The organism is Plantactinospora sp. WMMB782 (assembly GCF_049179135.1).
Classification (GTDB): Bacteria; Actinomycetota; Actinomycetes; order Mycobacteriales; family Micromonosporaceae; genus Plantactinospora.
This window is the reverse complement of sequence record NZ_JBMHMC010000007.1, coordinates 7897820-8013162: the sequence shown is the minus strand read 5'-3', so window position 1 is coordinate 8013162 and position 115343 is coordinate 7897820. Positions and strand designations below refer to the sequence as shown.

The 115343-nt window shown below is 72.9% G+C and carries 100 protein-coding genes and 5 pseudogenes (2 of these 105 running past the window's edge); 61 read left to right on the top strand and 44 right to left on the bottom strand.

What is annotated here, in order from left to right; genetic code table 11:
* Both ACN28A_RS37720 and ACN28A_RS37715 read left to right on the top strand, forming a co-directional pair.
* A protein-coding gene (locus ACN28A_RS37720; RefSeq protein WP_421403753.1) for a protein-L-isoaspartate O-methyltransferase family protein crosses the window boundary here: on the top strand, positions 1–510 show its 3' portion. It extends 612 nt beyond the left edge of the window; 510 of the gene's 1122 nt are visible here — the last part of the coding sequence; its start codon lies off the left edge, out of view; the stop codon is at positions 508–510.
* A gap of 382 nt (positions 511–892) precedes the next feature.
* Positions 893–1027 (top strand): hypothetical protein, encoded by a 135-nt coding sequence (locus ACN28A_RS37715; protein WP_421404895.1) that lies wholly within the window; start codon positions 893–895, stop codon positions 1025–1027.
* Between the two features lie 107 nt (positions 1028–1134).
* Here ACN28A_RS37715 and ACN28A_RS37710 read toward each other — a convergent pair whose 3' ends face one another.
* The 4 genes from ACN28A_RS37710 to ACN28A_RS37695 form a co-directional block, all read right to left on the bottom strand.
* Positions 1135–2628, bottom strand: coding sequence for an MFS transporter (locus ACN28A_RS37710; protein ID WP_421403751.1), 1494 nt, complete (start codon positions 2626–2628; stop codon positions 1135–1137).
* Between the two features lie 89 nt (positions 2629–2717).
* On the bottom strand, positions 2718–3449 hold the full coding sequence (locus ACN28A_RS37705) for a hypothetical protein (RefSeq protein ID WP_421403749.1): 732 nt from the start codon (positions 3447–3449) through the stop codon (positions 2718–2720).
* Between the two features lie 224 nt (positions 3450–3673).
* Entirely contained in the window at positions 3674–4663 is a 990-nt protein-coding gene (locus ACN28A_RS37700) for a pirin family protein (protein ID WP_421403747.1), read from the bottom strand.
* Between the two features lie 2 nt (positions 4664–4665).
* Positions 4666–5169: a MarR family winged helix-turn-helix transcriptional regulator gene (locus ACN28A_RS37695; protein ID WP_421403745.1), complete on the bottom strand. Its 504-nt coding sequence runs from the start codon at positions 5167–5169 to the stop codon at positions 4666–4668.
* A gap of 159 nt (positions 5170–5328) precedes the next feature.
* Between ACN28A_RS37695 and ACN28A_RS37690 the strand changes: the two genes are divergently transcribed.
* On the top strand, positions 5329–5913 hold the full coding sequence (locus tag ACN28A_RS37690; RefSeq protein ID WP_421403743.1) for a DUF1684 domain-containing protein: 585 nt from the start codon (positions 5329–5331) through the stop codon (positions 5911–5913).
* Between the two features lie 25 nt (positions 5914–5938).
* Here the strand turns inward: ACN28A_RS37690 and ACN28A_RS37685 are convergent, their stop codons facing one another.
* From ACN28A_RS37685 to ACN28A_RS37675, 3 genes are all read right to left on the bottom strand, one after another.
* Positions 5939–6496 carry a general stress protein gene (locus ACN28A_RS37685; RefSeq protein ID WP_421403741.1) on the bottom strand — a complete coding sequence of 186 codons (558 nt, stop codon included), beginning with the start codon at positions 6494–6496 and terminating at the stop codon, positions 5939–5941.
* Positions 6497–6690: 194 nt separating this feature from the next.
* Positions 6691–7527 (bottom strand): helix-turn-helix domain-containing protein, encoded by an 837-nt coding sequence (locus ACN28A_RS37680; protein WP_421403739.1) that lies wholly within the window; start codon positions 7525–7527, stop codon positions 6691–6693.
* Positions 7528–7667: 140 nt separating this feature from the next.
* Positions 7668–9056 carry a glycoside hydrolase family 6 protein gene (locus ACN28A_RS37675; protein ID WP_421403737.1) on the bottom strand — a complete coding sequence of 463 codons (1389 nt, stop codon included), beginning with the start codon at positions 9054–9056 and terminating at the stop codon, positions 7668–7670.
* 300 nt (positions 9057–9356) lie between these two features.
* Here ACN28A_RS37675 and ACN28A_RS37670 point away from each other — a divergent pair, with 300 nt between their 5' ends.
* Positions 9357–10343, top strand: a complete 987-nt coding sequence (locus ACN28A_RS37670) for an anti-sigma factor RsbA family regulatory protein (RefSeq protein ID WP_421403735.1) — start codon at positions 9357–9359, stop codon at positions 10341–10343.
* 62 nt (positions 10344–10405) lie between these two features.
* Here ACN28A_RS37670 and ACN28A_RS37665 read toward each other — a convergent pair whose 3' ends face one another.
* The 3 genes from ACN28A_RS37665 to ACN28A_RS37655 form a co-directional block, all read right to left on the bottom strand.
* The gene (locus tag ACN28A_RS37665; RefSeq protein WP_421403733.1) at positions 10406–11872 is read right to left on the bottom strand and encodes a cation:proton antiporter; all 1467 of its coding nucleotides are present in this window, start codon (positions 11870–11872) and stop codon (positions 10406–10408) included.
* Positions 11873–11921: 49 nt separating this feature from the next.
* Positions 11922–14078, bottom strand: coding sequence for a SpoIIE family protein phosphatase (locus ACN28A_RS37660; RefSeq protein WP_421403731.1), 2157 nt, complete (start codon positions 14076–14078; stop codon positions 11922–11924).
* A 104-nt stretch (positions 14079–14182) separates the two neighbouring features.
* Entirely contained in the window at positions 14183–14395 is a 213-nt protein-coding gene (locus ACN28A_RS37655; protein WP_421403729.1) for a hypothetical protein, read from the bottom strand.
* A 221-nt stretch (positions 14396–14616) separates the two neighbouring features.
* Between ACN28A_RS37655 and ACN28A_RS37650 the strand changes: the two genes are divergently transcribed.
* Positions 14617–15831, top strand: coding sequence for an MFS transporter (locus ACN28A_RS37650; protein ID WP_421403727.1), 1215 nt, complete (start codon positions 14617–14619; stop codon positions 15829–15831).
* 110 nt (positions 15832–15941) lie between these two features.
* On the opposite strand, the gene ACN28A_RS37645 is transcribed toward ACN28A_RS37650, so the two are convergent.
* The 4 genes from ACN28A_RS37645 to ACN28A_RS37630 all read right to left on the bottom strand — a co-directional run bounded on the left by ACN28A_RS37645 (position 15942) and on the right by ACN28A_RS37630 (position 18378).
* The gene (locus ACN28A_RS37645; RefSeq protein WP_421403725.1) at positions 15942–16202 is read right to left on the bottom strand and encodes a hypothetical protein; all 261 of its coding nucleotides are present in this window, start codon (positions 16200–16202) and stop codon (positions 15942–15944) included.
* A gap of 111 nt (positions 16203–16313) precedes the next feature.
* A complete protein-coding gene (locus ACN28A_RS37640; RefSeq protein ID WP_421403723.1) occupies positions 16314–16775 on the bottom strand; it encodes an SRPBCC family protein in 462 nt (153 codons plus the stop codon).
* A 149-nt stretch (positions 16776–16924) separates the two neighbouring features.
* Positions 16925–17335, bottom strand: coding sequence for a DUF2795 domain-containing protein (locus ACN28A_RS37635; protein WP_278062825.1), 411 nt, complete (start codon positions 17333–17335; stop codon positions 16925–16927).
* Positions 17336–17397: 62 nt separating this feature from the next.
* The gene (locus tag ACN28A_RS37630) at positions 17398–18378 is read right to left on the bottom strand and encodes a YihY/virulence factor BrkB family protein (RefSeq protein ID WP_421403721.1); all 981 of its coding nucleotides are present in this window, start codon (positions 18376–18378) and stop codon (positions 17398–17400) included.
* A 302-nt stretch (positions 18379–18680) separates the two neighbouring features.
* Between ACN28A_RS37630 and ACN28A_RS37625 the strand changes: the two genes are divergently transcribed.
* Complete coding sequence (locus tag ACN28A_RS37625) at positions 18681–19106, top strand: ChaB family protein (protein ID WP_421403719.1); 426 nt, start codon at positions 18681–18683, stop codon at positions 19104–19106.
* Positions 19107–19284: 178 nt separating this feature from the next.
* Here the strand turns inward: ACN28A_RS37625 and ACN28A_RS37620 are convergent, their stop codons facing one another.
* Positions 19285–20724, bottom strand: a complete 1440-nt coding sequence (locus ACN28A_RS37620; RefSeq protein ID WP_421403717.1) for an aldehyde dehydrogenase family protein — start codon at positions 20722–20724, stop codon at positions 19285–19287.
* 179 nt (positions 20725–20903) lie between these two features.
* Between ACN28A_RS37620 and ACN28A_RS37615 the strand changes: the two genes are divergently transcribed.
* Positions 20904–22496: a phytoene desaturase family protein gene (locus ACN28A_RS37615; protein WP_421404858.1), complete on the top strand. Its 1593-nt coding sequence runs from the start codon at positions 20904–20906 to the stop codon at positions 22494–22496.
* 635 nt (positions 22497–23131) lie between these two features.
* Here the strand turns inward: ACN28A_RS37615 and ACN28A_RS37610 are convergent.
* Positions 23132–23896 (bottom strand): annotated as a pseudogene (locus ACN28A_RS37610) (polyprenol monophosphomannose synthase); the annotation flags it as partial.
* Between the two features lie 315 nt (positions 23897–24211).
* Here ACN28A_RS37610 and ACN28A_RS37605 point away from each other — a divergent pair.
* The 12 genes and pseudogenes from ACN28A_RS37605 to ACN28A_RS37550 all read left to right on the top strand — a co-directional run.
* Positions 24212–25900: pseudogene (locus tag ACN28A_RS37605) on the top strand (HAD-IIIA family hydrolase); the annotation flags it as partial.
* Positions 25901–25995: 95 nt separating this feature from the next.
* The gene (locus tag ACN28A_RS37600) at positions 25996–26973 is read left to right on the top strand and encodes a glycosyltransferase (protein ID WP_421403715.1); all 978 of its coding nucleotides are present in this window, start codon (positions 25996–25998) and stop codon (positions 26971–26973) included.
* Entirely contained in the window at positions 26958–28178 is a 1221-nt protein-coding gene (locus ACN28A_RS37595; protein ID WP_421403713.1) for a glycosyltransferase, read from the top strand. Before ACN28A_RS37600 ends, ACN28A_RS37595 begins: the two co-directional genes overlap by 16 nt.
* Positions 28175–29020, top strand: coding sequence for a D-sedoheptulose-7-phosphate isomerase (locus tag ACN28A_RS37590; protein ID WP_421403711.1), 846 nt, complete (start codon positions 28175–28177; stop codon positions 29018–29020). The genes ACN28A_RS37595 and ACN28A_RS37590 overlap by 4 nt, the downstream gene beginning before the upstream one ends.
* Positions 29017–30693 carry a PfkB family carbohydrate kinase gene (locus tag ACN28A_RS37585; RefSeq protein WP_421403709.1) on the top strand — a complete coding sequence of 559 codons (1677 nt, stop codon included), beginning with the start codon at positions 29017–29019 and terminating at the stop codon, positions 30691–30693. Before ACN28A_RS37590 ends, ACN28A_RS37585 begins: the two co-directional genes overlap by 4 nt.
* A gap of 239 nt (positions 30694–30932) precedes the next feature.
* Positions 30933–31601 (top strand): SDR family oxidoreductase, encoded by a 669-nt coding sequence (locus tag ACN28A_RS37580; RefSeq protein ID WP_421404856.1) that lies wholly within the window; start codon positions 30933–30935, stop codon positions 31599–31601.
* Positions 31598–32425 (top strand): annotated as a pseudogene (locus ACN28A_RS37575) (glycosyltransferase family 9 protein); the annotation flags it as partial. The gene ACN28A_RS37580 and the pseudogene ACN28A_RS37575, both read left to right, overlap by 4 nt.
* A 307-nt stretch (positions 32426–32732) precedes the next feature.
* Entirely contained in the window at positions 32733–33713 is a 981-nt protein-coding gene (locus ACN28A_RS37570) for a DNA topoisomerase IB (protein WP_421403707.1), read from the top strand.
* 241 nt (positions 33714–33954) lie between these two features.
* Positions 33955–34326 (top strand): adenosylmethionine decarboxylase, encoded by a 372-nt coding sequence (gene speD / locus ACN28A_RS37565; RefSeq protein WP_421403705.1) that lies wholly within the window; start codon positions 33955–33957, stop codon positions 34324–34326.
* Between the two features lie 185 nt (positions 34327–34511).
* Entirely contained in the window at positions 34512–35402 is an 891-nt protein-coding gene (locus tag ACN28A_RS37560) for a hypothetical protein (RefSeq protein ID WP_421403703.1), read from the top strand.
* Positions 35403–35416: 14 nt separating this feature from the next.
* Complete coding sequence (locus tag ACN28A_RS37555; protein ID WP_421403701.1) at positions 35417–36577, top strand: type III PLP-dependent enzyme; 1161 nt, start codon at positions 35417–35419, stop codon at positions 36575–36577.
* A complete protein-coding gene (locus ACN28A_RS37550) occupies positions 36577–37497 on the top strand; it encodes a spermidine synthase (protein WP_421403699.1) in 921 nt (306 codons plus the stop codon). Before ACN28A_RS37555 ends, ACN28A_RS37550 begins: the two co-directional genes overlap by 1 nt.
* Positions 37498–37655: 158 nt before the next feature.
* Here ACN28A_RS37550 and ACN28A_RS37545 read toward each other — a convergent pair whose 3' ends face one another.
* The 3 genes from ACN28A_RS37545 to ACN28A_RS37535 all read right to left on the bottom strand — a co-directional run bounded on the left by ACN28A_RS37545 (position 37656) and on the right by ACN28A_RS37535 (position 40353).
* Entirely contained in the window at positions 37656–38162 is a 507-nt protein-coding gene (locus tag ACN28A_RS37545; protein WP_421403697.1) for a hypothetical protein, read from the bottom strand.
* A gap of 134 nt (positions 38163–38296) precedes the next feature.
* The gene (locus ACN28A_RS37540; protein WP_421403695.1) at positions 38297–39997 is read right to left on the bottom strand and encodes a RecQ family ATP-dependent DNA helicase; all 1701 of its coding nucleotides are present in this window, start codon (positions 39995–39997) and stop codon (positions 38297–38299) included.
* 182 nt (positions 39998–40179) lie between these two features.
* Entirely contained in the window at positions 40180–40353 is a 174-nt protein-coding gene (locus tag ACN28A_RS37535; RefSeq protein WP_421403694.1) for a hypothetical protein, read from the bottom strand.
* Positions 40354–40514: 161 nt separating this feature from the next.
* Here ACN28A_RS37535 and ACN28A_RS37530 point away from each other — a divergent pair, with 161 nt between their 5' ends.
* Together ACN28A_RS37530 and ACN28A_RS37525 are read left to right on the top strand one after the other, a co-directional pair.
* The gene (locus ACN28A_RS37530) at positions 40515–42032 is read left to right on the top strand and encodes a glycoside hydrolase family 3 protein (protein ID WP_421403692.1); all 1518 of its coding nucleotides are present in this window, start codon (positions 40515–40517) and stop codon (positions 42030–42032) included.
* A gap of 90 nt (positions 42033–42122) precedes the next feature.
* Positions 42123–42899, top strand: a complete 777-nt coding sequence (locus ACN28A_RS37525) for a DUF6042 family protein (RefSeq protein ID WP_421403690.1) — start codon at positions 42123–42125, stop codon at positions 42897–42899.
* 53 nt (positions 42900–42952) lie between these two features.
* On the opposite strand, the gene ACN28A_RS37520 is transcribed toward ACN28A_RS37525, so the two are convergent.
* The 3 genes from ACN28A_RS37520 to ACN28A_RS37510 form a co-directional block, all read right to left on the bottom strand.
* Positions 42953–43993, bottom strand: coding sequence for a PQQ-dependent sugar dehydrogenase (locus ACN28A_RS37520; RefSeq protein WP_421404854.1), 1041 nt, complete (start codon positions 43991–43993; stop codon positions 42953–42955).
* 111 nt (positions 43994–44104) lie between these two features.
* Positions 44105–44383 carry a GNAT family N-acetyltransferase gene (locus tag ACN28A_RS37515; protein WP_421404853.1) on the bottom strand — a complete coding sequence of 93 codons (279 nt, stop codon included), beginning with the start codon at positions 44381–44383 and terminating at the stop codon, positions 44105–44107.
* 2 nt (positions 44384–44385) lie between these two features.
* Positions 44386–45639: a cysteine desulfurase-like protein gene (locus tag ACN28A_RS37510; protein WP_421403688.1), complete on the bottom strand. Its 1254-nt coding sequence runs from the start codon at positions 45637–45639 to the stop codon at positions 44386–44388.
* Between the two features lie 100 nt (positions 45640–45739).
* Here ACN28A_RS37510 and ACN28A_RS37505 point away from each other — a divergent pair, with 100 nt between their 5' ends.
* The 7 genes from ACN28A_RS37505 to ACN28A_RS37475 all read left to right on the top strand — a co-directional run bounded on the left by ACN28A_RS37505 (position 45740) and on the right by ACN28A_RS37475 (position 50334).
* On the top strand, positions 45740–46075 hold the full coding sequence (locus tag ACN28A_RS37505) for a hypothetical protein (protein WP_278066237.1): 336 nt from the start codon (positions 45740–45742) through the stop codon (positions 46073–46075).
* A gap of 82 nt (positions 46076–46157) precedes the next feature.
* The gene (locus tag ACN28A_RS37500; RefSeq protein WP_421403686.1) at positions 46158–46985 is read left to right on the top strand and encodes a DUF1206 domain-containing protein; all 828 of its coding nucleotides are present in this window, start codon (positions 46158–46160) and stop codon (positions 46983–46985) included.
* A gap of 131 nt (positions 46986–47116) precedes the next feature.
* A complete protein-coding gene (locus tag ACN28A_RS37495; RefSeq protein ID WP_421403684.1) occupies positions 47117–48334 on the top strand; it encodes a mechanosensitive ion channel family protein in 1218 nt (405 codons plus the stop codon).
* Between the two features lie 405 nt (positions 48335–48739).
* Positions 48740–49171: a phage holin family protein gene (locus ACN28A_RS37490; RefSeq protein WP_421403682.1), complete on the top strand. Its 432-nt coding sequence runs from the start codon at positions 48740–48742 to the stop codon at positions 49169–49171.
* The gene (locus tag ACN28A_RS37485) at positions 49168–49479 is read left to right on the top strand and encodes a DUF3618 domain-containing protein (RefSeq protein ID WP_421403680.1); all 312 of its coding nucleotides are present in this window, start codon (positions 49168–49170) and stop codon (positions 49477–49479) included. Before ACN28A_RS37490 ends, ACN28A_RS37485 begins: the two co-directional genes overlap by 4 nt.
* Positions 49476–49748 (top strand): DUF4235 domain-containing protein, encoded by a 273-nt coding sequence (locus ACN28A_RS37480; RefSeq protein ID WP_421403678.1) that lies wholly within the window; start codon positions 49476–49478, stop codon positions 49746–49748. Before ACN28A_RS37485 ends, ACN28A_RS37480 begins: the two co-directional genes overlap by 4 nt.
* Positions 49749–50130: 382 nt before the next feature.
* Positions 50131–50334 (top strand): cold-shock protein, encoded by a 204-nt coding sequence (locus ACN28A_RS37475; protein ID WP_007075740.1) that lies wholly within the window; start codon positions 50131–50133, stop codon positions 50332–50334.
* Between the two features lie 123 nt (positions 50335–50457).
* Here ACN28A_RS37475 and ACN28A_RS37470 read toward each other — a convergent pair whose 3' ends face one another.
* Both ACN28A_RS37470 and ACN28A_RS37465 read right to left on the bottom strand, forming a co-directional pair.
* A complete protein-coding gene (locus tag ACN28A_RS37470; RefSeq protein ID WP_421403676.1) occupies positions 50458–50661 on the bottom strand; it encodes a hypothetical protein in 204 nt (67 codons plus the stop codon).
* 40 nt (positions 50662–50701) lie between these two features.
* Positions 50702–51685 (bottom strand): aldo/keto reductase, encoded by a 984-nt coding sequence (locus ACN28A_RS37465; RefSeq protein ID WP_421403674.1) that lies wholly within the window; start codon positions 51683–51685, stop codon positions 50702–50704.
* Between the two features lie 106 nt (positions 51686–51791).
* On the opposite strand from ACN28A_RS37465, the gene ACN28A_RS37460 reads away from it, so the two are divergent.
* Positions 51792–52634: a trans-aconitate 2-methyltransferase gene (locus ACN28A_RS37460; protein ID WP_421403672.1), complete on the top strand. Its 843-nt coding sequence runs from the start codon at positions 51792–51794 to the stop codon at positions 52632–52634.
* 9 nt (positions 52635–52643) lie between these two features.
* Entirely contained in the window at positions 52644–53669 is a 1026-nt protein-coding gene (locus ACN28A_RS37455; protein WP_421403670.1) for an adenosine deaminase, read from the top strand.
* A 419-nt stretch (positions 53670–54088) separates the two neighbouring features.
* Here the strand turns inward: ACN28A_RS37455 and ACN28A_RS37450 are convergent, their stop codons facing one another.
* The 3 genes from ACN28A_RS37450 to ACN28A_RS37440 all read right to left on the bottom strand — a co-directional run bounded on the left by ACN28A_RS37450 (position 54089) and on the right by ACN28A_RS37440 (position 57407).
* A complete protein-coding gene (locus ACN28A_RS37450) occupies positions 54089–55483 on the bottom strand; it encodes an ATP-binding protein (protein ID WP_421403668.1) in 1395 nt (464 codons plus the stop codon).
* A 29-nt stretch (positions 55484–55512) separates the two neighbouring features.
* The gene (locus ACN28A_RS37445) at positions 55513–56202 is read right to left on the bottom strand and encodes a response regulator transcription factor (RefSeq protein ID WP_101366818.1); all 690 of its coding nucleotides are present in this window, start codon (positions 56200–56202) and stop codon (positions 55513–55515) included.
* Between the two features lie 71 nt (positions 56203–56273).
* Entirely contained in the window at positions 56274–57407 is a 1134-nt protein-coding gene (locus ACN28A_RS37440; RefSeq protein ID WP_421403666.1) for a class I SAM-dependent methyltransferase, read from the bottom strand.
* 137 nt (positions 57408–57544) lie between these two features.
* Between ACN28A_RS37440 and thrS the strand changes: the two genes are divergently transcribed.
* Together thrS and ACN28A_RS37430 are read left to right on the top strand one after the other, a co-directional pair.
* Positions 57545–59593 carry a threonine--tRNA ligase gene (gene thrS, locus ACN28A_RS37435; protein WP_421403664.1) on the top strand — a complete coding sequence of 683 codons (2049 nt, stop codon included), beginning with the start codon at positions 57545–57547 and terminating at the stop codon, positions 59591–59593.
* 43 nt (positions 59594–59636) lie between these two features.
* Positions 59637–60176 (top strand): HIT family protein, encoded by a 540-nt coding sequence (locus ACN28A_RS37430; protein ID WP_421403662.1) that lies wholly within the window; start codon positions 59637–59639, stop codon positions 60174–60176.
* 8 nt (positions 60177–60184) lie between these two features.
* Here ACN28A_RS37430 and ACN28A_RS37425 read toward each other — a convergent pair whose 3' ends face one another.
* Together ACN28A_RS37425 and ACN28A_RS37420 are read right to left on the bottom strand one after the other, a co-directional pair.
* Positions 60185–62191: a hypothetical protein gene (locus ACN28A_RS37425; protein ID WP_421403660.1), complete on the bottom strand. Its 2007-nt coding sequence runs from the start codon at positions 62189–62191 to the stop codon at positions 60185–60187.
* An 80-nt stretch (positions 62192–62271) separates the two neighbouring features.
* Positions 62272–63150 (bottom strand): bifunctional DNA primase/polymerase, encoded by an 879-nt coding sequence (locus tag ACN28A_RS37420; protein ID WP_421403659.1) that lies wholly within the window; start codon positions 63148–63150, stop codon positions 62272–62274.
* A gap of 124 nt (positions 63151–63274) precedes the next feature.
* On the opposite strand from ACN28A_RS37420, the gene ACN28A_RS37415 reads away from it, so the two are divergent.
* On the top strand, positions 63275–64264 hold the full coding sequence (locus tag ACN28A_RS37415) for an aldo/keto reductase (RefSeq protein WP_421403657.1): 990 nt from the start codon (positions 63275–63277) through the stop codon (positions 64262–64264).
* A gap of 68 nt (positions 64265–64332) precedes the next feature.
* Here ACN28A_RS37415 and ACN28A_RS37410 read toward each other — a convergent pair whose 3' ends face one another.
* Positions 64333–66492: an elongation factor G-like protein EF-G2 gene (locus tag ACN28A_RS37410; protein WP_421403655.1), complete on the bottom strand. Its 2160-nt coding sequence runs from the start codon at positions 66490–66492 to the stop codon at positions 64333–64335.
* Between the two features lie 252 nt (positions 66493–66744).
* Between ACN28A_RS37410 and pgsA the strand changes: the two genes are divergently transcribed.
* The 8 genes from pgsA (at position 66745) to ACN28A_RS37370 (ending at position 73477) form a co-directional block, all read left to right on the top strand.
* On the top strand, positions 66745–67374 hold the full coding sequence (gene pgsA, locus ACN28A_RS37405; protein ID WP_421403653.1) for a phosphatidylinositol phosphate synthase: 630 nt from the start codon (positions 66745–66747) through the stop codon (positions 67372–67374).
* A 111-nt stretch (positions 67375–67485) separates the two neighbouring features.
* Positions 67486–68457 carry a phosphatidylinositol mannoside acyltransferase gene (locus tag ACN28A_RS37400; protein ID WP_421403651.1) on the top strand — a complete coding sequence of 324 codons (972 nt, stop codon included), beginning with the start codon at positions 67486–67488 and terminating at the stop codon, positions 68455–68457.
* Positions 68458–68470: 13 nt separating this feature from the next.
* Positions 68471–69631: a glycosyltransferase family 4 protein gene (locus ACN28A_RS37395; RefSeq protein WP_421403649.1), complete on the top strand. Its 1161-nt coding sequence runs from the start codon at positions 68471–68473 to the stop codon at positions 69629–69631.
* Between the two features lie 61 nt (positions 69632–69692).
* Entirely contained in the window at positions 69693–70196 is a 504-nt protein-coding gene (locus ACN28A_RS37390) for a hypothetical protein (RefSeq protein ID WP_421403647.1), read from the top strand.
* A gap of 293 nt (positions 70197–70489) precedes the next feature.
* Positions 70490–71368: a pyridoxal 5'-phosphate synthase lyase subunit PdxS gene (gene pdxS, locus ACN28A_RS37385; protein WP_421404851.1), complete on the top strand. Its 879-nt coding sequence runs from the start codon at positions 70490–70492 to the stop codon at positions 71366–71368.
* Positions 71369–71544: 176 nt separating this feature from the next.
* Entirely contained in the window at positions 71545–72174 is a 630-nt protein-coding gene (pdxT, locus tag ACN28A_RS37380; protein ID WP_421403645.1) for a pyridoxal 5'-phosphate synthase glutaminase subunit PdxT, read from the top strand.
* 198 nt (positions 72175–72372) lie between these two features.
* Entirely contained in the window at positions 72373–73122 is a 750-nt protein-coding gene (locus tag ACN28A_RS37375) for a YebC/PmpR family DNA-binding transcriptional regulator (RefSeq protein WP_278062786.1), read from the top strand.
* Between the two features lie 19 nt (positions 73123–73141).
* Entirely contained in the window at positions 73142–73477 is a 336-nt protein-coding gene (locus tag ACN28A_RS37370; RefSeq protein ID WP_421403643.1) for a cold-shock protein, read from the top strand.
* Positions 73478–73622: 145 nt separating this feature from the next.
* Here the strand turns inward: ACN28A_RS37370 and ACN28A_RS37365 are convergent, their stop codons facing one another.
* Complete coding sequence (locus ACN28A_RS37365) at positions 73623–74387, bottom strand: SDR family NAD(P)-dependent oxidoreductase (RefSeq protein WP_421403641.1); 765 nt, start codon at positions 74385–74387, stop codon at positions 73623–73625.
* Positions 74388–74591: 204 nt separating this feature from the next.
* Here ACN28A_RS37365 and ACN28A_RS37360 point away from each other — a divergent pair, with 204 nt between their 5' ends.
* On the top strand, positions 74592–76160 hold the full coding sequence (locus ACN28A_RS37360; protein ID WP_421403639.1) for an MFS transporter: 1569 nt from the start codon (positions 74592–74594) through the stop codon (positions 76158–76160).
* A 13-nt stretch (positions 76161–76173) separates the two neighbouring features.
* On the top strand, positions 76174–76782 hold the full coding sequence (locus ACN28A_RS37355) for a TetR/AcrR family transcriptional regulator (RefSeq protein WP_421403637.1): 609 nt from the start codon (positions 76174–76176) through the stop codon (positions 76780–76782).
* Between the two features lie 40 nt (positions 76783–76822).
* Here the strand turns inward: ACN28A_RS37355 and ACN28A_RS37350 are convergent, their stop codons facing one another.
* Positions 76823–78769, bottom strand: a complete 1947-nt coding sequence (locus tag ACN28A_RS37350) for a helix-turn-helix domain-containing protein (RefSeq protein ID WP_421403635.1) — start codon at positions 78767–78769, stop codon at positions 76823–76825.
* Between the two features lie 75 nt (positions 78770–78844).
* Entirely contained in the window at positions 78845–79726 is an 882-nt protein-coding gene (locus ACN28A_RS37345) for a 3-hydroxybutyrate dehydrogenase (protein ID WP_421403633.1), read from the bottom strand.
* A gap of 218 nt (positions 79727–79944) precedes the next feature.
* Here ACN28A_RS37345 and ruvC point away from each other — a divergent pair.
* The 8 genes and pseudogenes from ruvC to ACN28A_RS37305 form a co-directional block, all read left to right on the top strand.
* Positions 79945–80457, top strand: a pseudogene (gene ruvC, locus ACN28A_RS37340) (crossover junction endodeoxyribonuclease RuvC); the annotation flags it as partial.
* A gap of 185 nt (positions 80458–80642) precedes the next feature.
* Entirely contained in the window at positions 80643–81245 is a 603-nt protein-coding gene (gene ruvA, locus ACN28A_RS37335; RefSeq protein ID WP_278062781.1) for a Holliday junction branch migration protein RuvA, read from the top strand.
* Complete coding sequence (ruvB, locus tag ACN28A_RS37330) at positions 81242–82309, top strand: Holliday junction branch migration DNA helicase RuvB (RefSeq protein ID WP_421403631.1); 1068 nt, start codon at positions 81242–81244, stop codon at positions 82307–82309. The genes ruvA and ruvB overlap by 4 nt, the downstream gene beginning before the upstream one ends.
* 178 nt (positions 82310–82487) lie before the next feature.
* Positions 82488–82784, top strand: a complete 297-nt coding sequence (gene yajC / locus ACN28A_RS37325) for a preprotein translocase subunit YajC (protein WP_421404849.1) — start codon at positions 82488–82490, stop codon at positions 82782–82784.
* A gap of 252 nt (positions 82785–83036) precedes the next feature.
* The gene (gene secD / locus ACN28A_RS37320) at positions 83037–84947 is read left to right on the top strand and encodes a protein translocase subunit SecD (protein WP_421403629.1); all 1911 of its coding nucleotides are present in this window, start codon (positions 83037–83039) and stop codon (positions 84945–84947) included.
* A gap of 1 nt (position 84948) precedes the next feature.
* Complete coding sequence (gene secF / locus ACN28A_RS37315) at positions 84949–86172, top strand: protein translocase subunit SecF (protein ID WP_421403627.1); 1224 nt, start codon at positions 84949–84951, stop codon at positions 86170–86172.
* Positions 86173–86251: 79 nt separating this feature from the next.
* Positions 86252–86815 carry an adenine phosphoribosyltransferase gene (locus ACN28A_RS37310; RefSeq protein WP_421403625.1) on the top strand — a complete coding sequence of 188 codons (564 nt, stop codon included), beginning with the start codon at positions 86252–86254 and terminating at the stop codon, positions 86813–86815.
* A 579-nt stretch (positions 86816–87394) separates the two neighbouring features.
* Positions 87395–89665, top strand: a pseudogene (locus ACN28A_RS37305) (RelA/SpoT family protein); the annotation flags it as partial.
* Between the two features lie 175 nt (positions 89666–89840).
* Here the strand turns inward: ACN28A_RS37305 and ACN28A_RS37300 are convergent.
* The gene (locus tag ACN28A_RS37300; protein ID WP_421403623.1) at positions 89841–90668 is read right to left on the bottom strand and encodes a peptidylprolyl isomerase; all 828 of its coding nucleotides are present in this window, start codon (positions 90666–90668) and stop codon (positions 89841–89843) included.
* Between the two features lie 67 nt (positions 90669–90735).
* Positions 90736–91692 carry a peptidylprolyl isomerase gene (locus tag ACN28A_RS37295; protein ID WP_421403621.1) on the bottom strand — a complete coding sequence of 319 codons (957 nt, stop codon included), beginning with the start codon at positions 91690–91692 and terminating at the stop codon, positions 90736–90738.
* 351 nt (positions 91693–92043) lie between these two features.
* Here ACN28A_RS37295 and ACN28A_RS37290 point away from each other — a divergent pair, with 351 nt between their 5' ends.
* Complete coding sequence (locus ACN28A_RS37290; protein WP_421404847.1) at positions 92044–92796, top strand: MBL fold metallo-hydrolase; 753 nt, start codon at positions 92044–92046, stop codon at positions 92794–92796.
* A 39-nt stretch (positions 92797–92835) separates the two neighbouring features.
* Complete coding sequence (gene hisS, locus ACN28A_RS37285) at positions 92836–94182, top strand: histidine--tRNA ligase (protein WP_421403619.1); 1347 nt, start codon at positions 92836–92838, stop codon at positions 94180–94182.
* A gap of 93 nt (positions 94183–94275) precedes the next feature.
* Here hisS and ACN28A_RS37280 read toward each other — a convergent pair whose 3' ends face one another.
* From ACN28A_RS37280 to ACN28A_RS37260, 5 genes are all read right to left on the bottom strand, one after another.
* Positions 94276–95667, bottom strand: a complete 1392-nt coding sequence (locus tag ACN28A_RS37280; protein ID WP_421403617.1) for a D-glucuronyl C5-epimerase family protein — start codon at positions 95665–95667, stop codon at positions 94276–94278.
* Between the two features lie 138 nt (positions 95668–95805).
* Positions 95806–97494, bottom strand: a complete 1689-nt coding sequence (locus tag ACN28A_RS37275) for a D-glucuronyl C5-epimerase family protein (RefSeq protein ID WP_421403616.1) — start codon at positions 97492–97494, stop codon at positions 95806–95808.
* A 111-nt stretch (positions 97495–97605) separates the two neighbouring features.
* Complete coding sequence (locus ACN28A_RS37270; RefSeq protein WP_421403614.1) at positions 97606–99972, bottom strand: FtsX-like permease family protein; 2367 nt, start codon at positions 99970–99972, stop codon at positions 97606–97608.
* The gene (locus ACN28A_RS37265; protein WP_421403612.1) at positions 99969–100661 is read right to left on the bottom strand and encodes an ABC transporter ATP-binding protein; all 693 of its coding nucleotides are present in this window, start codon (positions 100659–100661) and stop codon (positions 99969–99971) included. The genes ACN28A_RS37270 and ACN28A_RS37265 overlap by 4 nt, the downstream gene beginning before the upstream one ends.
* Positions 100658–101251, bottom strand: a complete 594-nt coding sequence (locus tag ACN28A_RS37260; RefSeq protein ID WP_421403610.1) for a PadR family transcriptional regulator — start codon at positions 101249–101251, stop codon at positions 100658–100660. Before ACN28A_RS37260 ends, ACN28A_RS37265 begins: the two co-directional genes overlap by 4 nt.
* Before the next feature lie 196 nt (positions 101252–101447).
* On the opposite strand from ACN28A_RS37260, the gene urtA reads away from it, so the two are divergent.
* The 6 genes from urtA (at position 101448) to ACN28A_RS37230 (ending at position 108826) form a co-directional block, all read left to right on the top strand.
* Positions 101448–102671 carry an urea ABC transporter substrate-binding protein gene (gene urtA, locus ACN28A_RS37255; protein ID WP_421403608.1) on the top strand — a complete coding sequence of 408 codons (1224 nt, stop codon included), beginning with the start codon at positions 101448–101450 and terminating at the stop codon, positions 102669–102671.
* 54 nt (positions 102672–102725) lie between these two features.
* The gene (urtB, locus tag ACN28A_RS37250; protein WP_421403606.1) at positions 102726–103607 is read left to right on the top strand and encodes an urea ABC transporter permease subunit UrtB; all 882 of its coding nucleotides are present in this window, start codon (positions 102726–102728) and stop codon (positions 103605–103607) included.
* Positions 103604–104911 carry an urea ABC transporter permease subunit UrtC gene (gene urtC / locus ACN28A_RS37245; RefSeq protein ID WP_421403604.1) on the top strand — a complete coding sequence of 436 codons (1308 nt, stop codon included), beginning with the start codon at positions 103604–103606 and terminating at the stop codon, positions 104909–104911. Before urtB ends, urtC begins: the two co-directional genes overlap by 4 nt.
* A complete protein-coding gene (gene urtD, locus ACN28A_RS37240) occupies positions 104908–105675 on the top strand; it encodes an urea ABC transporter ATP-binding protein UrtD (protein ID WP_421403602.1) in 768 nt (255 codons plus the stop codon). The genes urtC and urtD overlap by 4 nt, the downstream gene beginning before the upstream one ends.
* Positions 105675–106370, top strand: a complete 696-nt coding sequence (urtE, locus tag ACN28A_RS37235) for an urea ABC transporter ATP-binding subunit UrtE (protein ID WP_421403600.1) — start codon at positions 105675–105677, stop codon at positions 106368–106370. Before urtD ends, urtE begins: the two co-directional genes overlap by 1 nt.
* A gap of 203 nt (positions 106371–106573) precedes the next feature.
* The gene (locus ACN28A_RS37230; protein WP_421403598.1) at positions 106574–108826 is read left to right on the top strand and encodes a hypothetical protein; all 2253 of its coding nucleotides are present in this window, start codon (positions 106574–106576) and stop codon (positions 108824–108826) included.
* Between the two features lie 98 nt (positions 108827–108924).
* Here ACN28A_RS37230 and ACN28A_RS37225 read toward each other — a convergent pair whose 3' ends face one another.
* A complete protein-coding gene (locus tag ACN28A_RS37225) occupies positions 108925–109773 on the bottom strand; it encodes a GDSL-type esterase/lipase family protein (protein WP_421403596.1) in 849 nt (282 codons plus the stop codon).
* A 232-nt stretch (positions 109774–110005) separates the two neighbouring features.
* Here ACN28A_RS37225 and ACN28A_RS37220 point away from each other — a divergent pair, with 232 nt between their 5' ends.
* Complete coding sequence (locus tag ACN28A_RS37220; RefSeq protein WP_421403595.1) at positions 110006–111049, top strand: S1 family peptidase; 1044 nt, start codon at positions 110006–110008, stop codon at positions 111047–111049.
* 112 nt (positions 111050–111161) lie between these two features.
* On the opposite strand, the gene ACN28A_RS37215 is transcribed toward ACN28A_RS37220, so the two are convergent.
* Complete coding sequence (locus ACN28A_RS37215) at positions 111162–111821, bottom strand: DUF998 domain-containing protein (protein WP_421403593.1); 660 nt, start codon at positions 111819–111821, stop codon at positions 111162–111164.
* 192 nt (positions 111822–112013) lie between these two features.
* Here ACN28A_RS37215 and ACN28A_RS37210 point away from each other — a divergent pair, with 192 nt between their 5' ends.
* On the top strand, positions 112014–113078 hold the full coding sequence (locus ACN28A_RS37210; RefSeq protein ID WP_421403591.1) for a DUF418 domain-containing protein: 1065 nt from the start codon (positions 112014–112016) through the stop codon (positions 113076–113078).
* A gap of 239 nt (positions 113079–113317) precedes the next feature.
* Here the strand turns inward: ACN28A_RS37210 and ACN28A_RS37205 are convergent, their stop codons facing one another.
* A complete protein-coding gene (locus ACN28A_RS37205) occupies positions 113318–114283 on the bottom strand; it encodes a twin-arginine translocation signal domain-containing protein (RefSeq protein ID WP_421403589.1) in 966 nt (321 codons plus the stop codon).
* 222 nt (positions 114284–114505) lie between these two features.
* Positions 114506–115343, bottom strand: partial view of an urease accessory protein UreD gene (locus ACN28A_RS37200; protein WP_421403587.1) — the 3' portion only. Its footprint extends 47 nt past the window's final position; the window shows 838 of its 885 coding nt (coding positions 48–885); its start codon lies beyond the right edge, outside the window; its stop codon occupies positions 114506–114508.

Below are 115343 nucleotides of genomic sequence, written 5' to 3'. Positions count from 1 at the left end.
CTGCGCATCCGGCCGGGTGCCCGGGGGATGGCCGGGGCGCGTGGCGAGTTGCGGGCCGGGTTCATGTCCGCGGCCGGTCCACTGGCGGCCCGGTATCCGGGTGCGCACCCGCCGCCCCGGCGGGCTGCCGCGTTCCCGCCACCGACCGTGCGGCAGCCGGCCCGGTGGCGCCCGCCGTTGGACGTCTTCCGCTACCACGACCTGTGGTTCGCGGTCGGGGCCTGGGATCGGCGTACCACCTTCTCGGCCGGTCCGGCCGGCGGCTGGGGCGGTCCCGGCGGAGCCGTCCTGCTGGACGAGGTGCACGGCGGCGGGGCCGGACTGCTCGCCGACGGTTCGGTGCGGGCGGCCGGACCCTACGCCGCCCGGTACGCCGCCGACGCGATCGCCCTGCGGGACCGCTGGGTGGCCCGGGGCGAGCCGACCATCGCGGAGTGGACGTCCCGGCTGGTGCCGGCCGGTGACCCCGACCAACCGATCCTGGTGCCGACGAACTGGATCCAGCGCTGACAGATGCCGGTCTTCGGGCCTGAACGGCTCGACCGCGACGATCCGTGACAGAGACCGCCATCCGGGTACACCTCGCCGCTCCCGGTGGCGGCCCGGCCGGGCAGGCTACCTCGGAATCGGGTCGGGCTGCCGGGTTTCCGATCGCCCAGAGCGGCAACTCCGATGTCGGGTTGCCCCGGATCGCGCGCGACGGCAGGGGGCTGTGCTTCCGTACGGCCTCCGGGCAGCCCGGGTGCCCGGAGGGGCGCCGAGGCGAGGACGACCACCGGCGTACCAGCACCAGGGTGCCGGAAACCGGACAACCGGCGGCACAACGCCGGAGCCGGTACGGCGTTGGTCGTCCGGCCCGTCGGAGAGCAGGCGACGACCAGGGGAGGACAGCATGTCCAGTGAGATCATGGATGCCGACCGGGACCAACCAGACCGGGCGGCGGTGGAGAGCGAGCGCGGCGCCCTCGTCGCGGTGCTGGTGATGGTCGTGCTCGGGGTGGCCGGCATCTTCGCGGTCTCCACCTGAGAGGGCCGATCTTCCGTTCACCGGACCCGCCGGCCGATCCGGGCTGGCGGGTCCGACGCCGGTGGTCCGACGCCGGTGGTCCGACGCCGGTGGTCCGACGCCGATGGTCAGGAACGGACCGCCGGGTCCCCGTCCGGGAGAGCACCCGGCTGCCCGGGTCGGCCATCCCCACCGGCTGACGTTCCACCTCCACCGGCCAGCGTTTCACCTTCACCCGCAAGCGTTTTCCCTCCACCGGCCGGCGTTGCGGTCACTCGCACCCGGTCGGTCGCCGACGAGTCGACGTTCGGCGCGGCGTAGCCGGAGTGACCGGCGCGGCGGGCCGACCGCAGGGCGACCGGGCCGACTCCGAGGCAGAGCACGGCGGCGACCAGCAGTGGCAGGCGGTGGTCCGGCAGGACCAGGGCCGCACCCACCGGGGTGGCGATCGCGACCGGGGCGAAGAGCAGGGTGCTGGCACTGCCCGACACCCGGCCGAGCAGCGCTCCGGGCGTACGCGACTGCACCGCTGTCACGGCGGCGACCAGGGTCCACGGGAGGCCGATCCCGACCAGCACCGAACAGGCCACCGCCGCCGGGGTCCACGGAACGAGCCGGCCCAGCGTGCCGAGCGCGAAGAGCGCGGCGCCCAGCGCACCGACGGAGAGACTTCCCCGGGTACGCAGCAGCCGGGGGACGAGCAGCCCGCCGAGCAACGATCCGGCGCCCTGCCCCGAGGAGAGTACGCCGACGAAGGCGGCGGGCTGGTGCAGGTCGTCGGTGACGACGGCGTACACGGCGGCGGTGGTGAGTCCGGACATGCCGGTCGTGGTGGATCCGATCAGGACGCTCCCGCGCAGCTCGGCATGCCGCCACAGAAAGGCGGCACCGGCCAGCACCCCGCGGCGTCCGGTTCCACTCCGGTGCTCTCGGGTTCCGGGTCCGGTCGGGCTGTGTTTGCCGATAGCGGGTTCCGTGGGGCTGTGTCCCCGGGTTCCGGTTCCGGTGGGCCTGTGTCGCCGGCTTCGGGACCCGGTGGGGAAGTCGGGACGGATCCGGAGCAGCCGGTAGAGGCCGGCGGCCAGGACCAGCGCCACCGTGGTGAGCGCGACCACCGGATATCCGCCCTGCCAGGCGAAGAGTCCCGCGCCGGCCAGCGGGGCGACCAGCTTCATCCCCTCCTGGGCACTCGTCCGCATCCCGTTGACCCTGCCGAGTTCGTGCGGCGGCAGCGCGGCGGGCAGCAGGGCGTTCTCCGCGACGTCGACCAGGACGAGGCTGGTGCCGTAGCCGAGCATCACGACGTAGACGATCCAGACCTGGGCTTCGGTGCGGACCGCCAGCAGTGACAGCACGGCCGTGGCGGTGAGCAGGTGGGTCCAGACGAGGAGCCGCTGGCGGGGCAGCCGGTCGACGAGAGCGCCGAGGGCCGGGCCGAGCAGTGTCGGGGCGAAGAGGCATAGGCCGGTGAGTGCGGCCACGCTGCCCGAGCCGGAGAGGTCGAGTACCCACACTCCGGCGACCACGTTCAACGCGGTACCGCCGAAGCCGGAGACCATCGAGACGCCGACGAAGAGCAGGAGGTTGCGCCGTTCGGGGTCGAGCCGTCGTCCCGTACGCACGTTCGAGCCTCCGAAAAGTTGAGTCGCGGGGACTCACATCCTCGGTCGGCTGATCGGTGCCTGTCAACCACAACTTCAGTCTGGTCGGCTCAAGTCGGCGTTTGGCGGGACCTCCCAGCCGGCCGGCCCCGGCCTCCGGGCCGCTCGCCCTCCGGTGGCCCGCCCTCGGATGGCTCGACCTCCGGTGGCTCGGTTGCCGGGTTGCTCGGCGGTGGGGTGGCCCGGTGCAGGGCCCGGCGGAGCCGGTCGCGGGCGTCCGGCAGCACCCCGCCGGACTGCTCGGCCGGTACCTGGTCGAGGTCGTCCAGGGCCTGGGCGGCCAGCGCGTACAGCCCGCCGGGTGCGGCCGGGCCGGCCAGGCCGAGCGTGGTGCGAGCCAGCCGGATCCGGGCATGCCGGTCGTCCCGGCCCGGATCCGCGCCGAGTTGCCGGTGTACGGCGATCACCTCGGCCCGCAGCTCCACCACACCCGGCCCGAATCGACCGTCAACGGTCTGTTGACGTCGCCTGTCGGCCCGTACCCTGGACGGGTCCCGGGACGCGGCGCCGGAGAGGCGCACCCAGCGCTGCTCGGCGGCCTGCCGGCTGGCCAGGCCGAGTGCCGTGGCGATCTGGGCCCAGCTCGCCCGCCGTTGTCGGGCGGCCTCGATGAGCTGACGTTCCGCCTCGTCCAGCCCGGCCCGCAGGCCGGCGAGCAGTCGCATCGCGGCAAGTGGCTCGGGCTGGCCGGCACCGCCGCCGGAGGCGGCGGCCAGCACCGCGGAATGCGCGGCGACGACATCGGCAGGGATCCCGTCACCGGTCGGCTCGCCTGGTCGCATCCGGGCAGCATGTCGCGCCCGAGGGCGTATGTCAACAGTTCGTTGACACTCGCCCTCCGAAGTTCCCGACACGACCTCTCCCGGCGCCACCGTCCTCGATCCGGCCGGTGCCGCCCGGGCGGCCGCACCGGGGGACGGTCACGGGGACAGGGACGGGAGGCGGAGATGGGCGCGCCGGCAGGTTCATCCGCCGGAGCGGGACCTGCCGGCGTGCCGGAGTTGGCTCAGGAGGGCCGGGCCGCGCTGCCGTCGGTGTGCGGGGTACGCCGGGCCGGCACCACGCCGAGCCGCCCGGCCTGGTAGTCCTCGAAGGCCTGCACCAGCTCGGCCCGGGTGTTCATCACGAACGGGCCGTAGTGCGCCACCGGCTCGCGGATCGGCTCACCGCCCATCACGTACAGCTCCAGGGCCGGGGTGGCCGCCTGCTGCCGCTCGTCGGCGGCGAACCGCAGCGCGTCGCCGGGGCCGTGCACCGCGAGCTGGCCGGTGCGCACCGGCCGGCGTTCGGCGCCCACCGTGCCCCGGCCGGCCAGCACGTAGCCGAGCGCGTTGAAGTCGGGCCGCCAGGGCAGCTCGACCTCGGCACCCGGCTGCACCGTCACGTGCGTGATGGTGATCGGGGTGTGCGTGCTGCCCGGACCGGTGTGCCCGGCGACCTCTCCGGCGATGACCCGGAGCAGGGCACCACCGTCCGGGGTGGTCAGCAGGGCCGACTCCCGGCCCCGGATGTCCTGGTAGCGCGGCGGGTTCATCTTGGCCGCCCGGGGCAGGTTGACCCAGAGTTGCAGCCCGTGGAAGAGGCCGCCGCTGACCACCAGGTGCTCCGGCGGCGCCTCGATGTGCAGCAGGCCGCGTCCGGCGGTCATCCACTGGGTGTCGCCGTTGGTGATGGTGCCGCCACCGCCGTGCGAGTCCTGGTGGTCGAAGATCCCGTCGATGATGTAGGTGACGGTCTCGAAGCCCCGGTGTGGGTGCCAGGAGGTTCCCTTCGGCTCGCCGGGGGCGTAGTCGACCTCGCCCATCTGGTCGAGGTGGATGAACGGGTCCAGTTCGCTGAGCGGTACCCCGGCGAAGGCCCGGCGGACCGGGAAGCCCTCGCCCTCGTATCCGCTGGGCGCGGTGACCAGCCGGCGGACCGGCCGGTAGGCGGTGGTCGCGCCGAGCCGGGGCAGGCGGGGCAGGACCAGGACGTCGTCGACGGTGATCGCGGGCATGGCTAGTTCTCCTTGACGCTGACGCTGCCGGGGGTTCGGGCGGCCGGGGTGGCGCCGTCGGTCCTCAACCGCCCGGCCAGCCGGTCGAAGACCCGGGTGAGGCAGGCGACCTCGGCCTCGTCGAGGTCGTCCATCAGATAGCCGCGCACCGAGGCCGCGTGCTGCGGCGCGGCCTCGCGCAGGGTGAGCAGCCCGGCGGCGGTCAGCACCGCCTCGCTGCCCCGGCGGTCCTCCGGGCAGCTCTGCCGGGCGACCAGGCCGCGCCGCTCCATCGAGGAGATCTGGTATGTCAGTCGGCTCGGCGAGAAGACCAGTCGACCGGCCAGCTCGCCCATCCGGAGCCGTTGCCGGGGCGCCTCGGAGAGCAGGACCAGCACGTGGTAGTCGGCCAGGCTCAGCCCACTGGCGCCGCGCAGCTCGTCGTCGAGCCGGTTGAGCAGGAGCTGACTCGACTCGACATAGGCCCGCCAGCAGGCCAGCCGTCCGGCGTCCAGACCTTCCTCCATGCCCCGACTGTAGCACTATTTAAAATCTAAAACAGTCTTCCGTACGGGATCAAGCTCAGTCGCTCACCGGGCCTTCGGTCGGATCGTGCATCTTTGAAGTATCCGTCGACCGGGTGGTGCCGTCGTCGGCCGCCGACCGCCGAGGCTAAGCTCGGTCAGGTGGACGAACTGGAGCTGGCGGACTGGCGTGAGCAGGTGATCCGGCTCTACCTGTCAGATCTCGACCTGGCCGGCTTCCGGGCGGCCCGGGACGCCCTGTTCGCCGGGCACCCGCAGTCACCGGTCCCGCTGGCCGAGCGGCCCCGGTTCACCGGGCTGCGCTACTTCCCGGTCGACCCGTCGGTCGTGGTCGACGTGCCGATCCGGCCGGCCGCCGGCACGCTGAGCATCGACACCGGCGGGCCGGACGGCGTGGTGCGGTACCGCCGGTGTGGCATCGCGGAGACCCCGTGGGGCCCGCTGACGCTCTGGTGGATCGAGGCGTACGGCGGCGGGCTCTTCCTGCCGTTCCGGGACGGTACCGCCGGCCGGGAGACGTACGGCGGCGGGCGCTATCTCACCGACACGGTGAAGGGCACCTTCGGTCGGGGCCTGACGGTGCTGCCCGGCGGCCGGCTACGGCTCGACCTCAACTACGCCTACAACCCCTCCTGCGCCTACGACGACCGGTGGGCCTGTCCGCTGGCGCCCGAGGAGAACCGGATCTCGACGCCGATCCGGGCCGGTGAGCGCGTCTACCACTGACCGACCCGGTGCCCCTTTTCCGGCCCTACTGTCCGGTGGCGCCGGCCGGGCGCTGGGCCTGCCAGTTCATCCGGCCGATCAGCTGGCGCGCCTGGTCGGCGAAGGTCGCGTCGACGTTCACCGCGTACTGGTTGGCCCGCAGGCTGCTGGCCGAGGTGAAGTCGCGCCGGCCGCCGGTCATGGCGTGCGCGATGGCGCCGAAGATCGCACCCCAGACGGCACCGATGGCGAGTCCCACCAGGATGACCGCCCACCAGTTGCCGACGGTGAAGATGCCGAAGAGCAGGCCGATGAAGAGCCCGAACCAGGCACCGGTGGCGGCACCGGCCAACGCGGCCCGGCCGGTCGTCATCCGGCCCAGCACCGTTTCGACAAGGGTGAGGTCGGTGCCCACGATCGCGGCACGTTCGACCGGAAACCCGTTGTCGGAGAGGAAGTCCACCGCGTACTGCGCCGACTGGTACTCCTGGTACGCGGCGACGGTCACCGTGGCCTGCTGTCCGGGGGTCGTACCGTCCTCGCTGCCCGGCGCCCTGAACTGGTCACCGGAAGGGCCGGCTGGCAGGTTGTTTCCACCCGTCATACCAGGCATACCGGACTGCCAGGCCGCCGTCGGGTTCCTGGACATCATGAATCAGCCTCCTTCGTCACGGCTCGATTTCCCGGCTGTCCCTACCCGGTAACCCGTCCCGGCGGAGGTAAACGAAAGGGCGCGACGAACCCCGGTGTCCGGTTCCACCTCCTCCCGGCCCGGACCGTCCCGGCTGAGCGGGCGGCTCAGCGGGCGGAGGCGCTGCCGACCCGCCGCTCCTCCTCCTCGGCCGCCGAGCGCACCGCCGCCGCCGTCTGCTCGTCGAGCGGGAAGAACGACTCGACGGCGAGTTCCGCCACGGTGACGTCCAGCGGGGTGCCGAAGGTGCAGACGGTGCCGAAGAAGGCCAGTTCCAGGTCGCCGTGCCGGATCCGCAGCGGCACCACCACCTCGCCCGGCCCGGGGATCTCGACCTCGGGCTCCGGCTGGTCGCACGGGTACGCCCGCAGCTCGCCGTAGAGCTCCGCCAGCTCGGGGTCGCCGCTCTGCGCCACCTGCCGGCGCAGCCGCCCGAGCAGGTGTGCCCGCCACTCGCCGAGGTTGACGATCCGGGGTGCCAGGCCGGCCGGGTGCAGGGCCAACCGGAGCGCGTTGACCGGCGGGGTGAGCAGCGGCGCCGCCGCACCCGCGGTGAACAGCCCGATGCTGGCGTTCGCCTCGACCAGCTGCCAGTGCCGGTCCACGGCGATCGCCGGATAGGGCTGGTGGGCGGTGAGCACCTGGCGCACCGCCGCGCGCACGGCGGCCAGGGCCGGGGAGTCCAGCGACGTACGCGGATAGATCGGCGCGTACCCGGCGGCGAGCAGCAGGTGGTTGCGTTCCCGCAGCGGCACGTCCAACTGCTCGGCGAGCCGGAGCACCATGTCGCGGCTCGGCATCGCCCGGCCGGTCTCCACGAAACTGAGGTGTCGGGTGGAGATGTCCGCCTGGATGGCGAGTTCGAGCTGGCTGAGCCGCCGTCGTTCGCGCCACTCGCGCAGCAGTTGGCCGACCGGTCGCTGCCGCTGTCCGGCGACCGTCATCTCGTCATCACCATTCCGATCGTACGGCCGGAGGTTGGCGCGGCTGCGGCCCGCCGGCCGGGTCAGGGGCGGTCTGCCCGGGGGGTGCCAGGTCGCCGCCCGCGCGGAGCGGGCGGCGACCCGGCCGGAGGGGATGGGGATCAGCTCGTGCAGGCGTTGCCGTTCAGGGTGAAGCCGGTCGGCGTGCCCAGGGTCCCGCTGTAGGTGCCCTGGAAGCCGACGCTCGTGGTGCCGCCGCTCGGCAGCGACCCGTTCCAGGCCACGTTGCCGACACTGATCTGGTTGCCGGACTGGCTCCAGGTGCCGTTCCAGCCGTTGCTGTACCGGACGTTGGAGCCGACGGTGAAGCCCAGCGTCCAGCCGTTGATCGCCGGACCGTCGTTGGTGATCCGGATTTCGGCGGTGAACCCGCCGGTCCAGGAGTTGGCGGTCCAGGTGACCCGGCAACCGGCGCCGGCCGGTGGGGTGGTGGCCGGCGGGGTGGTGACCGGTGGGGTGGTGGTCGGTGGCAGCGTGGGCGGGCCGGTGGTGCTCGGCGGGGTGGTGGGCGGGTTGGGAGCGGCCATCGCCATGTCGTAGGCGCGTTGCGGGACGAACTGGCCGGCGGTGGCGATGCAGCCGTCCGCCTCGCCCGGCAGCTTGACCCAGAGGAACGCGTCGACCGCCGAGTCGCCGGTCTGGTTGGTGCTGGCGGTGCCGATCGCCCGACCCGCCGGGTCGCACCACTCGCTGCGCGGGTCCGGACCGTTGCCGTTCCGGCTGGTGTCCACCACGATCTTGAGGTTCGGTGCGCCGGTGGCCGCGACGACCGACTTGGCGTAGTTCACCGACTCGGCAGTGGTGCGGTAGTTGGAGACGTTCACCGAGATGCCGTCGGCGCTGTTGGCGATGTCCGCCCCCACCAGCCGGGCGGCCATCACCGGCGGGCTGAGCCAGGCCGAGTTCGCCGAGTCGTAGTAGACCCTGGCCTGACTCGAGGCGGCCTTGAACCGCTTCCCGGCGTATGCCATCGAGGCCTGGGTCTCGGCCTGCTGCGAGGAGTTCATGCAGTTCGACATCAGCGCGAGGACGTCGGGTTCGAGGATGATCGTGGCGGGCCGACCGTTCAGGCCGCCGGCCACCTGGTCGATCCACTGCCGGTAGGCGGTGTGGTTGGCCAGCCCGCCGCTGCTGGCGCCGCTACAGTCCCGGTTGGGGATGTTGTAGACGACCAGGATCGGAATCTTGCCGGCCGCCGCGGCGGCGCCGACGAAGGCGTCCACCTGGCCGCGTACCGTGCCGGGGTTGTTCTGGGTGAACCAGCGGCCCTGCGGGACGCTGGCGATGCGGTCCCGGATGACGGCGGCCCGGTAGTCGTTGGGGTTGGCGGCGACCCAGCGTGCGGCGCTGGTGTCCGGGTCGACGTAGAAGGCCGAGTCGGCGGCCTTCGCGGGGGTGGGGTTCAACAGGCCGACACCGACCGCTGTCGTCACGGCGAGTGCCGTGACGGCGACGGCACCGGCCGCGGCGAGCGCGGGTCTGAGGTGCATGCGGTACTCCCTTCGGGACGGTGGGAGATCGAGGAGCATCGCTGGAAGCGCTCCCATAGACATCGACCACGGTAGAGCCATGTTGCGTCCGTGTGAAGCCCCGGTTTCAGTACCTGGGCATAGGCACAGGTCAGCGGCGTGTCGACCGGGCCGTCCCGACGGCTCGCCCGACCGCCCGGCGGGCCGGCACGGCACTTCGGGCGACCCCTACGCTGACGCTGCGTGGCCAGTCGTTGCCGGCGCCGCGTACGCTGCTGGTCGGAGGTGGGGAGTGGACGCGTCGCGGACGGGTGGCGGGCGATGACATTCGAACCGGCCACGCGGCCCGGCACCGGCCCGCTGCGGCACGACGCTCTCTTCTACCGCACCGACGACGACTACGTCACCGGCGTCCGCTCGTTCGTGCGGGCCGGGCTCGCCGCCGGAGAGCCGGTGCTGATCGCCGTACCCGGACTCCGGCTCGACCTGCTACGCACGGCGCTCGGCGGCGGCACCGAGCTGCGTTTCGTCGACATGGCCCGGGAGGGTCGCAACCCGGGGTGGATCATCCCGGGTGTGCTGCACGCCTTCGTCGAGGAACACGCCCCGGCCCGGGTCCGCGTCGTCGGCGAGCCGGTCTGGCCCGGCCGGTCCGCGCAGGCGTACCCCCGGTGCGTACAGCACGAGGCCCTGATCAACATCGCCCTCGCCGGGCGGCCGGTCAGCCTGCTCTGCCCGTACGACGCGGTGCGGCTGGACGTGGAGGTGATCGCCGACGCGGCGAGTACCCACCCGTTCCTGATCCGCGACGGCGACCGGCAGCCCAGCGCCGGGTACGGCCACCCGGAGAACGTGGTCGACTCGTTCAACCTGCCGTTTCCGACCCCGCCGCCCTCGGCGTCCACGCTGTTCTTCGAGTCCTCCGGCCTGTCCGGGATGCGGGCCATGGTCGCCGCACTCGCCCACCAGGCCGGGCTCGACCGTGAGCAGGTCGACGACCTGCGGGTCGCGGCGAACGAGATCGCCACAAACGCGGTGGTGCACTCCGGCCGGCCGGCGGTGGCCCGGGTCTGGCTCGACGAGGACGGGCTGGTCTGCGAGATCACCGGCTCCAGCGTGCTCACCGACCGGCTCGCCGGCCGCCTCCCGCCGTCGCCGGTCAGCGACAGCGGGCGCGGCCTGTTGCTGGTCAACTACCTCTGCGACCTGGTCCAGGTACACACCGACAGCACCTCGACCACGGTCCGGCTGCACATGCACCGCCGAGCCGAGCCGGCGACCGGCACGGCACCGACCCTCGGCATCTGATCCCGGGCCGGTCGGTCCGGTTGTCCGGCCCGCGCTGGTGGTAGGGCCGGATCGAGGTGGGATCAGGTCCGGGCCGGACTGTCGGAGCCGGTGGTGGTCGGCGCGCCCTGCTCGCCGCCGGAACGTGGCCCGGGCAGCTCCGCCGGCCGGTTGGCCGAGCCACCGTCGCCGGAGCCACCGTCGCCGGAGCCACCGTCGCCGGAACCACCGTCGCCGGAGCCACCGTTGCCGGAACCACTGTCGTCCGAGGTGCTGTCGTCTGCGGTGCTGTCGTCCGAGGTGCTGTCCGCCGAGGTGCGGTCCAGGCGGCGGTCGAGCAGCTGCATCACCGGGGTGGCGGCCACCCCGTGCACCACCACCGAGACCAGCACCACCAGCCCGGCCGTCGCCCAGAGCAGGTCGGCGCCGGGGAAGTCCGCGTGCGTGGTGGCGTACCCCAGGTAGTAGAACGTGCCGACGCCACGGATGCCGAAGAGCGCGATCACCCAGTGCTCGGCGGGCCGCCCCGGCGCCCCGACCAGGGACAGCCGGCCGGTGAACGGGCGGATGACGAAGACCAGGGCCAGCGCCAGCAGCACCGCCGGCCAGGTCAGCGGGGCGAGCAGCCCGGTGACCACCGCACCGCCGAACAGCAGCAGCAACAGCACGGTGAGCAGCCGTTCCACCTGCTCGGCGAAGTTGTGCAGCACCTGGTGGTACTCGTGCGACCGCTCCGCCGCCCGGATCGCCCGGGCGGTGACGAAGACCGCCAGGAAGCCGTACCCGCCGACGAGTTCGACCAGGCCGTACGAGAGGAAGGTGGCGGCCAGCGCCAGGAACCCCTCCGAATGCCGGGCCAGCCGCAGCCGCGACGGCGCCCGGAAGAACAGCTTGCCGAGCAGCCATCCCACCAGCAGCCCGCCGGCCACCCCGAGCAGGATCCGATAGCCGACGTCCAGGGTCAGCCACTCCGCCAGCCAGCCGGCGGGAGCCAGCCCGACCGTGGCGATCGCGATCGCGGCGTAGACGAACGGGAAGGCGAGACCGTCGTTCAGCCCGGCCTCGGCGGTCAGTGCGAACCGCACCTCGTCCTCGTTGTCCTCGACGTCGGTCGGCTCGCCGACCTGCACGTCGGAGGCGAGCACCGGATCGGTCGGGGCCAGCGCGGCGGCCAGCAGCAGCGCGGCGGCCGGCGCCAGCCCCACCCACCACCAGCCGAGCACCGCCACCGCGCCGATGCAGAGCGGCATGGCGATCGCCAGCAGCCGCCAGGTCGACGACCAGCGGCGCTTGCCGAGCGGCCGGTCGATCTTCAACCCGGCGCCCATCAGCGCGACGATCACGCCGATCTCGGTGAGCTGGGTCGCGATCTTGTCGTGGATCAGCGGGTCCGGCTCGGGAAACCCGAACGGAAGCAGGAAGACCAGCATGCCGAGGCCGAGGAAGATGATCGGCATGGAGAGCGGTCGCCGCTCCAGCACCCGGGGCAGGATGCCGGCCAGCAGCGCGCCCAGCCCGATCAACGCGTACGAGGTCGCCGAGAGATCCACCCGGGCACCCTTTCCCCGCCGGGTGGCTCCGCACGCCTGGTGTGAGCGGTCAGTCGCCCGGAAACTCGTCGGTGCCGGTCGCCGCGGGGATCATCATCTCGAACCAGACCGTCGAGCCGCGTACCGTCGGGTCGGTCCCCCAGGCGTCGCTGAGCTGCTCGATCAGGCCCAGCCCCCGGCCCCGGCTGCTCAGTTTCTCGGTCCGGGCCCGGGTCACCGCGCCCCGGGTGCCGCTGTCGGCGACCGAGACCAGCAGCCGCTCCGGGCTCAGGTCGATCTCCACCCGGGCGGCGGTGCCGGCGTGCAGCAGCGCGTTCGTGGTCAGCTCGCTGGTGCAGAGCACCGCCGAACCGACCACCTGCTCCGGCACCCCCCAGAGGTTCAGCTGGGCGGTCATCCAGTGCCGTACCCGGCCCGGGGCGGTCGGCTCCGCCGGCACCTCCATGCTGGCCGACCGGCTGGGCGTACTGGCGTGCTCGACGGCGAGCACGGCGACGTCGTCCTCGGTACTGCCCGGCACCGCGCCGCTGGCCAGCGCGCAGAGCGTACGCGGGTCACCGGTCGCCGAGCCGGCAACCGTACCGGCCAGCACCTCGAAGCCGTCGCTCAGGCTCCGCTGCCGCCGCTCCACCACCCCGTCACTGAACAGCAGCAGCGTGTCACCGGGCGGGAACGGCACGGTGACCGCCGTCCGGTGCCCGTGCAGCCCGAGCGGCACCCCGGGCGGCACCTCGAGATACCAGGTGCTGCCGGGCTGACCGGGTGAGCCACGCCGGACCAGTGGCGGCGGATGGCCGGCACTCGCCACGGTCAACCGGGCGGTCTCCGGCTCGACCAGCCCGTAGACGACTGTCACGAAGAGTTCGTCGCGGTGCGCCTCCACACTCAGGCTGGACACCAGCCGGTCCAGCCCGGCGAGTACCGGGATCGGGTCGGGATCGCTCAGGGCCAGCGCGCGCAGCGCCGCGCGTACCTGCCCCATCAGCGCCGCGGCCTGCACGTCGTGCCCGGCCACGTCGCCGAGTACCACCGCCAGCCGGCCGTCCGGCAGCGCGAACGCGTCGTAGAAGTCGCCGCCGGCCGCGTTGCCGTCGACCCCGGCGTCGTAGCGGGCGGCGATCCGCAGCAGCGGCAGGTCGGGCAGGTGCTCCGGCAGCATGCTGCGCTGGAGCAGTTGCGCCGTGCCGTGCTGGGTCTCGAACCGGCGGGCCCGCTCGGCGGCCTGGGCCACCAGCTCCGCCGAGGCGGCCAGCAGGGCACGCTCGGCCGGCGGCCAGCGGTGCGGCTGCCGGTAGCCGACGGTCAACCCGCCGCGCAGCGTCGGCGTACGCAGCGGCAGCGCGGCCAGTGCCCGGATCTTCTCGTCGTGCCGGTCGACCGCGCTGCGCAGCAGCGGCTGGCCGTCGCCGGCGAAGCTCGGTGCGCCGCTGTCGGCGGTCAGCACCAGCGGGGCGGGAGAGTCCGCGCCGTGCCGGCGCCACAGCGGGGGGAGCCGCTCGTCGGCCTCGTCCAGCACCTCGCCCCGGATCCGCCGGACCAGCCGCCACCCGCTGCCGTCGTCCACCCCGAACTCGACCTGGTCGGCCCCGAAGGAGGCAAGCGCGCTGCGCAGCGTGACCCGGGCCACGTCGTCGAGGGTGAGCGTGCCGGCCAGCGCCGAGGCCAGCTCGCCGAGGCTCTGTAGCCGCTGGGTGACCTGGGTCGCCTCGGCGGCCACGGTCAGCACCCCGACGATCGCGCCGGTGGAGTCCCGGACCGGGGAGTAGCCGCGGGCGAAGAGGGACGGCTCCGGCTCGCCGGGCTCCTCCCGGAACAGCGGCAACGGGGCGTCCCGCTCCAGGAACGCCTCACCGGTCCGGTAGACCCGCTCGATCACGTCGCCGACCCCGGGCACCTGCCACACCTCGGCGAAGACCTCGGCCGCCGGCCGGCCGAACGCCTGCGGGTGCCTGCTCGGGATCAGCTCGGCGAAGCCGTCGTTGTAGACCAGCGCGAGCTGCGGGCCGTACGCCAGGGCCATCGGCACCGGGGCGGAGAGCACCAGGTCGACGATCGCCCGCAATGCCGGATCCCACCGACCGGGCGGACCCAGCGGGGTCTCCGGCCAGCCATGGTCGGCCGGCGGCCCGACGGTCGGATCCGGTGTCGGCGGCACACCGGCCACGGTGGAGGGGGGAGCGGGCACCCGCCCGACCGTGCCTGGCATGTCAGCAGCCTAACCGGAGCCGCCGAATCCGCTCGTCGGGCGCCGTCTGGTGCGCCCGTCGTGCTGGGGTCCGACCGCTTCGCCGGGCGGTCCGGGCAGGGCGACTACTCCAGCGAACCCGCGTCCACCGGACGCCGCCGCGCGGCGTCGTCGGCCAGGATCACGGTGGCGACCATCAGCGAGACGCAGAGGCTGAACAACCACGATCCGTCGTCGACCAGCCGGGCGGAGACCGGCGCCTGCACCGCGGTGAGCAGGAAGGCGAGCCACGCGATGCGACGCTGACGGACGGAAAGGAAACCAGGAGCCTGACGCATTCCGAAATTCTGCCCCGGCGAACGTCGCTCGCCGGTCGTCCGTTCGGACGAATTCGGGGTACGTGTCCGCTTGGTCCCGGCTCCGCCGGCCCGTTCGATCCGGCTCCGCCGGCCCGGTTGGCCCCGGCTCCGCCGGCCGTTTGGTCCCGGTTTCGCCGGTCCGATCCGGGTGAGCGTCCCGGCGTGGCCAACCTCCGGCCGGTCCGGCATAGTCGACGCTCGTGTCCACCGACTCCCGGCACCGGACGGGTCTCGCCGTGCTCGTCCTGGCCTATCTGGCCTTCGTCAGTCTCGGGCTCCCCGACGGCCTGCTCGGCGTCGGCTGGCCGTCCGTCAGCGTCGAGTTGCGGGTGCCGACCGAGGCGGTCGGACTGCTGCTCACCTCGGGTACGGTCGGCTACCTCGTCTCCAGCGTGGTGGCCGGGTTCAGCATCGCCCGGATCGGCGTCGGCTGGCTGCTGGCCGGCAGCACCGCCCTGGCCAGCCTGGCCCTCGCCGGCTACGCCACGGCACCGATCCTGCCGGTCATGGTGGGCTGCGCGCTGCTGCTCGGTCTCGGCTCGGGCGCCATCGACGCCGGGCTGAACGCGTACGCCGCCGGAACCTTCGGGCCACGCCAGATGAACTGGATGCACGCCTGCTTCGGCCTCGGCGTCGCCATCGGGCCGCTGGTGATGACCACGGTGCTCGGCGTCGGGCTGGGCTGGCGCTGGGGGTACGGCATCGTCGCCGCCGCCCAGGCCGGGCTGGCGCTGGCCTTCGTGCTGACCGTACGGACCTGGCGCCGCCCCGGCCCCGGTGCCGGCGAGTCGACGGGTGCGCCGGCGGTTCCGGCCGGGCCGGTCCGGATCGGTGCCACCCTGGCCCTGCCGGCGGTCTGGTTCGGCGCGCTCACCTTCGCGGTCTACGTGGCGATCGAGGTGGCCGCCGGCCTCTGGGCGTTCCTGCTGCTCACCGAGGACCGCGGGATCAGCCCCACCGTCGCCGGCCTCTGCGTCTCGCTCTACTGGGGCAGCCTCTTCGTCGGCCGGGTGGTGCAGGGGTTCGTCGCCGAGCGGCTCGGCAGCCGTACGGTCCTGCTCGGCAGCATGTACGCGATGGCGTTCGGCTCGGCGCTGGTGGCGGTACCCGGACCGGGCTGGCTGGCGGTCTCCGGGCTGGCCGTCGTGGGCTTCGGTGCGGCTGCGGTCTTCCCGCTGCTCACCCTCGGTACCGCCGAACGGGTGGGGCCGCAGCACGCGGACCGCACCATCGGGTTGCAGATCGGGGCGTCCGGGCTGGGTGGGGCGATCATCCCGGCCGCCATCGGGGTGCTGATCGGGCGTACCTCGGTCGCGGTGCTCGGCCCGGCGCTGCTGCTGCTCTCCCTCGCCATGATCGGGCTCTACTGGGCGTCGAGCCGCCGGGCCGGCCGCCCGCCCGCCCCGACCACCTGACCTTTTCCATAACGAGCGGGCACCGACCGCCACGAGCAGGCATGCCTCGACGAGCGGGCACCCGGCCCGAGCCGCCGCCTGCGCGGGGCGCCGCTTCCGGCACCCGGCGGTCAGTGCGGGCCGTTGCGCCCGGTCGTCGACGGTCGGTACCGGCGCTGGTCGTCGGTGCGCTGCGCCGCCTGGTCCTCGTCGTACGGTTTGTCGGGGTCGTCCGGCTCCGCGCCGTGCCCGAACGCCGACTCGGCGCCCGCGTCGTTGCCGGTGACGTCGTCGACCTGCCCGTCGGGCGTCGAGGCGCCCATCGCCTCCTCCAGGTCGCGCAGTGGCAACCGCTCCTCGTTCCGCCAGACGTGGCTGTCCCTGTCGGTCATGTCGGTTGCCCTACCCGGCCCGCCCGACGGACAAACGCCGACGGCGGCGGCCGCCGGACGGGGCGTACCCCTGCCGACGGCCACCGCCGTCCCGTGCTGTCCCGGATCGAGCTACGGCTGCGGCCGGGCGACCGAGCCGCGCCAGGCGCCGGTCTCGGCACCCCGGCGCTCGATGAACTCCTTGAACCGGTTCAGGTCGCCTGCCACCCGCCGGTCCACCATGCCGAGCTTGTCACCGGCCTTCTCGGCGACCCCCTGCGGCTCGAACTCCATCTGCGCGGTGACCCGGGTGTGGTTCTCGTCGATCCGGTGGAAGGTGACGACACCGGCCTGCCGGGTGCCGTCGGTCGAGGTCCAGGCCACCCGCTCGTCGGGCAACTGCTCGGTGATCCTGGCGTCGAACTCCCGGTTGACCCCGGCGATCTCGACCTTCCAGTGCGTCATCGTGTCGGAGATCTGCCTGACCTCCTCGACACCCTCCATGAACTGCGGAAAGTCCTCGAACTGGGTCCACTGGTCGTACGCGGTCCGGATCGGCACCGCCACGTCGACGGACTTGGTCACGCCACTCATCCGGCATCCTCCTTGTCGATCGGTCTACGCCTGTCCACTGTCTGTGCCTGTCCACTGTCTGTCCGGCCACCGCCGGTCCCAGCCACCGCGGGTCTCAGCCACCGCGCGTTCACCAGCACTGCGTCCCGTTCACCGGCGCCGTGTCCCGTTCACCAGCGCTGTGTCTCGTTCGCGTGCCCGAGCGCGGCCCACACCTCGGAGACGGTCTGGAACTGGGTACCCGGGGGAAGCCGGTCCAACTCGGCGAGAATGTCGTCCGGGGCCTCGTTCTCCTCGGCGCTGCGGCGCAGGCCGTCCCGGTCGCCCGGCAGGGCGGAGAGCGGGATGAACCGGCCCAGCCGGCTTCTCTGCTCGACCTCCTCCGAGGTCATGCCCTGTGGCGCGCCGGACCGGGTGTCGTTGCCGGGCGCCCTGGTCAGGCCGGGTTGGTCCTCGCCGGCCGGCTCGGGATCGCGCCACTCCTCGGCGCGGCCACCGACGGCGCCCTGCACGGCGCCCTGCACCTCCCGGTCCATCTGCTCGTCCAGCCGGGGACCGTGCTTGCTGTTCCCACGTTCCATGTCTATTGCGCTACCCGAGGGAAATCGTGCTAAACGGCGTCGTCGGGTTCGCCCCGAACGCGTCAGCTCGCCGGTGTCTTCGGCGGCAGCGCGGGCTGCACCGGCTCCTCGGCACCGCCCTGGCGGGCCCGGCCGCGCTGCACCTCGGCATTGATCTCCACACCGAGCATCACGGCGCAGTTGGAGAGATAGAGCCAGACCAGGAAGGCGATCACGGCGCCGAGGCTGCCGTACGTGGTGGCGTCGTAGGAGTTGAACCGGGAGACGTAGAAGCCGAAGCCGACCGAGACGACGGCCCAGGAAACCAGGGCGACCGCACCGCCGACGGTGAGCCAGCGGAACCGGGGCTGCCGCACGTTCGGGGCGATCCAGAACAGCAGCGAGAGCAGCAGCATCATGATGCCGACCAGGACCGGCCACTTGGCGACCGACCAGGCCGTCCGAGGCGCGTCGCCGAGCCCCAGCCGGTCGCCGACCGCGTCGGCGACCGGGCCGCTCACGATCAGTCCGGTGGCGACCACCGCGAGCAGCACCAGCGCGATCGCGGTCAGCCCGAGCTGCAACGGGCGGAGCAGGTAGAACGGCCGCCCTTCGGCAACTCCGTAGATGGCGTTGGAGGCCCGGGTGAACGCGCCGACATAGCCGGAGGCCGACCAGAGCGCCGCCAGTACCCCGAAGCCGAGCAGCACCTTCGCCGATCCCTGGTTGTCGACCACGTCCCGCAGTACGCCCACCAGGGCGTCGTTCGCCACCACCGAACCGGCGCCAGCCTCCCTGGCCAGGCCGGCGATGGTGTCGATGGTCTCCGCCCCGTTCGAGACCAGGCCGACCAGCGCGACGATCACGATCACGGACGGGAAGAGAGCCAGCACTCCGTAGTAGGTCAGCGCGGCGGCCCAGTCGGCGCAGTTGTCCGTCACGAAGTTGGTGACGCTCCGGACCAGTACGCCCCGCCAGGTCGACCAGCGCAACTGGCGCAGGCGCCCGGGAAGGCGGCGGTTCGGCTCATGTACCGCCGGGACCGGTTCGGTGGTCGACGCCATGCTCGTCCCCTTTCGGCGGGGCCAGCCGCGCCTGCTCCCCGTCTCCCGGCTCGGCGGGGCTGGGTGTTTCTCGGCTGGGCTGGGCTGCCCGGTACCCAGGGCCGGATCTGCACAAACGCCGGCACCGCGAGCCGGTCGGGTTTGCCGGCGGCGGCCCGGGAAACCGAACCCTGGACGGCCCGGGAATCCGCAGCCTGGTTGGCTCGGCCACACCGCAGCCGGGGTTGGCTCGGGGGAGCCGCAGCCGGATGGCTCGGGAATGGGCCGTGGGAAGAGCGCCAACGACGCGGAGGAGGAAGATCATGCCCGGACGCGAGGTTCTGCCCAGCACCCTGCGACGCTCGCCACAGAAGGCCCAGGACACCTGGGCGAAAACCCACGACTCGGCGGTCGAGACGTACGGCGAGGGGCAGCGGTCGCACCGGACCGCCTTCGCCGCCGTCAAGCACTCGTTCGAGAAGGTCGGCGACCACTGGGAGCCGAAGGGGCGCAAGGGCCCGAGCGACCGGCAGGCGGCCGGCGGTGGGCCCGCTCGGCGCGCACCGACCGCGGGTGGCGTCGACGCCAACGCCCCGAAGGAGCACCTGACGGAGGTGGCGAGGCGGCTCGACATCAAGGGGCGGTCCCGGATGACCAAGGCCGAACTGGTCGATGCGATCCAGAAGGCGAACGACCGGAAGACCACCGAGTCCCGGACCAAGGAGAAGGGCCGGAACCGTCGTCGCTGACCTGCCAGCTCCACCAGATCGGCACCGGTCGAGTCTGCGACCGTCGGGTTAGCGACCGTCGGGTCTGCGACCGTCGGGTCTGCGACCGTCGGCTCGCCGATCCGACGGCTCAGCGACCGTCCGCCAGCGACCGTCGGGTCGGCGACCGTCGGGCCGGGCGCGGGCGGGCGGCAGGGGTTCACCACCTGCCGCCCTCGCCGCCCGGCCCTTCGATGTGCACCATCTTTGTCGCGGAGAGTTCGTCAAGCAGCTCCGGGCCGTACCCGAAGCCCTGGCCGCTGCCGCCCCGGGGCTCGGCGGCGCCGCCCGGAGCCCCGCCGAAAACGGCATTGATCTTGACCGTCCCGACCGGCAGTTCCCGCCAGGCCCGCTGGGCGTGGTTCATCGACCCGGTGAGTACCGTCGCCGCCAGCCCGTACGGCGAGTGCGACGCCCTGGACAGCGCCTCGTCGAACGAGTCGACCACCATCACCGGCGCCACCGGGCCGAAGGTCTCCTCCCACATCACCGCCATCTCGTCGGTGCACTCGGCGAGCACCGTCGGCGGATAGAAGGAACCGGGCCCGTCGGGGACGCTGCCCCCGGTGAGCAGGCTCGCCCCGGCCGCGACCGCCGCGCCGACCTGCCCGTGCACGTGGTCGCGCTGCCGCCGGTCGACGAGCGGCCCGACCTCGCTGAGCGGGTCCCGCCCCGGCCCCAGGCGCAGCGCCTCGGCCCGCTCGACCAGACCGGCGAGGAACCTGGACGCCACCGGCCGGAGTACGTAGATCCGCTCCACCGAGACGCAGAGCTGGCCGGCGTTGGTGAAGGCACCGATGGCAGCCTGTTCGGCGGCCCAGCGCGGGTCCACGTCGGCGTCGACGATCAGGGGGTCGCTGCCGCCGTTCTCCAGCAGCGCCTTGGCGCCGGAGCGGGCGCAGGCGGCGGCGATCGACCGGCCGGTGGCGGTCGAGCCGACGTGCGCGACCACGTCGACCTCCTGCCCGGCCAGCGTCGCACCGACCGGCCCGTCACCGGTCAGCATCGACAACACCCCGGCCGGCAGGTGCTCGTCGAGCAGCCGGGCGAGCAGCCAGCCGCTCGCCGTACTCCGCTCGCTCGGCTTGTAGACGACGGTGTTCCCGGTGGCCAGGGCCGCGCCGAGCAGGCCGCAGGAGACCGAGACCGGGTCGTTCCACGGCGTGATGGCGGCGACGACGCCCCGCGGCTGCGGCACCATCAGGTCGATCGCGTCCGCGCCGCCGGCCAGGCTGCGCCCGCCCCGGACTGGAGCGAGTTCGGCGTACTGGCGCAGCGTCGAGACACCCGCCTGGATGCCACTGCGGGCGGCGGCCAGCGGCCGGCCCATCTCGGCGGTCTCCGCCTCGGCGAGCCGGTCGGCGTTCGCCTCGATCGTGTCGGCGGCCCGGCGCAGCGCCTCGGCCCGCTCGGCGGGTGCCGTCCGCGCCCAGCTCGGGGCCACCGCCCTGGCCGCCTTGACGGCCGACTCGACCTCGGCGTCGGTGGCCACCGGCACCCTGCTGACCGGGCTGCCGTCCGCCGGATCGACCACGGTCAGCCAGCCCGCGTCGCCGCTGCCGTCCCACACCCCGCCGATGAGTTGCTGCACCTGGTACATGGCGGGCAGTTTGCCCCGGTCCGAGCGGTCCAAACTATCCCGGTAAGACCGTCTGCAACCCTCGGTCCCAGCCCCCAGCACACCTGCAAGGAGGGACTCGCGCTTACGTTTCTGTTGTAGCGGGGCCCTTCCTTGCATCCGTTCTCGGCGGACCGGGATAGGGTGCTCGGGTGACGGCGCTGGGGGAGACCGCCGACGCGGTCGTCGTCGGGGCCGGGCACAACGGCCTGGTCGCGGCGAACCTGCTCGCGGACGCCGGCTGGGACGTGCTGGTGCTGGAGGCGACCGGTGCCCCGGGCGGGGCGGTCCGGTCGGCCGAGGTGACCGCCCCCGGCTACCTCAGCGACCTCTACAGCGCCTTCTACCCGCTCGGCTACGCCTCGCCGGTGCTGCGCCGGCTCCGGCTCGACCGCCACGGGCTGGCCTGGCGGCACGCGCCGGACGTGCTGGCGCACCTGTTCGCGGACGGCGACGCGGTGCTGCTCAACCGCGATCCCGAGGTCACCGCCGCCTCCGTGGCGCGGTTCGGGGCCGGGGACGGGCAGCGGTGGCTCGACGCGTACGCCCAGTGGCGGCAGATCTCGGCGCCGCTGCTCGACGCGCTCTTCAGCCCGTTCCCGCCGGTACGCGGCGGACTGGCGCTCGCCCGCCGGCTGCGTACCGCCGGGCTGCTGCGACTGGCCCGCCGGCTGGTGCTGCCCAGTTCCCGGCTCGGGGCGGAACTCTTCACCGGCTCGGGCGGCCCGGCCCTGCTGACCGGCTGTGCCCTGCACACCGACCTCGCTCCGGACGAGCCGGGTTCCGGCGTCTACGGCTGGCTGCTCGCCATGCTGGGCCAGCAGGTGGGCTGGCCGGTACCTGTCGGCGGGGCGCAGCGGATCACCGACGCGCTGCTAACCCGGCTGCGCGAGCGGGGCGGCCGGCTGCGCACCGGTACCCCTGTCGACCGGGTGTTGGTGGCCCGGAACCGGGCCGTGGGGGTGCGCTCGGCCGACGGCCTGCTGTGGCGGGCCCGTCGTGCGGTACTGGCCGACGTGCCGGCGCCCGCGCTCTTCCTCGACCTGGTCGGTGCCGAACGGCTGCCGCCCCGGCTGGTGGCGGACCTGGCGCACTTCCGCTGGGACGGTTCGACGGTCAAAGTGGACTGGGCGCTGGCCGGGCCGGTGCCCTGGCGGGATCCGGCGGTCGCCGGCGCCGGCACCGTGCACCTCGGCGGCGACCTCGCCGACCTGCGGCGGTACGCGGCCGAACTGCACCGGGGCGAGCTGCCGACCGACCCGTTCGTGCTGGCCGGACAGATGACGGTGGCGGACCCGGGCCGCTCACCGGCGGGCACCGAGTCGTTCTGGGCCTACACTCACCTGCCGTTCCGGCGGGACTGGCGGGCCGAGGAGGTCGCGGCGCACGTCGAGCGGGTCGAGGCGGTGCTGGAGCGGGCCGCCCCGGGCTTCGGCGCGCTGGTCCGGGCCCGGCACGTCGCCGGACCGGCCGAACTGGCGGCGGGGAACCCGAGCCTGGTCGGCGGCGCGGTGGGCGGCGGCACCTCCGCCGCGTACCAGCAGCTCTTCCTGCGCCCGGTGCCCGGCCTCGGTCGGGCGGACACCCCGGTCGACCGGCTGTTCCTGGCCGGCGCCTCCGCACATCCCGGCGCCGGGGTGCACGGCGGTCCCGGGGCGAACGCCGCACGGGCGGCGCTGGCCCGGGACCGCGCCCTGACCGGCCGGGCGTATGCCGCCCTGGTCGGCCGGGCACAGCGCGCCGTCTACGCCTGACCCTGGACAGGCCCGGCTCACGGCTGGCCGGACGCGGCAGCCGATGCGACTCCCGGCTGGCCGAGCACGCTGGCCGGCCCGGCTCGCGGCTGGCCGGATGCGGCTCGCGGCTGGCCGGACACGGTGGCGACGCCGCTCGCGGCTGGCCGGACGCGGCGGCCGCCCCGGTCCTACGCCTGCTCCGCGCCCTCGTGCTGGGCCCGCGTCGCCTGCGCCTGTCCCGCGCCGCTGGCAGTTGTCCCGCGCCGCTTGCGCTTGGCCGGTGTCGCCGCGCCGGACGCCTTTCCGGTGCGCCCGGCTCCGGTCGACCCGGCCCGCTCCGCGACCTTGACCGGCTCCGTCGACTCGGCCGGCTCCGCGACCTTGACCGGCTCGGTCAGCTCCGCCGTCGTCCCGGTCGACTCGGTCGTTCCGATCGTCCTGGCCGGCGCCGTCGGTTCCCGCAATTCCGTCGTCTCGGCGGGCTCGGTCGTCCCGATCGCCTTGGCCGGTCCCGCCGGTCCCGCCGGTCCCGCCGGTTCCGCCGGCTCGGCGGGCTCACCCGGCTCGGTGAGCTGCGGTGCGCGGGCGGGCTCCGGCGGCGCCGGCAACCCGGCGGCGGCCGGGGCCTCGTCCGGGGCGGGGATCTCGGTGAACCGGGCGATGTTGCGGTGCCGGCCGCGCAACTTGAACGGCATCAGCGCGCTTTCGATCTTGGTGGCGGTGGTCATCTTCGACTCGCCGTCCAGGCGCTCCTGGAACCGGATCGGCACCTCCAGGATGGTGTGGCCGAGCTTGGTGGCCAGATAGTGCATCTCGACCTGGAAGCTGTACCCGTTGGACTGCACCCGGTGCAGGCCGATGTCGCGCAGCGCGTCCGCCCGCCAGATCTTGAAACCGGCGGTGAGGTCCCGGATCCGCACCTGGAGCAGGGTGTGCACGTAGAAGTTGGCCCAGCCGCTGAGCGCCCGACGATAGAGCGGCCACGCCTCGTCGAGCTGCCCGCCAGGGACGTACCGGGAGCCGATCACCACACCGGCCTGGGTGGACAGCAGCGAACCGAGCATCCCGGGCAGTGCCTCCGGCGGGTGGGACAGGTCGGCGTCCATCTGCGCCACGTACTCCGCACCGGCCTCCAGCGCCCGGCTCATCCCGTCGACGTACGCCCGGCCGAGCCCCTCCTTGCCCGCCCGGTGCACGACCTGGATCCGCTCCGGATGCTCGATGGCGAGCTTGTCGGCCACCTCGCCGGTGCCGTCCGGAGAGTTGTCGTCGGCGACCAGGATCCGCAGCCCGGGCAGCGGCAGTGCGAGCAGCCGCTCGACCAGCGCCGGAAGGTTGCCCGCCTCGTTGTAGGTGGGCACGACGACGGTCAGGCGAACGTCCCGCCAGGGAGACGGCAGCTGTACGGGTTCGATCATCGGGGCATCCTCGGTTGGCCGACAGCGGTCAGGGGCAAAGCCTAACTTGACGCAGCGCGCGGGCCGCAACACGGGCCGGAAGGGGGTAAACCGGTCCCTACCTCGGCCGACGTCGTGTCGACGGCCGAAAAGCCGGCGTCGACGGCTGGGTAACGGTTCGGCGCTGGATAGCGGCGACCCGCCCGGGGTATGCGCGGTGGCGACGACGAACGCCAGCGGACCGCAGGTCGGACAGGGGACGCCGGAGGGATCCGCTGTGCCCGTCCGGCCGCCGGGGCCGAGGTTTACTCCTACTGCTCCCGGGAACCCGCCGCCGTGCGCAACGACCGGGTCGACCCGCATCAGTGCAGGTCAGGGGCACCGCACGGTGGCCCGACCGGGGCGTGGGCCAGGCCCGGGCTCTTCGACGCGGTGCTTCTCGACCGGGACGGCACGCTTGTGCACGACGTGCCGTACAACGGTGATCCGAGGCTGGTCCGGCCGATGCCGGGGGCCCGGGAGGCGCTCGACCGGCTCCGCGCGGCGGGGCTGCGGTTGGGGGTGGTGACGAACCAGTCCGGGGTGGCCCGCGGCCGGTTCAGTTCCGCCGATCTGGCCCGGGTGAACGCCCGGGTCGACGAGCTTCTGGGGCCGTTCGAGACCTGGCAGGTCTGCCCGCACGCCGAACCGACCCCCGGCGCGCCGGGCTGTCGCTGCCGCAAGCCCGCGCCAGGCATGGTCTGGGCGGCCGCCCGCGCACTCGGCACCGAGCCGACCCGCTGCGTACTCGTCGGCGACATCGGGGCGGACATGACCGCGGCCGGCGCGGCCGGAGCCGCCGCGATACTCGTGCCCACCCCGGCCACCCGGCCGGAGGAGGTGGCGGCCGCCCCGGCGGTCGCCGGTGACCTTGGCAGCGCGGTCGACCTGATCCTGCGCCGACACCGCGGCATCCTCGGCGGCCCGGCTCCGGACCAGCCGCGACGACGTCCCCGGTGCGTACTCGTGGCCCGCCCGGACTCGGCCGGCGACGTGCTGGTGACCGGCCCGGCGATCCGGGCGGTCGCGGCCGGCGCCGACCGGGTGGTGCTGCTCTGCGGGCCGCGTGGCCGGGCCGCCGCCGAACTGCTGCCCGGAGTGGACGAGCTGGTCGAGTGCCGGCTGCCCTGGATCGATCCGGAACCCGAGCCGGTCGACCGGGCCGCGATCGACCGGCTGACCGCCCTCCTCGCCGCCACCGGTGCCGAGGAGGCGGTGCTGTTCACCTCGTTCCACCAGTCCGCGCTGCCGCTCGCCCTGGTGCTCCGGATGGCCGGGGTGGGCCGGATCTCGGCGATCAGCCCGGACTACCCGGGCTCGCTGCTGGACGTGCGGCACCGGGTACCGGCGGGGATACCCGAGACGGAGCGGGCGCTGTCGCTGGCGGCGGCGGCCGGCTTCGTGCTGCCGCCGGAGGACGAGCCGGTGCTGCGGCTGCGCCCGGGGACGGGTACCGCGGCCGCCGGCGGCACCGTGCCCGATCCGGGGTACGTGGTGCTGCATCCCGGCTCCTCGGTGCCGGCCCGGGCCTGCCCACCCGAACTCTGTGCCGAGATCGTGGCGGCGCTCACCGGTGCCGGGCACCGGGTGGTGGTGACCGGCGGCGCCGGGGAGCGGACGCTCACCGCCCGGGTCGCCGGGCGTACCGGGATCGACCTCGGCGGGCAGACCTCGCTGACCCGGCTCGCCGCCATCATCGCCCGGGCGGACTGTCTGGTCGTCGGCAACACCGGCCCGGCACACCTGGCCGCCGCGCTCGGCGTACCGGTGGTGAGCCTCTTCGCCCCGACCGTCCCGTTCGGACAGTGGGGGCCCTACCGGGTGCCGGCGGTACGCCTCGGCGCCGCCGTCGCCGGCTGCCGGCACACCCGGGCCACCGCCTGTCCGGTACCCGGGCACCCGTGCCTGTCCGGCATCGACCCGCAGGAGGTGGTCGAGGCGGTCCGGCTGCTCGGCACCCGCACGGCGCCGCCGCCACCGGTCGCACCGACCCCGGAGCCGGCCCCGGAAACGACGGGACCGTGCTCCGGACCGGTGCGACCGGTGGCGGCGGCGCTGGCCGGTGCGGAGGAGGTGCGGCGGTGAACATCCTGCTCTGGCACGTGCACGGCTCCTGGACCACCGCCTTCGTGCACGGCAAGCACCGCTACCTGGTCCCGGTCACCCCGGACCGTGGCCCGTACGGGCTGGGCCGGGCCCGCACCTACCAGTGGCCGGACACGGTCGACGAGGTGACCCCGGAGGAGCTGGCCGGCGCCGACGTCGACCTGGTGATCCTGCAACGGCCGGAGGAGATCGACCTGGTCGCCGAGTGGACCGGTCGGCGGGTCGGCCGGGACCTGCCGGCGGTCTTCGTCGAGCACAACACCCCGAAGCAGGGGGACGTGCCGAACAGCCGGCACCCGCTGGCCGACCGGGACGACCTGCTGATCGCACACGTCACGCACTTCAACGCGCTCTACTGGGACACCGGGAGCACCCGGACCACCGTCGTCGAGCACGGCATCGTGGCACCGACCGCCGGCTACACCGGCGAACTCGACCGGCTGGCGGTGGTGGTCAACGAGCCGGTACGCCGCTGGCGGGTCACCGGCACCGACCTGCTGCCGTACTTCGCCGAGATCGCCCCGCTGGACGTCTTCGGTATGGGGGTGGCCGGGCTGCCGGACCGGCTCGGACTGCCCGCCGACCGGCTCGCCGTCTACGACGACCTGCCGCAGGGGCGGATGCAGGCCGAGATCGCCCGGCGGCGGGCGTACCTGCACCTGTGCCGGTGGACGTCGCTGGGGCTGAGCCTGGTCGAGGCGATGGCGATGGGCATGCCGGTGGTGGTGCTCGGTGCCACCGAGGCGGTCGAGGCGGTACCGCCGGACGCGGGTGTGCTCTCCACCCGGATCGACACCCTGCTGACGGCCACCCGGCAGCTGGTGGCGGAGCCCGACACCGCCCGCCGGCTCGGCGGGCGGGCCCGCGAGGTCGCGCAGGCCCGGTACGGCCTGGACCGGTTCCTGACCGACTGGGACCGGTTGCTGGAGGAGGAACTATGCGCGTCGCGATGATCTCCGAGCACGCCAGCCCGCTCGCGGTACTCGGCGGCGAGGACGCCGGTGGGCAGAACACGCACGTCGCCGAACTCTCCGCCGCGCTCGCCGAGGCCGGCCACGAGCTGCGGGTCTACACCCGGCGGGACAGCCCGGACGCGCCGGAGACCGTCCGGCTGCGCGCCGGGGTGGAGGTGATGCACGTACCGGCCGGGCCGGCGGAGCCGATCGCCAAGGACGAGCTGCTGCCGTACATGAAGGATTTCAGCCGGTGGCTGGTGGCGCGCTGGCGTGGCGACGAGTGGGTGCCGGACGTCGTGCACGCGCACTTCTGGATGAGCGGGCTGGCCGGGATCGCCGCCGGCCGGCAGTGCGGGATTCCGGTGGTGCAGACCTACCACGCGCTCGGCACGGTGAAACGGCGGCACCAGGGCGCCGCCGACACCAGCCCGGCCCGCCGGGTCGGCTACGAGCGGGCGCTGGGCCGGGCGGTCGACCGGGTGATCGCGCAGAGCCAGGACGAGGTCCGCGAGCTGGTCCGGATGGGGGTGCCGCAGGGCAGGATGACGGTGATCCCGTCCGGGGTCAACGACACGACCTTCTCGCCGGACGGGCCGGCGGTGCCCCGGGTGCCGGGCCGGCCCCGGATCCTCACCGTCGGCCGGCTGGTCGAACGGAAGGGCTACCAGGACCTGATCCGGGCGATGCCGACGATCCCGGACGCCGAGTGCGTGGTGGTCGGTGGTCCGCCGGCCGGCGAGGTCGACGACGATCCCCAGGTCCGCCGGCTGCGCGCGCTCGCCGACGAGGTCGGGGTCGCCGACCGGGTACGCCTGATCGGCGCGGTGCCCCGCGAGGAGATGCCCTACTGGTACCGGTCGGCGGACGTGCTTGTCGCCGCACCCTGGTACGAGCCGTTCGGGCTGACCCCGCTGGAGGCGATGGCCTGCGGGGTGCCGGTGGTCGGCACCGCCGTCGGCGGGCTCACCGACACGGTGGCGGACGGGCGCACCGGCGACCTGGTGCCGCCCCGGAACCCCGAGGCGCTCGGCACCGCCGTGCGGAACCTGCTCGCCGACCGGGTACGCCGGTACGGGTACGCCGCGGCCGCTCTGGACCGGGCCCGCCGCTGGTACTCCTGGACGCGTACCGCCGACCAGATCGCCGCCGTCTACACGGCGGTCAGCGAGGTGCGCCGGCCGAGCGGGGTGGTCGCCGGATGAGCGTGTCGATGGAGCTGCTGGACAGCCACCTGGCCGGGCTCGCCTCGGCGCTGCTGCCGTACCGGACCGCCGCCGCCCGGCTGGCCCGCTGGGGTGACGAACTGGCCCGGCTGCTCGCCGGTGGCGGCCGGATCCTGGTCGCCGGCAACGGTGGCAGTGCCGCCGAGGCGCAGCACCTCGCCGCCGAGCTGGTCGGCAAGCTGCGCGACGACCGGGCCCCGCTCTCGGCGATCGCGCTCTGCGCCGAGACCTCCTCGCTGACCGCGATCGGCAACGACTACGGCTTCGACGAGGTCTTCGCCCGGCAGGTACGCGCGCACGGCCGCCCCGACGACGTACTGCTGCTGCTCTCCACAAGCGGGCGCAGCGCCAACCTGGTCCGGGCCGCCCGCGCCGGTCGGGAGCTGGGGATGCGCTGCTGGGCGTTCACCGGCCCGACCCCGAACCCGCTCGCCGACGCCTGCACGGAGGTGCTCGCCGTACCCTGCCCGGACACCCAGGTGGTGCAGGAGCTGCACCTGGTCTCGGCACACGTGCTCTGCGGCTACGTCGACGCGTACCTGCCGGTGCCGTTCGGTCCGGCCGGTCACGCCGGCCCGGCCCCGGCGGTGGCCAGGGCGACGGCGTCGGCCGGTGCCGCACCGGCCCATCCGGTCGGCCCCGGGCTGGTCGGCCCCGGGCTGGTCGGCAGCGGCCAGGTCGGCAGCGGCCAGGTCGGCAGCGGTCAGGTCGGCGCCGGGCTGCCCGACTCCGGCCCGGTGCGTCCGTCCGGGGTGGAGGACGAGCTGGTGCTGCGGGTGCCGGGGACGCTCCGGCCGGGCGGACCCGAGGAGGTGCCGTGACCGGGACCATCGTCGTCGTCGGCGACACACTGCTCGACCGGGACGTGGAGGGTGTGGTGAACCGGCTCTGCCCGGACTCGCCGGTGCCGGTGCTTGACGAGAACAACTGTCTCGACCGGCCGGGCGGGGCGGGCCTGGCGGCCCTCTTCGCCGCCGGACGGGGGTACGACGTCGCCCTGGTCACCGCGCTCGCCGACGACGAGGGCGGCGCCCGGCTCAGCCACCTGCTCACCGCGGCCGGGGTGCAGGTCTACGGGCTGCCGCTGCCCGGGGCGACCCCGGAGAAGATCCGGCTGCGCACCCGGGGCCGGGTGCTGCTCCGGCACGACCGCGGTGGACCGGCCGGCTCACCCGGCGAGCCGAGCGACGCCGTGCTCGACCTGCTGGCCGGGGCGGCCGGGATCCTGGTCAGCGACTACGGCCGGGGGGTGGCCCGGCTGCCGGCGCTGCGGGCGGCACTGGCCGGCACCGCCGCCCCGATCGTCTGGGATCCGCACCCGCGCGGCCCGGCGGCGGTGCCCGGCGTCCGGCTGGCCACCCCGAACGAGGTGGAGGCCCGGGAACTCGCCGGGCTGGCGACCGGCGGCTCTCGGCTGGCCAGCGCGACCCGGTACGCCCAGGCACTGCGGCAGCGCTGGCGGGTCGGTGCGGTGGTGGTGACGATGGGCGGTGAGGGCGCGCTGCTCTGTCACGCCGGTTCGACGCCACTGGCGGTGCCGTCGCCGACCTGCGCCGACGGGGACACCTGCGGTGCCGGGGACCGGTTCGCCGCCACCGCCACGGTGGCGCTGGCCGACGGGGCACTGGTCTCCGAGGCGGTGCAGCACGCCGTCGTCGAGGCGTCGGAGTACGTGGCGGCCGGCGGGGTGGCCAGCGCCGTACCCGCGGCTCCGGCCCGGCGCACGTGGCCGACCGTCGATGCGCGGCCGACTGCCGATGCGCGGCCCTCTGTCGATGCGCGGCCGGTTGTCGGTGCGCGGCCGACTGTGGATGCGCGGCCCGCTGTGGATGCGCGGCCGGTTGTTGGTGCGCGGCCGGCTGTCGACGCGCAAACGGCCGCGGGGGTGCCCGGTCCGGCGGCGGAGCGGGCCGGGCGAGCCGGGCCGGTGCGCCGCCGCCCGGGAAACGCCCGGCACAGGGACACCGTGCCGATCACGGCGGTGGACTGGAGCGACCGGATCGGTCCCCGGGCCGCCGGTGAGGTGGTCGCCCGGGTCCGGGCGGCCGGCGGCACGGTGGTGGCCACCGGAGGCTGCTTCGACCTGCTGCACGCCGGGCACGTCGCCACCCTGGAGGCGGCCCGCCAGCTCGGTGACTGCCTGGTGGTCTGCGTCAACTCCGACGAGAGCGTGGCCGGGCTCAAGGGCCCGGACCGGCCACTGGTCCGGCACGCCGACCGGGCCCGGCTGCTGGCCGCGCTCGGCTGCGTGGACGCGGTGGTGGTCTTCGACGAGTCGACCCCGCACGCCGCACTCTGCTGGCTGCGGCCGGACATCTGGGTCAAGGGCGGCGACTACGGCACCGGTGCCGACGGGCCGGAACTGCCGGAGGCCGAGATCATGCACCGCTGGGGCGGACACACGGTGGTGGTGCCCTACCTCGACGGGCGCTCCACCACCGGAATGATCACTGCCGCCCGCAGCGGCCGCGGACCGGTGGGACGGACCCGGTGAGCGGCGGCCTGGACGGGGCCGGCGGCGCGCTGGCCCCCCGCCCCGCCGACGGCGCACCGGCCGGCGGCGCGGGTGCCGGCGGGTCCGGCGGAGCGGGTCCCGGACGTTTCGGCGGAGCGGGCCCCGGTGGATTCGGCGTCGCCGGTCCCGGCGAGCCCGGCGGCACGGGAGGCGGTGGGCCCGGCGGGGCGGGTTTCGGTGGGTCCGGCGGCACGGGTCCCGGTGGGTCCGGCGGGGCGGTGCTGGTGAGCGGCGGGTCCAGCGGGCTCGGCGCGGCGGTGGTCGCCGCGATCGGCAACTCCGGCGGTCGGCCGCTGGTGCTGGACCGGCAGCCGCCCGCCGACCCCGTACCGTGGCTGGCCTGCGACCTGTCCGACACCCGCGCCGCCGAGGCGGCCGTCCGGCAGCTCGCCGAGCAGGCCGGCGGACTCGCCGGGGTGGTCACCGCCGCCGGGATCGACGTGCCGGGGCGGCTGGCCGAGGTGCCGGCGGAGACCTGGGAACGGGTGGTCACCGTCGACCTGCTGGCCACCGCCGCGGTGATCCGGGCCGCGCTGCCCTACCTCGAACAGTCCGGCGGCACGGTGGTCACCGTCGCGTCGACCCTCGGGGTGAAGGCGGTCGGGGACGCCACCGCGTACTGCGCGGCCAAGTTCGGGGTGGTCGGCCTCACCCGGGCGCTCGCCGCCGAACTCGCCGGAACTGTCGGGGTGACCCTGCTGGTGCCGGGCGGGATGCGCACCGCCTTCTTCGACGAGCGCGAGCCGCAGTACCGGCCGGGCGTCGACGCCGTACTCAACGATCCGGCGCACGTCGCCGAGGCCGTACTCTTCGCGTTGCGCCAACCGCCCGGATGCGCGATCCGGGAGATGGTGGTCTGCGCCGACCGGGAGACGTCCTATCCGTGATCCTGGTACTGCGGGCACTCGGCGTGGGTGACCTGGCGACAGCGGTGCCGGCGTTGCGCGGGTTGCGCGCCGCGTTTCCGGAGCACACCCTGACGGTGGCCGCCCCGCAGTGGCTCGCCCCGCTGGTGGAGCTGGTCGGCGACGTCGACGACGTCCGGCCGACCGACGGGCTGGACCCGGTCGACTGGACCGGGCCGGCACCGTACTGGGCGGTCAACCTGCACGGCCGGGGACCGCGGTCGCACCGGCTGCTCGCCGCCGCGAGGCCGGAACGGCTCTGCGGCTACCGGTGCGCCGAGGCCGGCCACCTCGACGGCCCGTACTGGCGGGCCGAGGAACACGAGGTGCACCGCTGGTGCCGCCTGCTCGGCTGGTACGGCGTCGAGTGCGACCCGGACGACCTGGACCTGCGCCGCCCGGCGCCCCGGCAGGTGCCGGTCGGGGCGACGGTGCTGCACCCGGGCGGCAAGGGTACCGAGCGTCGCTGGTCGGCGGGGCGGTTCGCCGCGCTGGCCCGGGAACTGAGCCGGTCCGGGCACCGGGTGGTGGTGACCGGCTCACCGGCCGAGCGGGACCTGGTGCGGCGGGTGGTGACCGGGGCCGGACTGCCGGACACGGCGGTCCTGGCCGGCCGGCTCAGCCTGGTCGAGCTGGCCGCCGTCGTCGCACACGCCCGCCTGGTGCTGAGTACGGACACCGGGGTCGCGCACCTGGCCACCGCGTACCGGACGCCGTCGGTGGTGCTGTTCGGTCCGGTACCGCCACAGCTCTGGGGCCCGCCGCCGGACCGGCCCTGGCACCGGGTCCTGCACCGGGCCACGGACCCGCTGCCGACGTCCGCCGGGCGTCCCGGGTCGACGTCCGTCGGGAGTCCCGGGTCGACGTCCGTCGGGAGTCCCGGGTCGACGTCCGTCGGGAGTCCCGGGTCGACGTCCGTCGGGAGTCCCGGGTCGACGTCCGTCGGGAGTCCCGGGTCGACGTCCGTCGGGAGTCCCGGGTCGGTGCCGGCCGGGAGTCTCGGGTCGGAGGACGCCGTTCCGATCCATCCGGGGCTGGCCGCGATCGGGGTGGACGAGGTGCTGGCGGCGGCGGACGAGGTCGACCGGCTCGGGCGGGCGGGGCGGGAGCGCCGTGCGGTTGCGGCGTAGCGACCTGTCCGCGCCGGGCTACGGCCGGCGCCGGCACGGCCGGGGCGTGGTCTTCCTGGACACCCGGGGACAGCCGATCCGGGACCGGGACGAGCTGACCCGGCTCCGTGAACTGGTGATCCCGCCCGCCTGGAAGGACGTCTGGATCTGCCCACATCCGGCCGGGCACATCCAGGCGGTCGGCGTCGACGCGGCCGGCCGTCGGCAGTACCTCTACCACCCGACCTGGCGGCTCCGGCGGGACCAGGCGAAGTTCGACCACGTGCTGGAGGTCGCCGCCCGGCTGCCGGTGCTGCGGGAACGGGTCCGGGACGACCTGGCCGGGCGGGGACTGCGCCGTCCCCGGGTACTGGCGACCGTGGCCCGGCTGCTCGACATGGGCGCCTTCCGGATCGGCAGCGACCAGTACGCGGCCGGCGACGTCCCGACGTACGGGGTGGCCACGCTCCGGCCCGAGCACACCCGTACCCGGCAGGGGGCGGTGGTCTTCGAGTTTCCGGCCAAGGGCGGAATCGAGCAGGTGCTCCGGGTCGACGACGCCGAGGCGTGCCGGGTGTTGCGGGAACTGCGTCGGCGCCGGCGTGCCGCGCAGCGGCTGTTCGGTTACTGGGACGGCCGGAGCTGGCGGGACGTACGCAGCGACGAGGTGAACGACTACCTGCGGACAGCCAGCGGGGGTGAGATGACGGCGAAGGACTTCCGCACCTGGCACGCGACCCTGTGGGCGTGCCGGGCGCTCGCCGAGGCCGGGCCGCAGTCCTCGGTGACCGCCCGGCGCCGGGTGATCGCCGAGGCGATGCGCCGGGTCTCGGGGCGGCTCGGCAACACTCCGGCGGTGGCCCGTGCCTCCTACGTGGACCCGCGCCTGCTCGACCTCTACCAGAACGGCACGGTGGCCGAGCTGGCCCCGGACAGCACCGACGCCGAAGCCGAACCCGCCGTCCTTGCCCTGCTCGCCCGCTGACGAATCCGCCACCACCTCGCCCCTTGACACGTCGTGGTTCCGTAAACAAGCTTTCCATACGTCGGTCGACGTTCGGGACCAGCGCGTGCCGAACGTTCTCCAACAGGCCGCCGCCGGTCGGTGGAGATGCTCCTCGCGCGTGCGCGCATCTCTATCGGCGGACCCCTCACCCACCCGGAGGCCGCTTTTGCACGGTGCGCCCGAGACGCAACCCGGCGGCCTTGCGGCCGAAACGCCTCCGATGCACTTCAGCATGGAACGCGTCGGCAAACAGTTCAGCGTGGATGCGCGTGGCGCGGATCCGACCGCCCTGCGGAGTGTCGACGAGATGCGATCACTCACGCACGCGCTGGCCGAGGTCTGCCACGCCACCGTCCTCAACTTCTGTTCGCACGTATTCGAGCCGACCGGTGGGATCACGGCCCTGGCTATCCTCTCGAGTTCACACGTGGCGCTGCACACGTGGCCGGAACTGCAGTACCTCGCCGTCGACGTCTTCTGTTGCAGCAGCTCGGTCGACGAGGCCGATCTGGTCGAGGTGGTGAGTGGAGTCAGGGGCCGCCCGGCCACCGCGGCGATATCCACCGTCCGCCCTCTGCCCGCCCTCCGCTGAAAGACACGCGTTTCGTAGGGGAGATCGGCGTGTACGCCAATACGAACGGACGCCCGTCACCGCAGGTTGGTGGTGGTGGGGTGCCGAGCCCGGCGGCCCATCCCGAATTCCTGGCACTGGGCCTGGGCGCCACGAACATGATGGCACTTCTGTGGTCGGTAGCCATGGGCAGGCGATGCGTCGGGGTGGAGATGCGCGGAGCCCCGGCCATAGGGGTTCACTGGAACATCCGCGAAGACTTCTACCACCAGCTCGGGACCATCGACAGAATGATCGGCGACCGATACGGGGAGGAGCGGGTTCCCCGGCGTGCGGACGGCTCCCTGATCAAGCTCGCCGACTGCTTCTACAGCACCGACCGGTCCGCAGGGGACGTGCACGCCGAAGAGGTCATGTCCGGGTTCGACAGCGAACTCCACATCGCCGGCACAATCCAGCACGTCGAATTCATCGACGACCGGTGGCGCATTCGGCAGATCGAGCAAGCCACTCGCGCCGTCGGGCGCAGCAGGGCGACGCTCATCGACAGTGCGCGATGCACCCGACACTCACTCGAGCCCCTGGATCACTCCGACTGGCGGCGGCTCTTGCTGAGAAACGGCAGGGAGATTTCGGAGCCGCTCCCCCCGATCGCAACCACCCATCCCATGTTACGCCGGGACGTGGCCGCAGCCCCCGTCTCGGCATATCGCACGTCTGAGGTCCGCAACCCGTCGGCGTGTGCACCGCTGTCGGTCCGCCATGGGGTCGACTGCGTCGAACAAAACGGTTCGACGGCATTCAGGACGTCGGTACTGAGCTTCGCCGATCTCCTTGTTGACGCGCTTCCGGTCATGCCGGTCGCCGACGCTCAGGCTGCGCTCATCCGCAACATGGCGGACGAGATCAGAAGCAGCGTGTCGGCGGACGTCTTCTCGCCCCGCCGATTTGTCGAGCTGACGGATGTGCTGAGGATCATGATGGCAGCGGGCTGTGGCGGACCCGTCGGCGAGGGCATCGTCGCACACCTCACCGATACCTGTAGCCTCGGCCGGTCGGAAGGGATTCTGGACCCGGGGTCGAGAGGTTCCAATTGACTCCGTACCTTGTGATGGACACCGACCTGGTGGTCCAGCGGGCAGACCTGTTCAAGTCGCTGTTTCCGGCAACCGACATCCGATATGCGGTAAAGGCGAATCCGGCGCCGCCTGTCCTTCGCGCTCTCGTCTCGGCCGGTGTCGGCTTCGACGTGGCCAGTGTTGCGGAGCTCGAATTGTGCCTGTCCTGTGACGCCCAGCCGGCCGACATAGTCTTCAGTAACCCGATCAAGAAGGTTTCGGCCATCGCCGCCGCCCACAAGTTGGGCGTCACCCACTTCACCAGTGACTCGATCAGCGATGTTGAGAATCTCGCCCAGTTCGCTCCGCGTTCCGAGGTGTCGATCCGCATGGTCGCCTCCGGCTCCGGCGCCGTCGGACCGTTCGGGAACAAGTTCGGGTGCGGCCCGGCCGAAACCGTCGAGGCGGTCCTGCGCGCGGTCGAGGTCGGTCTGCGACCCGGCATCGCCTTCCACGTGGGATCGCAGCAGAACGATATCGATGCCTGGCGCGAATGCATCGTCGCGGCGGCAGAGGTGAGCCGTGCGGTGGAGTCCTCCGGGGTGACGATCGGTCGGTTGAACATCGGCGGTGGGTTCCCCGTCTCGTACGATCGGGCGTGTCTCGAACTCGTCGACATCGCGCGGCTCGTTCATACCCTGGTGGCCGACCTCTTCACCGTGAGGCCGCAGGTGATGGTCGAGCCGGGCCGCTATCTTGTGGCTCCGGCGGGAATCGTCGAAGCCGAGGTGGTGCTCGTCAGTCGGCGACCGGCCGGCACGGACCTTCGATGGGTTTTCCTCGATGTCGGTCGCTACAACGGGCTGCCGGAAGTCGAGAACGAGGCCATCAAATATCCGCTGTCGCTCGTTCGCGCGCACAGTGCTCCCACCGAGGAGGTCATCTTGTCCGGGCCGACCTGCGACGGCGACGACATCCTCTATCAAAATGCGCGCTACCGGTTGCCACTCGATCTCGGGCCGGGTGATCGGATCAGGATCCACAACACGGGGGCGTACACCGCAAGCTACTCCTCCGTGGGTTTCAACGGAATCCCGCCCCTTCAGGTCATCTGTGTCGGGACACATGGCGACGCCGGCAGACCTCTGATGACGACGACCGGCGGAGAACCGACTTCGGACCTGTTTCTTCCGGCGAACGGAGTGGAGCTCTGATGAGCGGCGGTTCACCCCTGCTGATGGCGGAGTCGTTGGGTGACGGTGTGTCCCGGGTGTGGCGCGTCGACGAGGTCCTCTGGTCCGGGTCCACCGCCTACCAGCAACTGTTGATCGGGCGGACGGTGCACGGCGTGACCCTGTTCGCAGAGGGTGATCGACAGAGTTCCGAGTCCACCCAGCGTACATATCATGAAGCTCTCATGGTTCCCGCGCTGACGCTGGCGGAATCAGTCGACTCCGTCCTCGTCGTCGGCTCGAGCGAGGGTGTGGCCGGTCAGATCGCCGTCGCGGCGGGGGCCACTCTCGTCGACCATGTGGACATCGACCCTGAGGCGGTGCGTCTCTGCGCGAGCCACCTGCCCTACGGCTACTCGAAAGAGCAGCTCGCCTCCGCCGAGGCGGGTGCCGGTGTGATCCGGCTGCACTACGCGGACGGCTGGGACTACGTGCATGCTGCGGTCGAACAAGGGCGCCGCTACGACGTGATAGTCCTGGACCTTCCCGACGAGAGGCTCGTGCCCGCCCCTCATGGTCGGATCTTCGGCGCCGACTTCCTTCGGACGTGCGGTGCGCTGCTCACGGCCGGCGGCGTCGTCGCCACCCAGGCCGGGTGTCCGACCGGTTGGCGCAACGAGTCTCTCAAGAAAGCGTGGATCCGTTTTCGGGAGACGTTCGGGACGGTCGTCTACTACGGCTCCGACGAGCATGAGTGGGCGTTCCTGTTCGGGCGTGCCGACCACGTGCCGGATCCCCGGTCGGCGATGACCCGCCGGCTGGACTCCCTGCCCTATCGTGCGTCGACGATCGACGGCGATGCGCTCAGCGGAAACTCGACCGCGCCCTTCAGCGTCAGACACCAGGCCCGGCGGACGGTTGATTCGGATACCTCGTCGGTTCGAGCCGGCGGCGGAGCATGAGCCATCCCGGAGTGCGTTCGACGCCGGCGTGCGGCCCGGCCGCCTGGCGCGGGTTCGTCCGCGACGTCCCCGATCGCTGACCGACCGGGCCCGGCCAGCGACGCGCCCCCGCACCGGCCCTGTGGCGGTACGGGGGCGTCGTCGGGTCCGTCCGCCCCTCAGTCGTTGAGTACGTGGGACAGTTCGTCGCGGAACCGGCGTTCCGACTCGGTCACCTCGTCGCCGCCGAGCCCGAGTACCCCGCCGGTCGAGGCGGCGGTCACCACGTGCTCGGCGATGGTGAGCAGCCAGTGCCGGTACGCACCGGCCTCGCCCTCGGAGACCCGGGCGGCGAGCAGCTTCGACGCCGCCCCGGCCCGTTGCAGCACGTCGGCGATGTACGCCTTCGGGTCGTCGGGTTCGATCGCCGGCAACTCCTCGCCGACCTCCGGGTCACCGATCCGGGTGACCAGTTCCCCGGCGACGGCGGCGACCAGCGGGCTGGCCATCTCCCGCCCGGCGGCGATGCTCTCCAGCCCGGCGGCGTTCTCCGACCGGGTCCGGCGGCTGCCGTCCGACTCGGCGGCACTGGCCGCGGTCAGCACCGACTGCGGCAGACCGACGAGCAGTCCCCACTCGTCGTCGGAGAATCCGAACTCGCTCGCGTACAGCGGTTGCTCGGTCACGGCAACCTCCCTCCACTGAGTACAATCCATCACATCCCACGGCACGGCGTGACCGAGGGCAAACCGAATCGCCGTACGGGCGTCGGCGAAGGTTCCGCCGGCCTGCACTGACCCGTACCCCGGGAGACCCTTGGTCAGTCCTCGACCGGCTCCAGCAGGCCCTGCTCGCGGACCACCGGCACCGACAGGGTCTTGTAGCCCACCTCGTCGAAGAGCACGGTCATCCGGTCGGCCTCGTAGTTGAGCACCATTCCGGAGCCCCACTCGGTGTGCCGGACCGCGCTGTGCACCGGGAACGGCTCCTCGGGCCCGGGTGCGGCACGACCGCCCCGGCGGCCGGTGGCGGCGCCCCGGTTCCCGCTGTTGCCCGGGGGAGTGCTCCCGGGCAGCCCGGCGTGGCAGTTGTCGCAGTGTCCGCACGGCTTCGGCAGCCGCTCGCCGAAGTACGCCAGCAGGAACTGTCCCCGGCAGCTCCGGGTCTCGGCGAACGCCCGCATCATGTCGGTACGCGACCGCTGCACCGTCTGCTGCCGTTCCGCCTCGGCCAGCGCGGCGCTGGCCGCGTCGACGGGCTTCGGGGCGTACCGGGGGCTGCCGAGGCGGTTGTCCGGTCGGGTGTCGGCGGCGCCGACCTGTTCCAGCAGGGCGAGGAGCTGGCCGAGCTTGCGGGCGCCGAGCCCGGTCCGTTCGCGCAGCGCCGTCCGGGTGGTCGGTCCGTCCCGGAGCAGCGCGGCGAGGTCGCGCAGCTCCTCGGTGTCCGGGGCGCCGCCGGTGAAGTACCGGCGCAGTCCGACGTCCTCGGCCCGCCAGAGCAGCAGCGCGCGGCCCGGCTCGCCGTCCCGGCCGGCCCGGCCGATCTCCTGGAGGTAGCTGTCCGGGGCGTCCGGCAGGGCCATGTGCACCACCCAGCGGATGTTCGGCTTGTCGATCCCCATCCCGAACGCCGAGGTCGCCACCATGATCGGTACCCGGTCGGCGAGGAAGTCCTCGTGCAGTTCCTCACGGGCGCCGGCCGGCATCCCGCCGTGGTAGTACTTCGCCGGGAAGTCGGCCGCGGTCAGCCGTTCGGCGAGTTCCTCGGCGGCCCGTCGGGTCGGCACGTAGACGATCCCGGGACGGGACTCGGCGCGGAGCAGGGCGGTCAGCCGCCGCCACCGGTAGTCCTCGGTGGCGCAGTTCGCGACCTCCAGGAACAGGTTGGCCCGGTCCAGCCCGGAGACCACCAGCTTGGGCTTGCGCAGGCCGAGCCGCTCGACGATGTCGTCCCGGACCGGGGGCGAGGCGGTGGCGGTCAGTGCCACCACCGGCGGGCGGCCCAGCTCGCGGATCAGGTGTCCGAGCGCCAGGTAGTCGGGGCGGAAGTCGTGTCCCCAGGCGGAGATGCAGTGCGCCTCGTCGACCGCGACCAGCGCCGGGCGCAGGGCGCGTACCTCGGCCAGCCGTTCCGGGTTGCTGAGCTGTTCCGGGGTGGTGAACAGGAACCGGGCCCGGCCGGACCGGACCTCGTCCAGTGCGGCGGCCTGCTGGCCGGCGCTCTCCGCCGAGCTGATCCGCACCGCGCGCAGCTCCGGCTGGCCACGGTCGTTGAGCGCGGCGATCTGGTCCTGCTGGAGGGCCAGCAGGGGTGAGATCACCACCGTCGGTCCGGTCGACAGTGTGGCCGGGACCTGGTAGACGGCCGATTTTCCGGCTCCGGTCGGCAGGATGACGAGGGCGTCCCGGCCGCGCATCACCGCTCGCATCGCGGTGAGCTGTTCGGGGCGCAGCGAGCGCCAGCCGAAGCGGTGCCTGGCGGCACGGCGGAGCCGGCTGGCGTGCAGGGGTGGCAGTTTCATCGGTCGCCGGAGGTACCCCGGCGGCACGGCCCCGAAACGGTCGACGCCGATCACCGGTACGCCGCGCAGATGGCCGGCAAGCAGGACAGCATAGGAAGCTGCCGATGTATCGGCGTAGCCGGGTAGCCGGATGAGTACCGCTCGTGGGCTCCGGCGGCGACCGACCCGGGCTTCGGCGACGACTAGCGTCGGCCGCCGAACATCGCGCGCAGCGCCGCGACCAGCAGCACGGTGCCGAGGATGGCGCCCACGATCTGCACGCCGGGGATGTCGAACCAGCTCGTCTCCTCGGCGGCGAGCAGGCGGTACGGCAGCTCGGTGAGCCGCGACCCGGCCGGCGGGATGCTGGACTGCATTCCAGCACTGTCGCACGGAACTACGGCGATCTCACACAGCGGCGCCGTTCCGGGTAATAGGAAGGTTTATTGACTATTTGCTGGACGGGTGTGACCATGGCAGCACCCGCCGCTGTCGCAGGTGGCGGCTGTCCACTGTAGATACGGGGGGAACCGGCCGGATGAGCGGAACGACGGACAACCTGGCCAGCCTGGCGGCGGCGGTGCTCCAGCCCGGCTTCGTCGGCACCACCCGGCCACCGGACTGGGTGCGCCGGTGGCTCGGCGAAGGGCTCGGCGGGGTGGTGCTGTTCGCCCGCAACGTGGTCGACGCCGAGCAGGTCACCGCGCTCACCGAGGCGATGCGGGCGGAACGGCCGGACGTGCTGGTGGCGATCGACGAGGAGGCCGGCGACGTCACCCGGCTGGAGTCCCGGCAGGGCAGCTCCCGCCCCGGCAACCTGGCCCTCGGCGCGGTCGACGACACCGGGCTGACCGAGGCGGTCGCCCGCGACCTCGGCGCCGAACTGGCCGCCGCAGGCGTCGCGCTGAACTACGCCCCGGACGCGGACGTGAACGCCAACCCCGACAACCCGGTGATCGGCGTACGGTCCTTCGGCGCCGACCCGGGGCTGGTCGCCCGGCACACCGCCGCCTGGGTACGCGGCCTCCAGTCGGCCGGGGTCGCCGCCTGCGCCAAGCACTTTCCCGGGCACGGGGACACAAGCGTCGACTCGCACCTCGACGTACCCCGGATCGCGGTCTCCCGGGCCCGCCTCGACGCCTGCGAGTTGCCGCCGTTCCGGGCCGCGATCGACGCCGGGGTGCAGGCGGTGATGACCGGGCACCTGCTGGTTCCGGCGATCGACGAGGAGTGGCCGGCGACGCTGAGCCGGCGGGTGCTTACCGACCTGCTCCGCGAGGAGCTGGGCTTCCAGGGTGTGGTGGTGACCGACGCCATCGAGATGCGCGCGGTCGCCGACCGGTACGGCTTCGCCGGGGCGACGGTCCGGGCGCTGGTCGCCGGGGCCGACGCGATCTGTGTCGGCGGCGAGCACGCCGACGAGGCGGACGCCCTGCGGCTGCGCGACGCGATCGTCGACGCGGTGCTCGCCGGGGTGCTTCCGGAGGAGCGGCTGGTCGAGGCGGCCAAGCGGGTCGGCCTGCTGGCCGCCTGGAGCACCGCCACCCGGGGCCAGGGCGCCGGGTGGACACCCGCCGGCCCGGACGGCTCCGCACTGGGGCTGGCGGCGGCGCGCCGGGCGGTCCGGCGCACCGACGGCGCCGGCCCGGCCGTGCTGCCGCTGACCGGCCCGGCCCACGTGCTGGAGTTCGAGCCGCCCCGCAACATCGCGATCGGCGCCGAGACGCCGTGGGGGGTGGGCGGTCCGCTGGCCGCCCTGCTGCCCGGCACCACGACCCTGCGACTCGCCCCCGCCGACCTGGCCGCCGACCATGCGCCGCCGGCCGGCGCACTGGCCGGGGCGGCCGGCCGGCCACTCGTGCTGGTGGTCCGTGACCTGCACCGACACGCCTGGATGGCGGCGGTGGTACGCCGGATCCTGGCCGACCGGCCGGATGCGGCGGTGGTGGAACTCGGCGTACCCGAGGTGGTCACCGGCCGGGTCCACCTGGCCACCTACGGCGCCACCCGGGCGGCCGGCCGGGCCGCCGCCGAGGTGCTGGCCGGTCGGTCCTGACCGGACTGTCGCCGGCTGCCGGCGATCAGTACCACGACTGTCACCAAGGGTGCCCCCACGTTCACGGCGAGTCGCGGTATCGTTCGTCCGGTGACCCCTCGCTGGCAGCGGGCCGCCCTCACCCCGTCCTGGATCCGGTGGCTACCCTGCGCCTTCGTCTACCTCACCGTCGTGCCCGGGAGTTCCCGGTTCCGTCGGTCGGCCTGGTCGACGACCGTCCCCTGGGACGGTTCGGCGTGGTGTGACCCCGGCAGCGTGGACGAGTGGGTGGACCGCGCCCGGCGGCGTCGGGCCGGCCGCGACGCCGAGGACGCCGAGCTGCACGCCCGGCAGCACTACGCCTGGATGGTCCGGGTCCGGGCCACCCGGATCGAGCTGTTCGCCGAGATGTGCCGGCGGCGCGAGGTGCCGGTTCCGCACACCGTCGGCGAGCTGCTGCTCTGCCTGGCGGCGTTCGGCCTCTTCGAGCTGACCGAGGCCGACGGCGGCGATCCCTGGGTGGTGCCCCGACTGGACCGCGACCCGCTGGAGGTGCTGCCGCTCTCCGCGGCCGAGCGGGACCTGGAGACCCGTGCCCAGCGGGACGACCAGGCCGTACTGGTGGCGATCGCGATCCGCCGGCTGGCCCAGCGGACCCGGCGGCGCTGGCGTCGTCGGGTGGTCAGCACCAGCCTGACCAGCCTGGCCGGTGCGGCCGGTGTCACCGAGGAGCAGGCCCGGCGCTCGCTCGCGGACCTCAACCAGATCGCCGAGCTGGGCATCGACGCGGGCCGGGCCGGCGACCGGCTACGGCTCAGCGTGCCCTGGCCCGACTTCCGGCTCCGCTTCCCGTTCACCGAACTACCCGCGCCGGAACACGCCGTCTGACTACCCGCGCCGGAGCACGCCGTCTGACCGCCCTCCGTCGAAGAGGGACGGGGCTACGGGGCGACCCGCAGGATGCGGTCGTCGTCGTCGGCCGGCGAGCCACGCCCGTCGCGGTTGGAGGTGAGCACCCAGAGCGACCCGTCCGGTGCCGCGGCGACGTGCCGGAGCCGGCCGTACTCGCGGGTCAGCAGCGCCTCGGCGCCCTGCCCGTCGGTGCCGATCCGGTAGAGCCGCCGGCCGCGCAGGCAGGCGAGCCAGATCCGGTCGCCGACCACCGCCAGCCCGCTCGGGGACGCCTCGTCGGTGCCCCAGGTGGCGACAGGTGCGACGAACCGGGAGTCGTCGGAGTCGCCCTCCACCTCCGGCCAGCCGTAGTTGCCGCCCGGCGTGATCCGGTTCAGCTCGTCGTAGTGGTTCTGGCCGAACTCGGCCGCGTACATCGTGCCGTCGGCGTGCCAGCCGAGACCCTGCACGTTGCGGTGCCCGTAGCTGTAGACCAGGGTGTCGCCGAACGGGTTGCCCGGGGCGGGCCGGCCGTCCGGGGTCATCCGCAGGATCTTGCCGGCCAGGCTGTTCCGGTCCTGTGCGGCGTCGCGGTCCCCGGCGTCCCCGGTGCCGACGTAGAGCATGCCGTCCGGGCCGAACGCGATCCGCCCGCCGTTGTGGGTGCGCGAGCCGCGCGGGATGCCGCTCAGCACGACCTCCCGGGCCGGCTCACCGAGGCGCAGCCGGGCGACCCGGTTGTCCTCGGCGGCGGTGTAGTAGACGTACACCCAGCGGTCGGTGGCGTAGTCGGGGGAGACGGCGAGGCCGAGCAGGCCGCCCTCGCCGGCCGGGGTCGCCTCCTCGATCCGGGCCACCTCCCGGGCCGTGCCGCCGGAGATCTGGAGGACCCGCCTGCTGTCCCGCTCGGTAACCAGCGCCGAACCGTCGGGCAGGAAGGCCAGCCCCCAGGGCGCCTCGAGGTCCGCCACCACCGTCCGCACCGTGCCGGCCCGGGCCCGGGGCGCGTCCGAGACCGACGGGTCGGCGAACCAGCCCCGCCACAGCCCGACCCCGACGACGGCGGCGGCCAGCACCACCACCACGGCCAGCACCGCGATCCACCGACCCGCCCGGCCCGTCGTGCGCACTTCCGGCTCCGCCACGGATACGACGGTAGCCCGCCACCGGAACCGGCCTCCGGTACCCCCGGCCGGGCGGGATCAGTCCTCGACGACCACCGAGGCGTACTCGGGGTGCCGGTCGAGGAAGGCGAGCAGGAACGGGCAGGTGACCCGGACCTGTTCGCCCCGGTCGCGGAGCTGGTCGAGGGTGCCCCGGGCCAGCGCGCTGCCGACCCCCTTGCCCTCGAACTGCTTGTCGACCTCGGTGTGTGCCAGCACCATGGTCCCGGAGACGACCTGGTAGCCGATGAAGCCGGCCAGGGCGTCGTCGACCAGGATCTCGAAGCGGCGACGGGCGGGGTTCTCTTCGACGATCATGCTCACCGGAGCAATTCTGCACCTACCGGCCCGGATCCGCCGGTGACCCCGCCCACCGCCAGCCGGTCGAGTTCGGCGAGCAGCCGGTCGACCTCCTCGGCCGTGTTGTAGTGGTAGACGCTGGCCCGGACCGCACCGCCCGTTTCCCGCAGGCCCAGTGCCGAGAAGTACTCGTACGCGTAGTAGTCGCCGGCCGAGACGCAGACCCGGTGTTCGCCGAGCGCGGCGGCGGTCCGCCCGGGGTGCTGGTTGGCGACCCGGAACGAGATGGTGGGGCAGCGGTGCCGGGGCGAGCCGTACACGGTCACCCCGGGCAGCTCGGCGAGCCCCCGGTGCAGCCGGGTGAAGAGCTGGTTCTCGTGCTCCAGTGCGGCGGCGAGACCGGCCCGCAGCCGGCTGCGGCGGTCGCCGGTGGCCGCCGGGTCCAGCCCGGCCAGATGGTCGACGGCGGCCCGGATCCCGGCCAGCAGCGGGAAGCTCGGGGTGCCGAGTTCGAACCGCTCCGGCGCCCGGTCGGGCGAGGGCAGCAGCTTGGCCGGGCGCAGTTCCGCCCAGCGCTCCGGGTCGGCGACGACGGCGGCGAGGTGCGGGCCGGACCACTTGTAGGCGCTTGTCACATAGAAGTCGGCGCCGAGCGCGGCGACGTCGGTCGGGCCGTGCGGGGTGGCGTGCACCCCGTCGACGTAGACCAGCGCACCGGCGGCGTGCGCGGTGGCGGCGATCGCGGCCACGTCCGGCACGGTGCCGACCGCGTTGCTGGCGGCGGTGAGCGCCACCACCCGGGTCCGCGGGCCGACCAGTTCGGCGTACTGATCGGTCGGCAGTTCGCCGGTCTCCGGGTCGAACCCGGCCCACCGGACGACCGCGCCGGTCGCCTCGGCGGCCTGCACCCAGGGCCGGACGTTCGCGTCGTGGTCGAGCCGGGAGAGCACCACCTCGTCCCCGGGTCGCCACCGCTGGGCCAGCGTCCGGGCGACGTGGTAGGTGAGCGCGGTCGCGCTCGGCCCGAAAACCACCCCGTCCGGGGCGCCGCCGACCAGGTCCGCGACCGCCTGGCGGGCCGCCGCCACCAGTTCACCGGAGCGCCGTCCGGGAAGGTGCGCGCTGCTCAGGTTGGCCACCGCGGTCCGCATGGTGCCGGCCACCGCGTCGGCGACCGGGGCGGCCACCTGGGTGCCGGCGGCCCCGTCGAAGTGCGCGAATCCCTCGGTGAGGGCGGGGTAGGCGGCCCGGACCCGGGCGATCTCGAACGGCATGGCAGGCACGATAACCGTCGTCGCCGCCGGCTCCGCCCGGGACGTTGCCTGGATCACGCCGGGTACCGTTGGCGGGGTGACGAATCCCCCGTACCGCCGAATGACCACCGTCCGTCGCGCCGCCGGCCTCGTCGCCGGCCTGGCCCTCGGTGTGGCCGTCCTGGCCGGCTGTTCCTCCGAGGGCGCCACCACCGACTGCGGGCTGGACGCCTGCACCGTGACCTTCGACCGGGGCGTCGACGCCCAGGCCAGCATCCTCGGGGTCGAGGCCAAGCTGGTCGGCGTCGACGGCGACCGGGTGACCCTCGAGGTCGCCGGCGAGCAGCTGTCGCTCACCGTCGGCCAGCAGGCCACCGAGGTCGGCGGCCTGTACGCGACCGTGCAGAGCGCCGACGCCGACCAGGTGGTGGTGCGGATCGGTCGCAACGCCGGCTGAGTGCGGCCGGGCCGGACGGCGGTCTCCCGGCAGGCCGCCGCCGGCCCCGGACGTTTGGAAATCTTCCCGTTCGGTGATTGACATGCCCATGTCAGCGACTTCTACCGCCGGAGCGAGCGCGACCCGCGCCGCCAACAGCAAGCCCCTGGAAATCCTCACCCGGGCCGGCTTCCTCGGCTACGGGCTCGTGCACCTGCTCTTCGCCTGGCTGGCACTGCAGATCGCCTTCGGCAAGCCGGCCGCCGACGGCGACCAGTCCGGTGCGCTGCGTACCCTGGCCGCCCAGCCGCTGGGCAAGTTCCTGGTCGGCGCGGTCGGGATCGGCCTGCTCGCGATGGCTATCTGGCAGGCGTTCGAGGCGGCCGTCGGCCACCAGGAGTACCGCGGCCGCGAACGGACCGTGGAACGGGTCACCTCGGTCGGCCGGACGCTGTTCTACCTCTACTTCGCCTGGACGTCCTACCAGGTGGTGCAGCAGGCGAGCGCGTCGAGCTCGGACAAGCAGCAGGCGATGACCGAGCAGCTGATGTCCTCGTCCGGCGGCCGGTTCCTGGTCGGGCTGATCGGGTTGGCCGTGGCGGCCCTCGGCGCCGGGCTGGTCTGGTACGGCGCGGTCAAGAAGTTCGAGCGGCACCTGAAGACCGGCCAGATGAGCCCGCAGACCCGCAAGCTGGCCCGCCGGCTCGGCGTCGCCGGCTACGTCGCCAAGGGCGTCGCGTACGGTATCGCCGGGCTGCTGGTGCTGACCGCCGCGATCAACTACGACCCGGAGCAGGCACGCGGCCTGGACGGCGCCCTGCACACCCTGCGGGAGCAGGCGTTCGGGTCGATCCTGCTCACTCTGGTGGCCCTGGGCATCGCCGCCTTCGCCCTGTACTGCGTGGTGCAGGCCAAGTACCGGAAGGTGTGATCCGACTGCCCCGACCGGAGTGATCCGACAGACGACAGTCATCCGACACACGACGTTTCGCAGCCCGCCGGGTGCGGCTCGGGAGTGATCCCGCAGCGGCACCCGGCTTCGGCGTGGAAGGAAGAGCATTGGTGGACAGCTATCTGTGGACGATCATCGTCACGGTGGGGGCGGCGGTCTTCGCGCTCGCCGTGGTGGAGGCGGTGCACCGGACCGTACGCCGACTCGGCCGACGGTCGGTGCTGCTCAGCGAACTGTCCGAACACTCGCACCGCCCGTTCCAGGTCGCCGCCACGGTGCTGGCGGTGCAGTTCGGCCTGCGGTTCAGCACCGGCTACGGCGTCGGTACGCCCTGGCGGCAGACCGTACTTCACCTGCTCGTGCTGGCGGTGATCGCCACCACCGCCTGGCTGATCGCCTCGCTGCTGCTGGTCAGCGAGGACACCGCGTTGGCCCGGTTCCGGACGGACGTGCCGGACAACCGGCAGGCCCGGCGGATCAAGACCCAGATCGTCATGCTGCGCCGGGTCACAATCGCGGTGATCGTGGTGCTGGCGGTCGGCGTGATGCTGATGACCTTTCCCAGCGTGCGCGGGGTCGGTGCCAGCGTGCTCGCCTCGGCCGGCGTGATCGGCGTGGTCGCCGCGCTGGCCGCGCAGAGCGTGCTCGGCAACGTATTCGCCGGGCTGCAACTGGCGTTCAGCGACGCGGTCCGGCTGGACGACGTGGTGGTGGTCGAGGGGGAGTGGGGTCGGATCGAGGAGTTGACCCTCAGCTACGTGGTGGTGCAGCTCTGGGACGAGCGGCGGCTGATCCTGCCGACGTCGTACTTCACCACCAAGCCGTTCCAGAACTGGACCCGTACCCAGGCCGCCGTGCTGGGCACCGCGGAGTTCGAGGTGGACTGGTCGGTGCCGGTCCAGGCGATGCGCGAGGAGTTGCGCCGGCTGGTGGAAGGTACCGAGCTGTGGGACGGACGGACCTGCGTACTCCAGGTCACCGACGCGGTCGGCGGGATGGTCCGGCTGCGCGCCCTGGTCAGCGCCGCCGACGCGCCGAGGCTCTGGGACCTGCGCTGCCTGGTCCGCGAGCACCTCGTCGGCTGGTTGCGGGAGCAGCGGCCGAGCGCGCTGCCCCGGCTGCGTGCAGAGGTCGGTGCCGCGGCCGGCCGGCTGCCCTGGCAGTGGATCGAGCCGCGCCGCCCGGCGCCCGGCGCCGCCGTCGAGCGTCGGCGGACCGACAAGGAGCCGCACGACGACGCCCGGCTCTTCGGCGGCACCGACGACGGTGACGCCCGCAGCAGTGCCTTCGTCGGCCCCGACGAGCCGGCCGAGGCGCCGCAGCGCTGACCGGCCGGCCCTGCCCGGTGCCGCGCCGACCGCCTCGGTGCCGCGCCGACTGCCCTGCCCGGTGCCGCGCCGACTGCCCTGCCCGGTGCCGCGCCGACTGCCCTGCCCTGCCCTGCCCGGTGCCGCGCCGACCGGCAGGTCCGGCGTTGCCCGCAGGGTGGTCGTCCTGCCGGATCGGCCGCCATCGGAGCGCCTGGTGGCGGACACTGACTCCAGCGGTACGCCGACGGGAAGTCCCGGCGCACCGGAACCGGCGGACCGGCCGCGCCGCCGCCGACCGTGCCGGGGCGGGAACGGCCCGGCCGGCGGACAGGGGCGACCGGACGGCCGGTGCGATCGCGGACACCAGGATTGAACCGCCGGTCACCGGGGCATACAGCCCGGGAACCGGGAAAGGAGGACGGCATGGCCGACGTCGTACGCGATCCCGCTCGACCGGTCGCGGAGCAGTCCACCGCGGAACTGGTGCAGCGCGCTGCCGAGCAGGTGTCGCGGCTGGTACGTGACGAGCTGGCGCTCGCCCGGATCGAGTTGGCGGAGAAGGGCCGGCACGCCGGGATCGGGGTGGGCCTCTTCGGCGGCGGCGGTGTGCTGGCGCTCTACGGGCTCGGCGTCCTGGTCGCCGCCGGCGTGCTGGCACTGGCCCTGGTGATCCCGGCCTGGGCGGCGGCGCTTGTGGTGGCCGTACTGCTCTTCGCCGTGGCCGGAATCCTCGCCCTGGTCGGCCGCCAGCGGGTACGCCGGGCGGCGCCGCCGATGCCGAAGGCGACCGCGGACAGCCTGCGCGCGGACGTGCGCACGGTGACCTCGGCGGTCCGGGACAGGGGACAGGGATGAGCCGCAGCAACGGTTCCGGTGACCCGGAGGTGCTCCGGGCGGAGATCCGGCAGACCCGGGCCGAGTTGGGTGCGACAGTGCAGGCGCTGGCCGCCAAGGCGGACGTCAAGGCCCGGTTAAAGGAATCGGCTGCGCAGACCCGGGATCGGGTGAAGCAGCGGGCCGGGCAGACCACCGCCACGGTCCGGTCCTCGGTGCACGACGCCGGTTCGGTGGCGTTGCGCCATCCGGTCTCCTGGGCGATGGTGGCCGCCGGAGCGTTGGCGCTGGCGGTCGTGGTGTTGGTGGCGCGAGGGAGGCGCGGGTGAGCGGGACAGTCAGCAAGGTGGCCTACCGGCCGGTGGGCATCCTGTTGGGTATGGCCGCCGGGATGGCTGCCGGTGCCGTCTTCCGGCAGGTCTGGAAGTTCACCGCCGGCGACGGCGAGGCGCCCGACCCGACCGACGAGGATCGCGGCTGGGGCGAGATCCTGGCCGCCGCCGCGTTGCAGGGGGCCATCTTCTCGGTCGTCCGCGCGGCCGTCGACCGGGGCGGCGCGGTCGGGGTACGCCGGTTCACGGGCCGCTGGCCCGACTGACGCCGGTCCCTTGGTGACCTGCTCGGCGTACGACCGTTCCGGTCGTCGTCCGGGTCCACGCCGATCGCGCGGTACTGCGGTCGGTCGCATCGACGAGGAAAGTTCCGGCTGATCCGTTTTGGTGTGGTTGGCCGGCCCTCGGAGCGCTCGTACCGTCGATGTCTCCGGCCGCCCGGTCGCGATCTCAGGTCACATGTCGGAGAATTTCGTCGGGTAGGCTATGCGAAGTTTTTGCGTACGTGGTTTGCTGTTCCACGCTGTTGAGAGACAGCGTGGTCGAGGGAAGTCCTCCTTCGTGGGGGCCGACTCAAGGCGCCGCTGCTCGAAAACGGCCAACCGGCCGCACGGCGTGCTCGGCCGCCAGTTTTAGAAGGAGATACACATGGCGCAGGGAACCGTGAAGTGGTTCAACGCAGACAAGGGCTTCGGCTTCATCACCGTCGACGGCGGGGGTGCTGACGTGTTCGTCCACTTCTCGGCCATCCAGACCAGCGGCTACCGCACGCTGGAGGAGAACCAGCGGGTGGAGTTCGAGATCGCTCAGGGCCAGAAGGGGCCGCAGGCGGAGCAGGTTCGCCCCATCTGATTCCGTGACGGCCGGCCCCGCCGGCCCGAGTTTCGACTGCTTTGGGATCCACGTCGAGCCCCGCGCCCTGCGGGGCTCGACGCGTTTCCGCTGCCCGTACCGCTGGCCCGGCCGTATCGCCGGTCAGGACGGGGTGTTCCGGTTGCGGGCCCGCAGACCCAGCACCACCAGCACCAGCCCGGCCACGACCACGAGCGGACCGATCACGGCCCAGAGCGGTTCGCCGCTCATCACACTGCCGCCCAACCGGCCCAGGCCCTGCAACGTCCACACGGCGCCGACCACCACGGCCAGCAGCCCGAGCGTGAGCGGGAGCCATCCCTTCACCTGGTCCACTGCTCCTTTCCGGAAGCCCTGTCCCGCGGGATCACCAGCGGTCGTGCACCTGCGGACGGACCAGTTCGGCGTAGACCTCGTCCACCGTGGCGTTCGCCCCGGCCGGCAGCGGTGCCAGCGCGGCGGCGGCGACGTTCGCGTGGGCCTGCTCGGCGTTGCGGGCGCCGGGGATGACGACCGTGACGCCGGGCCGGTCGAGGATCCAGCGGAGCGCGAACTGCGCCATCGTGGCACCCTCCGGCACCGCCGGACGCAGCCGCCGCACCGCCGCCAGCCCGGTCCGGTAGTCCACTCCGGAGAACGTCTCGCCGACGTCGAACGCCTCGCCGTGCCGGTTGTAGTTGCGGTGGTCGTCGTCGGCGAAGCTGGTGTGCTCGTCGTACCGGCCGGAGAGCAGGCCGCTGGCCAGCGGTACCCGCGCGATGATGCCGACCCCGGCGGCGAGCGCGGCGGGTAGTACCCGCTCGACCGGCTTGTGCCGCAGCGCGTTGAGGATGATCTGCACGCTAGCCACCCCGGGGCGGGCGATCGCGGCGAGCGCCTCGTCGCAGGTCTCCACACTCACCCCGTACGCCCGGACGCGTTCCTCGGCGACCAGGGTGTCCAGCGCGTCGTAGACGGCGTCGGTGGAGAAGACCGGGCTGGGCGGGCAATGCAACTGCACCAGGTCCAGTACGTCCACCCCGAGGTTGGCCCGGGACCGGTCGGTCCAGGCCCGGAAGTTCTCCAGCACGTACGCCTCGGGGGTCTGCGGCACCCGGCGGCCCATCTTGGTCGCGACGGTGAGCCCGGCGTCCGGCCGCTCCCGGAGGAACCGGCCGATCAGTTGCTCGCTGCGCCCGTCGCCGTAGACGTCGGCGGTGTCCAGGAAGGTGACGCCCCGTTCGACGGCGGCGGTCAACACCGCCATGGCCTCGGACTCGCTGACCTGGCCCCAGTCGGCGCCGAGCTGCCAGGCGCCGAGCCCGACCACGCCGACCTCGCGGTTCAACCGCGGGAATCTCCGCTTCTCCACGCCGGGGAGCCTATCCCGGGGCGGCTCCGGCCCTGCCGGGGACGGCACGCGGTCGGTGGATTGCCGGTATGGTGAACAAGACGTACGTACGGTTTGGAGGTGTGTCATGTGGGATCCGGCCAGCTATCTCCGGTACGGCGACGAGCGCTCCCGGCCCTTCGTCGACCTGCTCGCCCGGGTGGCCGCCGAGCGCCCCCGGACCGTCGTCGACCTGGGCTGCGGCCCCGGCCACCTGACCGCGACCCTGTCGACCCGCTGGCCGGCCGCCCGGGTCGTCGGACTCGACTCCTCGGCCGAGATGATCGCCGCCGCCACGTCCGGCGATCCGGCCGGCGGCGGTGTCGGGTGCGGCGGAACCGGGTGCGGCGGAGTCGAGTTCGCCCTGGCCGACGCCCGGGACTGGACGCCCGGCCCCGACGTCGACGTGCTGGTCTGCAACGCGGTGTTGCAGTGGGTGCCCGGGCATGACGAACTGCTGCTGCGCTGGGCCCGCGAGCTGCCCGCCGGTGCCTGGCTGGCGGTGCAGGTGCCGGGAAACTTCGACGCGCCCTCGCACCGCGCGCTGCGGGAGGTGGCCGAGCTTGCGCGCTGGCGGCACCTCGCCGACCTGCTCCGGGCCGAACCGGTCTCCGACGCCGCCGGCTACGCGGACCTGCTGACCGGTGCGGACTGCGCCGTCGACGCCTGGGAAACTACCTACGTGCACCTGCTTCCGGCCACCTCCGGCGGCACCGACCATCCGGTGCTGAGCTGGATGGCCGGGACGGCACTGCGCCCGTTCCGGGCCGCGCTCGGCGGTTCCGGACGGGACTGGGCCGACTTCCGGGCCGCGCTGGCCGAGCGGCTGGCGCGGGCGTACCCGGCCCGGCACGGGCTGGTGCAGTTCCCGTTCCGCCGCGTCTTCTTCGTCGCCCGCACCGGCACCCGCCGGTCGGGCGCAGCCCAGTAGGGAGTATTCGTGACCGACCTTACGGCCTTCATCGCCGGACTGCCCAAGGTGGAGCTGCACGTGCACCACGTCGGCTCCGCGCTGCCGCGCATCGTGGCGGAGCTGGCCGCCCGGCACGAGGGCCGGACCCGGGTGCCGGCCGACCCGGAGGCGCTCGCCGGCTACTTCGAGTTCCGCGACTTCGCCCACTTCGTCGAGATCTACCTCAGCGTGGTCGACCTGATCCGGGACCAGGCCGACGTCCGGCTGCTCACCTACGAGGTGGCCCGGGAACTCGCCCGCCAGCAGGTCCGGTACGCCGAGCTGACGGTGACGCCGTACTCGCACGTGCACCGGGGGATTCCGGCTCCGGCGTTCTGCGAGGCGATCGAGGACGCCCGGCGGGCCGCCGAGACCGAACTCGGCATCTCGCTGCGCTGGTGCTTCGACATCCCCGGCGAGGCGGGACTGCCGGCGGCCGAGCAGACCCTGCGGATCGCCCTCGACGAGCGGCCGGACGGGCTGGTCAGCTTCGGGCTCGGCGGTCCGGAGATGGGCGTGCCCCGGCCACAGTTCAAGCCGTACTTCGACCAGGCGCGGGCGGCCGGGCTGCATTCCGTGCCGCACGCCGGCGAGACCACCGGGCCGGGGACGATCTGGGACGCGCTGCACACCCTCGGCGCCGAGCGGATCGGGCACGGCATCTCGGCGGCCCAGGACCCGGCACTGTTGACGCATCTGGCGCAGCGGCAGATCCCGCTGGAGGTCTGCCCCACCTCCAACGTCCGGACCCGGGCGGTCGGTGCGATCGAGGAGCACCCGCTGCCCCGGCTGGTCGAGGCGGGTGTGCTGGTGACGGTGAACTCCGACGACCCGCCGATGTTCGGCACCACCCTGAACGACGAGTACGCGGTGGCCGCCCGGCTGCTCGACCTCGACGCCGCCGGGCTGACCGGGCTGGCCCGCAACGCGGTCACCGCCTCGTTCCTGTCGGCACCGGAACAGGACAAGCTGCTCGGCGAGCTGGACGCCTACCTGGCCGCGTACCGGCCCTGACCCGGCCGCCAGCCCTGGAAACACAGGCTGGCCCGGCGCGGGGTGCTGCGGGCGGCCGCGCCGGGCCAGCGATCATGGGGCGGGAGACCGGCCGGTACGCCTGACCCGACGTCCCCGCCGACCCCTGCCGGTTGATCGGCGCGCGACGGAAACCAGGTGTGGGGGACCGTGCTTCCGCCGCGCGCCAGGCTCCACGTGCCGGGTTTGGGGCAAACATCTGTGGGTGCTGGCCCGTGGAGTTCCGATGGGATCGGATTAGATGCTGCCATCGCGACGGGACGCTCGGCGGAGCGTTAATCCAGACCTAAGGAAGACTTGCACGGAACCAGAAACTCTCTGCCGGAGCGCGCGGTCCGGCCGGGAAACCGCATCCCGACCGACCCGCGCCCGGCCGTGACAGCCCCGCCCCGGACCCGGGGTCAGTCGCCGGTGGAGCGCTGCCGGGACCACCGGCGGCGGGTACCGGTCTCCTTCTCCCGGGCCAGCCGGCCGACCAGGCCGAACCGGCTCACCTGCCGGGGTGCCGCGTCCGGATCGGCCAGCAGCATGACCACGCTCGCGCCGCCGAGCCGGGCCCGGTCGATGCTCACCGAGCCGTTCGCCTGCTGGGCGACCCGGCGGGCGATGTCCAGGCCGAGCCCGGTGGAGCCCCGGTCGCTGGCACCCCGGCGCAGCGCCCGGTCCGGGTTGGCGATCCCCGGCCCGGCGTCGTCCACCCGGACCGCGATGTAGCCGTCCCGACGGGTGACCGCGACCTCGAAGGCGGTGCCCTGCGGGGTGTACCGGAAGACGTTGCCGAGCACCGCGTCCAGCGCCGCGGCCAGCTCGGCCCGGGGCACCGGCACCGGGATCCGGGTGTGCGCGCCGATCACCCGGTGCGACCGGTTCTGGTCGCCGGCCAGCGCGGACCAGAAGACCATCCGGTCCCGGACCACCTCGCTGACGTCGCAGCTGCCCGGCGCCGCCTCCTGGGCGACCGTCTTCCGGGTGGTGTTGATCAGTACGTCGATCTCGCCCTCCAGCGTCACGATCGCCTGCCGGATCCGCCGGATCGTGCGGCGCCGGTCCAGCTCCGCCGCGCTGAACGAGCCGACGCTCGTGTCGTCGGAGTCGAGCGCGTCGGCGTCCAGCCGCAGCACGGTCAGCGGGGTACGCAGCCGGTGTGACAGGTCGGCCACGAGTTCGCGTTCGTCGGTGCGGGAGGTGACCAGCCGGTCCGCCATCCGGTTGAAGGCGTACCCGGCCTCGGCCAGCTCCCGGGGGCCGCTCGGTTGGATGCGTACGTCCAGGTCGCCGTCGCCGACCGCGAGGGCCGCCTGCACCAGCCCCCGGGCCGAGGCGACCGCCCTGGCCGCCAGCCGGTCCACCACGATCACCGAGGCGACCACCAGCCCGATCGCCACCAGGATCAGCATCAGCCAGGTACCGCCGGCACCGGCGCTCAGTGCCGCCTCGGGGACGAAGACCTCGACCACCAGCACCCGGCCGGCGACCGGTACCGGTTCGAGCCGGACCACTCCGCCGGTCACCTCGGCGACGACCGGCTTGCCGGTCCGGATCGCCCGGTCGACGTCGCCGTCGGCGGCCCGGGGTGTGCCGCCGACCGCGAGGCCGTGCACCACCGGCGGGTTGCCGGTGTTGCCGGCGGTGGACTCGACGACCCGGCGGACCGCCGCGGCGTCGGCGCCGACCGCCAGCGCGCCGGTGACCACCGCGCCACGCCGGGCGGCGTCACCGAGCGCGTCCTCCCGGGCGTCGCGTTGCAGCGCGGTGCCGAGCGGGATCAGGAAGGCGAGCGCGACGATCGTGGTCATGCCGGCCCCGAGGTAGGCCAGCGCCAGCCTCAGTCCGGTACCACCAACCGGAACCCGACCCCCCGCACGGTGCGCAGGTAGCGCGGTTTCGCCGCGGACTCGCCCATTTTGCGGCGGAGCCAATACAGATGTACGTCGATTGTCTGATCCTCGCCGACCGATGGCTGCCGCCATACCTCCTCCAAGAGTTCCCGGCGGGACACTACCCGGCCGGGCCGTGCCGCGAGATAGGCCAGCAGGTCGAACTCCTTGCGGGTCAGCGCCAGGGGCACCCCGTCGAGGTGTGCGCTCCGTTCGCCGACGTCGATCCGCAGCCCGCCGACGGAGTGTACGGCCGGCTCGACGGTCCGGCTCGCCCGGCCGACCCGGCGGAGCACGGTGGTGATCCGGGCGTCCAGATGGGCGCCGGTGAACGGTTTGACCATGTAGTCGTCGGCGCCGGCCCGGAGCAGCCGGACGATCGCCTGCTCGTCGTCCCGGGCGGTGGCGATGATGATCGGGACGTCGGTGATGCCACGGAGCATCCGCAGCGCGTCCGCGCCGTCCAGATCGGGCAGCCCCAGGTCGAGTACGACCAGGTCGGGGGTTTCGGCGGCGACCCGGCGCAGCGCGTCGAGCGCCGTACCGACGGCGTGCACGGCGTGCCCGCGGTCGGCCAGGGAGCGCAGCATGGCGCCGCGTACGACATGGTCGTCTTCGACCAGGAGGACGGTGGCCACCTGATGACCGTACTGCCCGTGGCAAGTCGGGTGAATCGGCGGCCGAACGCCGGACCGGCCGGTCCGGGTGGCTACCGGGCCGGCGGCAGTTGCAGCACCCAGCGGTACGCCTGGACCATCCCGGTGTCGAAGCCGGCCGCCGAACCCCAGAGGAAGAGCCGGAACCGCCGGTACAGCGGCTCCCCCCAGCGCCGCACGATCTCGTCCCGGGCGTCGTCCAGCCGAAGCGCCCACTCCCGGCAGGTCAGGTAGTAGTTGTGCCGGTCGTCGACCAGGTTCAGCAGCTCGAACGGCGACTGCGCCACGTGCCGCAGGTACTGGTGCAGCAGCAGCGGGGCCGAACCGCCCGGATAGACGTACCGCTTCATGAAGGTGGAGACGATGTGCTTGCGGCGCATCGCCAGCGCGTCCAGGTAGACCCGGCCGCCGGGCCGGAGCAGCTCGGCGTACTTGCGCAGCGTGGTGCGGTAGTCGGGCAGGTGCTCGGTGACCCCCATGTTGACGATCGCGTCGTAGCGCTCGCCGGGGGAGTAGCCGAAGATGTGCTCCCGGACCACCCGTACCGGCAGCCGCTCGCGGTCGAACAGGTCGGTGAGGAAGCGCTCCGACTCCACCGACAGGGTCGTGGTGGTGACCCTGATCCCCTTGCGGGCGGCGTGCTCGCTGAAGGCGCCCCAGCCGCCGCCGACCTCCAACACGTGATCGCCCGGCCCGACCCCGATCGCCTCCAGCGCCAGGTCCATTTTGCGGGTCATCGCGTCTTCCAGCGGCTCGTCGTCGGAGGCGAAGACCCCCTCGGTGTAGCAGCGGTGCCGGTGGTCGAGGAAGGTCAGGAAGAAATCCGAGTCCTCGTCGTAGTGGTGCGAGATGGCCCGGCGGTCGTCCTCCCGCCGGCCGCGCAGCAGTGCCGGCAGGAACCTGCCGAGGAAGGCGATCGGATGCCGGTCGGTGAAGAACGACCGCATCCGCAGCGCCGCCGCCAGGTCGCCCTCCACGTCCAGCGACCCCTGTAGGTAGGCCACGGCGACGGCGAACTGGTCCAGCGCGGCCAGCGCCTTGGCGCCCCGCTCGTCCTTGACCACGATGGTGAACTGCGGCTCGCCGGTGCCGAAGGTCCGCACCGGGCCGCCGGCCGGCGCGACCGCGAAGGGTACGCCCGGCCCGGTGCCGAAGAAGGTCTGGTATCTACGCTGAAGCGCGCTCACGGCGTCCACGGGTGCCACGGCGTCAATCTAACGCCGAGGCAGCGGCGCCGGGAGGAGGAAAACGCAGGACCGATAGCATCTGGACGAGCCGATCCCGTCGGCGCTGTCCGATTCGTCCACGATCGTAAGGAGCCACCGTGTCCCAAGCCCGTACCCCCGTCGGTGTCGACCCCGTCGTCGTGCCGGCCGGGACGACGGCGGCCGAGGCGGTGGCCGCGGCGGGACTGCCGCACGCCGGCCCCGGGGCGATCGTGGTGGTCCGCGACCCGGCCGGGCAGCTCCGCGACCTGGACTGGGCGCCCGAGGTGGAGACCGTCGTCGAGCCGGTCCGGCTGGACTCGCCGGACGGGCTGAACGTGCTGCGGCACTCCACCGCGCACGTGCTGGCCCAGGCGGTCCAGGACATCTTCCCGGAGGCAAAGCTCGGCATCGGTCCGCCGATCGACAACGGCTTCTACTACGACTTCGACGTCGACCGCCCGTTCCAGCCGGAGGACCTCGACCGGCTGGAGAAGCGGATGCAGGAGATCGTCAAGTCCGGCCAGCGGTTCCGGCGGCGCCGCTTCGACAGCCTGGACGAGGCCCGGACCGAGCTGGCCGACGAGCCGTTCAAGCTTGAGTTGATCGAGGTCAAGGGCGCCGGGACCGAGGGCGGCGGGGCCGGCTTCGACGCGGGCGAGGTGATGGAGGTCGGTGCCGGCGAACTCACCATCTACGACAACCTGGACGCCGAGAGCGGCAAGCCCTGCTGGTCCGACCTGTGCCGGGGGCCGCACCTGCCCAGCACCCGGCTGATCGGCGCGTTCAAGCTGATGCGCTCGGCCGCCGCCTACTGGCGGGGCAACGAGCGCAACCCGCAGCTCCAGCGGGTGTACGGCACCGCCTGGCCGACCCGGGACGCGCTCAAGGCGTACCTGAAGGTGCTGGAGGAGGCGGCCCGGCGCGACCACCGCAAGCTCGGCGCCGAGCTGGACCTGTTCAGCTTCCCCGACGAGATCGGCTCCGGCCTGGCGGTCTTCCACCCCAGGGGCGGGATCATCCGGCGGGAGCTGGAGGACTACTCGCGGCGGCGGCACGAGGCGGCCGGCTACGAGTTCGTCAACTCGCCGCACATCACCAAGGCGCAGCTCTTCGAGACCTCCGGCCACCTGCCGTACTACGCCGACACCATGTTCCCGCCGATGAAACTCGAGGGCGCGGAATACTACCTCAAGGCGATGAACTGCCCGATGCACAACCTGATCTTCCGGGCGCGCGGGCGGTCGTACCGGGAACTGCCGCTGCGGCTCTTCGAGTTCGGCACCGTCTACCGGTACGAGAAGTCCGGTGTCGTGCACGGGCTGACCCGGGTACGCGGGCTCACCCAGGACGACTCGCACATCTACTGCACCCGGGAGCAGATGCCGGGCGAGCTGACCACGCTGCTCGCCTTCGTCCTCGACCTGCTCCGCGACTACGGGCTGGACGACTTCTACCTGGAGCTGTCGACCCGGGACGACTCGCCGAAGTTCATCGGCTCCGCCGAGGACTGGGCGGAGGCGACCGAGGCGCTGCGCACCGCCGCCGAGGCGTCCGGGCTCGACCTGGTGCCGGACCCGGGCGGCGCGGCCTTCTACGGGCCGAAGATCAGCGTGCAGGCCAAGGACGCGATCGGGCGTACCTGGCAGATGTCCACCATCCAGGTCGACTTCAACCAGCCCGAGCGGTTCGGCCTGGAATACCAGGCCGCCGACGGCACCCGGCAGCGCCCGGTGATGATCCATCGGGCGCTCTTCGGCTCGATCGAGCGCTTCTTCGGGGTACTGACCGAGCACTACGCCGGAGCCTTCCCGGCCTGGCTCGCCCCGGTGCAGGTGGTCGGCATCCCGATCCGCGAGGAGCACGCCAGCCACCTGCACGGGTTCGTCGCCGCGCTGCGCGCCGAGGGGATCCGGGCCGAGGTCGACACCTCGGACGACCGGATGCAGAAGAAGATCCGGACCGCCCAGCAGCAGAAGATCCCGTTCATGGCGATCGCCGGGGACGCCGACGTGGAGGCCGGAGCGGTCTCGTTCCGCTACCGGGACGGCTCGCAGCGCAACGGCGTACCGCTGCACGAGGCGGTGGCACACGTGGTCGAGGTGGTCCGGTCCCGGGTCAACGCCGGCCCGACCGCCGAACCGGCCGGTGGCGAGGCCGGGTCGTAGGATCGTCGGCGTGACAGGCGCGGCGCCCCACGCGGAAATCGGCATGCCCGACGGCCTCGACCGGCTCTGGACCCCGCACCGGATGACCTACATCTCCGGTCCGGACCGGCCGGGGGAGGGGCACGAGAAGCCGGCCGGCTGCCCGTTCTGCCTCGCCCCGGAGCGGGAGGGCGAGGAGAACCTGGTGGTGCACCGGGGCGAGCGGGTGTTCGTGGTGCTGAACCTCTATCCATACAACCCCGGGCACCTGCTGGTCTGCCCGTACCGGCACGTCGCCGACTACACCGAGCTGGACAGCGCGGAGACGGTGGAACTGGCCGGCTGCACCCAGACGGCGATGCGGGTGGTCCGGCGGGTCAGCAACGCGCACGGCTTCAACATCGGGATGAACCAGGGCGGCGTCGCCGGCGCCGGGATCGCCGCCCACCTGCACCAGCACGTGGTGCCGAGGTGGGGCGGGGACGCCAACTTCATGCCGGTGATCGCCCGGACCAAGGTACTGCCGCAGTTGCTGGCGGAGACCCGTACCCTGCTCGCCACAGCCTGGACGGCAGCGACGTCGTCAGCCGCGGACGGGCGGTAGCGACGTCGTCAGCCGCGGACGGGCGGCAGCTTCCATACCCGGACGGTCGCATCCGCCCCGGCGGTGGCCAGCCGGCCGCCGTCCGGGCTGAAGGCGACCGACAGCACCGCTCCCGAGTGGCCGACCAGGCGGTGGGTCGGCGATCCGGTCACCGGCTCGCGGAGATAGACCACCCCGTCGGAGCAGGCGGTGGCCAGCCGGCCGCCGTCCGGACTGAACGCCACCGCCCACAGCCGGCCGGGGTGCTCGGTCAATTCGGTGATCTCGCCACCGGTGGCGACGTCCCACAGCACCACCGACCGGTCGGCACCACCGCTGGCGAGCCGGGCACCGGACGGGTCGAAGGCGACCGCGGCGACGTGACCGGTGTGTCCGTGCACCTGCTGGAGGCTTCCGGTGTCGAGCTGCCACAGGTGCAGCGCGTTGGTGCCGTTGTCGGCACCCGTGGCCAGCAGGGTGCCCTCGGGGCTGAACGCCATCGTGGACGAGCCCGCGCTCGTCACCGACGGTGGGCCGGCGAGCCGCCGCAGCTCGCGGCCCGTCGACGGGTCCCAGAGGGCGATCGAGTGGTCGCCGAGCGAGCCGGCGAGCCGGCTGCCGTCCGGGCTGAACGCCAGACCCGACACGGCGAGGCCGAGGCAGGCCCGACTCCGGAGTTCGCGGCCGGTCGCCGGGTCCGCGAGCGCCACCGTGCTGATGTCCCGGACGTACGCGAGCAGGCTGCCGTCCGGGCTCCACCCGACGTGCGCGAGTACGTTTGCCGTGCCGACCGTGACCGGGACTGCGCCGCCGTCGAGCCGCCACACCCGTACGGTGCCGTCGTTGCTCACCAGCCGGCTTCCGTCCGGGGCGAACGCCACCGAGCGCACCGCACGCGGATGGGGCAGGATCCGTTCCTCGCCGGAGGCGATCACGAGCACGCGGTCCGGCTCGACAGCGACCTCCCGGGTCCGCCAGCGGGCGAACGTCCGGTCGAAGAATTTCGCCGGCGCCGGTGACGGCGCTGCCGGGGTTGATGACGGCGGTGGCGGCCGGCGGGCCGGATGGGCGAGGGTCAGCAGGTGCCCGCCGTCCGGGCTGAAGGCCACGGCGCAGACGAGGCTCATCCGGCGCCCGGTGAGTGCGCACAGCTCGGCTCCGGAGGCGGTGTCCCAGATCCGCAGGCTACGGCTCGGGCTGCCGAACGCCAGCAGTCGACCGTCCGGGCTGAACGCCACGGATGCCGGCGTGTCGCCCCGGCAGTCGAGCCCGGCCAGCTCCCGCCCGGTGTGGACGTGCCAGATCCGTACCGTCCGCGCGGTCGGGCCGGTCCCGGCCAACCGCTCTCCGGCCGGGTCGATCGCGACCGTCGTCAAGCTGCCCGGGTGGCCGTGGAACTGGCGGACGAGCCGTCCGTCGGTCGCGTCCCACAGCCGGATACCGTCCAGGCCGGCACTGACCAACCGGCTTCCCGTCAGGTTGAAGGTGACCTGCGTCACCTGGTCGGTGTGCCCGGTGAAGCTCCGCAGCAGCCGACCGGTCGTCGCGTCCCAGAGCAGCACCCGGTCGTCGGCTGCGGCGGCGAGCAGGCGGCGGTCGGGATGCAGGGCGATCGAGCGGACGTTCCGCTCGCCCGTGGTGATCGTGCCGAGCCGCCGGCCGTCGGTCGGGCTCCACACGAGCACCCGGCCGGCGTCGAGACTTGCCGCGAGCACGGGCGGCCGACCGCCACCGAAGCCGACCGCCAGCACCCGTGGGGCACCGTCACCGTCGATGTCGCTGCCGGGCCGTGCGTCGCTGCCGGGCCGTGCGTCGCTGCCGGGCCGTGCGTCGCTGTCGGGTCGGGTGTCGCTGTCGGGTCGGGTGTCGAGTACCCGGATCAGCCGGTCTCCGGCCGCGTCCCAGAGCCGGACCAGCCCGTCCTCGCCGCCAATCGCCAGCAGGCCACCGTGCGGGCTGTACGCCGCCGCCGACACCGCTGCCAGCCGGTCCACAGCAGACGGGGGCACCTGTTCCAGCGACAGTCGCACGGCCATCGGTACACGGTAGTGCGATCGGGCAACGCCGCCGGTGCCGCACCGAGGGCCCTCGCCTCGGCTGGCGGCGGTCGCCTCGGCTAGGCGGCCAGGCCGGGCCGGGGATGCCGCCGACCGGTACGCAGCCCGGAGCGGATCGTCCGGGCGGTCTCGTACCGGCCGAGTCCGCTGCGCCGGGCGGCGTCGGCAAGCACGGCGGTGATGTCGCGGTCGTCGAGCAGGTCCAGCGCGGCGAGCTGCCCGAGCTGGTACGCCGCCCGGTAGAGCGTGCTGTTGCGGGTGCCGACGGGCGCGACGGCGACGCTGCCTGCCTCGGCGGCGAGCGCGGCGCAGCCGTACCGGTCGGGGTGCCGGACCCGGTCGGCGGTGCCGGCCGTCGACCGGCGTGGTGCGGGCGGGAAGAGCAGCACGGTCAACTCCGGCGGGCAGTCGGCGAGCGGCACCGCCGGTGGGCGGATCCAGCGGTAGTCCCGGCCGCTGGCGTGCCTGGACGGTGGGGCGACGACATAGCCGCCGGCCCCGCGCCAGTCGACGCCGGGCAGCAGTCCGGTCCGGTTCCCGGCGCCGGTCGGGCGCAGGTAGAGGTGCCAGCCGCCGGAACCGGTCCGGACCACCGGCCCGGTGATCCGCCGGTCCCGTACCAGGGCGCGCAGCGCGGCGACCCCGCCGGGCGGGTCGACGTCGCACACGTCGAAGCGGTCGCCGGTACGCAGCGCCAGGTTGGCGTCCGGCCACCGGGTCCACCACCGCCGGATCAGCTCCGCACGGGTACTGGCGTCGTGCAGGCCCCGTCGGAGCAGGCTGCGGTGCCAGCGCGGATGCTTGCCGGGCCGATCGCAGTCGGGCCGCCCGCAACTGCAACCGGTCCCGGTCGGGGAGTGCAGCGGCAGCACGGGAATCCCGGCGGCGGCGTACTCCAGAGCGGCACGCAGCAGCGGTGACATCCCGAGCGGTCCCATCCCGACCTCCTCACCGGCCGGATACCCACTGCCAGGATATTCGAACACCTGTCCTATCGACAGTCGCGTCCGCGACCGCAATTCTCGATGGGGCGGGACCGTGCGATGTGGAACGCTTTCCGCCATGAATACGAACACGCGCGTGTTGGGCCGCAGCGGCATCGAGGTGAGCGCCCTCGGCCTCGGCTGCTGGGCCATCGGGGGCGTATGGCACCTGGGCGACCAGCCGCTCGGCTGGGGACAGGTGGACGACGACGAGTCGATCCGGGCGATCCGCCGCGGCCTCGACCTCGGCGTCACCTTCTTCGACACCGCCGACGTCTACGGCACCGGGCACAGCGAGCGGATCCTGGCCCGCGCCCTGGCCGGACACCGGGACGAGGTGGTGATCGCCACCAAGTGGGGGAACACCTACGACGAGCCGACCCGGCAGATGACCGGGACGGACGGGTCGCCGGACTACCTGCGCCGGGCGGTCACCGCCTCGCTGCGCCGGCTGGAGACCGACCGGATCGACCTCTACCAGCTACACCTCGGCGACCTTCCGCTCGACCAGGCCGCCGAACTGCTCGGCACCCTGGAGGAACTGGTGACCGAGGGCCGGATCCGGGCGTACGGCTGGAGCACCGACCTGCCCGACCGGGCCGCCGCCTGGGGTGCCGACGGTACGCACTGCGCCGCCGTGCAGCACTCCTTCTCGGTCTTGCAGGACTCGCCGGAGGTGCTCGCCGTCTGCGAGCGCCACGACCTGGCCAGCATCAACCGGGGGCCGCTGGCGATGGGGCTGCTCTCCGGCAAGTTCACCGAGTCGAGCAGGCTGGCCGCCGACGACGTACGCGGGCTCGCCCCCGCCTGGCTGGACTGGTTCCGGGACGGCCGGCCGGCGCCGGAGTTCCTGGCCCGGGTCGCCGCCGTCCGGGACGTGCTCACCTCGGACGGCCGCACCCTCGCCCAGGGCGCGCTCGGCTGGCTCTGGGCACGCAGTGACCGGACCGTGCCGATCCCCGGCTTCCGGACCGTCGCCCAGGTGGAGGAGAACGTCGGCGCGCTGGCCCACGGGCCGCTGCCGGCCGACCAACTCGCCGAGGTCCAACGCCTACTCGCCACCCCCTGAACGCCCCGGGTCCAAGGAAGGGTCCCCGCTTGTCGTTCTCTGTCGTAGCGGGGGCCCTTCCTCACACCTCAGCGGGTGCTGTGTTCCTTGCGGATCTGGTCGGCGAGGTGGCTCGGCATCGGCTCGTAGCGGGCGAAGGTGCGCCGGAAGGTGCCGCCGCCGGCGGTCATCGAGCGCAGTTCGACGGCGTACCGGAGCAGTTCGGTGGCCGGCACCTCGGCCCGGACCAGCGTGTGGTCGGTACCGCCCGGGTCGGGTTCGGTGCCGAGCACCCGGCCGCGCCGGCCGGACATGTCGCTCATCACCGCACCCACGTTGGCGTCCGGCACCCGGACCAGCACCTCGTCGACCGGCTCCAGGAGGGTCACCTGGCCCTTCTCCGCCGCGTCCCGCAGCGCCAGCGAGCCGGCGGTCTGGAAGGCGGCGTCGGAGGAGTCGACGCTGTGCGCCTTGCCGTCCACCAGGGTCACCCTCAGGTCCACCACCGGAGCGCCGGCGACGATGCCCCGGCCCATCTGGGTGCGTACCCCCTTCTCCACCGACGGGATGTAGTTGTGCGGCACCGCGCCGCCGACCACCCGGTCGGCGAACTCGAACCCCGCGCCCCGGGGCAGCGGCTCCACCTCGATGTCGCAGACCGCGTACTGGCCGTGCCCACCGGACTGCTTGACGTGCCGGCCGTGCCCCTTCGAGGCGACCGCGAAGGTCTCCCGCAGCGCGACCCGCACCGGCTCGGTCTCCAGGTCCACCCCGCCGCCACGGAGCCGGTCGAGCACCACCTCGGCGTGCGCCTCGCCCATGCACCAGAGCACCAGCTGGTGGGTTTCCGGGTTGCGTTCCAGCCGCATCGTCGGGTCACCGGCGACCAGCCGGGCCAGGTTCTTGGCCAGCGCGTCCTCGTCGGCCCGACTCTTCGCCACGATCGCCACCGGCAGCAGCGGCTCGGGCATCTCCCAGGGCGCGATCAGCAGCGGCTGTTCCTTGCCGGATAGGGTGTCGCCGGTCTCCGCCGTACCCGACTTGGTGATCGCGCAGATGTCGCCGGCCACGCAGTGCGGCACCTCGCGCAGCGCGGCGCCGAGCGGGGAGTAGACGTGCGCGATCCGCTCGTCGGCGTCGTGGTCCGGATGGCCGCGCTCGGCCATGCCGTGCCCGGAGACGTGCACCACCTGGTCCGGGCGGAGCGTGCCGGAGAAGACCCGGACCAGGGAGACCCGGCCGACGTGCCGGTCGATGGTGGTCTTGACCACCTCGGCCACCAGCGGGCCGTCGGGGTCGCAGCTCAGCGGCGGCTGCGCCGAACCGTCGACGCCGGTGACGGTCGGCAGGTCGTGCTCCAGCGGGGTCGGGAAGGCCGCGGTCAGCAGTTCCAGCAGGGCGTCGAGGCCGAGCCCGGTCTCCGCGCAGACCGGCACCACCGGATAGAAGTGCCCCCGGGCCACCGCCTTCTCCAGGTCGTCGATCAGGACCCGCGTCTCGATCTCCTCGCCGCCGAGGTAGCGGTCCAGCAGGGTCTCGTCCTCGCTCTCCGCGATGATCCCCTCGATCAGCTCGTTGCGGGCCTCGCCGATCGCCGGCAGGTGCTCGGGATCGGGGTCGCGGACCGCCGCCGGCAGCCCGGCCGAGTAGTCGAAGACCCGGCGGGTGATCAGGCCCATCAAACCGACCACCCGCACACCGTCGTCGTCCAGCATCGGCAGGTAGAGCGGGAGTACGTTGTCGCCGAAGACCCGCTGGCAGAGCGCCACCGTCTCGTCCAGGTCGGCCCGCTGGTGGTCCAGCCGGGTCACCGCGACGGCCCGGGGCATCCCGACGGCGGCACACTCCTGCCAGAGCGCGGCGGTCGCGCCGTCCATCCCGTCCACCGCCGAGACGACGAAGAGCGCGGCGTCGGCCGCCCGCAGTCCGGCCCGGAGTTCGCCGACGAAGTCCGCGTAACCCGGGGTGTCCAGCAGGTTGACCTTGACGTCGTCGTGCACCAGCGGCGCGCAGGCCAGGCTGATCGAGCGCTGCTGGCGTACCGCCGCCGGGTCGTGGTCGCAGACCGTGGTGCCGTCGACGACCGCACCGGGCCGCGAGATCGTGCCGGTCGCCGCGAGCAGGGCGTCGACCAGGGTCGTCTTCCCCGCCCCGGAGTGCCCGACGAGCACCACGTTGCGAACCCTGCCGGGCTCGTCCACCACCGGCGCCGGGCCGGTGACCCCTTTCTCCGAACTCTTCTGCGCCATCGGGGCGCACCTCCCTAAGCCGGTGGTTGGTGGCGACCGCCGCGTGCGACGGGGGAGCTGCCCTGGCGACTCCGCGGCGATATCCTCGGGTGGCCTGCCGTGCTGCCGGAGACGTGCCGGGTGACAGGTGAGCGACGTCACGTCCCCTGCTCAGATCTCACACCCGTACAAGTCGTGACACAAGCCTGCGGCGTGAACTAGGCGCCACCGGGCGTACCGTGGCCGTTCGCGGCCCGTTATGGTGGGACGGCCATGGCGAAGATCTTCCAGGTGTCGGCCCGGGCCGGCATGACCCGCGTCGTCGAACCGATCGCCCGGACCCTGCTGCGGGTCGGGGTGACGCCCAACGCCGTCACCGTTGCCGGGACGCTCGGGGTGGTGCTCGGATCGGTGCTGCTCGGCGCCCGCGGCCATCTGGTGGCCGGGGCGCTGGTGGTCACCTTCTTCGCCCTCACCGACCTGCTCGACGGCACGATGGCCCGGATGCGCGGCGGGTCGAGCCGGTTCGGCGCGTTCCTCGACTCGAGCATGGACCGGGTCTCCGACGGTGCCGTCTTCGGCGCCGTCGCCTACTGGTTGGCCACCCAGGACGACCGCGTCGGGGTCGCCGCCGCGCTGATCTGCCTGGTCGCCGGCGGTCTCGTCTCGTACGTGAAGGCCCGCGCCGAGGGGCTCGGGATGACCTGCAACGTCGGCATCGCCGAGCGGACCGAGCGGCTGCTGATCGTCGGCGTCGGCGGGCTGCTCACCGGCCTGGGACTGAGCTGGGCGCTGGTCACCGCGCTCTGGCTGCTCGCCGCCGTCTCGGTCTTCACCGTCGGGCAGCGGATGACGCACGTCTACCGGCAGGCCCAGCGCGCCGAGTTGGGCGTGGACGCGTGACCCGCCCCGGGCAGCCGGCCACAGCCCGCCCCGGGCAGCCGGCCACAGGCCGGCCGGCTCGGGTCCGCCCGGCCCGGCGGGCGGCGGCGTGAGAGTGCGCCGGGGCGGCCGGTGACTCCGGTCGAGTTCGCCTACCTGGCCGGCTGGCGGGCGGTACGCGCCCTGCCCCGGCCGGTCGCGGCCGCGCTGTTCCGGGCCGCCGCCGACCAGGCGTACCGGCGGCGTGGTCCGGGAAGTCGCCGGCTCGCCGCCAACCTGCGCCGGGTGGTCGGACCCGAGCTGCCGGAGGCCGCCCTGGAGGAGCTGGTCCGCCGGGGCCTGCGCTCGTACGCCCGCTACTGGCTGGACATGTTCCGGCTGCCGTCGCGCAGCCGGGCGCAGCTCCGCGAGGACTTCCGGCTCGACGGCGAGGAACTGCTCGCCGCCGAGATGGCGGCCGGCCGGGGCGTTGTGGTGGCGCTGCCGCACTCCGGCAACTGGGACGCCGCCGGTGCCTGGGTGGCCGCGAAAGGCTGGCCGGTCGCAACCGTGATGGAGCGGCTCAGGCCCGAGGGCGTCTACGAGCGGTTCCTCGACTTCAGGCGCCGGCTCGGCATGGAGATCCTGCCCACCCACGGCGGCCCCCGGACACCCTTCGAGGTACTCGCCGAGCGGGTCGCCGCCGGCTACCTGGTACCGCTGCTCGCCGACCGGGACCTGTCGGCGCGCGGGGTGCCGGTGCGGTTCTTCGGCGGCCAGGCCCGGATGCCGGCCGGCCCGGCCCTGCTGGCGATCCGGACCGGCGCACCGCTCTACGTGGCGGCCCTCTGGTACGACCCGGCGGGCCCCCGGGGCCGATTGATCGGGCCGCTGGAGGTGCCGGCGCAGCAGACCGGGCCGCTCGACCAGCGGGTCCGGGCGCTGACCCAGCGGATCGCCGACCACCTGGCCGAGGGCATCGCGGAGCGCCCGGAAGACTGGCACATGCTGCAACGGGTCTGGATCGACGAGCCGGCCAGGACCGCCGGGGTGGCCGGTCCGAGCGGGACGGCCGGGGCGGTGCCGGGAACAGCGGGTACGCCGTCGATCTCCGAACCGGCCTGAGGGGGGAGCCGCAGTGCGGATCGGCATCGTGTGTCCGTACTCCTTCGACGTCCCCGGCGGGGTGCAGAACCACGTGGTCGACCTCGCCGAGGCGCTGATCGGGCTCGGCCACGAGGTGAGCGTGCTGGCACCGGCGGACGAGGACTCGCCGCTGCCGCCGTACGTGGTGTCGGCCGGCCGGTCGGTGCCGTTGCCGTACAACGGGTCGGTCGCCCGGATCAGCTTCGGGCCGGTCTCCACCGCCCGGGTCCGGCGGTGGCTGTCCCGGGGCCGGTTCGACGTGCTGCACGTGCACGAGCCGTTCACGCTCAGCCTCTCGCTGCTCGCCGTCCTCTCCGCCCGGGGACCGGTGGTGGCGACCTTCCACACCGCGATGACCCGGTCCCGGGCGCTGGCCGCCGCGCAGGGGGTGTTGCAGTTCGCCGTCGAGCGGATCACCGCCCGGATCGCGGTGAGCGCGCTGGCCCGCAAGGTCCAGGTCGAGCACCTCGGCGGCGGGGCGGTGGAGATCCCCAACGGGGTGGCGGTGGCGAAGTTCGCCGACGCCGAGCCGCTGCCCGGCTGGCCGGGCCCGTGCGAGCCGGGCAGCGGCGGCACGCTCGGCTTCCTCGGCCGGTTCACCGAGCCGCGCAAGGGCTTCGGGGTACTCCGGGACGCGTTCGTGGGGCTCGCCGCGCAGCGCCCGGGGCTGCGCCTGCTGGTCGCCGGTCCGGGCGACGAGGCCGAACTGCACGAGGGCGTACCGGACGAGTTGCGGGACCGGATCACCTTCCTCGGCCAGGTCTCGGAACCGGACAAGGCGCGCATGCTGCGCAGCGTGCACCTCTATGTCGCACCGAACACCGGCGGGGAGTCCTTCGGGATGATCCTGACCGAGGCGATGGCCGCCGGGGCGGCGGTGGTGGCCAGCGACCTGGACGCCTTCCGTCGGGTGTTGGACGGGGGCCGGGCCGGGGAACTCTTCCGCACCGGGGACTCGGCGGCGCTGCGGGACACCCTCGGCAACCTGCTCGACGACCCGGTACGCCGTACCGAGCTGTCGGCCTGCGCCCGGGAGGTGGTCGCGGCCTTCGACTGGCCGACGGTCGCCCGCCGGGTGCTCGAGGTGTACGCCACGGCGATCGAGGCGACCGACGGCCGGGTGCTGGACGAGGAGTGGATCGAGCCGGTCTGACCGGATCGTCCCGGCCGGTGCCGGTGACGTGCCACGAGGACGGAAGTGGGGCCGCACTACGATGCCGGGCATGTGGTGGGTGGTGGGCGGTGCGGTGGCGCTCGTCCTGACAACGGCGTACCTGGTCTGGATCGCGGCCCGGGTCGACCGGATGCACCTGCGGGTACGTTCGGCGTCCCGTGCGCTCGACGCGCACCTGCTGCGCCGGGCGGCCGCCGCCGCGGTACTTGCCGAGGAGCGGTACGCGGTCGAGCTGTACGCGGCGGCCCGGATCGCCCTGGACGCCGAGGGGGACGAACGGGAGGCCGCCGAGAACGACCTGACCCGGCAGTTGCGGGCCGGCCCGCTGGAGCCGGAGGAGCCGGCCGCCACGGCGGTGATCGGGGCCAGCCGGCGGCTCGCGCTGGCCCGTCAGGTGCACACCGACCTGGTACGCGATGCGCTCTCGCTGCGCCGCCGCCCCGTCGTACGGCTGTTCCGGATGTCCCGCAAGCACGAGCTGCCGCGCTACTTCGACATCGACGACCCGACCCTGAGCAGCCGTCCGGAACTCTCGGTCGGCTGAGGTCAGCTGAGGTCGGCTGAGGTCGGCTGACGCGGCACCGGCGGTACCGGCTGGCCGTCCCGACGCGGCTCGGGCGGCCGCCCCGGTGCGGCCAGCAGGGTGAGCCCGGCCACACGGCAGGCCACCCGGGGTCTGATTGGCTGTCGGTCCGGCGTTGCACTCCGCGTAGCATCGAGCGCGAATCCACCCCCGAAGCACTGTCGAGGAGCGAGAACGCCGTGTCCGAATCCACCGCCCAGTCCGGTTCCGGCCAGCCGACCGCGGCTGGAGAGCAGACCGTCAGCGCCACCGGAGTGGTCGGCACCGCGCGGGTCAAGCGGGGTATGGCCGAGATGCTCAAGGGTGGCGTGATCATGGATGTGGTCACCGCCGAGCAGGCGAAGATCGCCGAGGATGCCGGTGCCGTCGCGGTGATGGCGCTGGAGCGGGTACCGGCCGACATCCGGGCCCAGGGCGGCGTCTCCCGGATGAGCGACCCGGACATGATCGACGGCATCATCAACGCCGTCTCCATCCCGGTGATGGCCAAGGCCCGGATCGGGCACTTCGTCGAGGCGCAGGTGCTCCAGGCGCTCGGCGTGGACTACGTCGACGAGTCCGAGGTGCTGACCCCGGCCGACTACGCCAACCACATCGACAAGTGGGCGTTCACCGTGCCGTTCGTCTGCGGTGCCACGAACCTGGGCGAGGCGCTGCGCCGGATCACCGAGGGCGCGGCCATGATCCGCTCCAAGGGTGAGGCGGGCACCGGCGACGTCTCCAACGCGACCACGCACATGCGGAAGATCCGCGACGAGATCCGCCGCCTCACCTCGCTGCCCACCGACGAGCTGTACGTCGCGGCCAAGGAGTTGCAGGCGCCGTACGAGCTGGTCCGGGAGGTGGCCGAGACCGGGAAGCTGCCGGTGGTGCTCTTCACCGCCGGTGGCATCGCCACTCCGGCCGACGCGGCGATGATGATGCAGCTCGGCGCGGAGGGGGTCTTCGTCGGCTCCGGGATCTTCAAGTCCGGCAACCCGGCCCAGCGGGCCGCCGCGATCGTCAAGGCGACCACCTTCTACGACGACCCGGACGTGCTGGCCAAGGTGTCGCGCGGGCTCGGCGAGGCGATGGTCGGGATCAACGTCGACGACATCCCGGTGCCGCACCGCCTCGCGGAGCGGGGTTGGTGAGCGCGAGGAGTGAGCCGGGTTTGCGAGCCCCGCAGTCGCGAGCGGATGGCGGGTTGGTGAGCGCGAGGAGTGAGCCGGGTTTGCGAGCCCCGCAGTCGCGAGCGGATGGCGGGTTGGTGAGCGCGAGGAGTGAGCCGGGTTTGCGAGCCCCGCAGTCGCGAGCGAAAAGCGGGTTGGTGAGCGCGAGGAGCGCGCCGGAGGTTACGGTCGGCGTTCTGGCGTTGCAGGGGGACGTCCGCGAGCATCTGGCCGCGCTGGCCGAGGCCGGCGCGGCCGCCCGGCCGGTCCGTCGGCCGGAGGAGCTGGAGCAGGTCGACGGCCTGGTGATCCCGGGCGGCGAGTCGACCACCATCAGCAAGCTGGCCGAGACGTTCGAGCTGCTGGACCCGGTCCGCAAGCGGGTCGGCGCCGGCATGCCGGTCTACGGCTCCTGCGCAGGCATGATCATGCTGGCGACCGAGGTGCTGGACGGCCGCCCCGACCAGCAGAGCTTCGGTGGCATCGAGATGACGGTGCGACGCAACGCGTTCGGTCGGCAGGTCGACTCCTTCGAGGCGCCGGTGGAGATCGCCGGTGTTCCGGGGCCGAGCTTCCACGCCGTCTTCATCCGGGCGCCCTGGGTCGAGCGGGTCGCCGACGGGGTGCAGGTGTTGGGGCGGGTGGGCGCCGGGCCGGCGGCCGGGCGGATCGTCGCGGTGCGGCAGGGCAACGCGGTGGCCACCGCCTTCCACCCCGAGTTGACCGGTGATCGCCGCCTGCACCGCTGGTTCGTCGACCTCGTCCGCACGGCCGCTGACGGCGGGTAGTCGCCGGGGGAGCCGGAGCGGGGCGATCGGGACGGGCGATCGGGACGGCCCGGCCGGGAAGGGTTGATCCGACCCGTGCCGGTCGTCAGCACGCCGCGACCGCGTCGGTAGGATTGTCGCGGAGTTCGGCGGTTCTTCGTGGAGAACATGACGCGCGGTGCAGTCGACACAGACGCCGGGTAGCGATGGAGGTCAGGTATGTCCGGCCACTCAAAGTGGGCGACGACGAAGCACAAGAAGGCGGTCATCGACGCCAAGCGCGGCAAGATGTTTGCCAAGCTCATCAAGAACGTCGAGGTCGCGGCGCGTACCGGCGGCGGCGACCCGGCCGGTAACCCGACCCTCTTCGACGCCATCCAGAAGGCGAAGAAGAACTCGGTGCCGAACGACAACATCGACCGCGCCGTCAAGCGCGGCTCCGGCCTGGAGGCCGGGGGCGCGAACTGGGAGACGGTGATGTACGAGGGGTACGGCCCCGGCGGCGTCGCGCTGCTGATCGAGTGCCTGACCGACAACCGCAATCGTGCCGCGACCGAGGTGCGCACCGCGCTGACCCGCAACGGCGGCTCACTGGCGGACGCCGGCTCGGTGTCGTACATGTTCTCCCGCAAGGGCGTGGTGATCGTGCCCAAGGCCGGGCTCTCCGAGGACGACGTGCTGCTCGCCGTACTCGACGCCGGGGCGGAGGAGGTGAACGACCTCGACGAGGCGTTCGAGGTGGTTTCCGAGCCGGGCGACCTGATCGCCGTGCGGACCGCCTTGCAGGACGCCGGTATCGACTACGAGTCGGCGGAGTCCTCGCTGGTGCCGAGCGTGACCGTGCCGCTGGACGCCGACGGCGCCCGCAAGGTCTTCAAGCTGATCGACGCGCTCGAGGACTCCGACGACGTGCAGAACGTCTACGGCAACTTCGACGTCTCCGACGAGGTCATGGCGGCGGTCGGCTGAGCGGCCGAGCAGGGCGACCGTGACTTTCGAGGACGTGGTGCGCCAGGGCGTGGTGCGCCGGTTCGACGCCGACCGGGGCTGGGGGGTGCTGGACGCCCCGGAGACCCCGGGCGGCTGTTGGGTGCACTTCTCCGCCCTCGTCGCCCCCGGTTACCGCAGCCTCTCGGCGGGCCAGCGGGTCTTCTTCCGGGCCGAGGCCGTCGGAGGGCCCGGACAGGACGGCTACCCGTACCGGGCGACGAAGGTCTGGACCGACGGTCCGGTCGAGCCGCCGGACCGGCAGCCGGATCAGGAGCCGTCGGGTGCCTACCGCAGCACCCTGACCATCCGGTACGACGACGATCCGGCCGGCTAGTCCGGTGCCGGGGACCAACGTCCTCGAAGCGGAATCGTCCGGCCGTTCCCGCCGCACCCGACCGGCTCGGCCGAGCCGTGTGATCACGTAGTGTCCGGCCTGCCGGAGCGAGCCGGACACTACGTGATCACGGCGGTGGGTCAGGTCAGATCGTGAAGCCGCCGTCGACGTTTATGGACGCACCGGTGACGTACCCGCTGTCGGGGGCGGCCAGCCAGGCGACCGCGGCGGCGATCTCGACCGGGGTGGCGTACCGGCCGACGGCGGTGTGACCACGGATCGTCTCCGCCATCGGGCTGTCCGCCGGGTTCAGTTCGGTGTCGGTCGGTCCCGGGTTCACCACGTTCACGGTGATGCCCCGGGGGCCGAGGTCCCGGCCGAGTCCCTTGGCCAGCCCGGTCATCGCGGTCTTGCTCATCGAGTAGAGCGCGAAGCCGGGGAACGGCGTCCGTTCGGCCACGTTGCTGCCGATCGTGATGATCCGTCCACCGTGGACCATGTGCCGGGCCGCCGCCTGGGCGGCGACGAACGGCGCCCGGACGTTCACCGCCACGGTCTGCTCGAACTCGGCGAGTCCCAGCTCCGCCACCGGCCCGAGGAGGAACGCTCCGGCGTTGTTGACGAGTATGTCGAGCCGGCCGAACTCGCCGGCCGTCCGGTCCACCGCCGCGACGACGGCGGCCGGGTCGGCGCTGTCCGCCTGGATCACCAGCCCGCGCCGGCCGATCGCCCTGATCCGGTCCTGCACCGCGTCGGCCGCCCCGGCGTCGCGCTGGTAGCTGAGCGCCACGTCGGCGCCCTCCTCGGCCAGCCGTACCGCCACCGCCGCGCCGATGCCCCGGCTGCCACCGGTGACGAACGCTACCTTTCCATCCAGAACACTGGTCTTTGCCGCAATGCCGTCACTCATGCCACCCATCGTGATCGCCTGCCGGGTCGGCGTCTGGCGGTGATCGGACGCCTCGTTCGGTCGGCCCGGTCCGGGGGTGAGGCGGCTCACAATACGATACGGAACGGTTCCGTTTCGGTTCTCTGTTCTCTAGTGTCGGAGCGGTCAGAAAACTTCCCCGCGGTCGGATTCCGGCGACGCGGGGTTTCGGGGGGACACAAAGGCATGGAGTTAACGGAAAACACCGGGCACCCGAGGCGCTGGGCGATTCTCGGCGTGCTCGTGGTCAGCCTGCTGGTGATCGTGCTGGACAACACGGTCCTGAACGTCGCACTGCGCACCCTGGCCGACCCGGTGCACGGGCTCGGCGCCAGCCAGGGCGAGCTGGAGTGGTCGATCAACTCGTACACCCTGGTCTTCGCCGGACTGCTCTTCACCTTCGGCGTGCTCGGGGACCGGTACGGGCGCAAGTGGTTCCTGCTGGTCGGCCTGGCGATGTTCGGGCTCGCCTCGCTGCTGTCGGCGTACGCGCAGAACCCGGGGCAACTGATCGGCGCCCGCGCCCTGATGGGCTTCGGTGCCGCCGCCGTGATGCCGGTGACGCTGTCGATCATCTCGAACGTCTTCGACCCCCGGGAACGCGGTCGCGCCATCGGGGTCTGGGCCGGCGCGATCGGCCTCGGCGTGGCGATCGGCCCGGTGCTGGGTGGGCTGCTGCTGGAGAACTACTGGTGGGGCTCGGTCTTCCTGATCAACGTACCGGTGGTGCTGATCGGGCTGGTCGCGGTCGCCCTGCTGGTGCCGGACTCGCGCGACCCGAAGCCCGGTCGGATCGACGTGGTGGGCGTACTGCTCTCGGTGATCGGTCTGGTGGCACTCTCGTACGGCATCATCGACGGCGGTGAGCACGGCTTCGGCCGGCCGCTGGTCTGGGCCTCGATCGTCGGCGGACTCGCCGTACTGGCCGGCTTCGTGGCCTGGGAGCGTCGGATCGAGTTCCCGTCGCTCGACGTGCGGCTGTTCCGGGTACCCCGGTTCGCCGCGCCCGTCGCGGTGATCGGCCTGGTCTTCTTCGCCGCCATGGGCGTGATGTTCTTCAGCGCCTTCTATCTCCAGCTCGTCCGTGGCTACAGCCCGCTGGAGACCGGCCTGCTGATGCTGCCCTTCGCCGCCGCCCAACTGGTCTTCGCCCCGCGCAGCGCCGCGATGGTCAAGCGGTACGGCGGTCGGGCCGTCGCGGTGACCGGGTTGGCCCTGACCTCGGCCGCGCTCGTGGCATTCGCCTTCGCCACCGCGAGCACGCCGATCTGGATCATCGGTCTGATCTTCTTCGTGCAGGGCGTCGGGATGGCCAACATCATGCCGCCGGCGACCGAGTCGATCATGTCGGCGCTGCCCCGGGAGAAGGCCGGGGTGGGCTCGGCGGTAAGCAACACCGTCCGCCAGGTGGCCGGCGCGCTCGGCGTAGCGGTGCTCGGCTCGGTGCTCTCCGGGGTCTACCGGGACCAGATCGAGCCGGCCGCCCGCACCCTGCCCGCACCCGTGCGGGACGCCGCCACCGAGTCGGTCTCCGGGGCGTACGCGGTCGCCGAGCGGCTCGGCCCGGCCGGCGCGGCGGTGACCGGCGCCGCCAACGACGCCTTCGTCGCGGCGATGCACTGGGCCGCCGGACTGTCGGCGGTGATCGCCGCCCTCGGCATCCTGGTGGTGTTGCGCTGGCTGCCCGGCCGCTCGGCCGAGGAGCAGGTGCTGCCGCCGGAGCCGGTGGGCGATCCCGAACTGGTCGCCGCCTGAGCGACCGGGGACAATGGCTGACGTGACCGAGACGATGGATGCTCCGCGGGCGCCGGGACGCCCGCGGAGCGTCCGCGCGGACGAGGCGATCCTGGAGGCCGCCCTCGACCTGCTGGCCGAGGGCAGCAGCATCGAGGCGCTGTCGATCGAGGCGATCGCGGCGCGGGCCGGCGTGGGCAAGGCGACCATCTACCGTCGCTGGTCAGGCAAGGAGGCGCTGCTCGAGGACGCGCTGCGCCGGCTGAAGCCGCCACCGCCGCCACCGCCCGGCCGGTCCGTGCGCGAGGACCTGGTCGCGCTGGTCGGCAACACCGGGCACAATCCGGACCCCCGGATGCGGCAGATCATGCCCTGCCTGATGCCGGCGATCAGCCGCAGCCCGGAGCAGTACCGGCTCTACCAGGAACTGGTCGAGCCGCGACGGCGGATGATCCGTGACGTACTGCGCCGCGGCATCGACCTCGGCGAGCTGCGGGCCGACCTCGACGTCGAGCTGACCCTCGCCATGCTGACCGCTCCGCTGCTGATCCAGCGCCTGCTCCGGGCCCAGCCCGACCTGGACGAGCGGGACCTGCCGGCCCGGGTCGTCGACGCGGTGATCACCGGCATCGCCGCCCGCTGAGCTGCCGAGCCGGGCCGTTCGGCTCGGTGGGTTCGGTCGGTCAGTGCGGTTCGGTGCGGCCGTCCGGTCCGGTGTCGCCGCCGGTCGAGGCGCGCAGCCGGTGCAGGCGCAGCGCGAGCTGCACCTCCAGGGCCCGCTCCGGCTTCTGCCACTGCGGGCCGAGCAGTTGGCCCACCCGGTCGAGCCGCTGGGTCACCGTGTTCACGTGCACGTGCAGCAGCTCCGCCGCCCGGGCCAGGCTGCCGCCCACCCCGAAGTACGCCTCCAGCGTCTTCACCAGCGCGGTGCCCCGCCGGGCGTCGTAGTCCAGTACCGGCCCGACGGTGTCGACCAGGAACCGGGTCACCTCCCGGTCGCCGCCGGACTCGACCGCGCCGAGCAGCAGCCCGACGAAACCGAGCTCGGCGCTGCTGGCGCCCTCGCCGGACCGGCCCAGCGCGCGCAGTGCGGTCAGGCAGCGCTCCGCCTCCCGGGCCGCACCGGCCAGCGACGCCGCCCCGGTCGCCGGCCCGCCCGCCCCGGCGGTGACCGTCCGGCCCAGCGCCCGGGACAGGTCCCGGACCACCGTCCGGGCCGCCGCGCCCGCGTCGCCGCCGGGCAGCATCAGCACCGCCCGGCCGTCCCGGGCCGCCGCCAGCCCGCCCTGGGTCGAGGCGTACGTGCTGGCCCACGAGGTGACCCGCTGCCGGACCGAGGTGCTGCCGGTCATCGCGTCGTCGCCCACCGCCACCAGGACGTGCGGGGCGTCCAGGTCCACCCCGAGCCGGCGGGCCCGGCTGCGCAGCCCGGCGACGTCACCGACCGGCCTGGCGATCAGGTCGTCGAGCAGTTCACCCCGAACCCGCCCCTCCGCCTCGGCGACGCTCTGCCGGAACAGCAGCAGCAGCGCGGTGACCAGCGCCGCCCGCTCCAGGATCCGCTGGTCGGCGTCGACAAGCTCGTCCTCCGGGCGGGAGACCAGGGCACCGAGGTTTTCGGTGCCGGCGACCACGGCGGCGTACCAGAGATCGCCCCGGCGCACGCTGCGCCCCTCGGTGCGCGACGCCACCACCGCCTCGGAAAGCGCGGTCCGGTCCGGCTCGCCGACCTCGCCGACCCGGGCCAGCGTGCGCCCCTCGGCGTCCAGCGCCAGCAGCGCCCCGCCGAGCACCTCGGTCACCGCCGCCGCCACGTCCTCCACCCCGCCGCCGCGCAGCACCAGCGAGGTCATCCGGTCGTGCGCGGCGGCGGCCCGTTCCACCGACGCGCTGTGCGCCTGGATCGTCGAGTTGGCCGCCGACAGCTCCGCCAGCGCGGCCCGGGTCTCGGCGAGCAGCCGGGCGGTGTCGATCGCCACCGCGGCGTGCGCGGCCAGCGAGAGCAGCAGCGACACCTCCTCCCGGGCGAACGGCCGGGCCGACCGGTTGGCGGCGTAGAGCACCCCGATCACCCGGGAGCCGAGCCGCAGCGGCACCCCGAGGATGGCGACCAGCCCCTCCTCGCCGACCCCGGCGTCGATCTCCCCGGTGTGGTGGAACCGGGCGTCCTGCGGATAGTTCGCGGTCGCGTACGGGCTGCCGGTCTGGGCCACCAGCCCGCCGAGTCCGGCGCCCATCGGCAGCCGGAGCGCCTGGAACCGGGCCGAGACCGAGCCGTCGGTGACCCGCATGTACGTGTCGCCCCGGTCGTCGTCGACAAGCGTCATGTACGCCACGTCGGTGCCGAGCAGGTGCCGGGCCCGGTGCACGATCGCCCGGAGTACGTCGTCGGAGTCGCGCAGCCCGGCCAGGTCGCTCGCGGTGTCGTACAGGCCGGAGAGTTCCGCCTCGCGGCGCCGCCGCCGTTCCAGCAGGGCGCGTACCCGCAGCGCCACCACCTTGGCCGCCTCCAGCTCGGCGAGCCGGTCGGCGGGCAGCCCGGCGGCCCGGGCGGCCACCAGGGGCCCCTCGAACTCGACCGGAGCGGCCTCCCGGGCCAGCAACTCCAGAAACTCGATCGGCGCGGACACGGGCTCAATCCTGCCCGAGGGACCCGGAACCCTTCCGTGGGAGTCGCCGTGATCCGCTCTGCCGGAGTTGGCCACTCAGTTCGCCGTCCAGCCCCCGTCGAGCGGGATGGCGGCGCCGGTGATGAAGGCGGCGGCCGGGGCGCAGAGGTAGGCGACGAGTTCGGCGACCTCCTCCGGCTCGATCAGCCGCTTGATCGCCGCCCGGGCCAGCATGATCCGCTCGATCACCTCGGTCTCGGCGATGCCGTGCGCGCTCGCCTGCGCGGCGATCTGTCCCTCGACCAGCGGGGTGCGCACGTACGCCGGGTTGACGCAGTTGGCCGTCACCCCGTGCGCCGCGCCCTCCAGGGCGACCACCTTGGAGAGTCCCTCCAGGGCGTGCTTGGCCGAGACGTACGCCGACTTGAACGCCGAGGCGCGCAGCCCGTGCACCGAGGAGATGTTGACGATCCGGCCCCAGCCGCGGGCGTACATGTGCGGCAGGGCGCGCCGGACGATCAGGAAGGGGGCCGTCACCATCACCCGGTGCAGGTGGTCGAAGCGTTCCGGCGGGAACTCGTCGACCGGCGCCACGTGTTGCAGCCCGGCGTTGTTGACCACGATGTCCAGCTCGGGCTCGATCCGGTCCACGGCGCCGGGATCGGCGAGGTCCAGCGCGAGGGCCCGGCCGCCGATCTCGGCGGCGACCTGCTCGGCCGCGTCGGCGTCCCGGTCCAGCACCGTCACCTTCGCCCCGGCCGCCGCCAACCGGGCCGCGCAGGCCCGCCCGATGCCGCTGCCGGCACCGGTGACCAGGGCATTCCGACCGGCCAGGTCGAGTTGGACGACCCGGGCGACGGTTCCGCCGGTCTGCGGTGCGGCGCCGGCCTGCGGTGCGCCGTCGGTGTCCGGGGACGTCCCGACCCGCTGCTGCGGCCGCCGCGCGGCCTGGTCGTCCCGACCGGGTTCTACCGTCATGGCCGAAAAGCTACGAGCCAACCGGGCGGGGGCACATGGGTGTCGGCCACATATCGCGGTACCGGCCTATGTGGCGCGCTCCGCCGCCGCCGGGGTGGGCACGCCGCCCGCCGGCCGGGCTCGATGATCGGGTACGGGCGTGTCGGCGTTTCCGGCTCCGGTCCAGGCCAGTAGGGTGTCGAACACACGTACGTGCTGCGGCGCGGGGAGGGGGCGGCGTGCGGGTGCTCGGCGTCGACCCGGGGCTGACCCGGTGCGGGGTCGGCGTGGTCGAGGGCGTCCCCGGCCGGCCCTGCACCCTGGTGGACTACCACGTCGTGCACACCGATCCCGGCGACGAGCTGCCGCTGCGCCTACTGCACCTGGACACCGAGCTGACCCGGCTGGTTGCCGAGTACCGGCCGGACGCCGTGGCGGTGGAACGGGTGTTCAGCCAGCACAACGTCCGGACGGTGATGGGGACCGCGCAGGCGAGTGCGGTGGCGGTGCTGGCCGGGGCCCGGGCCGGGCTGCCGGTGCAGACGTACACCCCGAGCGAGGTCAAGGCGGCGGTCACCGGTTCCGGCCAGGCGGACAAGGCGCAGATGATGGCGATGGTGACCCGGCTGCTGCGGCTGGCCGAGCCGCCCCGGCCGGCCGACGCCGCCGACGCGCTGGCGCTGGCGATCTGCCACGTCTGGCGCGGCGGCACCCGGGCCAGGCTGGCGGCGGCGGCCGGCGCGCTCCGGCAGCGTACGGCGACGTCGGCCGCGTCCCCGGACGGCACCCGGTCGGGTACCCCCCGCCGGGCGGCCCGGCCGGGTCCGACCAGGAGCGCCGGTCCGACGCGGGATGCGGTCCCGACGCGGGATGCGGGTCCGACGCGGGATGCCGGTCCGACGCCGGGTGCCGGACCGAGGCGACAGGGAGGAACGGGATGATCGCGAGTGTCCGGGGGGTGGTCGCCGGGCTGTCCCCGGACAGCGCGGTGATCGAGGTCGGCGGGGTGGGTCTGGCGGTGCACTGCGCGCCGGGCACCCTGGCCGAGCTGCGGGTCGGCGCGACCGCCCGGCTGGCCACCAGCCTGGTGGTCCGGGAGGACTCGCTCACCCTCTACGGCTTCGCCGACGACGACGCCAAGCAGCTCTTCGAGCTGTTGCAGACCGCCAGCGGGGTCGGCCCCCGGCTGGCCCAGGCGGTGCTCGCGGTGCACCCCCCGGACGTGGTGCGCAAGGCGATCGCGACCGGCGACACCGGCACCCTGACCCGGGTGCCCGGGATCGGCAAGAAGGGCGCCGAGCGGCTGGTGCTGGAACTGCGCGACCGGATCGGGCCGGTGCCGGTCGGCCCGGACGGTGCGGCCGGGGTCACCGCCGGTGCCTGGCCCGAGCAGGTACGCCAGGCACTTGTCGGCCTCGGCTGGACGGCGTCCCAGGCCGACCAGGCGGTGGCGGCCGTCGCCGAGACGGTCGAGGGTGCCCCGCCGCCGGTGCCGGTGCTGCTCAAGCAGGCGATCCGGTTGCTGGGTAGGACCAGGTGACCGACTCCGATCCGCTGGTCTCGGCGTACGCGAGCGACGCGGAGCTGGTCGCCGAGGTCACCGTGCGGCCCAGACGGCTCGCCGAGTTCATCGCCCAGCACCGGGTACGCGACCAGCTCGACCTGCTGCTGCGCGGCGCGATGGGCCGGGGCAGCCCGCCGGACCACATCCTGCTCTCCGGCCCGCCAGGCCTCGGGAAGACGACCCTGGCGAACATCGTCGCCGCCGAGCTGGGCACCGGGATCCGGGTGACGAGCGGCCCGGCGATCGAGCGCTCCGGCGACCTGGCCGCGATCCTGACCAGCCTGACCGAGGGCGACGTGCTCTTCATCGACGAGATCCACCGGATCGCCAGGCCGGCCGAGGAGCTGCTCTACAGCGCGATGGAGGACTTCCGGGTCGACGTGGTGGTGGGCAAGGGACCGGGGGCGACAGCGATCCCGCTGGACGTCGAGCCGTTCACCCTGGTCGGCGCGACCACCCGGTCGGGGCTGCTGACCGGCCCGATGCGGGACCGGTTCGGCTTCGTCGCGCACCTGGACTTCTACGCCCCGGACGAGCTGGACGTGCTGCTCCAGCGTTCGGCGAAGATCCTGGGGGTGCCGATCACCTCCGACGGTTCGGCGGAGATCGCCGGCCGGTCCCGGGGTACGCCCCGGATCGCCAACCGGCTGCTCCGGCGGGTGCGCGACTTCGCCGAGGTACGCGCCGACGGAACGGTGGACCGGGCGACCGCGCGGGCGGCGCTGCGGGTCTACGACGTCGACGAGCTGGGGCTGGACCGGCTGGACCGGGCGGTGCTGACGGCGCTCGTGGACTCGTTCCGGGGTGGTCCGGTCGGGCTCTCCACCCTGGCGGTGGCGGTGGGGGAGCAGCCGGACACCGTTGAGGAGGTCTGCGAGCCCTTCCTGGTCCGGGCCGGTCTGCTGGCCCGTACCCCCAGGGGGCGGGTGGCCACCGAGGCGGCTTGGCGACACTTGGGCCGTACTCCGCCAAATGGTACATTTGGTGCAGGTGGGCCGCCCGGGCCCGATCTCTTCTCGGCGGGATCCCAGGAGGTGTGATCCGTTCGTGATCTGTGCCGCATTCGGCGTTCTCAGGTGCACCGACTAGACTCGCCGCGGTTTGTACAGGACGTGAGTTCCTGCCTCCGCTCCGGCGCACCCGTGCTCGGACGAGGCCGATGGGAAGGTCGTAACCGTGCCTCTTTTGGCAGCACAGAGCGGCGGCGCCGGCAGTTTCATGCCGCTCCTGATGATTGTCCTGCTCTTCGTCGTCATGTACTTCATGATGATCCGGCCGCAGCAGAAGCGGCGCCGCGAGGCCGAGCAGATGCAGTCCTCGATCGGCCCCGGCGACGAGGTGGTCACGATCGGCGGCCTCTACGGCACCGTCACCAGCGTGGACGACGAGACCGTGATGCTCGAGGTGGCGCCCGGCGTGCAGACCCGGTATGCGCGGCCGGCGATCGCGCGGGTCGTCAACAAGGTCGAGCGGGTCGAGTCGGTCCCGGAAGAGGTCGTCGACGCGAAGGAATGAGCCGCTGTCGACCTCCGCTCGCCGTCGGTGCCGGCCGTGCGGGAGGTCGGAGCGCCCCGCACCCAGAGAAAGTCCGGGTCGCGGGAGGTGCGATGGCCGACCCGCCCGACGGGGCGGGTTCAGTATCGACAATAATAGATCGACGGGCCGGTGGGACCCCCACCGGTGCGGTACGCATGTCGCCGGGCTCCGCCGGCGCCCGATCCGCCGCCCACCACTAGCGGCCGAACCGCGCAGGGAGACACGAAAGCCGTGGCACCACCTCAGGGACAGATGCGACCCGGGCGGCAGCTGGCCGTACTCGGGTTGATCTTCACCGTCCTCTATCTCCTGGTGTTCTTCGCCGCCGGGGCCGAGGGCAGCTGGAAGGACCGGCTCGAGCCGAAGCTCGGCCTGGATCTCATCGGCGGCACCCGGATGACCCTGGAAGCGGCCACCGAGGCCGGCGAGGCGCCCCCCGCCGGCTCCCTGGAGGAGGCCCGGCAGATCATCCAGGCCCGGGTGGACGGCCGTGGCGTCGCCGAGGCCGAGGTGGTCACCGAGGGCAACCGGAACATCGTGATCTCGGTGCCGGGGCAGAACGCCGACCTCGACGATGTCGGCACCCCGGCCGAGCTGCGGTTCCGCAAGGTGCTCAAGACCGCCGACGGTGGCGGCCCGGTCAACGCAGCCCCGTCGCCCGGCGCGTCGGCCAGCCCGGCACCGTCCGGCAGCCCGGCGCCCTCCGGCGGCCCCAGCCCGTCCGGCAGCCCGGCCGCCGGGGTGACCTCGTCGCCGGGCGCCGGCGGTGGCCAGGGCGGCGGTGCCCCGGCCCCCACGCCCACCCCGAGCGGCAGCGCCTCGCCGGCGCCGAGCGCCTCGGCCAGCTCCGCCCCGGCGGCTCCGGTCGACCAGTCGCTCGCGCAGCAGCGCGCGGCCGTGGAGCAGAAGGTCGGCGCCGAGGCATGGGCCGCCGCCACCGCGCTCCAGGCGCCCGCGGACTACAACGCGGATCCGGCGCTCGCCGAGAAGCTCAAGCCGTTCGCCGAGCTGACTCCGCAGGAGATCCGGGTTCTGCCGGCCAACATCCAGTTCAACGTGCCGACAATCACCTGCGAGAAGCTCGACCAGCGGCCGCCGGGCTCGATCAAGGAGTCCGGCGAGCAGGTGGTCGCCTGTGAGGGTGGCCAGCAGAAGAACCTGCTGGACGTGGCCAAGGTGGAGGGGACCGACGTCGAGGACGCCGACGGGGTGCTCGACCAGACCACCAGCCAGTACGTGGTCAGCCTGGACTTCACCGGCGACGGCCAGAGCAAGTGGACCAACCTGACCCGCGAGGCCTACAACAACACCGACAGCCAGTGCGACCAGGCGGCCCTGGGCGACGAGGGCCGGTGCCGGGTCGCGGTGGTGCTCGACAACAAGATCATTTCGTCGCCGGAGATCCAGGGCGTGCTCACCGGTGACTCGCAGATCACCGGCAGCTTCACCAACGCCAGCGCCAACGAGCTGGCCAGCCAGCTCCGCTACGGCGCCCTGCCGCTGACCTTCCAGCCGCAGGAGGCGCAGAACATCACCGCCACGCTGGGCACCGAGCACCTGCGGGCCGGCCTGCTGGCCGCCGGCATCGGCATGCTCCTGGTGATCATCTACGCCTTCTTCTACTACCGGCTGCTCGGCTCGGTGATCTTCCTCAGCCTGGTCCTCAGCGCCATCCTGGTCTTCGGCGCACTGGTGGTGCTCGGCCGGCAGATCGGTTTCACCCTGACGCTGGCCGGAATCGCCGGCTTCATCGTCTCGCTGGGTGTCGCCGCCGACTCCTTCGTGATCTATTTCGAACGTCTGAAAGACGAGATCCGGGAGGGGCGCAGCCCGCGCAGCGCCGTACCCCGCGCCTGGGCCCGCGCCCGCCGCACGATCATCTCGGCGAACGCCATCTCGATCATGGCAGCGGTGGTGCTCTACCTCGTCTCGGTCGGCACGGTGCAGGGCTTCGCCTTCGCGCTGGGCCTGGCCACCGTCCTCGACCTGGTGGTCGTCTTCCTGTTCCGGCATCCGATCATGACGATGTTCGCCCGTACCCCGGCATTCCTGTCGCCGAAGGTCAGCGGGTTGGGTCGGGCGTTGCAGACCTCGGACGACGAGACGCCGTCGACCGGCAAGACCCGCGTGAAGGAGGCCTGAGATGAGCAGGAGTGGGCTCGCCAGCCGCTTGTACCGCGGTGAGGCCGGTCTCGAGATCGTCCCCCGCCGCAAGCTCTGGTTCGGCATCGCCGGTGGGCTGGTCCTGCTGACCGTGCTGAGCTTCGTGATCCAGGGCTTCCACCTGGGCATCGAGTTCCGGGGCGGAAACGAGTTCCAGGTGCCGACCTCGGTGGGCACCCTGGAGCGGGCCGAGAGCGCGTTGCAGGACGCCCTCGCCGACGAGTCGACGCCGGACGGGCCGGCCGAGGTGGTCTCCAGCCAGCAGGTCGGCGAGGCGACGTACCTGTTCCGGACCTCGCCGCTGGAGCAGCAGCAGGCGTCCGGCGTACGCACGGAGGTCGCCCAGGATCTGGGCCTCAACGCCGACGAGATCAGCGACAACCGGGTCAGCGCGGCCTGGGGCGCCCAGATCACCCAGCGGGCGCTGATCGGTCTGGTCATCTTCCTGGTGCTGGTCACCGGCTACCTGGTGCTGCGGTTCGAGCTGCGGATGGCGATCGCCGCCGTCTCCGGCCTCGTGCTCAACCTGCTGCTCACCGCCGGCATCTACTCGGCGGTCGGCTTCGAGGTGACCCCGTCGACGGTCGTCGGCTTCCTCACCATCCTCGGGTTCGCCCTCTACGACACCGTCGTGGTCTTCGACAAGATCCAGGAGAACACCCGGGGCATCACCGGCGGCAGCAGTCAGACCTACGCCGAGGCGGCCAACCTGGCCCTGAACCAGACGCTGATGCGGTCGATCAACACCTCGGTGGTCGCGCTGCTCCCGGTCGGCGGTCTGCTCTTCATCGGTGCCGGGCTGCTCGGCGCCGGCACGCTCAAGGACCTCGGCCTGGTGCTCTTCGTCGGTATGGGCGCCGCGTTCTTCTCGTCGATCTTCTTCTCGACGCCGGTGCTGGTGTCGCTGAAGGAGCGCGAGCCGCGGATCCGGCAGCACACCCAGCGGGTACTCGCCCGCCGGGCCGGCGGCCGGGACACCGCCCGTCGCCCGGCCCGGCAGCCCGGCCAGGCCCGCCCGGCCGCCGAGACGCCGGCCGGTTCCGACGAGCCGGCCGCGGCCGAGGAGGCCGCGGTACCGGCTGCCGGGACCGCACTCGCCGGGTCCGCGCCGAAGGTCGGCTCCCGACCGTCCGGCAAGCGGTCCGGCGGCGGTGCCCGGGGCGGTCGCGCCGGTGGCAACCGGCCCGGCGGCAAGCGCCGCTGAGCCGGACGGACGCATCCTCAGGCGCCCGACCCGCCGCCCAGGTGGTGGGTCGGGCGCTTTCGCCCGGAAAGGACGCAGTGTGACGGAGACCCCCACCGAGGTACGCGGCGACAGCGGTCCGGTCACCGCCCGGTTGGTGGCCAGTCGGGTGCTCGACGTGCCGGACTTCCCGAAGCCGGGCATCGTGTTCAAGGACCTGATGCCGCTCTTCGCCGACGGTGCCGCCTTCCGGGAGGTGATCGACGACATCGTCGAGCACCACGGCCGGGACTCCTTCGACGTGGTGGTCGGGATCGAGGCGCGCGGCTTCGTGGTCGCCGCCGCGATCGCGTACGCCACCGGGGTCGGGGTGGTGCCGGTACGCAAGGCCGGCAAGCTGCCCCGGGCCGCGTACGCCGCCTCGTACGCCCTGGAGTACGGCGAGGCGACCCTGGAGGTGCACCAGGACGCCTTCACGGCCGGACACCGGGTACTCGTGGTCGACGACGTACTCGCCACCGGCGGAACGGCGCAGGCGACGCTGGACCTGGTCGAGCGGGCCGGTGGCACGGTGGCCGGATTCAGCGTGCTGCTTGAACTGAGCTTCCTGAACGGGCGGGACCGGCTCGCGCCCCGGGGTGTTCATGCCCTGCTGACCGTCTAGCCCCCACGACTCCCACCCCGACCCCGCGGTTACGCCCGCCAAGGAGGGCCACCGGCCCCTCCGGCGGGTACGATTGCCCTTCGTGGCCGGCCCGGGTGACATGCCTGTGACTGGCGGAGGACCGGGTGCACCGGCTACGGTCGGGGCATTCCCGGCGAAGTGTTGAGGAGGCCGGTGTCTTCCGATGTCGCCCCTCCGGCGGAGGGCATGGTGCATCCCACCAACGAGGCTGATACTCCTGCCGACGTCCAGACCAGCGCCGCTGGCGCCTCATCCCCGGTCGACGGCCCCGCCCGTCCCGGCGGGCTCGCCGACGCCGGTGCGACGGCCGGTGCGGCCGACCCGGCCCCGGCCGGTCCGGCAGAGGACGGCGGGTCGTCCCGGCCGCTCGGCGGTCCGCCCCTCTCGGGCGACGGTGTCGGGGCTCCGCCCGTTTCTGGCGACGCTGTCGGGGTTCCGCCCGTTCCCGGGGGCGGTGTCGGGGTTCCGGCGGTGCCGGTGGGCATCGGCGCCTCGACGGGCTCCGGTTCGGCCGGCGAGTTCGTCGGCGCGGCGGCCGGGGCGGTCCAGCCACCCGCGACGAGCTTCGCCCTGGCCAACGCGCCCACCGGGCGCCGGGTCCGGGCCCGACTCGCCCGGTTCAACGCGCCCTGGCAGACCCCGCAGGTGAGCGAGGTGCTGGAACCGCTGATCGCGACCCACCGCGCGGCGCACCCCAAGGCGGACGCGCGGCTGCTGCAACGCGCCTTCGACATGGCCGCCCGCTGGCACTCCGGGCAGTACCGCAAGTCCGGCGACCCGTACATCACGCACCCGCTGGCGGTCGCCACCATCCTGGCCAACCTCGGGATGGACACCACCACCCTGGTCGCCGCGCTGCTGCACGACACCATCGAGGACACCGACTACGGGCTCGACCAGATGCGCGCCGACTTCGGCGCCGAGGTCGCGCTGCTCGTCGACGGCGTCACCAAGCTGGACAAGGTCAAGCTGGGCGACGCGGCCAAGGCGGAGACGATCCGCAAGATGGTCGTGGCGATGGCCAAGGACCCCCGGGTGCTGGTGATCAAGCTGGCCGACCGGCTGCACAACATGCGCACCCTGACCTTCCTGCCGCCGGCCAAGCGGGAGCAGAAGGCCAAGGAGACGCTGGAGATCCTGGCTCCGCTGGCGCACCGGCTCGGTATGAACACCATCAAGTGGGAGCTGGAGGACCTGGCCTTCGCCAACCTCTTCCCGAAGCGCTACGAGGAGATCAACCGGCTGATCGGGGAGCACCAGCCGCAGCGGGAGGCGCTGCTGCGGCAGGTGACCCAGAAGGTGCAGGTCGACCTGCGCTCCGCGAAGATCAAGGCGGAGACCACCGGCCGGCCGAAGCACCTCTACTCGATCTACCAGAAGATGATCGTCCGGGGTCGGGACTTCAACGACATCTACGACCTGGTCGGCGTACGCATCCTGGTCGACACGGTCCGGGACTGCTACGCGGCACTCGGTGTGATCCACGCGAACTGGCAGCCCGTGCCGGGCCGGTTCAAGGACTACATCGCGATGCCGAAGTTCAACATGTACCAGTCGTTGCACACCACGGTCATCGGGCCGAGCGGCAAACCGGTCGAGATGCAGATCCGTACCTACGCGATGCACCGGACGGCCGAGTTCGGCATCGCGGCGCACTGGAAGTACAAGGAGAAGAAGGGCGAGACGGTCGTCGGGCCGCCTGCGCACATCGACGAGATGACGTGGCTGCGGCAGTTGCTGGACTGGCAGCGCGAGGCGGCCGACCCGAGCGAGTTCCTCGACGCGCTCCGCTTCGACCTGTCCAGCCAGGAGGTCTACGTCTTCACCCCCAAGGGGGACGTGATCCCGCTGCCGACCGCCTCGACCCCGGTCGACTTCGCGTACGCGGTGCACACCGAGGTCGGGCACAAGTGCATCGGCGCCCGGGTGAACGGCAAGCTGGTGCCGCTGGAGTCGACGCTCTCCAACGGCGACGTGATCGAGATCTTCACCTCGAAGTCCGACACCGCCGGCCCGACGCAGGACTGGCTGGGCTTCGTCAAGAGCCCCAGGGCGCGGACGAAGATCCGGCAGTACTTCAACAAGGAGCGCCGCGAGGAGGCGATCGAGGCCGGCAAGGACGCGATCGTCAAGGCGATGCGCAAGCAGGGCATGCCGTTGCAGCGGATGCTGAGCACGGACAACCTGATGACCATCGCCCGGGACCTGCACCTGGCCGACGTCGCCTCGCTCTACGCCGCCGTCGGGGACAGCCAGGTCTCGGCGCAGTCGGTGGTGCAGAAGCTGATGGCCGGCTACGGCGGCGAGGAGGGTGCCGCCGAGGACCTCGCCGAGACCGCGGTCGCCACCCGCCCGCAGCGGCGGGGCAACAGCAACGATCCCGGTGTGGTGGTCCGAGGGGTCAGCGACGTCTGGATCAAGCTGGCCCGCTGCTGCACCCCGGTGCCGCCGGACACGGTCTTCGGATTCGTCACCCGCTCCGGCGGGGTGAGCGTGCACCGGGACGACTGCGCGAACGCCGAGGACCTCAAGGCGCAGACCGAGCGGGTCGTCGAGGTGAGCTGGCGGCTCACCTCGGCCTCGACCTTCCTGGTGGCGATCCAGGTGGAGGCGCTTGACCGGCACAAGCTGCTCGCGGACGTCACCCGGGTGCTCTCCGACGAGCGGGTCAACATCCTCTCCGCCACCGTCACCACCACCCGGGACCGGGTGGCGGTCAGCCGGTTCAGCTTCGAGATGGCCGACCCGAAGCACCTGGGGCACCTGCTCGCCGCGGTACGCAAGGTGGACGGCGTCTTCGACGCCTACCGGGTCACCTCCGGCGCCTGAGCCGGCCGCCGGCCCGACCTGGTCACCTGCCGAATCCTGGGCCGGCACGCCGGCCTACCGGGTCCCCGCCCGAGGTTCGGGCCGGGCACGCCGGGACACGGACGAAGAGAACGGCGCCGCGCCACCCCTGGACGGGTGGCGCGGCGCCGTTTCGTGGTCCGGGCGGATCCCGGTCTCAGCCGACCGGTGCGCTCATGGTCAGCGACTTGATCACGACCTGCTTCTTGGGGTGGCCACCGCCGGCCTGCTGTGCGAAGGCGCCGTCGTCACCCGCCGCGCCGACCTGGGCCACCAGGTCCAGGCCGCTGGTGACGGTGCCGAGCACGGTGTACGAGGCGGGCAGCTGCGAGTCGCCGTACACGATGAAGAACTGGCTGCCGGTGCTGCCCGGCTGCCCGGAGTTCGCCATCGCGATCACCCCGGCCGGGTACGGCGGCCGCTTGTCCGTCGGCAGGTTCTCCTCCGCGAACCGGTAGGTCGGACCGCCGGTGCCGTCGGTCTCCTTCCACTTGTCACCGGTGACGCTCGGGTCGCCGCACTGGAGCACCTGGAGGCCCTGGGTGACCAGCCGGTGGCACTTGGTGTTGTCGAAGAAATTCTTCTCGGCCAGGTGGGTGAAGCTGGCGGCGGTGCAGGGCACGTCGCCCAGGTTGAGCTTGGCGGTGATCTGGCCCAGGTTGGTGTCGATCGTCATCGTCTGGCTACCGGTGTTCTTGACCGAGGTCGGCGGCAGTCCGACGTCCTTGGTCGCCGCGTTGCGCTGCTCGGCCGGGATGTCGGTCCAGGCGCAGGTGGCCTGACCCGCCTCCGTCGAGCCGTCCTCGTCGTCACCGAGACTCATCACCAGCCACACCGTGCCGGCGACCACCAACAGCAGCGCCACACCCGCGCCGATGCTGGCCTGCACTTGCCGGCGCTTGCGGGCGGCGGCGGCGCGCTCGGCCATCTCCCGTTCCAGCTTGGCCCGCGCGGCGGCGCGCTGCCGCTCTCTGGTGGACGTCACGGTGGCTCCTCCTGGACTATGTGCAGCGCGGCCGGGTCTGGCGCGACTGGGCTGGTCTCTGCGGTTCTCAGGACTGTCCGGCGACCGTCGGGCTGGCCGACGGCGCGGTCGGCGTCGGGGTCGCCGCCGTCGGCACCGCCGTCGGGTCCGCCGACGCCGGTTCACCGACGGTCAGGCTCTGGATCACCACGTCGGTCTTCGGCTTGATTTTGACGCCGGAACCATTGTCCACGGTTTCCATGGCACCGATCTTCTTGACCACGTCGAGCCCGTTCGTCACCCGGCCGACGATCGGGTAGGTCGGCTGGGCCGGGCTGAAGTCCTTGAAGAAGATCAGGAACTGACTGCCGTTGGCGCCGGGCGGGTTGCCGATCATCGCGACGGTGCCGGCCGGGTAGAGCGGCGCGGCCGGCGTGCTGGCACTCGGGCTGGGTGCCGGGCTCGCCGGGGGGCTGGCGCTGGCCGACGGGTCGGCCGACGGGCTGGCCGCCGGGGCGTCCGGGGTGTTCTCGCTGAAGAACGTGTACGTCGGGCCGCCCTGACCGGTCCCGCTCGGGTCGCCGCAGCGCAGCGCCCCCTCGGTGGTCAGCTCGTGGCACCTGGTGTTGTCGAAGAACGACTTTCCGGCCAGGTGCGTGAAGCTGGCCGCCGCGCAGGGCGCGCTCGCCAGGTCCAGCTCGACGGTGACCGGGGCGCCCTGGTCGGTGGTGATCGTCATCGGTCGGGTGCCGGTGGTGGGCAGGTCCCGGGTGGGCGGCTTGCCGACATCCTTGAGGTTCGTGTTCGCCTGGGCGTCCTGGGTGGTCCAGGTGCACGTCTCGGGGGCGGCGCTGTCCTCGGCCGGGTCGCGGTCGAAGCCGCCGAGTGCCCAGAACGAGCCCAGCACGATCAACAGCAGCGCGACGGCGGAGCCGATGCCGGCCCGGATCTGCCGCCTGCGCCGGGCCGTGGCCGCCCGCCGAGCCATCTGCCGGTCGAGCTTGGCCCGCGCGAGTTTGCGCTGCCGGTCCCTGCTGGAAGCCACCCGAGCTCCCCTTTCCATCTGCCCCTGGTCGTCGTCTTGCCTCTGGTCCGCGTGCCGGCGGTTGTCCCGGGCGGCGGCACGATCCGCCGCGCCGGCGTCAAGTGCGCCACGCCACACGCCCGCCAGAGTGTACGGGTACCGACTGGGAAAGTGTTGTACGAGGTCACTTCGAAACCATCGGAGATTATCACTGTGTCTCCTGGTGGCTGCCGGGGCGGCCGGACACGGGCGGCCGGTCGCGCGGTGCGCCCGATATGGTGGGGTCGCACCGCCCCTGTGATCCGAGGTCATCCCGCTACCGGAGAGCCGAGGGTCAACAGCTACTGGAATCGTCGGATGGGAGGAGCGGACGTGCTCGTCGCCGGCTTTCCCGCGGATGCCTTCGGCACCAACTGCTACGTGCTGGCCACCGCGCCCGGGGAACAGTGTGTCGTGGTCGACCCCGGCATCGGGGTGCTGGACCAGCTCGACGACGTGCTGGCCGAGCACCGGCTGCGGCCGGCCGCCGTACTGCTGACGCACGGGCACCTCGACCACACCTTCTCGGTCGCGCCGGTCTGCGGCGCCCGGGGCATCCCGGCGTACGTGCACCCTGCCGACCGCGAGCTGCTCGCCGACCCGGCCAAGGGGCTATCGACGGAGCTGGCCCAGCTCTTCGGCGGCCGGTTGCCCTACACCGAGCCGGAGGACGTGGCCGAGCTGACCGACGGGGCGACCCTGGCACTGGCCGGGCTGGAGATCACGGTCGACCACGCGCCGGGCCATACCGGCGGGTCGGTGCTGTTCCGGCTGCCGGGCACGGGCCCGGCCGTCCGGTCCGGCCTGCCCCTTCCACCGGGTGTGGACTGGGCGGCGGAGCAGATCTGCCTGGCGGGCGACGTGCTGTTCGCCGGGTCGATCGGCCGCACCGACCTGCCGGGCGGCAACCCGTCGACGATGGTGCGCAGCCTGCGGGAGAAGATCCTCCCGCTGGCCGACGACACAGTCGTACTGCCCGGCCACGGCCCCGCGACCAGCATCGGCCGCGAGCGGGCGAGCAACCCCTACCTGATCGAGGCCGCCGGCCTCGACGGGCCGGCGGTCGCACCCTCCCGGGGCTGGTGATCCCGCTCGCGCACCGGCGCGAGACCCGACAGGAGCATGATGAGCAAGCCAACACCGATCTCCGGCTTTCCGGAGTGGGCGCCGCCGCAGCGGATGATCGAGCAGTACGTCCTCGACCGGATCCGGCGCACCTTCGAGCTGTACGGCTTCGCGCCGCTGGAGACCCGCGCCGTCGAGCCGCTGGAGCAGTTGCTGCGCAAGGGCGAGACCTCCAAGGAGGTCTACCTGGTCAGCCGTCTCCAGGAGGAGGGGCCGGCCGGCACCGGCGAGGGCGCCCTGGGGCTGCACTTCGACCTGACCGTGCCGTTCGCCAGGTACGTGCTGGAGAACGCCGGTCGGCTCCAGTTCCCGTTCCGGCGCTACCAGATCCAGAAGGTCTGGCGCGGGGAGCGCCCGCAGGAGGGGCGCTACCGCGAGTTCCTCCAGGCCGACATCGACATCGTGGACCGGGACACCCTGCCGCCGCACCACGAGGCCGAGATCCCGCTGGTGATCGGCGACGCGCTCGGCGGCCTGCCGATCGGCGGCACCGACGGCCGGCTGCCGATCACCATCCAGGTGAACAACCGCAAGATCCTGGAGGGCTTCTACCGGGGGGTCGGGCTGGCCGACCCGCTGGCCGCGCTGCGCGCGATGGACCGGCTGGACCGGCTCGGGCCCGACCGGGTGGCGGCACTGCTCGCCGAGACGGCCGGGGCGACCGAGGCGCAGGCCAAGGCGTGTCTGGCGCTGGCCGAGATCGCCACCCCGGACCCGTCCTTCGCCGACGCCGTACGGGCGCTCGGGGTTTCCGACCCGATGCTCGACGAGGGGCTGGCCGAGCTCGTCGCGGTGCTGGAGAACGCCGTGGCGCACGCCCCCGGGCTCTGCGTGGCCGACCTGCGGATCGCCCGCGGGCTGGACTACTACACCGGTACGGTCTACGAGACCCAGTTGCGCGGCTACGAGCGGTACGGCTCGGTCAGCTCCGGCGGCCGGTACGACAACCTGGCCAGCGACGCCAACGCCCGGTTCCCCGGGGTGGGTATCTCGATCGGGGTCACCCGGCTGCTCGGGCTGCTCTTCGGCGCGGAGGCGCTCACCATCTCCCGCAGCGTGCCGACCTGTGTTCTGGTGGCACTGGCGGCGGAGGATCGCCGGCCGGAGAGCAACCGGATCGCCGACGCGCTGCGCCGCCGGGGCATCCCGACCGAGGTGTCGCCGTCGGCGGCGAAGTTCGGCAAGCAGATCCGGTACGCCGAGCGGCGCGGCATCCCGTTCGTGTGGTTCCCCGGCACGGCGGGCGGCGCTGACGAGGTGAAGGACATCCGTTCCGGCGAGCAGGTGGGTGCGGCACCGGAGGTCTGGCAGCCACCGGCGGCGGACCTGTACCCGACGATCGGCTGAGTCTCGCGGCGACTGCCGGTCGGTGCAGCATTCTGCCCGACCCCACCGGCCCTGCGGACGGATGTCCGTCCCGGGTCGGTGGGGTCGGCCAGTTCAGAGCCGGTCGACCGCGGTGTACGGCAGCCACCTGCCGGCGTGCGGCCCGTCGGCGAGCCGGACGTGCGCGACCCCGTTGAGCACCGCCCGCCGGTCGAGGTTGACCGGATCGCCGGGCCGGTAGTCGGTACTCGTCGAGGTCATCTCCCCGGCCGGGGTCACGGTGCACGAGTTCACCGCCGCCTGGGCGACAGTGGCCGGCCGGGGTATCCGGTAGCCCATCGTGGCCGCCTCGCCGCGCTGGTACGAGTGCCGCTCGATCTCCTGGATGTGGTAGCCGGCAAGCGCACCCTCGGTGATCTCGTACCAGATTCCCTCCTGCCGCCGGATCTTCCGGCGGGCGCCGGACCGCGCGGTGCCCGGCTCGCGCAGGTCGAGCTTCCTGCGGTGGGTGATCTTTCCGGTGCCGTCGAACCGGTAGCCGGTGTGCCGGCCCGGCCGCAGCTCGACAGTGCCGGTGACGCCGTGCGGCGGAAAGTCGGTGTAGTAGAGCTCGGCGACCTTCGCGAAGATCGTGTCGCCGGTCATCGCGTAACACTGGATGTGCTGGGTGGTGTGGATGGTGTGGTAGGTGTTGGACTCCGAGCCGTGCCGCAGGCAGTACCGGCTGCGCCAGTGCCGCCGACGGATGTCGGCGTAGACGTCGCGCATCGTGGTCAACGCCCCCTGCAGCAGCACCTTCGTCCGCACGTCCCGAGTCAGTACCCAGTGGTCCCAGAGGCCGAAGAGCGCGAAGTTGTGGCCGTTGTAGGTGAGGTCGCCGGAGATCCGCTCCGGGCTGGCGTACTCCTCCAGCCAGAGGCGGCCGTCCACCACGTACACCCCCCACGGGTGACCGACGACCGGGGGGACCAGGTAGGAGGCGAAGGCCCGGTGCGCGGCGGCCAGCCAGTTGCCGGCTCCGGTGAGCCTGTGGAGCCGGCAGAACAGGCTGAGCGCCTGGCCCTGGGCCATCATCGAGTACCAGGGCGGGTCGTAGACTTCCTTGTCGCGGTGCAGGACGAACCGGAACGGGTACGGGAAGAACCAGCCGCCTTCGTGTTCCACCCGCTTGTCGACCAACCGCTGGGCCTGCTTCACGGCCCGTTCCAGGTATGCCGCGTTCCCGGTGATCCGGTGTGCCTCGATCAGGTTGAGCCCGTACTGCGCCTGGGCGACCGGGTGATCGTGCAACTCGCCGCCGCGCAGCGACATCCGTACGCCCGACTCGTCGTGCGGGCCGGTGTCCTCCAACGGGACCGCGAGCCGCAGGTGGTAGGGCCTGATCTCGTCGGGCAGGTCGCGGATCTCGAACGGGTGGTAACGGAAGTCGAACGGTATGCCGCGCACCGCGCTGGACGAGGACGTCACCCCGGCAGCCGGTGCACCGGCCGGACCCTGCTCTGCCAAGACCGCTTCTCCGCTCGTGCCAGCCCGGATCGGGACTACCTGTCTAGCACGCCGGAGTAGACGGCGGTGACCGACGTCGCGGTGCGGCCGGTCCGGCCGGGCCCGGCCATCCGGCTACGGCGGCTGCCGCGCGGCCGGTCACAGCCGGTTGACGGCGGTGTAACCGGCATACCAGCCGGCGTGGTCACCGTCGGCGAGGCGGACGTGCGCCACCCCGTTGAGCACGGACCGCCGGTCCAGGTTCACCGGATCGTTCAACTTGTAGTCGGTGACGACCGAGGTCGTGGAGTCGCCCGAGGTGATGGTGTACACGGTCAACGGCGCCTGTGCGACCGTCGCCGGCCGGAGGATCCGGTAACCCATCGGAGCGGCCTCGCCGGTCTGGTAGGAGTGTTGTCGGATCTCCGGTAGGTAGTAGCCGGCCAGCGAGCCTGCGGTGATCTCGTACCAGATCCCCTCCTGTCGGAGGATCTTGAGGCGGGCGGCGGAGGGCGCGTTGCTCCGCCGGGTCAGGCTGATCGTCCTGCTGCCGGTCACCGTGCCGGCGCTGTCGAACCGGTAGCCGGTGTGCTGACCCGGCTGGAACGTCACCGGGCCGGCGACGCCGTGCGGCGGGAAGTCGGTGTAGTAGAGCTCGGCGATCTGCGCGAAGATGGTGTCACCGGTGATCGCATAGCAGCAGATGTGCTGGGTCATGTGGATGGTGTGGTAGGTGAACGCGTCCGAGCCGTGCCGCAGGCAGTACTTGCTGCGCCAGTGCCGGTTGCGGATGTCGGCGTAGACGTCCCGCATGGTGGTCAGGGCGCCCTGCAGCAGCACCTTCGCCCGCTCGTCGCCGGTCGACACGAAGAAGTCCCAGAGGCCGAAGAGCGAGAAGTTGTGCCCGTTGTAGGTCAGGTCGCCGCTGATCCGGTGCGGGTTCGCGTACTCCTCCAGCCAGAGCCGGCCGTCCACCACGTACACCCCCCAGGGGCGGCCGGCGACCGGGGTGACCAGGTAGGAGCCGAAGGTGCCGTTCAGGGCCGCCAGCCAGATGCCGGCCCCGGTCAGCTTGTAGAGCCGGCAGAACAGACTGAGCGCCTGCCCCTGGGCCATCATCGAGTACCACGGCGGGTCGTAGACCTCCCCGCTGCCGTGCAGGACGAACTCGAACGGGTACGGGAAGAACCATCCGCCGCCGTGTTCGACCCGCCTGTCGACCAACCGCTGGGCCTGCTTCCTGGCCCGTTCGAGGTACTCGACGTTGCCGGTGATCCGGTGTGCCTCGATCAGCGCCAGCCCGTACTGGGCCTGGGCCACCGGGTGGTCGTACATCCGGCCGTCGCGGATCGACATCCGCACCCCGGTCGAGTCGTGCGGCTCCGTGTCCTCCAGCGGCACCGCCAGCCGCAGGTAGTAGGGCCGGATCTCGTCGGGCAGGTCGCGGATCTCGAACGGGTGGTACTGGAAGTCGAACGGCACCCCGGGCACGGAGCGGGACGAGGAGAGCGCCGCGACCCCCGGCGTCGACTCGGGACTCGGCGCCAGCCGCCGGGCCTGCGGGCCGGAGAGCGTCGGCACGTCCCAGAGGGCCTCGGGATTCAGTGGCGGCGAGATCTCGCGCGCCGGATCGATCACCGGACCGGGTGAGCCGAGGAAGGCCGCCTCCGGCCGCAGCCGTTCGTTGCCGGGCGCCGGCGGCCGCCCGCCCGGCACCCCGACCGGGCGGGCGAATGCCGGAGCGCTGAGGAGCCCGGAACCGCCGAGGGCCAGACCGGCGCCGAGAACGGCACGCCGGGGCCACCGGCCATGCCGGACACTGTCCGCCGCCGAACCGTGATCTCTCATTCCGCCTCCTCGATGCGTCGGGCAGACCACTGTCTAGCACAGGCGGGCAGGCGCGGACGGGCGTTCCGCTGGCGCATTTCCGACCCTCGTCGCCGGTGGCCGGGGCGGCACTCACTCCGTACGCAGTCCGGTGGGCCGGAGCAGTCGCCACAGCACCGGCAGGCTCGCCCCGGTCACCAGCAGGACCACGGCGGCGGCGATCCCGGACATGGTGCCGATGCTCGGCCAGTCGAGGCGTACGGTCTGGTTGACGATCCGCAGCAGGATGGCGCCGAGCGCGGTACCCAGCACGATCGCCAGGCCGAGCCCGAGCAGCACCGGTACGGCGGTCTGCCAGAGCACCGAGGCGCCGAGCGTGCCGCGCCGGGTGCCGAAGGCGACGAGTACGGCCAGGGTGCGGCGCCGTTCCCGCAACTGCTCCAGGATGCCGACCAGCAGGCTGGCGCCGAGCAGCAGCAGGGTGACCACCACCCCGAGGTAGAGCCCCCGGCGGATCTGGGCGAACCGGTTCGTCTCCTCGGTGGCCCGCAGCCGTTGGACCTGGGCCGTCGGCGCGATCCCGGCGGCCGCGTTGCGGACCAGTTCGATGGTGTCCGGGTTGCTCGGGTGCATGGTGAGATAGACCGTGCCGCGCAGCCCGCGCAGCCCACCCAGGGCGGCCGGGTCGAACGCGCCGGGGGTGGCGAACAGCCCGGCGTTCCGGCTGCCGGCCGGATCGCCGCGGCCGGGTACGCTACGCAGCCCGGCCGGTACGGTCCACCGGACGCTGGTCTCCGGGTCCCCGACACCGACCTCGATCTCCCGGCCGGGGCCCGGCAGCCCGGCTGCCGACTCCGGCGACCGCTCCTCGCCGGCGTCCTCGACGATTCGGAAGGCGTCCCCGTCCGCGCAGCGGTCCGGGGCGGCGATCTCACGCAGTGCGGCGCAGTCTCCGATCCGGAGCAGGATCGCGGGCCGCTCGCCTGACTCGTCGGGTTTCGCGCGGACCGGCGACACGGCGGTGTCGAGGATGGCGAAGGCCCCCTCGACCTCCGGTACCGTCCGGAACCGCTGTGCCAGTGTGCCGGCGTCGGCCCCGGCGAGGCCGTCGTTGACCGAGACGATCGTCTGGACCCGGCTGACGTCGTGGCCGGTGGCCCGGACGTAGTTGTGCTGGACCCCGGCGAAGAGCATCTGCAGGGCTATCCCACCGGCCACCGCGACCGCGACGCCGCTGACCATCCGGGCCGAGGACTCGGTGTCGAGTTGGAGGCGCCGGACGGCGAGCTGCCAGGCGACGCCGCCGCCGCGCAGCCGGCGGACCACCGACTCGACAAGCCAGGGCAGCAGCGCGGCGACCCCGACCAGCAGCAGCACCACCCCGGTGATCACCTGGGCCTGGTTGACCGGACCGCCGGTCCCGTCGATCCCGGCACGCAGCGGGGCGAGCAGGGCGGCACCGACGACCGGCAGGGCGAGCCGCCACCAGAGCCGGCGCCTGCGGTTGGCGGACCGGCGGACCACGCCGAGCGGCTCGATGACGATCCGGCGCAGCGTCAGCTCGGCGACCAGGACGGCGACGACCGGCACGGCCAGCACGATCAGGGCGGCGAGCAGCGGGCTGGGCCGGACGTCCTCGGCGAAGACGCTGATTCCCTCGAGCGTGACGAGTTCGACGAGTTGCCTGCCGAGCAGGAAGAGGACCGCACCGGCCAGCAGCCCGAACAGCGCCCCGACCAGCGCCTCGCCGGCCGCGATCCGCCGGGTGGTGACGGCGTCGGCCCCGACCAGCCGGAGCGCGGCGAGTCGCCGGTCCCGGGCCTCGCCACCGAACCGGACGGCGGCGCCGACGAAGACCGCGATCGGCAGCAGCAACACCACAAAGATGATCATGACCAGCAGCATCAGCACCGGGTCGAGCCCCTCCACCTCCGGCTCGGTGCCGAAGTGGTCGATCCGCACCGTGCTGCCGCCCGGCCGGAGCTGGTCGGTACCGAGGTAGTAGGCGTACTCGTTGGGGCCGGCCAGGCCCCGGTCGCCGATGGTGCCGACGACGGGATGGTCGAGCCGGGGCCGCAGCAGCGCACCGTCGGGCGAGTCGAGCAGCCGGGCCAGCGCGGGGGAGACCACCATCTCCCCGGGGCCGGGCACCCGGGTCAGCCCCGGTGGCACCGGCGGGTGCGCGCCGTCCGGCTGGAGCAGGCGGCCCCGGATCGAGTCGTCCCGGTAGCTGGTGTCGGCCATCGCGACGAGCAGCGTCCGGTCGCCCGGCGGCGGCTGGTCGACGCCGAAGAACTGGTCGTCGCGGGCGGTGGTCCGCTCCGACCGGTGCTCCAGCATGGTGGAGATGGAGGTACTGGCCAGCAGCAGGGCCACTCCGAGGCCGATCCCGAGGGCGGTCATCAGGGTCCGGAGCAGTCCGTTGCGGCCACCGGCGAAGACCAGCCGGGCGCCGAGGGCCAGGTCGGTCAGCCAGCCGGTGCCGCGGTGCCGGCTCACCGGTCCGCCAGCACGGTCTCGCGGGTACGCCCGTCGCGCACCACGATCTCCCGGTCGGCGTACGCGGCGACCCGTGGCTCGTGCGTGACGAGTACGACGGCCGCCCCGGCCTCCCGGGCGGCACCGGTGAGCAGTCGCATCACCTGCTCGCCGTTGAGCGAGTCCAGCGCGCCGGTGGGCTCGTCGGCGAAGACCACCCGGGGTGCGCTGACCAGGGCGCGGGCCACCGCTATCCGCTGCCCCTGCCCGCCGGAGACCTCGCCGGGGCGCTGCCCGGCCACGTCGGTGACCTCCAGCCGGTCCAGCCACTGGGCCGCCCGGCGCTCGGCCTCGCGCCGGCGTACCCCGGCGAGCCGCAGTGGCAGTGCCACGTTCTCCAGGCAGCTCAGTTCGGGCACCAGCTGGCCGAACTGGAACACGAAGCCGAACTCGCCGCGGCGCAGTGCGCTGCGCTCGGCGTCGGACATCGCGGGAAGTTCCCGGTCGCGGTAGCGGACCGTGCCGGCGTCCGGCGTCACGATGCCGGCCAGGCAGTGCAGCAGGGTGGATTTGCCGGAGCCGGAGGGGCCCATCACGGCCACCACCTCGCCGGCCCGGATCGCCAGGCTCGCCCCGTCCAGCGCCGGGGTCGACCCGTACGCCTTGTGCAGCGCGATCGCCGCGAGCAGCGGCTGTTCGTCGGTGCTCACGCCGGCACCTCGCTTCCGGTCGAGCCGGCCGGGCGCGTCCGGGCGCCGGGTCGGGCTGTCGGGGGTGGGGTGGCGAGGGTGGCGGCGAGCTGGTCGAGACGGGCGGCGGTCAGCTCCAGCCAGCGCAGGTCGGCCTCCAGGTGGAAGAGCGCGAAGTCGCAGACGAGCTGGTCGGCGAGGTCGCCGTCGAGCTTGCGGCGGGTGAGGGTACGCATCAGCCGCAGGTGTTCGGCGCGCTGCACGTCCAGGATGTCGGCGGCGTCCCGGCCGGTGAGCAGCCCGAGCACCACCTTGGCGTAGAGGGTGTTCTGCAGGTAGGCGTCGGGCTTCTCCGGCTGGGTCAGCCAGCGCTGCACGTCGGTGACCCCGGCCGTGGTGATCGCGTAGCGCTTGCGCTCCGGGCCGGCGCCCGGCTCCACCCCGTCGACCTCGACCAGGCCGCCCTTCAGCAGCCGGGCCAGCGTCGAGTAGACCTGGCCGTAGTGCAGCGGGCGGTCCTGGCCGAACCGTTCGTCATAGACCCGTTTCAGCTCGTAACCGTGCCGGGGCCCGGCTTCGAGGAGGCCCAGGAAAGTCTGTCCGATCGACATGCCGAGGACTCTACACCACGAGTATACACGCGTTGTATAGCCGGGGTGGATACCGCCTGGGTGACCGTGGTGATCGACTTGCGTTGTGAGGGTTCGTTAACACGGTGGACATCGATGCACTCAGATTCATGAAATCCGCCATTCCTACGGTTCGGGGCACCAGGCAGCGGTCCTGCGACGAAAAGGGGAGAGGCGGATGCCACGAGGCGTACGGGAACGGCTGGTCATGCTGGTCGCGGCGGCGATGTTGCTGGCCGCGGGCGGTTGTGCCGCAGATCCGACGACGGCGTCGGGTGCTGGCAGTGGAAGCACCATCAAGGTCGGCATCCTGCACTCGTTGAGCGGCACCATGGCGATCAGCGAGGTGACCGTACGGGATGCCGAGCTGCTCGCCATCGAGGAGATCAACGCGGCCGGCGGGGTACTCGGCAAGAAGCTCGAACCCGTCGTCGAGGACGGCGCCTCGGACTGGCCCACCTTCGCCGAGAAGGCCCAGAAGCTCATCTCCGCCGACAAGGTCGCCACGGTCTTCGGCGGCTGGACCTCGGCCAGCCGCAAGGCGATGCTGCCGGTCTTCGAGCGCAACAGGGCGCTGCTCTGGTATCCGGTGCAGTACGAGGGGCTGGAGAGCTCGCCGTACATCTTCTACACCGGGGCGACCACCAACCAGCAGATCGTGCCCGGCCTGGACTACCTGAAGGAGCAGGGCAAGAAGACCATCTTCCTGGTCGGCAGCGACTACGTCTTCCCGCGTACCGCTAACAAGATCATCAAGGCGTACGCGGCGGCGAACGGGATGACGGTGCTCGGCGAGGAGTACACCCCGCTCGGGCACACCGAGTACAGCACGGTGGTGAACAAGCTCCAGCAGGCCAAGCCGGACGCGGTCTTCAACACCCTGAACGGGGACAGCAACGTCGCCTTCTTCAAGCAGCTGCGCAGCAGCGGCATCACCGCCGAGACGATGCCGACCGTCTCGGTGAGCGTCGCCGAGGAGGAGGTGGTCGGGATCGGACCGGAGAACGTCGCCGGGCACCTGGTCGCCTGGAACTACTACCAGACCACCAGCGGGGCCCGGAACGAGAAGTTCGTGCAGGCGTTCAAGGGCAAGTACGGCACCACCAAGGTCACCTCCGACCCGATGGAGGCCGGCTACAACGCCGTCTACCTCTGGGCGGAGGCGGTCAAGAAGGCCGGCAGCGTCGACGTCGAGGCGGTGAAGAAGGCGTCCGCCGGCATCTCGCTGGAGACCCCGGAGGGGACCGTCACCATCGACGGCGAGAACCAGCACGTCTTCAAGACCGCCCGGATCGGGCTGGTCCAGCCGGACGGCCAGATCAAGGAGGTCTGGAACTCCGGCAAGCCGATCAAGCCCGACCCCTACCTGAAGGGCTACCCGTGGGCCGCCGGGCTCTCCTGAGCACCGCACAGATTCCCGACTGACGGCCGCGAACCGGGACGGAGGCGCCGGCACATGGCGACACTCAACCAACTGGTGATCGGGGCGAGCATCGGAGCGGTGCTGCTCCTGATCGCCCTCGGTCTGACCTTCACGTTCGGTCAGATGGGCGTGATCAACATGGCCCACGGCGAGTTCATCATGGCCGGCGCCTACACCGCGTACCTGCTGCAACCGCTTGTCGGCAGCCAGTCGGTGCTGGTCGCCCTTCCGGTGGCGTTCGCCGTCGCCGGGGTGCTGGGGCTGATCCTGGAACGGCTGGCGATCCGGCACTTCTACGGCCGGCCGCTGGACACCCTGCTGCTCACCTGGGGGATCAGCCTTCTCCTGCAACAGGTCGCCCGGGACATCTTCGGCGCGCCGAACGTGCAGGTACGCGCACCGGGCTGGCTCACCGGCGGGCTCGACCTCGGTGGCGTGCGGCTGCCGTACAACCGGGTCTTCATCATGCTGCTCGCGGCCGGCTGCGTGGTGGCGATCTGGCTCTACCTGACCCGGCTGCGGCACGGCCGGCGGATGCGGGCGGTGATGCAGAACCGGCAGCTCGCCGCGGTCAGCGGGGTGGCCACCGAACGGGTCGACCAGCTCACCTTCTTCATCGGATCCGGCCTGGCCGGGGTGGCCGGGGTGGCGCTCACCCTGATCGGCCCGGTCGGGCCCACCCTGGGCACCAACTACATCGTGGACGCGTTCCTGGTGGTCGTCGCCGGCGGCCTCGGGCAGCTCCGGGGCGCGGTCATCGCCGCCTTCGCCCTCGGCATCCTGAACAGCTTCGTCGAATTCTGGGTCGACAACGGGGCCAGCTTCGCCAAGGTGGTGGTGTTCGCCGTGATCATCGCATTCCTCCAGCTCCGCCCGCAGGGGATGTTCGTCGTGCGTACCCGGGCACTGTCGTGACCGCCGCGGTCACGGCCACGCCCGCCCGGTCGGCCGCTCCGGGCACGCCGCCGCCGCGGTCCCGGCGCCGGCTGGCCGGGCCGGCACTCTTCGTCGCGGTCGGCCTGCTGCTGGTACTCGTCGCCCCGGCGGTCCTCTCGCCGTTCCGGCTGGACCTGCTCGGCAAGTACCTCTGCTACGCCATCGTCGCGGTCGGGATCGGCCTGGCCTGGGGCCGGGGCGGCATGCTCACCCTCGGCCAGGGCGTCTTCTTCGGCCTCGGCGGCTACGCCATGGGCATGCACCTGAAGCTGCGCGAGGCCGGCCCCGGCGGGCTGCCGGACTTCATGGTCTGGAGCGGGGTGGAGAGCCTGCCCGCGCTCTGGCGGCCGTTCGCCAACCCGGTCTTCGCGCTGGCCATGGTGGTGGTGCTGCCGGTCACCGTCGCGGTCCTGCTCGGCCTGCTGGTCTTCCGGCAGCGGGTCCGGGGCGCCTACTTCGCGGTGCTCTCCCAGGCACTGGCCGCCGCGTTCGTGATCCTGCTGGTCGGCCAGCAGGGGCTGACCGGCGGCACGAACGGGCTCACCAACTTCCAGATGTTCTACGGGCTGGACCTCTACCAGCCCGGCGACAAGCGGATCCTCTACCTGGTCGTGGTCGGCGTGCTCGGGGCGATGTTCCTGCTCGCCTGGCAGCTCTCCCGCAGCCGGTTCGGGCAACTGCTGGTCGCGGTCCGGGACGGCGAGGACCGGGTGCGTTTCCTCGGCTACGAGCCGGCCGTGGTGAAGACGATCGCGTTCGCCGTCTCCGCCGGGATGGCCGGGATCGCCGGTGCGCTCTTCGTGCCGATGGTCGGCCTGCTCAGCCCGGCCAACCTGGGCATCGTCGCCTCGCTGGAGCTGCTCATCGGGGTGGCGGTCGGCGGCCGGTTCTCGCTGGCCGGCGCGGTCGGCGGCGCGTTGCTCGTCAACTACGCCAAGACCATCTTCAGTGAGCAGTCGGCGGACAACTGGGTCTATCTCCAGGGCGCGATGTTCGTGGTCGTGATGCTCTGGGCGCCGCGCGGCCTCGCCGGGCTCCTCGCCGACCTCCGGGCCGCCGTCCGGCACCGGCGCCTCCGCCGGACCGGGCCCGTTCCACCCCCGTCGGGTACGCCGGCAGCCGACGGGCCGGCCCCGACCACCCCGGTCGGCTCCGCCGCTGCTGTCGACCCCGCTCCCGCTGTCGACCCCGCTCCCGCTGTCGACCCCGCTCCTGCGGTCGGCCTTGCCCCGGCAGCCGGGGTGCCGGCCGGAGTCGCCAACCGGGGAGAGGAGTCGGCATGAACGAGCTGCTGCGGGTACGCGGGTTGAACGTGGTCTTCTCCGGCTTCCGGGCCGTGACGGACCTGGACTTCACCGTCCGCGCCGGCGAACTGCGCTTCCTGATCGGGCCGAACGGGGCCGGCAAGACCACCCTGATCGACGTGATCACCGGGCTGACCAGGCCCGCCTCCGGCTCTGTCCGCTTCGCCGACACGGAACTGCTGGGCCGGCGGGAGCACCAGATCGTCCGGCTCGGCATCGGCCGTACCTTCCAGACCTCGGTGGTCTTCGAGCAGCTGACCGTACTGGAGAACCTGGATCTGGCGGCGACGTTCCGGCGGCCACTGCGCACCCTGCTGGGCCGCCGGAGGGGAACGGCCGACCAGGTGGCGGAGGCGCTGGAGACCACCGGGCTGACCGAGTTGGCGGACCGGCCGGCGGGAGTGCTCTCGCACGGCCAACGCCAGTGGTTGGAGATCGGCATGCTGCTCGCCCAGCGGCCCAGCCTGCTGCTGCTGGACGAGCCGGTGGCCGGGATGAGCCGGGACGAGCGGGCCCGGACCGGCGAGCTGCTCCGCCAGGTGGCCAAGGAGCACACGGTGATCGTGGTGGAGCACGACATGGACTTCCTGCGCCGGTTCGCCAGTACCGTCACCGTGCTGCACGAGGGCCGGCTGCTCTGCGAGGGGACGGTAGCCGAGGTGCAGGCGAACCCCCGGGTGCAGGAGGTGTATCTCGGCCGGACCCGCAAGGAGAGCGCCGAGCTGGTCAGGGAGGCTTCGTGATGCTGACGGTGCAGGGCCTGGACGTGGCGTACGGGCGGGCGCAGGTGCTCTTCGGCGTGGACCTGGAAGCGCCGGCCGGCTCGCTGGTCTGCGTGATGGGGCGCAACGGTGTCGGCAAGACGACCCTGCTCAAGGCGATCATGGGCGTACTGCCGGTCCGGTCCGGGCGGGTCCACTTCGCCGGTGAGGACGTCACCGGGTTGAAGACCCACGAACGGGTACGCCGGGGACTCGGCTACGTGCCGCCCGGTCACGAGACCTTCCCGCAGCTCACCGTCGCGGAGAACCTCCAGGTGGCGGCGGAGGCGGCCGGCACGGTCAGCCGGGGTGCGGTGGACGAGGCCCTCGACCTCTTCCCGGCGCTGCCGGGGCTGCTGAAGCGGCGGGCCGGCTTCCTCTCCGGCGGGCAACAGCAGCAGCTCGCGATCGCCCGTGCGCTGGTCAGCCGGCCGAAGATGCTGCTGCTGGACGAGCCGACGGAGGGCATCCAGCCCTCGATCATCCTGGAGATCGAGGAGGCGGTGCAGCGGCTGCACAACGAACTCGGGCTCGCCATCCTGCTCGTCGAGCAGTACCTGGAGCTGGCGCTGCGGCTCGCCGACCGGTTCGTGATCCTCGACGCCGGGGAGGTGGTCCGGGCCGGCGACCGCGCCGACCTGCGCGACCCGTCGGTGCACTCGCTGCTCTCGGTCTGACCGACCGCCGGGTGGTGCCTGCCGGTCGGCTGATGCCTCCGGCGGGTACCCTGTCGGTCGGTTGGTGTCCGCTCGGCCGGTCGTGTCGGGCATGCCACCCGTGTCGGGCATGCGCCTCCTTTCGCGGGCTCCGGCCAGGGGGCGGCCCGGACTAAAATGCCGAAAATGATCCTCGATGCGACGGTGTCGCCGGATCATCTCCGATGACCGGGGGAACGCAGCGGCGTACGCCGGACCGGTCCACCGGCCGGGTCCCCGCCGAACCCGGCTGGACCGGACGACCACTGTGGAGCTGGGGGCCGTCCGGCCGGCGACCGCGACCGCTGCCGGCACGACCCGGGCCGTACCAGCCGGTGCCGGCCTGGGTCACCGCACTCGTCGGCTTCACCGACGACCGGACCGGCCGGCCCCGTGCACTTGTCACCAGCTATGCCGGCGCCCGGGTGGTACTTGACCTGCCCGAGGGCCGCCTGGTCGGCGCGGTGGACGAGCGGGCCCACGCGCGGGTCTCCGCCGTCACCCGGATCGACGGCGAGCAACTGGTCGTCTCGGGGGCCGGTGCCGGTTACCTCCAGGTCAGCGACCTGGACAGCGGTCGTTCCCGCTGGCGGCAGTGGTGCGGCGACGTACGATGCCTGGCCACGGTCACCCTGGGCGATCGCCCCTGCGCGGTGCTGACCGGCGGCTCGCCGCACCTGGAGATCTGGTCACTCGGCGCCGACCGGGGCACCCGGCTGCACACCCTGCGCACCGGCGGCGAACGGATCAGCGTGCTGGCCGGCAGCGGGGCGGGTGGGGCAGGCGGGGCGGCCCTGCTGGCCGTCGGCACCGGCACCGGCCGGGTGTCCGTGTGGCGGCTGGAGTCGGCGCCGGGCGGCGGCGAGGTCCGGGCCGAGGCGGTCGGCGGGTACGACTTCGAGGTTCCCGGACTGGTCACCGTGCTCGACTTCGCGGACTGGCACGGCCGGCCGGTCCTGCTCGCCGCCGCCGGCCGGGTCGCCCGGGTCTGGGACCTGCGCGAGGGACGACCACTCGGGCCCGCCTTCACGGCGCACACCAGTCAGGTCAACTCGGCACTGGTCGGCCGGCTCGGCGACCGTACCGTGCTGTGGAGCGGCGACGACGCGACCGTACGGGCCTGGTCGCCCGAGTCCGGCCGAGAGCTGGGCGAGCCGTTCCGCTATCCGTACGAGGCGGCGCCGACCCGGACGATCGGGGTCGAGATCGCCGGCCGGCCGGTACTCGTCACCGGAGACGGTGCGGGTCTGGTCTGGGTCTGGGACCCGCAGCGGCCGTACCCGTTCCGGCGCGACCGGCCGGTACCGCCCGACCCCGGCGAGCGGCCGGGCGTCCCGGACGCACCGGACGCCGCACCGGACGCCGCGCCGGACGCCGCACCGGGGCGGCGGCCCCCGGACGGTCCTGGCTACCGCCTGGCGGTAGGCGGTCCGGCGGACCGGCCGGTGCTGCTCGCCGCGCAGCCCGAGCAGCAGGTGCGGGGCTTCGAGCCGACGGCCGGGGCCGAGGTCGAGCTGCCGCGCGACGGGATTCCGCCCGCTGCGGCGCTGGTACCGGGTGAACCGCCGGCGCTGGCCCGGCTCGGGCCGGCGCACCTCGAAGTGTGGGACCCGGTCACCGGGGAGCGGATCGGCGCGGTGCCGCTCGACCAGCCTCCGGCGAGCCCGCCCGGAACGGGGTCGCCCTCGCCCGCCACCGAGCCGCGTCCGACCGACACGGCACCCACGGGCCCGGCGCACTTCCGCCGGGACGGTTCGACTGGTCCGCTCGCGGTGTGCCGGTGGGAGGGGCGCCGGGCGCTGTTGGTGACGCAGGGGGCCACGCTGTTCCGGATCGACCTCGACACCGGCCGGCTGGGCAGGACGGAGACCGGGCACTCCGGACGGATCCGGGCGGTCGCCGTCGGCGAGGTGGCCGGAGTACCGGTCGGGTTGACGGCAGCCGAGGACGACACCGTACGACTCTGGGAGCTGGACTCCCGGAAGCCGGTTGGACGGCGGGTGCTGGACGGCCACGGCGGCGTGGCGTACGGCGTGCGGGTCGCCACCGTCGACGGCCGTGCCCTGGTCTTCGGAGCCGGCCGCAACGGCCAGGTCCGCTGTGTCGACGTCACCGACCTGGTCCGGACGGCACGCACCGGCGAGGTCGGTCCGGCCGCACCGGGTGCCGACGAGTTGCCACCGGAACCGGTGGTCGTGCTGACCGCCACCGGGCCGGTGCGGTCGCTGGCCGTGGTCGGCGGGGGCCGGACCAGTTGGTTGGTGGCGGCGGACGGAAGCGTCCTGCGGTGGCAGGCCGTCGGCGAGCCGGGCACACCGGGACAGACGATCGAGGTGGGTGCTCCGGTGACCGATCTCGTGGCGCTGCCCGGGTTGCTGGTGGTGGCGACCGGTGACGGGCTGCTCGGCTACCGCCCGCCGCCCGACCCGGCGGGATAGCACCGGTCGGGTCGGTCGGCGGGTGCCCCGCACGGACGGCCCGGGGCGGTGCGGGCGGGTACGCCGTACCGGTGGCCGGCGTACCTACCCGACGGCTGTTACCAGCGGAAGCCGGCGGCGTACGAGATCTCGGCCAGGGCCCGCTGCCCGGAGGTGTTGGGGTGGAAGTAGTCCCAGCCGGACAGCTGGCCGAGCGTGAACGGATAGTTGAACACCGCGTTGCCGTCGAAGAGGCAGTTCGACCCGTAGGCGGCGCAGGCCTGGGCGAGCTGGGTGTTGTAGTCGGCCACCCGCTGCCGTACCCGGTTGCGCCGGTCGACGTCGGCCTGGGCGTTGGAGGTGGGGTTGGCCAGCATCGACTGGCAGATGCCAAAGAGCGACCAGGCCGTACGGGCGGCGAGGTCGCCCCGGCCGACCGACCAGAGCCGCTGGATGTCGGGCACGCTGATCACGAAGACCCGGGCGTTCGGCAGCCCGGACCGCAGCCGGCCCAGCGCGGCGTCGATGTTGCTCCGGAAGGTGCTGACCGGGGTCATGCTCGACTCGGAACCGGTGCAGGCGTCGTTCGCGCCGATGAGCATCGTCACGTAGCCGACGCCCTGGGAGACGGCGGCGTCGGCCTGACCGGCCATGTCCGCGGACCTGGCGCCGGAGCGCCCGTCGTTGTGGTTGCGACCGTTGATCGCCGGGTTCACCGCGCGGATCCGCAGGTAGTGGCTGTTGACTCCGGAATCGTCGCCGGTGCTGAACGAGCGGGACGGGCAGTCGACGTACCAGCCGCAGGCGTTGAAACCCCGGGTGATGGAGTCACCGAGGCTGGCCATCGAGGCGGGCGGGGGACCGGGATCGGCGTGTGCCGGGCTGACGACCAGCCCGACCGAGGTGACGGAGATGACGGCGGCGAGGAGGGTGGCGAGCAGGGTGGCGGTGCGGCGTGGAGCGGACATGGGCGGCCTCCGGATCGCGGTTGCCTTGAGCCAGCTGGTTTCCGTGCGCCAGCCGAGGTGGGCGAATCATATAGACCGTCCTGAGTCTCCACAACGGAGCTGACCATAAGACGAAAGCCCTGTTGCAGGCGATATGTTAGACATCTTGTTCATGATCTTAGATCTCTGAATACTCATAACAGATCTGCCAACTCGGCGCAGACACCTCCAAACCCCCCATGGGAGGCTCTACATGCGACCCACGAGGTCCTCGATCCGCCTTGTCGCGATCGCGTCCGCGGCCGGATCCCTGGTGGCCGGCATGCTGATCGGCGTACCCGCGCAGGCTGCTCCGGCGGCCACGCCGGACGCCGCGACGGCGCTCTCCGAGCGGCTCGGCGCCCGCTCTGCCGGCACCTACCTGAACGCCGACGGCAAGATGGTCGTCACGGTGACCGACGAGGCGGCGGCCAGCCAGGTCCGGGCCTCCGGAGCGGTTCCCAAGCTCGTCACCCGCGGCTCCGCCGAACTGGCCCAGGTCACCGCCGAGTTGGACAGGTCGGCCCGGATTCCCGGCACCGCCTGGTATGTCGACCCGGTCACCAACCAGGTCGCGGTGGACGTCGACAGCACGGTCACCGGTGCCAAGCTCGCGAAGATCAAGGCGGTCACCGCCCGCTTCGGCGGCGCCGTCCGGATCCAGTCCGTCCCCGGCACGTTCAGCACCACCATCTCCGGCGGCAACGCGATCTACACCGGCGGCAGCCGGTGCTCGCTGGGCTTCAACGTGCGCAGCGGCAGCACCTACTACTTCCTGACCGCCGGGCACTGCACCAACGCCGGCGCGAACTGGTCGGCCAGCTCGGGCGGCTCGGTGATCGGCACCCGGGCCGGCAGCAGCTTCCCCGGCAACGACTACGGCATCGTCCGGTACGCCAGCGGCATCGCCCAGCAGCCGGGTGACGTCTACCTGTACGGCGGCTACCGGGACATCACCGGCGCGGCGAACCCGACCGTGAACCAGTCGGTGCAGCGCAGCGGCAGCACCACCGGGCTGCGCAGCGGCCGGGTGACCGCGCTGAACGCCACCGTCACCTACCAGGGCAGCGGCACCGTCTCCGGCCTGATCCGGACCACCGTCTGCGCCCAGCCGGGCGACAGCGGCGGCCCGCTCTTCGCCGGCAGCACCGCACTCGGCCTGACCTCGGGCGGCAGCGGCAACTGCTCCACCGGCGGTACGACCTTCTTCCAGCCGGTCGTCGAGGCGCTCAACGCGTACGGCGTGAGCATCTACTGAGTCGACAGCAACCCCGATCGGCGTGATCGGGACCGATGGGCCGCCGGCACATCCCGGCACCCACCGGCCCGGTCACGCCGATCGGCGCTGTCCGGGGTCCTGCCGGGCTGGGTCACCCGCCCTTGTCGGTGGCGGCGGGTCGTCTGCCGCGCCGGAACAGGGTCAGCGCCACGACAAGCGGCCACAGCGCCTCGGAGCCGGCGGTGAACCGTTCGGCCAGCCCGGCCAAGCCGCCGTGGGGTAGCTGCGTCGCCAGCCAGAGCCCGAGGCCGAGCATCAGCACCGCGGTCGCGTAGCCGACCCCGGGGCGCAGCACCCAGGGCCGGTCCCGGATCGTGCCGGGCGGCTCCGGCCAGTGCCGGACCGGCGCGGCCCGGTGCGGCAGCGGCAGCACGGCCAGCGCCGGCCAGACGGCGAGCCCGACGAACGCGAGCACGGCGGCGATCCCGTGTACTGGCGGAGTGCTGGAGTCGACCTTGGGTACCGCCGCGACGACGACGGTCGCCAGGCCGCCGGCCGCGTAGACCAGTCGGGCGAGCGGGCGGACCGGACGCAGTCCGATCGCGGTGACCAGGTGGGCCACGCCGAGCGCGGCGAGGAGACAGACCAGGATCAGCCGGTCCAGGCTGCGGTACGAGGAGAGCGCGCTGATCATGTCGGCCCACGGGTCGTACCCGGGCGGTTGCCGGACCGCTGCGGTGGTCCAGCCGATGACCAGCAGGACGGGCAGCGCCGCCGCCGAAAGCACCGCCCACCAGGGCACCGCAGGCATGCCGTCACGATACGTGACCAAGCTGTGGCGGACGGGTCCTTCCGGGCTCTGGCCAGCCCGGTCGACCGGTGCGACCGCCGGGTCGCGGCCGGACGTCGCTCCGCCACCTGTGGGGATCCGCCCTCGGGCTTCGTCGATCACGCTCGCAAGATCGGAATGCGGAATCGGCGGAGACGACCTACCGTCGATGTCATGGTGCGTTCGGATCGGTCTGGGCACGTGGTGACGGACGTTCCACCGGCCGACGTCTCCACCGCCGGCCCTCGGATCCACGCCCTCGATACGCTGCGCGGCTTCGCGCTCTGCGGCATCCTGATCATCAACATCTACCAGCAGGTGGTGTTCCGCGGCGAGGCGGCGGGCAAGGCGTCGCAGCTACCGGTCGCCGTCCAGCTTCTCTACTACGAGCGGTTCTATCCCATCTTCTCGATCCTGTTCGGCGTCGGCTTCGGCATCTTCCTCCGGCGCGCGGCGCTGCGGACCGACCGGCCCAGGATGGTACTGGCCCGTCGCCTCGGGGTACTGCTCCTCATCGGGGTCGCGCATTTCGTCCTGCATCCGGGCGAGGCCCTGACGGCGTACGCGCTGGCCGGCCTGATCGTCCTGTTGCCACTGAGCTATCTCGGCGGGCGGCTGGCCTTCGCCGTGGGTGTCGTGCTGCTGCTCCTCGGCTCCCAACTCGTCGTCGGCTACGGGCCGATCCCGGGGCTCCTCGCGCTCGGTTACGCCTTGGCGATGCTCGACGTGCCGGCCGCGCTCGAACGTCGTACCGGTCGGGTGGCGGTGGCCTTCGTCGTCTTCGCCGGGTTGGCCGCGACCTGGATGGTCCTGGTGCTGCGAGACGTGGAGCCTCCCTTCGTCAACCTGATCGGCGGACCCGGCGGCGGGGTCAGCCTGCTCCCGCCGCTGGCGGGAATCGCCACCGGCCTCGCCTACTGCTGCGGCCTGCTCCTGCTGCTGCGTACGCCGGCCGGCCCCGTGCTCTCCGGGGTGCTGTCCCCGATGGGCCGGATGGCGCTGACCAACTACCTCAGCGCGACCGTCCTGTTTCTCGTCGCCGGTCCGCTGCTCGGCATCGACAGCACCGCCGACCTGCCCCAGATCGTCGGCCTGACCATCGGCATCATCGTCGTGCAGGGTTTGTGGAGCGTGTGGTGGCTGCGGTCGTTCCGGTACGGGCCGGCCGAGTGGGTCTGGCGGTGCCTGACGTGGGGACGACGGGCTCCGATCCGCCGTGAGGTCGAGCCGGCGACCTGAGGTCGGCCTCGTGTCGGGGCGACCGTTCCGGCCCGGACCAGCGGGCCGAGAGCCGGTCGAGCTGGGCGCGGACCGAGCGCGGATCGGCGGCGACGGCGCTGACCAGCACCGCCGGTCCGCCGGCCAGGGGCAGCACCGCCGCCGCACCACGGTCCGGCGCGGCGTTCCGTGGCTCGCCCGGCCCTCCATCCCCGCACGTCACTCCGATCGGTCGCCGACCGGGAGCGGCGGGCCGCTGCCTACAGGGGCTTGTCCGGCCGGGTGGTCGGGGCCGGGGGAATGCTCGAGCTGTAGCCATTCCGGGCGCCGTACCAGGTGCTGTTGTGCAGGAACGCCTTCCAGTTGGCGGCGGTGCTGATCGTCCCGGTCAGACCGATCCGGGTCAGGGCGGTACGCACCCCGCCGTCGCTCTGCGGCCCCCAGATGCCGTCGATCGTGACGGAAATGCCCCAGATATAGGTCAGGCACGCCTGGACGGTCTTGACCAGCACCGGGGAGCCGGAGTTGAAGGTGGTGGTGGTCGCCGTCCCGGACCGCCCGTTGTCCATGTGTACGTGGTTGCGGTGCTCGGCGTTGTAGAGGTAGTGCAGCACGTCGGCCGACCGGTAGTTGATCGCCGCGACGGCGCCCCAGTAGCGACGGCGATCGATGTCGAAGTCCCGCTTGGTTCCCCAGGTGTCGACCGCGCACTCGAAGGCGGTGAACCGGTTCCCGCCGTTCGAGTCGAGCATGCTGATGGAGGCGAAATCGATGGCTCGACCGTACATGTGCCAGCTGTTCGCCTTGTCGACGTGCACCCCGAGTACGTTGATTCTCATGGGGTTGCGCCAGTGGGTGGGGAGCAGGTAGTACCAATCCTCGAGGAAGTATTCGATCCGGTGGTAGAAGGCCGCGTCGTATGCCCCGGTGAAAGTGTTGCCGAGATAGTAGGTCGGCTGCTCCCAGAGCTCGGTGCGGGAAACGAGATCGCCGTGGAAGGGCACCACCAGATCTGTCGGAAACGACTCGGCACAATTGACCGGCGACGTGCTGTCCGCCTGTGCCGGCATGGCGCCACCGCCGAGGACCAGGCCCGCCGCCCCCGCGCCGGCGAGCCCGAGCAGTGACCGCCGGGACCAGGCCCGACCGCCGGCCGACCGTGCGCCGCCGGCCAGAAGATGCTCTTTTTCTTCCCGGTCGCCAGATTTGCCGCCAATGTAGGTCATTGGACCGCCTTCCTGCGCTCCCTATTCGGGCAGCGTCAATTAACGGAGGGCAGCCAGAAGAAGGCGACGTGGCACGTCGCGCACCGCTGAAACCCCCGTGTCAGCAACCGGAGCTGCCTTTTCGCTCCGGCGCCGAGAAACATATCGTCGCCGATAACCAAGGTCAATACCGTCAGGTAACGAATTCTCGACGGCCGTTACGTCGCGAGCGGGACGGCGGACTCAACCGGTGCCGGGCGCGGAGCTGCGGCGAGGTCCGTTGCCGCCGGCCGGTTCGATGGCCATTCCCGATGCGTGGCCCGCCCAGGCAACCGCCTGGTCGAGCCGGTGCCGGACGGCCCGCGCCTGCGGACCCAGCGCACTCACCAGCACGGCCGGCCCGCCGGCCAGCGGAAGCACCGCCGTCGCCGCGCTGTCCGGCGCCGCGCCGCCGGCCGGGCTTCGCACCCCGGGGCCGGCCGGCACCGCCGGATCGTCGGGCGGCGGAACCGGCGGTGGAGACCCGGTCCAGGCCGGCTCGACAAGCAGCAGCGAGCCGGCTGCCCGGGCGTTGCCGAGGACCGCCGGTCCGGACCAGCCAGCGGCGCCCGGCCCGACCGCGAGATCGGTGCGGAGCAGCGTACGGCCGGCGTACCGGGCGGTAATCTCCAGGCGGACGTCGCCGACGGGTTCGGCATGCCGACCGCAGACCACCTCCTCGCGCCAGCACAGCGCGGCACCCTCGGCAAGCTCCACGACGCAACTCGTCCGATGGTCACAACCGGCGGCACCGATCAGCGGCTCCGGCAGCCAGCGCAGCCGCCCGCCCTCGGCCACCCGGGCGAGCACGGTCAGCCGTGACTCACCACCGGCGGCGGCCGGCAACGCCAGTGAGGCGGCGACACTGCGTACGCAGAGCCGGGCTCCGGCGCCGACCTCGATCTCGATGCGCAGCCGGTCGCCGCCGAGTGGGCCGGCCGCACCGCCGACCAGGTGAACCTCGGCCTCCCGGCCGGGCCCGGCCGGACCGGTCCGGCGCAACAACAGCGGCGGTTCACCGCGTAGCACGGTCAACCGGGTG

Excerpts from the sequence above, each read along its gene's own strand:
- ACN28A_RS37715 (WP_421404895.1), top strand. The coding sequence starts at position 893 with ATGTCCAGTGAGATCATGGATGCCGACCGGGACCAACCAGACCGGGCG.
- ACN28A_RS37705 (WP_421403749.1), bottom strand. The coding sequence starts at position 3,449 with ATGCGACCAGGCGAGCCGACCGGTGACGGGATCCCTGCCGATGTCGTC.
- ACN28A_RS37700 (WP_421403747.1), bottom strand. The coding sequence starts at position 4,663 with ATGCCCGCGATCACCGTCGACGACGTCCTGGTCCTGCCCCGCCTGCCC.
- ACN28A_RS37695 (WP_421403745.1), bottom strand. The coding sequence starts at position 5,169 with ATGGAGGAAGGTCTGGACGCCGGACGGCTGGCCTGCTGGCGGGCCTAT.
- ACN28A_RS37685 (WP_421403741.1), bottom strand. The coding sequence starts at position 6,496 with ATGACGGGTGGAAACAACCTGCCAGCCGGCCCTTCCGGTGACCAGTTC.
- ACN28A_RS37680 (WP_421403739.1), bottom strand. The coding sequence starts at position 7,527 with ATGACGGTCGCCGGACAGCGGCAGCGACCGGTCGGCCAACTGCTGCGC.
- ACN28A_RS37675 (WP_421403737.1), bottom strand. The coding sequence starts at position 9,056 with ATGCACCTCAGACCCGCGCTCGCCGCGGCCGGTGCCGTCGCCGTCACG.
- ACN28A_RS37670 (WP_421403735.1), top strand. The coding sequence starts at position 9,357 with ATGACATTCGAACCGGCCACGCGGCCCGGCACCGGCCCGCTGCGGCAC.
- ACN28A_RS37660 (WP_421403731.1), bottom strand. The coding sequence starts at position 14,078 with ATGCCAGGCACGGTCGGGCGGGTGCCCGCTCCCCCCTCCACCGTGGCC.
- ACN28A_RS37655 (WP_421403729.1), bottom strand. The coding sequence starts at position 14,395 with ATGCGTCAGGCTCCTGGTTTCCTTTCCGTCCGTCAGCGTCGCATCGCG.
- ACN28A_RS37645 (WP_421403725.1), bottom strand. The coding sequence starts at position 16,202 with ATGACCGACAGGGACAGCCACGTCTGGCGGAACGAGGAGCGGTTGCCA.
- ACN28A_RS37640 (WP_421403723.1), bottom strand. The coding sequence starts at position 16,775 with ATGAGTGGCGTGACCAAGTCCGTCGACGTGGCGGTGCCGATCCGGACC.
- ACN28A_RS37635 (WP_278062825.1), bottom strand. The coding sequence starts at position 17,335 with ATGGAACGTGGGAACAGCAAGCACGGTCCCCGGCTGGACGAGCAGATG.
- ACN28A_RS37630 (WP_421403721.1), bottom strand. The coding sequence starts at position 18,378 with ATGGCGTCGACCACCGAACCGGTCCCGGCGGTACATGAGCCGAACCGC.
- ACN28A_RS37625 (WP_421403719.1), top strand. The coding sequence starts at position 18,681 with ATGCCCGGACGCGAGGTTCTGCCCAGCACCCTGCGACGCTCGCCACAG.
- ACN28A_RS37620 (WP_421403717.1), bottom strand. The coding sequence starts at position 20,724 with ATGTACCAGGTGCAGCAACTCATCGGCGGGGTGTGGGACGGCAGCGGC.
- ACN28A_RS37595 (WP_421403713.1), top strand. The coding sequence starts at position 26,958 with ATGCGCGTCGCGATGATCTCCGAGCACGCCAGCCCGCTCGCGGTACTC.
- ACN28A_RS37590 (WP_421403711.1), top strand. The coding sequence starts at position 28,175 with ATGAGCGTGTCGATGGAGCTGCTGGACAGCCACCTGGCCGGGCTCGCC.
- speD (WP_421403705.1), top strand. The coding sequence starts at position 33,955 with ATGCACTTCAGCATGGAACGCGTCGGCAAACAGTTCAGCGTGGATGCG.
- ACN28A_RS37555 (WP_421403701.1), top strand. The coding sequence starts at position 35,417 with ATGGACACCGACCTGGTGGTCCAGCGGGCAGACCTGTTCAAGTCGCTG.
- ACN28A_RS37550 (WP_421403699.1), top strand. The coding sequence starts at position 36,577 with ATGAGCGGCGGTTCACCCCTGCTGATGGCGGAGTCGTTGGGTGACGGT.
- ACN28A_RS37540 (WP_421403695.1), bottom strand. The coding sequence starts at position 39,997 with ATGAAACTGCCACCCCTGCACGCCAGCCGGCTCCGCCGTGCCGCCAGG.
- ACN28A_RS37535 (WP_421403694.1), bottom strand. The coding sequence starts at position 40,353 with ATGCAGTCCAGCATCCCGCCGGCCGGGTCGCGGCTCACCGAGCTGCCG.
- ACN28A_RS37530 (WP_421403692.1), top strand. The coding sequence starts at position 40,515 with ATGAGCGGAACGACGGACAACCTGGCCAGCCTGGCGGCGGCGGTGCTC.
- ACN28A_RS37515 (WP_421404853.1), bottom strand. The coding sequence starts at position 44,383 with ATGATCGTCGAAGAGAACCCCGCCCGTCGCCGCTTCGAGATCCTGGTC.
- ACN28A_RS37510 (WP_421403688.1), bottom strand. The coding sequence starts at position 45,639 with ATGCCGTTCGAGATCGCCCGGGTCCGGGCCGCCTACCCCGCCCTCACC.
- ACN28A_RS37505 (WP_278066237.1), top strand. The coding sequence starts at position 45,740 with ATGACCACCGTCCGTCGCGCCGCCGGCCTCGTCGCCGGCCTGGCCCTC.
- ACN28A_RS37500 (WP_421403686.1), top strand. The coding sequence starts at position 46,158 with ATGCCCATGTCAGCGACTTCTACCGCCGGAGCGAGCGCGACCCGCGCC.
- ACN28A_RS37490 (WP_421403682.1), top strand. The coding sequence starts at position 48,740 with ATGGCCGACGTCGTACGCGATCCCGCTCGACCGGTCGCGGAGCAGTCC.
- ACN28A_RS37485 (WP_421403680.1), top strand. The coding sequence starts at position 49,168 with ATGAGCCGCAGCAACGGTTCCGGTGACCCGGAGGTGCTCCGGGCGGAG.
- ACN28A_RS37475 (WP_007075740.1), top strand. The coding sequence starts at position 50,131 with ATGGCGCAGGGAACCGTGAAGTGGTTCAACGCAGACAAGGGCTTCGGC.
- ACN28A_RS37460 (WP_421403672.1), top strand. The coding sequence starts at position 51,792 with ATGTGGGATCCGGCCAGCTATCTCCGGTACGGCGACGAGCGCTCCCGG.
- ACN28A_RS37450 (WP_421403668.1), bottom strand. The coding sequence starts at position 55,483 with ATGACCACGATCGTCGCGCTCGCCTTCCTGATCCCGCTCGGCACCGCG.
- ACN28A_RS37430 (WP_421403662.1), top strand. The coding sequence starts at position 59,637 with ATGCCCGACGGCCTCGACCGGCTCTGGACCCCGCACCGGATGACCTAC.
- ACN28A_RS37425 (WP_421403660.1), bottom strand. The coding sequence starts at position 62,191 with ATGGCCGTGCGACTGTCGCTGGAACAGGTGCCCCCGTCTGCTGTGGAC.
- ACN28A_RS37420 (WP_421403659.1), bottom strand. The coding sequence starts at position 63,150 with ATGGGACCGCTCGGGATGTCACCGCTGCTGCGTGCCGCTCTGGAGTAC.
- ACN28A_RS37415 (WP_421403657.1), top strand. The coding sequence starts at position 63,275 with ATGAATACGAACACGCGCGTGTTGGGCCGCAGCGGCATCGAGGTGAGC.
- ACN28A_RS37410 (WP_421403655.1), bottom strand. The coding sequence starts at position 66,492 with ATGGCGCAGAAGAGTTCGGAGAAAGGGGTCACCGGCCCGGCGCCGGTG.
- pgsA (WP_421403653.1), top strand. The coding sequence starts at position 66,745 with ATGGCGAAGATCTTCCAGGTGTCGGCCCGGGCCGGCATGACCCGCGTC.
- ACN28A_RS37390 (WP_421403647.1), top strand. The coding sequence starts at position 69,693 with ATGCCGGGCATGTGGTGGGTGGTGGGCGGTGCGGTGGCGCTCGTCCTG.
- ACN28A_RS37375 (WP_278062786.1), top strand. The coding sequence starts at position 72,373 with ATGTCCGGCCACTCAAAGTGGGCGACGACGAAGCACAAGAAGGCGGTC.
- ACN28A_RS37365 (WP_421403641.1), bottom strand. The coding sequence starts at position 74,387 with ATGAGTGACGGCATTGCGGCAAAGACCAGTGTTCTGGATGGAAAGGTA.
- ACN28A_RS37360 (WP_421403639.1), top strand. The coding sequence starts at position 74,592 with ATGGAGTTAACGGAAAACACCGGGCACCCGAGGCGCTGGGCGATTCTC.
- ACN28A_RS37355 (WP_421403637.1), top strand. The coding sequence starts at position 76,174 with ATGGCTGACGTGACCGAGACGATGGATGCTCCGCGGGCGCCGGGACGC.
- ACN28A_RS37345 (WP_421403633.1), bottom strand. The coding sequence starts at position 79,726 with ATGACGGTAGAACCCGGTCGGGACGACCAGGCCGCGCGGCGGCCGCAG.
- ruvA (WP_278062781.1), top strand. The coding sequence starts at position 80,643 with ATGATCGCGAGTGTCCGGGGGGTGGTCGCCGGGCTGTCCCCGGACAGC.
- yajC (WP_421404849.1), top strand. The coding sequence starts at position 82,488 with ATGCCGCTCCTGATGATTGTCCTGCTCTTCGTCGTCATGTACTTCATG.
- secF (WP_421403627.1), top strand. The coding sequence starts at position 84,949 with ATGAGCAGGAGTGGGCTCGCCAGCCGCTTGTACCGCGGTGAGGCCGGT.
- hisS (WP_421403619.1), top strand. The coding sequence starts at position 92,836 with ATGAGCAAGCCAACACCGATCTCCGGCTTTCCGGAGTGGGCGCCGCCG.
- ACN28A_RS37275 (WP_421403616.1), bottom strand. The coding sequence starts at position 97,494 with ATGAGAGATCACGGTTCGGCGGCGGACAGTGTCCGGCATGGCCGGTGG.
- ACN28A_RS37260 (WP_421403610.1), bottom strand. The coding sequence starts at position 101,251 with ATGTCGATCGGACAGACTTTCCTGGGCCTCCTCGAAGCCGGGCCCCGG.
- urtA (WP_421403608.1), top strand. The coding sequence starts at position 101,448 with ATGCCACGAGGCGTACGGGAACGGCTGGTCATGCTGGTCGCGGCGGCG.
- urtB (WP_421403606.1), top strand. The coding sequence starts at position 102,726 with ATGGCGACACTCAACCAACTGGTGATCGGGGCGAGCATCGGAGCGGTG.
- urtD (WP_421403602.1), top strand. The coding sequence starts at position 104,908 with ATGAACGAGCTGCTGCGGGTACGCGGGTTGAACGTGGTCTTCTCCGGC.
- urtE (WP_421403600.1), top strand. The coding sequence starts at position 105,675 with ATGCTGACGGTGCAGGGCCTGGACGTGGCGTACGGGCGGGCGCAGGTG.
- ACN28A_RS37230 (WP_421403598.1), top strand. The coding sequence starts at position 106,574 with ATGACCGGGGGAACGCAGCGGCGTACGCCGGACCGGTCCACCGGCCGG.
- ACN28A_RS37225 (WP_421403596.1), bottom strand. The coding sequence starts at position 109,773 with ATGTCCGCTCCACGCCGCACCGCCACCCTGCTCGCCACCCTCCTCGCC.
- ACN28A_RS37220 (WP_421403595.1), top strand. The coding sequence starts at position 110,006 with ATGCGACCCACGAGGTCCTCGATCCGCCTTGTCGCGATCGCGTCCGCG.
- ACN28A_RS37215 (WP_421403593.1), bottom strand. The coding sequence starts at position 111,821 with ATGCCTGCGGTGCCCTGGTGGGCGGTGCTTTCGGCGGCGGCGCTGCCC.
- ACN28A_RS37210 (WP_421403591.1), top strand. The coding sequence starts at position 112,014 with ATGGTGCGTTCGGATCGGTCTGGGCACGTGGTGACGGACGTTCCACCG.
- ACN28A_RS37205 (WP_421403589.1), bottom strand. The coding sequence starts at position 114,283 with ATGACCTACATTGGCGGCAAATCTGGCGACCGGGAAGAAAAAGAGCAT.